We start from the raw sequence: 115,343 nt of genomic DNA on the forward strand, positions 1-115,343 counted from the left end.
CCCTATGAATGATTTGTTATTTGGCATAGAACGTTATCTCCTTTGGAATCTTCACCCACTTGTTGTTGACGACGATCTTCATCGTACTGCCGGAAAGGCGGGTGAGAGTATAAGTTCCATCAGAATTGTGTTTCAGTTCGGCAGTCAGGTCTTCACTGCCATAATCATTGATAATGGTCAGGAGTGCCTTCTTGCCTTTTATGGCAGCATCAGAAATAATCCACTTGCGGGTATCACGTACTGCTCCGAAGTAGCCCGGTACCTCACCGAATATCTCCTGTCGCGGCACAGTAATGTTGTTGTGATAGAAGTCGATGTCCATCCACACCTGGTATTCATCATTGACAAGATGCGCCTTGAAGATGGAGTCATTGCTTTGTACAGTCTTTCCGCTTTTTGAAGAAGATGTTTCCTTCTTCGTGTCCGGCAGGTTGTTTTGTGCGATTATGTTGGCAGAGAATGCCAGCATAGCCATTATTGTCAGTATAATCTTTTGTTTCATGTCTGTGAATGTTAGTTAATTGCAAAGTTAATGATTTTAATTAATAAATTATAAGTAGTATTCAAAAATGTGTGGATTAAAATTGTTGCTTTCCTTATTTTGTATTACCTTTGTAGACGGTATGTATCAATATTTTAAAGGAGAAGATGTTGTTTCCGGATTATATTTTTGAGACCAGCTGGGAAGTGTGTAATAAGGTCGGAGGAATTTATACGGTACTTTCCACTCGTGCAAAGACGTTACAGGACAAGATGAAGGATCATGTTATCTTCCTTGGTCCTGACTGCTGGCAAGACACACCGTCCCCTTACTTCAAGGAGGATAAGACGCTGTTTGCTGACTGGCAGCAGAAAGCTGCATCCGAGGGCCTGTCTGTAAAGGTAGGTCGTTGGGATATTCCTGGTGAACCGATAGCCATGCTTGTTGGTTTCCAGTCATTTTTTGAAAAGAAGAGTGAGTTGTTTGGTAAGCTCTGGGAGTATTATCGTGTTGACAGTCTTCATGCTTACGGCGATTATGACGAATCAGCAATGTTTGCTTATGCTACGGCACTTGTCGTAGAGAGTTTCTATAAATTCTATCTCAGTGAGAAAGATAAGGTCGTCTTCCATGCAAACGAATGGCAGACAGGCTTTGCTGCGCTCGTACTGCAGCACCGTCAGCCACAGATAGCTTCCATATTCACGACCCATGCAACCTGTATCGGTCGCAGTATAGCGGGTAATAACAAGCCGTTGTACGAATATCTCTGGGTATATAACGGTGACCAGATGGCTTCTGAACTGAATATGGAGAGCAAGCACTCTATCGAGAAACAGACAGCCCACCACGTTGACTGCTTCACGACAGTGAGCGATATTACGGCAACAGAGTGCAAGGAATTGCTTGACAAGCCGGTGGATGTAGTCCTTCCCAACGGTTTCGAGAATGACTTTGTACCAAAGGGTGCAACCTTCACAAAGAAGCGTAAGGCGGCCCGCAGGCGTCTGCTTGATGTTGCCAATGCGTTGACAGGCGACGATATACAGGAGGATGCTTTGATTGTCTCTACCAGCGGACGTTATGAGTTTCGCAACAAAGGTATTGATGTCTTCATCGAAGCTATGAACCGTCTGCGCTTTGACGAGAGCCTGCAAAAACAGGTAGTGTCATTCATTGAGGTGCCAGGCTGGACAGCTGGTCCCCGCCAAGAGCTTGCGGAACGTCTGGATAGCGGGAGACAGTTCGATACGCCGCTGGATATGCCTGTGCTCACCCACTGGCTGCACAACATGGATGATGACAACGTCTTGGACCGGCTCAGGACTCTTGGCATGAACAATGCCAAGGATGACAGGGTAAAGCTCGTCTTCGTCCCATGTTACCTGACAGGCGATGACGGCATACTGAATATGAGCTATTACGACCTCGTACTGGGAAATGACCTCTGCGTCTATCCGTCTTACTATGAGCCGTGGGGTTACACACCGTTGGAGGCCGTCGCCTTCAAGGTCCCCTGCATCACGACCGACCTTGCCGGTTTCGGCTTGTGGGCGAATACGGAGAAAGGGGCGTACAGCGAGATTGAAGACGGTGTGAAGGTACTGCACCGTACCGACTATAACTATTCGGAAGTGGCTGACGGCATCAGGAAAACTGTAGCCCGTTATTCCAGCCTTACGAAGACGGAAGTGAACAAATGCCGTTCTCATGCGGAGAAGCTCTCCCATAAGGCACTGTGGAGCAAGTTCATCAAGTACTACGAGCGGGCATACGACATTGCATTAGAGAAGGCAGCTGAAAGAAACAGCTGAAAAAATGCTTTAATAACGATATAAAGATAAAACAGTCAAACTAAGTTAAGTTATGAAGATTAAATCAGATTATTCCAATGAGCCTCAGTGGAAAGAGGTAACCGTTAAGTCGACCCTGCCGAAGGAACTGGCATGTCTCGACGAGATTGCTCACAATATGTGGTGGGCGTGGAATTACGAGGCACGCAACATGTTCAAGGCTCTTGACGAGGTGCTCTATGAAGAGGTTGGACATAATCCTGTCCAGCTCCTCGATCGGCTCAGCTATGACCGCAAGGAAGCGATTGTAAAGGACAAGAAGCTGATGAAACAGGTCGGCGACGTCTATAAGAAGTTCCGTTCTTACATGGATGTCAAGCCCGACAGCAAACGTGCTTCTGTCGCTTACTTCTGTATGGAGTTCGGACTGAACCAGACTTTGAAAATCTATTCCGGCGGTCTCGGTATGCTGGCCGGCGACTACCTCAAGGAGGCTTCCGACTCAAATGTCGACCTCTGCGCAGTAGGTTTCCTCTATCGTTTCGGCTATTTCACGCAGAGCCTTTCCATGGACGGACAGCAGATTGCCAAATACGACGCACAGAACTTCAACTCTCTGCCTATCGAGCGTGAGCTGGATGAGAACGGCAACCAGGTGGTCGTTGATGTGCCTTATCGCAACTATCAGGTACACGCACTTGTATGGCGTGTGAACGTCGGACGTATCAAGCTCTACCTGCTCGATACCGACAACGACATGAACTCGGAGTTCGACCGTCCCATTACCCACTCTCTCTACGGTGGCGACTGGGAGAACCGTCTGAAGCAGGAGATTCTCCTCGGTATCGGCGGTATGCTCACACTGAAGAAACTCGGCATCAAGAAAGATATTTACCACTGCAACGAGGGACACGCAGCACTCTGCAACCTCCAGCGTCTCTGCGACTACATCGATGGCGGGCTGACATTCAATCAGGCCATGGAGCTGGTACGTGTTTCCTCACTCTATACCGTCCACACTCCGGTCCCTGCCGGTCACGACTACTTCGACGAGGCACTCTTCGGAAAGTACATGGGCGATTATCCTGCAAAGCTGGGTATCTCATGGGACGAGTTCATCGGTATGGGCCGTACCAATCCCGACGACCACAGCGAACGTTTCTGCATGAGTACTTTCGCCTGCAACACCTGTCAGGAAATCAACGGTGTGTCAAAGCTCCACGGCTGGGTAAGCCAGAAGATGTTCGCACCGCTGTGGAAAGGCTATTTCCCGGAGGAGAACGCCGTAGGTTATGTTACCAACGGTGTACACCTCCCTACCTGGACCGCAACAGAGTGGCGCAAGGTCTACGACAAGTATTTTGACAAGAGCTTCATGGGCGACCAGAGCAACGAGCAGATCTGGCATGCCATCTACAACGTACCCGATGCAGAAATCTGGGAGACCCGCATGGCGCTGAAACAGAAGCTCATCAAGTATATCCGTGACAAGTTCACCAGACAGTGGCTCCGCAACCAGGGCGATCCTGCCAAGGTAGTATCTATTCTTGAGAAAATCAATCCTAATGCCTTGATGATCGGTTTCTGCCGTCGCTTCGCTACATACAAGCGTGCGCATCTGCTCTTCACCGACCTTGAACGTCTGGAGAAAATCGTCAACAACCCGGAGCGTCCGGTCCTGTTCTTCTTCTCAGGAAAGGCTCATCCGGCTGATGGTGCCGGTCAGGGTCTCATCAAGCGTATCTTCGAGATTTCCCGTATGCCACAGTTCCTCGGCAAGATCATCTTCCTTGAGGATTACGATATGCAGCTGGCACGCCGACTTGTGTCCGGCGTGGACATTTGGATGAATACCCCGACCCGCCCGCTCGAGGCAAGTGGTACATCCGGCGAGAAGGCAGAGATGAACGGTGTCGTGAATCTCTCCGTACTCGACGGCTGGTGGGTTGAAGGCTATCGTGAGGGTGCCGGATGGGCACTGCCGGAGAAACGTACCTACCAGAATCAGGGCTATCAGGACCAGCTTGATGCTGCGACCATCTACAGTCTGCTCGAGAACGAAATCGTCCCGCTCTATTTCAACAAGGACAAGAAGAAAGGCTATTCTGAAGGCTGGGTAAAGGTTGTGAAGAATTCCATTGCGACGATTGCTCCTCACTATACGATGAAACGCCAGCTGGACGACTATTACGACAAGTTCTACGAGAGTCAGGCAAAGCGTGCGCACAAGCTCGAAGCCCACGACAACAAACTCGCCAAGGAGATTGCACTCTGGAAGGAGTCTGTTGCCGAGCGTTGGGACAGCATCTATGTTGTATCCAAGAACGAGGAAGAGCTGCAGGACATCGCTACAGGGCATAAGGTGAAAGTCACCTACACGATCGACGAGCAGGGACTGAACGATGCCATCGGCCTTGAACTCGTCTTCCTGAAGAATGCACCGGTCGACGATGTGAACATCCACAAGGTCATTCCGTTCAAACTCGTCAAGACAGAGGGCAACCACTACATCTTCGAGGCTTCCTTCGAGGCCAGTGAGGCCGGTGCCTACAAGTGCGATGTGCGTATGTTCCCGAAGAACAGCCTGCTGCCGCACCGTCAGGACTTCGCTTACGTGAAGTGGATTGGATAAGAACAGTCTGAGGACTAATCAATAATAAAGAGCCATTCCTAAACTCTGTAAAAGGGTTGGGAATGGCTCTTTTGTGTTTAGGGCATCAGTTTTTATGTTTCTGCAAGAAATCTCTTTTTCTTCTGGCCCCCCCTCTGAAAACAAAGTGTTGGGAAGATGTTTTCTATATTGTGTAGCTCTCAGGCTACCTTTTGCCTGTCACGATGAATGCCGTCCGTCTGCAGCTTTCGTCCTATGCCTTTCTGTAGATCTTGCGGTAACGTGAACCGATGTTGATGATTTTCTTTTCACGTTCTAACTGTGCTGCAAGCCGGTAGGCATAGGCAGTAGAAAGGTTCAGCCGGTGGCGCAGGTCGCTGACGGTCATGATCGGACTCTCATCAAATAACTCTTCAAGTGCAGCGTTGACGGCTGGTCTCATGGGAAGTGATGGCGTACCGTCTTTATAGGTCTTGTTTTCAAACTCCATCTCTCCTAATGCTTCATGAAAATCCTTGTCGGGGCGGAACCTGATTTTGCGCACAGCAACATTACGGAGATGATGACGATGTGCCTTAGGGTCTTCGTACATGTCGCCTTTAAGGGCAAGTGAGAAGAAGCCAATGCCCGGTAGATGAACTGTATTCCCACTTTTTAGCTCCTCTGCTAATTCTGTTTTTAATGCAGCGATTGTCCCGAGAATGTCGGCTGTTGTGAGTGTTGTCGTTTGTTGGATACGCTGACAGATTCTCTCTATTCCCGTGACATCTTTCTTGATAGGTACGATTCTTAGTGCTTTACGTTGTGCGAGTTTACCGCTTGTTCTTAATAGTTTGTAATTTACAGTCATAGCTTTACGTTTGTAATAAGGGTTAATAATCATCTTTTTCGTGAGCCGTTAGTGTGTGAAACGAATCTCTATAATCACATACTTTGGGCTTAGGCAGAATTCTTTTCACGAAAAAAAGAAATTATTTACGTGAAAATAAATATTTCTTTTCATGAAGAAAAATATTTTTTTTCATGAAAATAATTCGTGATTCATGCTGCAAAGATACTGTTTCAATGGTCGCTTGGCAAGTATAAGCTATGTAGTAATGTCTGTATTTGTGCTTTTTTGCGTGGGTGTAGATTTGAGATGGGTAGGTAAAAGGGTAAAAGAAAAGCTCTCAGACCAGTGTGGTGTGTGGTTTGAGAGCTGTATTTTGAAAATAAAAACCGACTGATTTCCTTTTCGAGTGTAATTTATAGAAGGATGATAATAATTATATGATAGAAACTCAGTAAAGATGTTTTGAAACAAAACTCCTTTTTTTACCACCCGAACTTGTATTGATGGCTACCGCTTGTCATTGCTGTTGGGAAACCATTACTATTGAAAGTCCATGTAAAGTTGGTTTTGTTGCCGCTCTTATCAATAAGCTGTACAGGCAAGTTCTTAGTTGCTTTTCCAAGCAATCCTGCATAGTAGGCGTATTTCATTGCGCCAATGTCAATACCAAACGTTGTATTGAAGAGCATAATGTTACCCTTGTTCACTATAGGGGCTGGGGTTGTATCTGAGGTATAAGCAACTTTATAAGTATCTTTTTTTCTTGTTGTTGTTTGTGAGACGATAGTTTTTGTCTCTATTTCAGAGATGTTGCTATCTTTATAAGTCAAAGTAAGTTCTTTGTAGTTATCTGCTGAATGGATTATATTAATTAGTTGCTCATTATCGTTATAAGTGAACCTCCATGTATCTTCCTTTGTATTTTCCTTTTGCTCTATCATGCATCTTCTAACAAAACCGTTGTTGTTCAGATACATTATATAGACTGTTGCTTTCCCATTACGTTCTACTTTCATGAAGACATTTGGGATTACACTAGCACGTGTTTTTGTATTAATGTATTTGAAAGATACCATTTCATCCTTAGTCTTAATACTTGTAACTAATCCTCTTTCATCTGTTTGGATAGTCATACTGTCCACCTCTTTAGGCGTTCCATTAGTGAATACCTTTGAAAGGTCAATTGTTACAGGATCTGGCCGGCGATCAATAATCCAGTCACTGTCATCATCGTTTTTGATACTGCATGATGAAAAAAAAGATGTTGCAGCTATTACTGCTGCAGTAAGAAGTGCGATTGTAATAGTCTTTTTCATTGTTCCGTTTTTATGTTATAATTTTGTAATTGGCACGTTCTTGTCAACTCATTGGCTTGTGCTTTTAATCTCTGTTGCAAATATATAAATTTATTTTTTCAGTGATATGTTTCTATACTATAATTTTATTAGTTTAGGGTGAAAAAGTCAGCAATTAGCTTTATATCATTGCTTCGCTTTGTTCTGTGTTTCTTTTAGAACATTTCCCTTCGATAGTCACCCGTCAATAATTCCTGTTGTAGAAAAGCGTATGAATAGCCAGGACTTTGATAATATAATCCTGTAGACTGGTCTTGAATACGGCTGTAAGTGTCAGAGTTATAAAGCATATCAATTGCTTCGGACATAGTACATTGTCTGTCTTTCATCAATAAGGCTATAAGTTCTGCACATACATCCTCTTTCATCATATCAATCTGTTCGTCAGTTAGTTTCATAATTTCCTTAGTTTAGATATTGCTAATTCAGTTCCGAAGTAATATTGAAATGTTATACCTTTTGAATATTTCAGTTCGTTGACGAGTTGTTCTAAGTTTATCATCCCTGTTTTATATCGTCGGAGTTGAAAGGTTACACCATCATCAGCGATAGGTCCATAAACAATATCAAAATTATGGCAAGGTTGCTCTGTATTGGTATCTCTGTTCTTTAGTACAAACTCTGCCCATTCCTTACTGTACTCTTCAAAACGTAAGATCCTCAAACTATCGCAATCGAGTGTTGTCTCATCAAATTGATATTTATTGAGTGTAGGTTTTCCTTCAAGTAAGATTGATGTCCTTTGTTCTGCCATACGCTGTGCTTGCTGCTTGTCAGCAGACAGATAGAAGCCTTTACCAAAGTCCTTGTATGGTTTGGACTTTGTAAGATCAATCTTGTCAATATCAATATTAGAACCGTGATAGAGAATCATAGGTTTTATTATTTTAGCGCACCGCCATTCCTCTGACAGATGATAGAAATGTCATGAATAGCATCCTCAAAGGACTGTGTGTGCAGAACATCATAAAAGGACATCAAGTAGTCTATTCCCTTAAAACGTTTAAGGTAATTATACGCCTGTCGCTGACCAAGATTAAACTTTTTGGCAAACTCTGCTATTAAAGCGACGATGTAGCGTATTTGATTTGTTTCCTCTCTTGACATACTTTGTTCATTATATTCACGACAAATATATGAATTATTTTCCGAAATACTACTATCTGTCTACGAAAAGTTTATAGCAATGCGGATTAATTGGCTTGGTTGATAAGGTTCACCACCACCTTTACCATAACATCTTTTTCCTCAGTTTTGCTCTCGGCAATCATCAGGGTGAGGGCAACGAGGGTGTTGTCAGCAATTCGTTTGGTACCATCGGGACGATAGAGGATAGCGTTGTTGTTCATAAACCATAGGAACAGCGTGGCTGCAATGCGTTTATTGCCATCGCTGAACGAGTGGTTCTTGGTAACAAGATAGAGGAGCATAGCCGCTTTCTCCTCCACACTCGGATAGAGTTCTGTACCATCGAAGGTCTGATAGATCTGTCCGATAGAACTTTTGAAGGAGTCGTCTTTCTCGTTACCGAAGAGAACAGAGCCACCAAACTTCTGTCGGAGCATATCTATCTCGTGCATGGCATTCTCGTAAGTCGCGTGGAAGGGCTCTTCTTTGGTGGTCTTGGCGATGTGAAGTCGCTGGTAGTCATAGTTGTCGAGCGTGTCGAGTGCGTATGTATAGTCCACTACGACATCAAAGAGAGCATTGCTTTCATCTGTCGTCTTTGCGGGCTGTTGCTGGATGGCTCTGCCTAAGACTTGTATCAGTTGGCGTAGCTCTGCAATCTGATGTTTGCGTATGTTCTCGTTGATGGCATAGCCTTTGACAAGATACTGCTTGAGGACAGAGTTCGCCCATTGGCGGAAACGGGTAGCATTCTTGCTGTTCACGCGATAACCTACAGAAAGGATAGCATCTAAGTTATAATATTTCGTATTGTAACTTTGTCTACCATCGTTACCCATGTGTTCCAAAATGGAACATGTGCTTTCTTCGGTTAATTCCTCTGAAGCATAAATATTCTTTAAGTGCTTTGTTATGGCTGGTCTCTTTGTACCAAATAGTTCAGCTATTTGTTTCTGTGTTAGCCATACTGTTTCCTGTTCCAACTTTACATCAAGCTGGGTTTTACCATCTTCACTTTGATAGATGATAATTTTGTCGTTTAAGGTTTCAGTCATGTTGTTTAGGTTTTTAGTTGTTAGTCAGTGGGCGAGGGATGCTTATTCCTTCGTCAGTTTACGGCTCATATAGCGCACAGGATACCACACGGAAAGCCAGCCGACAAGGATAACGGTGAGGAAGATGGCGATGATGTCTTCGGGGTGAACGCTGATAGGGTAGGCGTTGATAACGAAGTTTCCAGCCTGGTCGCCAAGCTGTACAAGTCCGTAAGTTTGCTGCAACCAGCAGAGTAATAAGCCGAGTGCAATGCCGATGACAGCGCCCGCAGCGGAAATCAAACGACCTTCAAAGAGGAAGATGCGGCGTATCTGTCCGTCTGTAGCACCGAGGTTTCGCAGGGTGATGACATCCTCCTTCTTGTCGATGATAAGCATGGAGAGCGAACCGATGATGTTGAAACATGCCACCATGAGGATGAACGTGAGGAAGATGTAGGCAAAGAGCTTCTCAATGCGCATGATATTGAACGTATCGGCTTGCTGCTCATAGCGGTCCAATACCTTGTATTTATCGCCGAGGAGGGTTTGTATATCGTTCTTCGCCTTATCAATATCGACGTCTGGTTTCATGCGTAACTCAAGTGAGGTAATCTCACCCTGTCGGTTGAAGATATGGCGTGCGAAGTCGAGGGAAGTGATGATATACCCCTTATCATACTTCATCTGCTTCACTTGGAAGAGTGCTCCCGGTGATACCAACGAATCCTTTACGAAGGCATCAGTAGGATTAGAGGCATCGTACTGTCCTTCACGCTGTGGTGCATAAATCTGCAGATAGTCCTGCCATACCACCCCTGTACCGAGGTCTTGAGCCAGTCGGATGCCGAGAACGCCGTACTGCAGGTTGGCAGCATGGAGCGTAAAGTCGCCGTCACCATAGAGAATGTTGCTGATATGTGTCAGCGAGTCGAAGTTATCTTCCACACCTTTCACGTTCACCATAGCCTGTTTGTCATGATAGACAGCCAATGCCTGATCCTCCACACACTCTGTCGCAACTTCCACTATTGGCAGGCGTTTCACCTTCAGAAGCGACGGGTCCTTGGCAGACATAGCCTTTCCTTTTGCTGCTTCAATCTTCAGTTGTGGGTCGAAGTTAGTGAAGAAGGATGCTACAAGGTCGGAGAAGCCGTTGAAACCACTCAACACAACGACCAGTGCCATTGTAGCCACAGACACACCGAGTACGGAGATGAGGCTGATGACGTTGATGGCATGAGTGCTCTTCTTTGAGAAGAGGTAACGGCGGGCAATGTAAAAGGGGAAGTTCATGTTGGGTGTTGGGTGTTTAATGTTGGGTGTCGGGTGTTTAATATTGGGTGTTGATGATGTGTGAGTGTCTGGTGTTTAATGTTGGGTGTTGATGGTGTGTGAGTGATGGGTGTTTAATGTTGGGTGTTGATGATGTGTGAGTGTCTGGTGTTTAATGTTGGGTGTTGATGATGTGTGGGTGTCAGGTTGAATGATGTATATTGAGACTTTCTACTAACCATCAACACCCAACACCCATCACCCATCAATTACTTCTTCAGCAACTCGTCAATGCGCTCTATGTAGTCAAGGGAATCATCAATGAAGAAGCGGAGGTCGGGGATGATGCGCAGTTGGTTGTGCACACGCTGTCCCAAGTCATAGCGGATAGTCTTCTCGTTGGCATTGATGTTCTTCAACAGTTCGTCGCCCTTCTCTGACGGAAAGATGCTGAGGTAAGCCGTACAGATACTGAGGTCGGGGCTCACCTTGACGCGTGTCACGCTGACCAGCACACCATGCATCATGCGTGTCTGTGTCTGGAAAATACTTGCCAGCTCCTTCTGAAGGAGGCGTGATATGCGGTTTTGTCTTGTCTCTTGCATAGTTTTGTCTGTTATTATATTTAATCCTGCAAAGGTACTGAAAGTTTGAGGAACCCGCAAACTTTTGTATTGAAGATGGTGCTGTCGGTATTAGGTGTGGGAGTATAGATGTTGTACATGATTAACTCCAATCGGGCATAAGGAAATAAAATGCAGTTTATAATTACAATAGTCCGTTAAATTTTTGCAGTTTATTAAGTTTTCACCCAAAAGCCAACAGAAATTGTGGCAGAAAACAAATATGATAAGTATCTGAAAAAGAGTAGATTAAATAACAATATATAACATAATGAAATCGGCTGTCTGATTGATTTTCAGTAACTTTGTGGGTTGAAAAAGAAACATAAAGTTTATGCTGATAACCAACTTGATTAGCCGATATATGAAGCTCTGCAAAGCAGCATTTAGTGCTGAAGATGGAGCAAAGTTAAACAAAAGTATCCAGACAAACGTCATGGAAATGCTTTTTCTTTTGATGGTCATCCCAAGGAGATGCAATTTCACGCAGATGGGACGCTATGGCAATCGTGGCGAGCAGTGCTGCCGGCAGACGGCAGAGCGCAGCGTGAACTGGCTTGAGATGAACATGTGGCTGAGTGCTTTCGCCTTCAAAAGGTAAGGGTCGCAATGCCATCGTCATAGCCCCGAGCTTCATCAAAAAGGCTGGGAAACATACCCCATACGTGGGTACGTTCTGGTCGGGCTGTGCAGGTGCGGTAAAGCACGGTCTTGAGATCCTCGGCATCGGTGTGATAGACGTGGACCTGCATGAGTGTATGATGCTCAAGGCTGTGCAGACCACATTGGAAAAAGGCGAGGAGAAAAAAGAGATGAGCCTGTACGACTGGTATGCCAAGGTATTGGAGGACGACAAGGTAACCTTACAGCGTATCTGCAAGGTTCTTGTCGCCGACTCAGCCTTCTCCAAGAGACCCTTCATCGACAAGGTAATGAAGATGGGATTCCATGTTGTGAGCCGCTTGCGTCACGACGCAGCCTTGTTCTACACATGGGACGGGGAACCCACGGGAAAGCCCGGCCGTCCCCGCGTCAAAGGTGACAAGATTGACGTGAGGAACATCGATATGTCTAAAGTCGAAATGCTTGAGCTGGAGGAGACCTCCGGCAAGGCTTATGCGCTCAAGGCATGGTGCAAGTCCTTGCACAGGGTCGTTTCGCTTGTCATCCACGAGTTGCCCAACGGTGTCCGCCGTCTGTACTTCGCTACGGATGAGAACATGAGCGGACGCGACGTGGTGGAATGTTACACCACACGGTTCCAAGAGGAGTTCTGCTTTCGCGACGCAAGGCTGTTCCTCGGCCTTACAGATTGTCAGGCACGCGACAGGAGAAAACTTGACTTTGCCCTCAACTCTTCATTCACGGCACTCAATGTGGCCAAGATCATGTGCAAGGAACTTGGCACGTCCATCGGTCGACTTAAAGCGCAGATGGTCAATGCCTATTACGCACAACGAATTATTGACGTGTTCGAGAAAACCCCGAACACGACATTAAATAAAGAAAGTATTAATGAGATATTTAGTTTCGATGCTGACGCAGCATAAAAATTAACGGAGTATTGATGTTTATATTGTGTCATAAATGTGTATAGAGATAGCAAAGTTAGAAAGAATTACGCATACCTACAATACCTACAAATGGCGATTTCTCGTCATGACTACCACCGCACACTCAAAAGGAGACAAGTCTGTGTGGGGAATAGAAAAATTCTCTTTTGTGGAATTTCTCTGTAAAATATTTGCATCTTCAATAGATTTTGTCTAACTTTGCCCCGGAATCGGTAGTCTCTTGTCAGGAGACTGCAGTTGACTGTGTGAATATGACGGCAAAGGAAAATATCAACGGCGGCAGTAAGGGCCTGCGGGGAAACAGAGGTTTCCTTGCAACTTTTAACGCTTTATATTTGGCAGTCCCGGATATTTTGCTAACACACACACACACACACACAGGCGCACCGTCGCTGACCTCCCTCTAAAAAACGTTCGCATACGCACGCGCAGAGCGTGCCGCAATCCCGGCAGACAAAGGGCTTCGCATGAGTTCCCTTTGTCCGCTTTTCCGTGTCCTTTTGCCAGCCTGGCTAACGGAAAAGACATGGGTGGAACAATGAAATTTTTAATTCACTAATCATAAAAACTATATATGGAAGAAACGACAAAGAACAGACGGGTTTACGTGAATCCCCAATGCGCGATAATCACCGTTCAGGAGAACGACAGTCTGATGGATATCTTCTCCGGTCAGCAGCACAACCCCGCACATCCTGCCCCAGGTCCTACACCTTTGAATTCCAAACAAGGATTGTTTTTTGAGGAGGAGGAAGACGCCCCAGAGAGCGGTCATAAATCACTTTGGGACGACTGACGAAAGACAATGAGGCAAAAGCTGCAACTGCGATGAAGCACAAAGCTGCAACAGCACAGAATCATAAAAACATGTAAAACAAAAAAAGAAAATTACAATGAAAATACGATCAACATTCAAGGCACGCATGCTCTGCATGGTCGCCCTGCTGGGTACGATCATGGCGCTGACCTCCTGTTCAAGTGAGGAGATCGCTCAGGATGACAGCGGCAAAACGCCCAAGACCGACAAGAACTTCGCCACCTTCTCATCCGTAGCTCCGAACACCCGCGCCACCATGAGCCCCACTGGTGTGTTCAAGTGGGAGCCAGGCGACAAGATTTATGTGAAGGACGACAAAGGCGAATGGCGGGAAAGTGAAAACACTCCCACGAGCGAAACTGCCACGTTCGATTTCATAGTGCCCGGCTGGTTCTCCGCCAGCAAAAATTACACCGTTTATTATACTGGCCAAAATTCCGGTCGAGATAAGGCAAACATCTGGAGCGGCCAGCGCCAGCACATACCCAACAACGCCAACCACGTCAGTCAAGATGGCGATTGTGGCTGGGGCATCGCTACTGCTACCACTGGCACAGTAGATTTCATCTTTAAGATCGACCACAAGGCCGCATTCCTCAAGTTCACGCCTTATTGCGGCAATAATAAATTGCTCAACGGCGACAAAGTCAAGCTGACCAATATAACGATTTTCTCTAACAACGACATTGCGGGTACCTACACCCTCAACCCGGCTAAAGACCAGCTCACCGATGGTATCCGCACAGATACAATAATAAACCTCTCCACCACTGGGGGGGAAGGAGAATACGATGATGGCTTCCCCATCCCTGCCGTTGCCACCTCTGAAGCCAACGCTTGCTACGTAGTCATCCTGCCTGGCACACACACCTTGAGAGTTCGCTTTGGGATAAAGGATTTAGAAACCCTCACAACGGGCTACGTCACTAAGGAATACCCAGCTTTCAATTACGCTGCCAACACTATCTACGATATGCCTTCGGAGTTGAAAGTCAAGGACTACTCCCCTATTTACTACATGTGGGATGCTAAGCGCCCTTACTGGTTCCGTCATGAGTGGAACAAAGAAGGCTACGTTGATGGTATTGACCAGCCAACCAACCCAGGATATGGCAAAGAGTATCCCAAACCGGGTAGCGGTGATAACCGTTATTATAACTACGAAATTGGCTTCGTAGGTGAAGGAACTCACGGAACTTTCAATCCTGCTTCTCCCCAGCACGTTCCCAACGCCAACGAAATGTCTTGGTATGTTATGTATGGTGATCCTCATTGGGACGAAGAGCTTTGGACTGCTATGGGTCATATACACAGTGGCGGTATGTGGATTAAGAAGAAGGCCAACATTAGCGGTTTCAGAAGCGACTTGGCAGCTGACAACGAGACCGACATGCGCACCACTAACAAATCCTTCAGTAACCACAAAGTTTATAATGACTACTATAAACACCTCTTCCTCAGCGAAAAACCCAACTATTTCTACTTGCCTGCTTTTGGTCAGTACCAAGAAGAATGGTTCCATTACATTAGCGAAAGCGGTTTCTACTGGACGTCAAGTGCCTGCCCATTTGGCGGTGAAACTGCGTATTCCATGCAATTCGGCAGTGGTGGTATAGTAGTGGAAGGCAGACTCCGTGCACACGGGAATCTGGCAATTCCATTCGAGTAACTGCACATCACGTTCGGCGCTTGCTCCCTGCACTTCTTTCGGGAGTAGTGCGGAACCGCAGCTTTAAGCTAATCTGCCATGGGGGGCTTTGTCCGCCCTGTGGCAGATAATTAAGAGAAATGATTGTCGGGCGGAGTCATCTCCGCCCGACAATTTTTTGTTATTTGATATCTTGATATAACACGAGAGGGAGGGACAAGATTGACGTGAGGAACATCGATATGTCTAAAGTCGAAATGCTTGCGCTGGAGGAGACCTCCGGCAAGGCTTATGCGCTCAAGGCATGGTGCAAGTCCTTGCACAGGGTCGTTTCGCTTGTCATCCACGAGTTGCCCAACGGTGTCCGCCGTCTGTACTTCGCTACGGATGAGAACATGAGCGGACGCGATGTGGTGGAATATTATACCACACGTTTCCAAGAGGAGTTCTGCTTTCGCGACGCAAAGCAGTTCCTCGGTCTTACAGATTGTCAGGCACGCGACAAGAGAAAACTTGACTTTGCCTTCAACTCTTCATTCACGGCACTCAATGTGGCCAAAATCATGTGCAAGGAACTTGGCACGTCCATCGGTCGACTTAAAGCGCAGATGGTCAATGCCTACTATGTGCAACGAATTATTGACGTGTTCGAGAAAAACCCGAACACGCCTTTAAATAAAGAAAGTATTAATGAGATATTTAGTTTCGATGCTGACGCAGCATAATATTTAACGGACTATTGATGAAAATAATTCGTTGTTGCTGATGTAAAGATACGGTTTTGCCTGTCGCTGACCAAGATCAAACTTCTTGGCAAACCCTGCTGTCAAGGCAGCGATACAGCGTATCTGATTCATCTCTTTTCTTGACATGGCCTATTCGTTATGTTTGCTACAAATGTAAGCATTATTTTCCGATTGAGCAGTCTTGGAGGGTGTATGAATTCGTTGGCAGGACATTTTACCTCTCGGCCCAGTCGCTTCTGTCCAGGTTCCTGTAACCGATGGCTTCTGCGATATGCTGTACCTGTACCGTCTCTGATGCTTCCAGGTCGGCGATGGAGCGGGCGACCTTCAGAATTCTGTTGTAGGCACGGGCAGAGAGCTTCAGCCGTTCCATGGCGTTGCGGAGCAGCGTGACGGAGGCTTCGTCAGGTTCTGCAAACTCGTGGATCATCCGTTCGGACATCTGTGCGTTGCAGTGGATGTTGCGATAGTCACGGAACCGCTCGGTCTGGACGGTACGTGCCCGGATGACTCTTTCCCGGATGGCGGCACTCGGTTCGCCCGGTGTCGATTGTGATATGTCCTTGAAAGGCAGCGGAGCAATCTCGCACTGGATGTCGATACGGTCCATGAGTGGTCCGGAGATCTTGGCAAGATACTTCTGGATCTGTCCCGGTGTGCAGACACAATGGTGCGTTGGGTCGGCGAAATAGCCGCACGGACAGGGATTCATGCTTGCCACGAACATGAAGCTGCATGGGTAGGTGACGGTGTATTTGGCGCGCGAAATCGTTATCTGTCGGTCTTCCAGCGGCTGGCGGAGCACCTCCAGGGTGTGCTTGTTGAACTCAGGCAGTTCGTCGCAGAAGAGGACTCCGTTGTGTGCAAGGGTTATCTCTCCCGGCATCGGGTTCATGCCGCCGCCTACGAGTGCCACCTCGGAGATGGTGTGGTGCGGACTGCGGAAGGGACGTTGCGTGATCAGTCCCGTATCACGGTGCAGCTTGCCGGCGATGGAATGAATCTGTGTCGTCTCCAGACTTTCCGAGAGCGACAAAGGAGGGAGAATGGAGGGAAGTCGCTTTGCCATCATGCTCTTTCCGCTTCCGGGCGGTCCTACCATGATGAGGTTGTGTCCGCCGGCAGCTGCCACCTCTAATGCCCGCTTCACATTCTCCTGTCCGCGGACATCTGCAAAGTCGAGGTCGAAGGCATACTGGTGCTCATAAAATTCCTTCCGGGTATCGACAAAGCAAGGCTCTGGGGCCGTTGTCCCATTGAAGAAGTCAATGACCTGCAGGATGTTCTCCATGCCGTAGACTTCCAGTGTGTCTACCACGGCCGCCTCGTGTTCGTTGGCTTTCGGCACGATGATGCCCTTGAATTTCTCTGCACGTGCCTTGATGGCGATGGGCAGTATCCCTTTGACGGGCTGCAGGGTACCGTCGAGACTGAGCTCTCCTACGAGCATGAAGTCGCCCAGACGGTCATGACTCATCTTCTCGTTGGCAGCCAGAATGGCTATTGCCAGCGGGAGATCGAAACTGGAACCTTCCTTCTTGAGGTCGGCGGGAGCAAGATTGGCGGTGATGTCGGCTACGGGAAATTTGTAACCGTTATTGAGAAGTGCGGCGGCGATACGGTCATGGCTCTCCTTTACCGCCCCGTCGGCAAGGCCGGTAAGATGGAACAGTACACCCCGTGTGATACTTACTTCGACGGTCACGGTGGTGACTTCCATTCCGTTGACAGCTGCACAGAATGTTTTTACAAGCACGATTCTGGTTTTTAGTCGGCACCATAACGCTGTCGGATGGTATTGGCGGTGATGTTCCGCTCGGTTACTTTTCCGTTGCGAATGACGATATTGCCGGGTATGGTGGTGAGTCCGAAGGTTTTGAGCAGGGGGGTGTGGAGCATCTTTCCGTCACAGACATTGGGAAAGACAATCCCGTCGCGTTCCAGTGTCCGTCGCGTCTCTTTGGTACTGGCATCCACACAGATACCCAGTGCTGCAATCTTCCCGGCCTTTACGGCATCGTTCAGTGCGCGCTGCAGGTCGAGACTTTCATAGCTCCACGCAGCCCAGGTGTTGATGATGACGGTGACTTTTCCCTGTAAAGAGGTGTTGTTGACGGTCTTTCCGTTGACATCCCTGGCAGCGAACTTAGGCAGTCTGCTGCCTACTGCCAGTGTGCCGAGGTCATTCAACTGACGGTGAAGCCGTCCTAAGGTGATGTTTTCGGGCTGCTCTTTCATCAGGAGCGGCAAGAGTCTTGCGGCCTCTTTGTAGTCCGGCGATTCCGTCTGGACGAGGTAGCGGTTGAGCAGATAGGCACTCACGGCAGACTCCGGATGGTCTTTTATGAACTGAACGGCATATTTCACTTCCTGTGGAGGAGATGCATTGGCGATCTGTTTGCGGAACTTCGTCATCAGTTCGTTCTCCTCCGTACCTTCTACTTCCATCTCCTTCAGGTGAGAGGCGTCAGCTTTCACCTCAACTGCTTCGCCTGACTCGGCAAAGATGGGCTGCGTAGAATAATTGGGGAAAATGACAATCAGGGTAGATGGCTTACTGCAAGGCTTTTCGTAAGCAAAGCGTCCTGCTTCGATCTTGATGGTATCCAATCCATCAACACCACCGTCGGGACTGTAGACATAAAGTTCGCCTTGATTCATGTGCAGGAAGCGTCCCTCCATCTTGAAGTAACCGCTGCGGATACCACAAGAAACCAACAGCAGAGAGAACACAAGTATGTATGCTATTCGCTTCATGCGCATAAAGATTTAAGAAAGAAGTGCCGCGAGCGGGACTCGAACCCGCACAGCCATTACTGGCCAAGGGATTTTAAGTCCCTCGTGTCTACCAATTCCACCATTGCGGCAAACCGTCTGCAAAGATAAGGCTAAATCTCCGAACTGGCAAAGGATTTGGATGTTTTTTTGAGTAAGGATAGATCTGATATTTGTATGTAAAAGGGTAAAAGAAAAGCTCTCAAACCTATGTGGTGTGAGAGCTGTATATGCTTATTCGCTTATCTTAGATGTGTTCTATGATAGTTATAAGTCTTCCCCATGGGAAGCATTTCTGTCGTTTTCGTAGTATATAGCTATATAATATTCGCCATAATCTTTGGTTATTGTAAACCATACTATTCTATTCTGTGCTTCTTCGTATGGCAGCTGATAAAAAACAGCAGCATATTGTTTATTATTCACAGAGATCTCATATGATATGTTTTCGCTGTCAGATAACTTGTGGGATGTTTTAGAGATTGTGTATTTTGAATTGTCTTTGAATTGTTGAAAGAGCTCATTATACCTTATTTTAATTTGTCCTTCATCTCGCCTTGTTTTATCGTATACAATAATTCTCCATACTTTGTTTTTGTTAGTTTGTATAAGAATATACACTTTCTCACCATTAAATTCACCTTCAAGACGATCAGTTATTGTATTATATGTGAACCCTTTTGCCTTGAGCTTTTGAATCATGGCAGCTTTGGAGCCATCAACAGGAATACCTAAGAACTTAGTAACATTTTGTTGTGCATATATTGATATAGACAACAAGAGTAACATCAGCACTGATAAAATCTTTTTCATACGTCATTATGTTTTGGTTTGTAATTATACTTTTGGGGTAAATAGATATACTTTTTACTGTTATCTTTGCTTCTTATATTTACGACAAATATAAGAATTATTTTCCGAAATACTACTATCTGTCTACTAAAAGTTTATAGCAATGCGGATTAATTGGCTTGGTTGATAAGGTTTACCACCACCTTTACCATTATATCCTTTTCCTCAGTCTTGCTCTCGGCAATCATCAGGGTGAGGGCAACGAGTGTGTTGTCCGCAATTCGTTTAGTGCCATCGGGACGATAGAGGATAGCGTTGTTGTTCATAAACCATAGGAAGAGGGTGGCTGCAATGCGTTTGTTGCCATCGCTGAACGAGTGGTTCTTGGTAACAAGATAGAGAAGCATAGCCGCTTTCTCCTCTACACTCGGATAGAGTTCCGTACCATCGAAGGTCTGATAGATCTGTCCGATAGAACTTTTGAAGGAGTCATCCTTCTCATTACCAAAGAGAACAGAGCCGCCAAACTTCTGTCGGAGCATATCTATCTCGTGCATGGCATTCTCGTAAGTCGCATGGAAGGGCTCTTCATTGGTGGTCTTTGCGATGTGAAGTCGCTGGTAGTCATAGTTGTCGAGCGTATCGAGTGCGTATGTATAGTCTACTACAACATCAAAGAGAGCATTGCTTTCATCTGTCGTCTTTGCGGGCTGTTGCTGGATGGCTCTGCCTAAGACTTGTATCAGTTGGCGTAGCTCTGCAATCTGCTGTTTGCGTATGTTCTCGTTGATGGCATAGCCTTTGACAAGATACTGCTTGAGGACAGAGTTCGCCCATTGGCGGAAACGGGTAGCATTCTTGCTGTTCACACGATAACCTACAGAAAGGATAGCATCTAAGTTATAATATTTCGTATTGTAACTTTGTCTACCATCGTTACCCATGTGTTCCAAAATGGAACATGTGCTTTCTTCGGTTAATTCCTCTGAAGCATAAATATTCTTTAAGTGCTTTGTTATGGCTGGTCTCTTTGTACCAAATAGTTCAGCTATTTGTTTCTGTGTTAGCCATACTGTTTCCTGTTCCAACTTTACGTCAAGCTGGGTTTTACCATCTTCACTTTGATAGATGATAATTTTGTCGTTTAAGGTTTCAGTCATGTTGTTTAGGTTTTTAGTTGTTAGTCAGTGGGCGAGGGATGCTTATTCCTTCGTCAGTTTACGGCTCATATAGCGCACAGGATACCACACGGAAAGCCAGCCGACGAGGATGACGGTGAAGAAGATGACGATGATGTCCTCCGGGTGGACGCTGATAGGATAGGCGTTGACGACGAAATTGCCGGCCTGGTCACCGAGCTGGACAAGTCCGTAGGTCTGTTGAAGCCAGCAGAGCAGCAGCCCGAGTGCAATGCCGATGAGTGCTCCTGCGGCGGAGATCATACGTCCTTCGAAGAGGAAGATACGGCGTATCTGACCGTCTGTCGCACCGAGGTTGCGCAGCGTGATGACATCATTTTTCTTGTCGATGATGAGCATGGAGAGCGAACCGATGATGTTGAAGCACGCCACCATGAGTATGAATGTAAGGAACAGGTAGGCAAAGAGTTTCTCTATGCGCATGATGTTGAAGGTGTCGGCCTGCTGCTCGTAGCGGTCCAGAACCCTGTATTTCCTGCCGAGAATATCCTGTATTTCCTGTTTCTCCCTGTCGATGTCAACACCCGGTCTCATGCGCAGTTCCAGTGAGGTAACCTCCCCCTGGCGGTTGAAGATACGGCGCGCAAAGTCGATAGAGGTAATGATGTAGCCCTTGTCGTATTTCGTCTGTTTCACCTGGAAGAGCACACCCGGTGACACCAGTGAGTCTTTCACGAAGGCATTTGTCGGGTCGGAGGCATCGTATTGTCCCTCCCGCTGCGGAGCGTATATCTGCAGGTAGTCCTGCCATGCCACGCCCGTACCGAGGTCCTGTGCCAACCGGATGCCCAGAACGCCGTATTGCAGGTTGGCCGCATGGAGCGTGAAGTCGCCGTCGCCATAAAGGATGTTGCTGATATGCGTCAGTGAATCGAAGTTGTCCTCCACTCCTTTCACGGTCACCATGGCCTGTTTGTCGTGATAGACGGCCAGCGCCTGGTCTTCCACACACTCTGTTGCAACCTCCACCGTGGGCAGGCGCTTTACTTTCTGGAGCAGCGCATCATCGGCCGGCATGGCTTTACCTTTAGCGGCCTCAATCTTCAATTGCGGATCGAAATTGGTGAAGAAAGAGGCGACAAGGTCGGAGAATCCGTTGAATCCGCTCAATACAACGACCAGTGCCATTGTCGCCACAGACACGCCGAGTACGGAGATCAGGCTGATGACGTTGATGGCATGCGTGCTCTTTTTCGAGAAGAGGTAACGGCGGGCGATGTAAAAGGGGAAGTTCATGCTGGGGGATAGGTGGGGATAAGCGGTAATAAGCGGTAATAAGCGGTGATAAGCGGTGATAAGCGGTGATAAGCGATGATAGGCGATAATAAGCGGTGATGGATGAGGATATTACTTCTTCAGGAGCTCGTCAATGCGGTCCAGATAGTCGAGGGAGTCGTCGATGAAGAAGCGAAGTTCGGGGATGATGCGCAGCTGGTTGTGTACACGCTGTCCCAGTTCGTAACGGATGGTCTTCTCGTTGGCATTGATGTTCTTCAGCAGCTCTTCCCCCTTTTCAGATGGGAATATGCTGAGATAAGCTGTGCAGACGCTGAGGTCAGGGCTTATCTTCACACGTGTGACACTGACCAGTACGCCGTGCATCATGCGTGTCTGCGTCTGGAAGATGCTTGCCAGCTCCTTCTGGAGGAGGCGTGCTATGCGGTTCTGTCTTGTTTCCTGCATAATTCTTTATTTTATGGTTTTTGTCGTGCAAAGGTACTGAATGTTTGAGGAAATCACAAACATTTGGTGGTGATAAGCGGTGATAAGCGGTGATAAGCAGTGATAGGTAGTGATAGGTAGTGATAAGCGGTGATAGGCGGTAATGGGCGGTAATGGGCGGTAATGGATAGTAGCTAATCTTAATCTTTATCGGTAATTACTCCCCTCTCCATTCGGAGAGGGGTCGGGGGTGAGGCTTTAGAGGGGGGCAGGGGGTGAGGCTTTAGAGAGGTCGTGGGAGGTCTTTCTTCCTTATCAGTGTCAGCCCGTCACGCAAGGGCAGGATGACTTTCTCCACACGATTGTCATTGGCTATGAAATCGTTGAAGCGTCGGATGCCGATGGTCTGGGCATCGTGGTCGTAGGCCGGGTCGATGACGTGCCAGTCCCACAGGGTATTGTCGGCAATGATGTATCCGCCGGGCCGAATGATGGGCAGAATCTTTTCATAGACTTCTGTGTAGGTACGCTTGTCGCCGTCGACGAAAGCCATATCGAACACAATCCCGAGTTTTGGGGCTTCTTCGGCGGCATCACCGATGCGGAAGTCGATCCTGCCGGCCACCGGCGACCCCTCAATCCACGGTCTTGTGAAGTCCTCCATCTCATCGTTGATTTCATAGGTATAGAGTTTCCCGTCCTCTTCCAATCCTTCGGCCATGCAGATGGCAGAATAGCCGCTGAATGTCCCCACCTCGAGGATGTTCTTGGGGCGTATCATGTGGACGAGCATCTTCAGAAGCCGTCCCTGAAGATGTCCGCTTGCCATTCGTCCGTGAATGGTATGGATGTTTGTTGCACGATAGAGGCGATAGAGGTAATCGCTTTCGGGGTCGATGTGGGAGGTGAGGTAGGAGTCGCGGTCGGTTGTTGTCATCTTTAGGGTGATGGTAGGTGATGGTAGGCGGTGATGGGCGATGATGGGCGATGATAGGCTGTGATGGGAAATTATAAGCGATGATGAGTGATGATGGGGGCTAAAGGGCAGACAATGCCTCTATGGCCAGCCGGTAGCTGTCGAGGCCGAAGCCCTGGATGGTGCCCTTGCAGGCAGGGGCGATCATCGAGTTCCGGCGGAACTCTTCCCGGTCGTTGACATTGCTGATGTGTACCTCTATCACAGGTGTGCGGAGGGAACGGATGCAGTCGAGAAGGGCGATGCTGGTATGCGTGTAGGCTCCGGCGTTGAGGATGATACCGTCATACGAGAATCCTGTCTCCTGCAGCTTGTCGATCAGTTCGCCCTCCACGTTGCTCTGATAATAGTCAATCTCCATGCCGGCATATCGTTTCCGCAGCCGTGGAAGGAATGTTTCCATTGATTCCTTGCCGTATATCCCCGGCTCGCGGATGCCCAGCAGGTTCAGGTTAGGACCGTTGATAATGATTACTTTCATGTTTCTTTCTTCTCGAATATCAGTTTTTGATGTATCTTTGCATACGGAATACAGTATGCAAAAATAAGAAAATAAATGGAAACAGACAAGAGTTCAAAGGATATTGTCGGCCGTTTCCGCCGTTATCTGAAACTGGAGAAAGGCTGTTCGCCCAATACCCTGGATGCCTATCTGCATGATGTGGACAAGCTCCTGCGCTATCTCGCCGGCGATCAGGTGCCCGTGACGGATGTGACGCTGGAGCAGCTGGAGCACTTCGCTGCATCGGTCTCCGACCTCGGCATCGGTGCCCGCTCCCTGGCCCGTATCCTCAGCGGTGTACGCCAGTTCTATCGTTTTCTTGTCCTTGACGGCTATATGGAAGCAGACCCGACAGAGCTGCTGGAGTCGCCCAAACAGCCGGACCACCTGCCGGAGGTCCTTTCCACGGCTGAAGTCGACCTCCTGGAACAGGCTGTCGACCTGACCAAATGGGAGGGACACCGCAACCGTGCCATCATCGAGGTGCTGTTCTCCTGCGGGCTGCGTGTCTCTGAACTCACGCATCTGAAGCTATCCGACCTTTACAGGGAAGAGCAGTTTGTCCGTGTGATGGGAAAAGGGTCGAAAGAGCGGCTGGTCCCCATCTCGCCCCGTGCCCTGGACGAACTGGACTGCTGGTTTGCCGACCGCAACGTGATGAAGATAAAACCCGGCGAGGAAGATTATGTCTTCCTCAACCGCCGCGGACACCACCTCACCCGCACGATGATTCTCATCATGATCAAGCGGTACGCCGTTGAGGCCGGCATCAGAAAGACCATTTCTCCCCACACCCTGCGCCACTCCTTTGCCACCTCCCTGCTCGAAGGCGGTGCCGACCTGCGTGCCATTCAGGCGATGCTGGGACACGAAAGCATCGGGACGACCGAGATATACACCCATATCGACACCTCCACGCTCCGGCAGGAGATCCTCGAGCATCATCCCCGTAACATCAGGTACGACAAGGAGCACCGCAAATCTCCCGGACAAGGAGGCTGACCTGCTACTCCAGGCGGTATCCGTCTCCCCTTTCCGCTACGATCTTCAAGCCGCAGCGTTCACTTACAATGGGTTTCATCCGGCGGACAAGTGTATAGAGCGTTTCGCTTGCATCAGGCTTCCCGGGCCATAGCTTCTCGCAAATCGTAGTCTTCGAGAGTTTGCTTCCAGCAGCATTGACAAACAGTTCCATCAGCTCCCGCTGCATCGGTGTGAAGGGAATCTTTTCTCCATGGCGGTCACGGAAGCTGTGGTCAGACGCAGCATAGACCATTCGCCCCAGCACCATCCGTCCTTCACGATGCCGGCGCAGGTACACTGAAGAAACCGCCATCCACAGCCCTGCCGACAGCAGAAAGGCAAGGGGCAGACGCTGGTCGGACAGTCCCCATACCGTGGCGAAGGAGCAGTCGGCATAGCCCTGGAAAGTCAGCAGATGTCTGCCGGATGCCCATTTCATCTGTCTGCTGCACAGTGAATGGCTGTCTTCCCCCAGCGCATAGGAGACGAACGAACGGCTTTTCAGGCCGGCAATCTGCAGATGCTGCCGATAGTACTGTATCGTGTCGGGCGTTATCCATGCCTCACGCTTCTGGGCGAGCGTTTTCGACAGAGCCTGATCCAAGTCCTGTACAATGGCGGTCTCTGCACGGTGATAGCTGTCGATGCTTGCCCATACGGCCGAGCTGACGAGCAGCAGGAACAGGATGACGGAAGAGATAGGTTTCATAGGCTTCTCATTATGTTTCTGCAAATATACACAAAAAAACTGAATGAGATGCCGGGGGGTAAGAAATATGGGTCTTCAGGAATTTGGAGTGATGAGGTTTGTCTCGTGAGTTGATGACTTTGATGAAATATCACACAGAGGCAGGGAGTGAACGGAGGTGGAAACCCTATAACGGAGGCGCCGTCGGTGCGTGGAGCAACGGAGGTTCTCTGAGAGTTTTACCAGAGCATTTGTTGGTGAGAATGATGAATGGCGTTTGTCCCAGAAATAAAAGAAGCCAGTACGTTACATCTCTGTCGCTCTTTTGTGCCATCGGTACCTCCGTGATAGTTTTTTCCCTCTGTTTTCTCCGTTTCTCTGTGTGCCCTATGTAGTAGGCCTGCTTTATCACTCCATATTTCGGAAGAACCAAGAATACTGCGTTTCTTTATCCGGGAAACGGTCGGTTTTTTTCTCTTTGACTACTGTCCTTGGAAAGGGAAAACGATGCCTGCGGGAGAACGTTGCCCGGCATTAATTCTTACCCATGCTTGCTTGATTTCCAAACGGGCGTTACTTGCACTGCAACTAACGCCTGTTCGGGCCTCAATCGGGCGTTACTTGGCGTGCAATCAGGCACCTTTTGGAAGCGTGCTCGTAACCGTCTGCCAATCAGTAAGTTCTGAATCCTGATTTTAGAGACAGAGGCGGTGCGGGAAGTCGGCCCGATAAGGCCGTCCGTTGGCAGAAGTCACACCGAAATGTTCTGTGCTGAAACACGATGCTGCGAGGGTGAACGGTACGGTGAGGACTGCCTCATAAAATTATACATCAAAATTTGGGCGTTAAACCAAAATGCACTACCTTTGCACCCACGATTGTCCTATGGTGTAATGGTAGCACTACAGTTTTTGGTTCTGTCAGTGGTGGTTCGAATCCGCCTGGGACAACAGCAGGAAATCCGCAGATCCAATAAGGGGCCGCGGATTTTCCGTTTAGAGCTTCATCCTGAAATACAACATTTATGACTTATCAACTATCTAAACTCAGAAAGGCAGTCCTGTTCTTTTCAGCCTTGCTGCTGGCTGCGCCGGCTGCCGCCGCTCTCGGCCGTGACTCTCTGGAACTTACACCTCCCATGGGCTTTATGACCTGGAACAAGTACAAGGATGACATCAGCGAGCAGCTTATCCGGCGGATTGCCGACAGAATGGTTTCTGCAGGTTATGCGGAAGCAGGCTATAAATACATCTTCATCGACGACGGATGGCAGGGAGGACGCGACAAGCGGAACAACATCATCCCCGATCCGGTCAAGTTCCCGAGCGGCATGAAGGCGCTGGCGGATTATGTTCATTCGAAGGGGCTGCTGCTCGGAATCTACTCCGACGCCGCCCGGCTCACCTGTGCCGGCTATACGGGCAGCTATGGGTTCGAGAAGCAGGATGCCAAGACCTTTGCCGAATGGGGCATCGACTACCTGAAATACGACTACTGCCACGCTCCTTCCGACAGTGCCGTTGCCCATCAACGCTACAGGAAGATGGGTGACGCACTGCAGGACTCCGGACGGAAGATTGCCCTGGGTGTCTGCGAGTGGGGACAGCTGAACCCCGAACGGTGGGCACGGCAGGCCGGCGGTTCGCTCTGGCGTGTGAGCTATGATGTGCGTGATATGTGGAAAGACATCGTCGGTCAAGGCGGCATGGGGATTCTGGATATCATCGATATCACAGAACCGCTCTATAAATACGCCGGACCGGGACACTGGCTCGACATGGATATGCTCATTGTCGGACTTGACGGGAAAGGCGGCCCTTCGAGCGATTTAGGTGGGGTGGGCTGCACCTATACCGAATATCAGACACAGATGTCCATGTGGTGTATGTTCGCTTCGCCTTTGGCAATGAGCCACGACCTCCTGGACGAGAACGAAGCCACACGCCGCATCCTCCTTAACAAAGAGATGATTGCCATCAATCAAGATGCGCTCGGAGAGGCTGCCCGCAGAGTCGACTTCCCCGGCGTGTGCCGTGTCTACCTCCGTCGGCTGAGCGGCAACCGGCTGGCACTTGCCGTCATGAATCCTTCCGACAAGCCCCAGAGTATCCAGCTGCCGCTGTCAGTTATAGGAAAGGCGCAGAAATACGCGTTCAGGGATGTATGGGAGCACAAGACTACACTTCGACAAAAGACCTGGCAGGGCGACCTGCAGCCTCACGAAACCAAGGTGTTTATGGTTACGGTACGGTAGTCTGATCAGCAAAAAACAATTACCTTGTCCCGGACATCTGCCGTTCTGCCGCAAAAAAGTAACGCCCGCTTGGAAACCAAGCGGGCGTTACTTTTTAATCTTCAGTGATTTCTTCCTTGCAGAGAAAGTGGCCTGTCCCGGGCTTATGGGAGTCCGGTCTGCGACTCCCGACCGTCAATGCGTCGCCTTGTAATAGGAATTCCCGCCCAGTGCATTTTTGACTTTTGGGTTGTTTGACGGGTCGGAGATGGTGATGCCGGAGAAGGTGCTGATAGGTATGATGTCGCCGTTCTCGGGATCTCTGACAGACGTAAAGAACGAGGGCGTGTTGCGCTTGTAGGGAACCAGGAGGGCGAGCTGGCGTGTGAATCGGGCCAGCAGCTCTGGCTCGTTCTGTGCTGTCTTGCTGACGTAATCGCCCATGTCGAAGAAGATGGAAGGCTGGTAACCGTCCATCACCTGAAGGTCATTCTCCGGGACCGTGACGAGATTGCCCGAACGGTTGATGTCTCTCATCACACCGATCATTCCCTCCACCTGCGAGCAGTCGATTACGCTGATGGTTCCATAGGGGCTGGTATAGCTGACATAGAAATTGTAGAACTCGTCACAGATACGTCCGTAGTCAGGCACACGTTTGGACAGCTCCGCCCAGAGACGGTCGTAGGGCATGCCATGTGCCATGATTTCCGTGGGACAGGCGATGATGTGGCGGGTACTGTTTCTGAGTTCATAGGCTACCTCCACAGTGGACATGTAGCAGTCGTCGAAGAGAATGTACTGCATCCTGCCGATGCCCGATTGTTCGATGCCTTTGTCAAGGGCAGAGATGTCCGTCTTGTATCTCTCACCGCCGAACCATCGTGTCAGCGGCAGCCGTTCTGTCTCATGTTTTCCCGAGACTGACCTCGCATGGCGGCTCTGCACACCGTAGTTCCCAGGAAGCCATCCCAGCCCATGGCAGCCCACGATCATCGAATAGCTGCGGGCCGGTGCGTATTCCTGTACACGTTTCAGCAGAGTGGTTATCCAGCTGGCAGAGTTCGGCTGCAGGCCGGGACGCGTATTGTCGAAGACGGCTACCGTGTCGTCCACGCATCGTCCCTGCCGGTATTCGATGTTGATCAGTGCGCCCTTGGAGGGTGTCTGGGAGATGAAGACGACAAGGTGTCTGCCGTCCAGTCCGCCCTGTGCCTGGACAGCCTGCCTGATGTCTGCAAGATTGTTCAGGAAGAAGGAGTACAGGTTTCCGCTGTCGCCCGACCACGGCATATAGACAAAGATGGTGTTTTCCGCCTCTGCGGGAGGTTGTGGTGTGGGGTCCGGCACAGGGTCATCACCATGGCACGAGGTGAAGACAAGAAGCACTGTCAATTGCAGGAAAAAGATAATCTTCTTCATAATGATAATGTTTTCGGCCCGTAAGTCAGCTGCGGGACATTCGTCCGGAAGTGATTAAAAAAGCCTTGCGGAATCCTTTCGGGATTCTGTAAGGCTTTTCACGGTTATGTAGGAATAAGTCCGGGACACTTATTTCACGATGATCAGGGAGTAGTTCTTCTTGCCTTTCTGTACGAGAAGATACTTGCCGTCGATGAGGTCGTCGGCAGTCACGGGCTGGTCGAAGGCTGCGAGTTTCTCCTTGTTCAGGGATACGCCGCCGCCTTTGACGAGCTTGCGCATCTCGCTTTTGCTCGGAAAGATCTGCATTCCTTCCTGGTTGAAGACCTCGACGGCTGGCTGACCGAGAATATCCTTTGATACCTCATAGTGCGGCACGTCCTTGAAGACATCGGCGAAGGTCTGCTCGTCCAGCTGTAACAAGTTCTCCTTCGTGCTCTTGCCGAAGAGGATGTTGGAGGCTGCAATGGCCATGTCAAGGTCGTCCTGGGAGTGGACCATGCGGGTGACTTCTTCTGCGAGACGTCGCTGAAGTGTGCGGCGGCCCGGGTCCTGGCGGTGCTCTTCGATGAGTGCGTCGATGACGTCTTTCTCCAATGGCGTGAAGATCTTGATGTACTTCTCGGCATCCTCGTCGCTGACATTGAGCCAGAACTGATAGAAAGCGTATGGAGTCGTGCGGTTGCGGTCGAGCCAGATGTTGCCGCTCTCGGTCTTGCCGAACTTCTTTCCGTCAGCCTTGGTAATCAACGGACAGGTGAGGCAGTAAGCCTCTGCCTCGCTGCCCAGGGTACGGCGGATCAGTTCCGTGCCGGTCGTCATGTTGCCCCACTGGTCGTTGCCGCCGAGCTGCAGCTTCACGCCGAATTTCTCATACTGGTAGAGGAAATCATAGCCTTGGAGCAGCTGGTAGGTGAACTCGGTGAAGCTGAGCCCGTCGCGCGCCTCGCCGTTGAGCCGCTTCTGTACGCTGTCCTTGGCCATCATGTAGTTGACGGTGATGTGCTTGCCGACGATACGGGCGAAGTCGAGGAAGGTAAAGTCCTTCATCCAGTCATAGTTGTTGACCATCTCGGCCTTGTTCGGCTCGCTGCCGTCGAAGTCAAGGAACTTGCTTACCTGCTTCTTGATTGCCTCCTGGTTATGGTAAAGGGTCTCCGCATCGAGGAGGTTGCGCTCCTGGCTTTTGCCTGAAGGGTCGCCGATCATACCCGTTGCGCCTCCTACGAGGAGGTAAGGCTTATGGCCGCAACGTTGCAGATGCCGCAGCATCATGATGCCGCAGAGATGTCCGATGTGGAGCGAGTCGGCTGTCGGGTCGGTTCCTAAGTAAGCTGAAACCATCTCCTTCTGGAGCAGTTCCTCGGTACCCGGCATTATCTGAGCCAGCATACCGCGCCAACGGAGTTCTTCTACAAAGTTCTTCATCTGTGTCTTTTATTTTGGGAGTTATATGGAGTTATGGGGAAGTTATATGGGTTGTATGGAATTATTGGGAGTTAAAGAGGCTATTGGGAGTCAAGGAAGACAAGCCGGCACCGATGTTTCCTTTCGTCCTTTGTCACGGTACGGGATCATATCCGCTGCCTCCCCACGGATTGCATCTCAATATGCGCCAGATGGCAAGGGCAAGTCCCTTGAACGGTCCGTGCTTCAGGATAGCCTGCCTGGCGTATTCCGAACAGGTAGGAGTGAAGCGGCAGGAAGGCGGTGTGAAAGGAGAGATGAACTGCCGGTAGAAGCGTATCGGAAGTATCAGCAGCCATGACAGACCTCGTGAGAAGATATTCGATAGATCAGGCCGTGACTTCTGTTTCTGTTCCTCATAGGACGAGCTGTTGTCCCTTCTCTTTCCTTCCATCAGATACGTTCTCCTATATGCAGGAGCAGGCTGCTCACGCGCTGCTCTACGGTCGCAGTGTCCGCCAGTTCGTCTGCAAGCCAGATGAAGGCGATCAGGAGCTGCTTGTCCGTCCGTCCGTCTATGCAACGGGTGATGAGGCTCTTGTGTTTCCGGTAGGCCTCACGCACCTGCCGTTTCACTCTGTTGCGCTTCACGGCACGCTTGAAATGCTTTTTCGGCACGCTGACCAGCACCTGTACCGTCGCCTCTGTGTCAGCTGATGGGGAGGAAGGGGCCGCCTCGCTGTCGACCAGTCTATAGACCGCTTTCAAAGGGAAGGCTGTCATGGCATGACTGCCCCCTGTTACGAAGAGTGCGTCTATGCGCTTCTTGCTGCACAGGCGTTCTCTCTTTCTCAGTCTTTCTTCCTGCTTTTCCATTCCCGTCCCAGCCTGTAATTCCTGTATGCTCGTTGCAGAAAGCGGCTTCTCCCCGGCCTTTCCTGCCGGAAGAGAAGCCGTCTTCTTTTGCTATTTCTTCTTCTGTTTTTCCAGATAGGCACGCAGTGCGCCTGTCATGGATGGATATTCCTTCGAGGGTGCCTGCAGGTCGAGCTTCAGTCCCTGCACTTCGACTTCCCTGGCGGTAGCCGGACCGAAAGCGGCGATCTTGATGTCGCCTTGTTCGAAGCCGGGGATGTTCTCCTTCAGTGCCTTTACACCTGTCGGGCTGAAGAACACGAGCATATCGTAGTCAAAGTTCTTCACCTCCTCCTCGGTCAGGCCGTTGCTTACCGTACGGTACATCACACACTCCTTGTGCTTGAGCTTGTTGGCATCCAGCAGCTTCGATAGTGCATCCGTATGCACGGAGCTTTGCGGAACGAGGTATTTTTCCACCTTGTGCTTCTGCATGGTCGGGATGAGGCTGTCGATTTTCCCCGTGTTGCCGAAGAACACCTTGCGTTTCCGGTACTGTACGTACTTCTGGATGTAAAGCGCAATCGTCTCAATCACGCAGAAATACTTCATGTCTTCCGGAATGGTGATGCGCATTTCCTTGGCAAGGCTAAAGTAATTGTCTACGGCATGACGGGAGGTGAATACCACTGCTGTATAGTCCAGCGGGTTGACCTTCTGCTGACGGAACTCTTTCGCCGAGAGCCCTTCCACCTTGAAGAAAGGTCTGAAAACCAGTTCCACTCCTAAGTCCGTTGCGATGTCATAGTAGGGCGACTTGTCGCTTGACGGCTTGGGCTGTGAAACCAAGATCTTTTTTATCATCGTGTCCTAAAAGTTTATTACCAAATAGTTATCTGTAATCAGCAAAATGCCCCACAATATCATCAGCGGCATCAGTTCGAGCGCACAAAAGTACAAAATTATTTGCAGACTGGCACTATTTCTTTTGAAAAAGATGGCATAACCCTTATAGAAAGCAAGCATTTTGATGAATAATATGACAATCAGCGTATAGACCAATGCGGCATTGACCGACAGAGCGAAATACACCTGCAGCAGGACTATCGGGAACAGCAGAACCCCTTCGAGGGAGGAAAGGAAGAGCCATGTGTGGTTCCATTGTCCGTTTTTTTTCTTGTCGAAGAACACCCAGTTGACGAATCCATAGGTTAAGTGCTTAAGCAGGAAATAACCCATGAAGATAGCGCAGAAACATCCTATCGTTCCGAGCTGGGACGCTCCTTCCAGCCTTCCGCTTCCGCCGTGCGTGAAGAAATAACAAAGGATGCTTGACAGCAAGGCGGTCTGTGCTATCAGAAACAGTTGGAACCGTACCTCATAGTCGGTCTCGCTGACCAGCTCCTTGCGCCGGCTTATTCGGAAGAAGCCCCAGATCTGCTTCTCGATGAAATTGCGTGATACGGAGAATGCCACCATCGCCATCACAAAGCAGCCTAAGAGCAGGGCCGTTACCGTGTTGTCGTTGCTGATGGCATAGGGTGCGGGAATGCCAGGCACCCCGCCGGCGTGTATGTTTCCGCGTCCCAGCTTGAAGTACTTGTTCCCTTTGAAGTAGCCTTCTTCCGCAAAATGGAAATCAGTCAGCTGAAACGTCTTCTGTTTTCGGGGGCGCAGCAGGACAGACGGAGCAGATGCCTGATCCGTCTGTACCGCAGAACCGGTGCTTGTTTTCTTCCCGGCCGCCGGCGTTGATTTCAGCAGCAGGGAAAGTCGGACAATGGAATCGTTTGTCGGCATGGTCTATCTGAGTCCGAATGCCTTTCTGATTTCATCCACGCGGTCGAGCTTCTCCCACGTGAAAAGTTCAACGTCAAGGGTCTTGGTGTCGTGATAACGACTTGAAAAGGTTTTCTTTACAACTTCGTTCCTGCGGCCCATGTGTCCGTAGGCAGCTGTCTCCAGGTACATGGGCTGGCGGAGCTTCAAGGTCTTCTCGATAGCCTTCGGACGGAGGTCGAACAGCTTCTTTATCTGTTCTGCAATCTCGCTGTCGGTAGCCTTTACGTGCGAGCGGCCGTAAGTGTTCACATAGACGCTGACCGGCTCGGCGACACCGATGGCGTATGCCAGCTGCACGAGCATCTCGTCGCTGACACCGGCAGCCACCATGTTCTTGGCAATGTAACGTGTCGCATAGGCTGCCGAACGGTCTACCTTGCTGGAGTCCTTGCCGGAGAAGGCGCCGCCTCCATGTCCGCCCTTGCCGCCGTAGGTGTCGACGATGATCTTGCGGCCTGTCAGGCCGGTATCGCCGTGCGGCCCGCCGATGACGAATTTTCCTGTCGGGTTGACGAGATATTTGATGCCCTCCTTGAACAGAGCCAGTACTTTCTCTGATTTTATCTGCGCTTTCACGCGCGGCATCAGAATCTCGACGACATCCTCGTGGATTTTCTCGACCATAGCCTTATCGGCTTCCAGCTGTGCCTTGTACGACCTGTCGGCTGGCTTGATGAAGTCGTCATGCTGTGTGGACACGACAATCGTGTCAATGCGCTGCGGCAGGTTGTCGTCGCTGTATTCCACCGTGACCTGGCTCTTGGCGTCAGGACGGAGGTAAGTCATCACTTTGCCTTCCTTTCGGATGTCGGCCAGCGTGCGCATGATGAGATGGGCCAGGTCGAGCGTGACGGGCATGTAATTGTCGGTTTCGTCGCAGGCGTAGCCGAACATCATCCCCTGGTCTCCGGCTCCCTGGTTTTCGGCATCGCCGTTGTCGACGCCCCGGTTGATGTCGTCGCTCTGTTCATGGATGGCAGAGAGAATGCCGCAGCTGTTGCCGTCGAACTGATATTCGGCTTTTGTGTAGCCGATGTTGTTGATGGTCTTCCGGGCTATTGTCTGGAGGTCGACGTATTCTTTAGACCTCACTTCGCCCATGATCACCACCTGTCCCGTAGTGTTGAATGTTTCTATTGCACACCGTGCGTCTTCGTCGTAGGCCAGAAACTGGTCGAGCAGTGCGTCACTGATCTGGTCGGCAACCTTATCCGGGTGTCCTTCAGATACAGATTCCGATGAAAATAAATATGCCATGTCCTTATCTTATGTTTTATAGTTGATTTTATTGTCCAATCCCGTTTAAGGATGCAAAGTTACTGCAACTTAGCGGGATGACAAAATAAAAGCATAAGATTTATATATTATTAGGCGGGTGATGGGCGATGATAAGTGGTGATGGGTGACGATAAGTGGTGATAGGCGTTGATAAAGTGGTGATGGACGATGATAAATAGTGATAGCCGTGATCAGAACTCTCACCTTTCAGACGAATTATTTTCATGAAGAGAAATGTTTCTCTGCATGGAGATAAATATTTCTTTACATGAAAGAAAATATTTCTTTACACGGAGAAAATTTGGAACTGATGCCCGGAAAGCGTGCCGGGAACAGGTTCCCACGACCGTATCCGGCTATGTGAAAGCCGATGGACAAGCCACTGGAAAAACGGCAGGCAAAGGCCGGCAAGGCGGGGATGTCATGCGATTTATCGGTTTTTATTTTGCCGTTCATACGCTTTGCACTACCTTTGCAGTTCAAAGAAACATATAATGAGTAAGAAACAGATTCTTCTTATCAACGATATGGCAGGATACGGCAAGGTGGCGACGGCAGCCATGCTCCCCATTCTGTCTTATCTGGGACATCCCGTCTACAACCTCCCTACGGCATTGGTGTCGAACACGCTTGACTATGGCAAGTTCAACATTCTTGAGACTACCGATTACATCAGGGGCGTGTTCCCTGTCTGGAAGGAGCTGGGCTTCAGTTTCGATGCCATTGCGACAGGTTTCATTGCGTCAGAGCGGCAGGCGAGGCTGGTGTCAGGCTACTGCCGGGAACAGGCTGCACGGGGTACGCAGATCTTTGTCGATCCGATTATGGGCGACGAGGGGAAACTCTATAACGGCGTAACTCCTGCAACCATCAGTTCCATGCGCGAGATGATCGGCGTTGCCGACCTGACTTTCCCCAACTATACCGAGGCCTGTTATCTTACGGACAGTACTTTCAAAGCGGCTGGCGTAAGCATTGACGAAGCGGAGGAACTGCTCAACGGACTGCGGAAAATCGGTACGAAGTCGGCACTGATCACTTCCATTCTCGTCGACGGTACGCCTTCCGTAGCGGGTTACAACCACAAGACGGACAAGTTCTTTTCGCTGCCCTATACCGAGATTCCTGTCCATTTCCCGGGTACTGGCGACATCTTCTCTGCCATCCTCATCGGTCATCTTCTCGATGATGAACTGCTGATACCGAGTACGCAGAAGGCCATGGACGGCGTCTACAAGCTGATAGACCTCAACAGGGACAACAAGGACAAAAACAGGGGAATCCCTTTGGAGAAATATCTCGGGATATTGTAATACAAAGGGGTGGGTAAAGGGTTGAAGACGTTGACACTTTATCCGCTCCTCCACTCCAAAATCAAATCAATATGAACTGGATCAACGGACTCTTTTCAATTCCTTCGGCGTTGCAGGCGGTGGTAGTCCTCTCGCTCATCTGTGCAGCGGGACTGGGCTTAGGCAAAATCAGGGTAGCAGGCATATCGCTGGGCATAGCCTTTGTCTTCTTCTTCGGTATTGCCGTGGGCAGCTTCGGTCTGACGGTAGACGGCCGGATGCTGGACTACTGTGAGACGTTCGGTCTGGTCATCTTTGTCTATACGCTTGGGCTGAGCGTGGGCCCAACTTTCTTCGGTTCTTTCCGGCACGAAGGAACGTCTTTCAATCTTTGGTCATTGGGCGTTATCCTTCTGGGTACGGTGATGTCTGTGGCACTTTCCTACGCCATGAAGGTCCCGATGTCCGATATGGTGGGTATTCTCTGCGGAGCCACCACCAATACGCCGGCACTCGGTGCGGGACAGCAGGCCCTTCAGCATGCAGGAGTCAGCGGTGCCCGCGCGGCACTGGCAACGGCGGTCACCTATCCGTTGGGTGTGGTAGGCGTCATCTTCGCCATGATCTTCATCCGTAAGTTCTTCGTCAGGCCGGACGATCTTGTCGTCTACTCCGCTTCGGATGATGACCATACTTACATCGGTCAGTTTGTCGTCCTTAACCCGGCTGTCGACGGCAAGACGATTGCCACGGTAGCGCAAGGGACACATCTGAAGTTCATCATCTCGCGCATCTGGCGTGGAGAGGAGGTGATTGTCCCCAAGGGAACGACCGTGCTGCATACGAACGACAACCTGCTTGTCGCAACCAAGCGCGAAGAGGTATCTGCCATTGAAATCCTTTTCGGGCAGAAGGTGAAACGCGACCTGAACAAGGAACAGGTGGACTGGAACCACCTTGACTCGAAAGTGGAAAGCCGTGTCATCGTGTTGTCGAAGGGTGTCCTGAACGGCAAACGGCTCGGACAGCTTCACCTGCGCGACGCATACAACGTCAATGTGAGCCGTATCCTGCGCAGCGACATCAAACTGCTTGCCACCGAGGACCTTGTCCTGCGCTATGGCGACCGCCTCACACTGGTGGGACAGCCGGAGGCTATCGACCATGCCGAGAAGTTCCTGGGCAACTCTGTAAAGACGCTCAACGAGCCGAATCTGGCTGTTATCTTCCTCGGGATGCTCCTTGGTCTGGCCCTGGGAACCATTCCGGTTTCGATTCCGGGAATGGAGTCGCCGATACGGCTGGGCATTGCCGGTGGCCCTATCATCATGGGTATCCTTGCCGGTGCGTTCGGTCCCCGTCTGCACCTCATCGCCTATACGACGCGCAGTGCGTCGCTCATGCTGCGCAAACTGGGGCTTTCGCTTTATCTGGCCTGCCTCGGACTGGATGCCGGCAAGGACTTCCTTGCTACGGTTGTCCGTCCTGACGGACTGCTGTGGATCGGTCTGGGGTTTGTCCTTACGGTTGTCCCGGTCGTCATCGTGGGAGTCATTGCACTGCGGTTAAAGAAGTTCGACTTCGGTACGGTCTGTGGTATTCTCTGCGGATCGATGGCAAACCCGATGGCCCTGGGCTATGCCAACGATACTGTGAAAGGCGAGACCAGCAACATCAGTTATGCCACGGTTTATCCGCTGGGTATGTTCGTCCGGGTCATCATCGCCCAGGTGCTGGTGATGTTCTTCGTCTGACGGCTTATACTTTACGGCCATGGTCATCCGCCTGTCTCATCTCTCTGTAGGCTATTCGCCTTCCCTGCCGGTCGTCTCTGATATCAGCGTTGAGCTGATGAGCGGACAGCTGACGTGCCTGACAGGGGAAAACGGCATCGGGAAGTCAACCTTTCTGAAGACGCTCACGGGATTCCTTCCGAAGCTGGACGGCAGCCTGCTGCTGGACGGCAGGGATGTCGGAACATTCTCTCGGCGGGAGCTAGCACGCCAGGTGAGCATCGTCCTGACGCAGAAGCCCGATGTACAGAATCTGACAGTTGAAGAGGTGATTGGTCTTGGGCGTTCGCCTTATACCGGTTTCTTCGGCCGGTTGCGGGCCGGTGACCGCCGGGTCGTCAGCGATGCCATTGATGCCGTGGGGGTAGAAACGCTGCGGCACAGGATGATCCAGACGCTCTCTGACGGCGAACGGCAGAAAGTGATGATAGCCAAGGCACTTGCCCAGCAGACACCGGTCATTCTTCTTGATGAGCCTACGGCGTTCCTGGATTTCCCCTCCAAGGTCGAGACCTTCCGGCTCTTGCAGCGGATGGCGCATGACCGTGACAAGCTCATCCTGCTCTCTACCCACGATCTGGAGCTTGCCGTTCGCTTTGCCGACTGCCTGCTGGAAATGAAAGACCACGCACTGCACTGTGTCTCTGCAGCTGAGGTGAAGGCCTCCATGCAAGCTGTCCTTGGCGGCTGAAAGTCTGCACGGGCTATCCGGAACTTCTGTCTGTTATATCCGTCGTGGCTTTTCCTGCGGTCCTGATTCTGCTGTCCCAGATGGTTCAGCATATCTCCTGTCCAACCAGCCGGTCCTGCCGCTCTTTATTTCTCATAGTCATTCATCTTCAAAAACAACAATATGAAAAAGAACGTATCAATCGTATTCTCCGCCCTTGTGGCAGCCATGACCTTCTTCAGCTGCGGTACGCAGCAGACTGCAACGAAACCTGCTGCAGCCCCTGTACACAGAGACAGCATTGTAGCTGTCGAGCCGCTGAAGGAGGTGATTACGATTGCCGAAGCACTGGATATGTACCAGAACCCTGACAAGGCAGCAGCGATAACGAAAAAGTATGGCTATAAGCTGAAGCCCAACTATGAGGTTTACCGTCTGGACAAGTTCTCTAAGATGTATTACAAGAACTGTGCTCTGGCCAAGCTCCTCACTGCCGACAAGTATGCTGATTATCCGAAGCCGATGCGCAAGGGAGTGTCCAGTTACATTGCCTTCAAGGACGGGGCGATCATCATCGCCGTGTTCAATCAGGCGGCATACGACAATCTTGTGGGGCAGGTGAAGGCTGCCGGCTTCACGCTGGATATGCCGGGGAGTGAGGATATCTACACCGATGGTGTCCGTACCATTGCCTGTTACAAAGACGGAAAGAGCGTGCGGATACAGTAAGAAGGTTCTCTTCCGGTTTCTCAGAGGTGTGTCAGACAGGGCGATGAACGTATGTCTGACACGCCTCTCTATAGGCTGAAGACGGTGCCGGGACTGCTCCGTCCGATATTTTTTCATGGCAGACAATCTTTTTCAACAGGGCTTGTGCCGTTTCTAAATATCTGATACCCATTATATTGTTCCTGTCTGATAGATATTCTCTATTGTGTGATAGTTTTTATCTTTTGGCGATGCTGATTACTGGACGTATCTTTGCACCACAAAACAAAAGAATTTATCACATAAACAGTTTTAGTTAGATATGGAACCAATTATCAATGCACACGCACCCGAGTTTACCGTCCAGGCTTTTCAGGACGGACAGTTCAAGACCGTTTCCAACAAAGACATTGAAGGAAAGTGGGCGCTTTTCTTCTTCTATCCTGCCGACTTTACATTCGTATGTCCTACAGAGCTGGAAGACCTGGCCGACAAGTACGAGCTGTTGAAAGGGATGGGAGTAGAGGTGTTCTCGGTAAGTACCGATACACATTTTGTACACAAGGCATGGCACGATGCGTCTGAGAGAATCAAGAAAATCAAGTATACCATGCTCGCCGACCCTACAGGCGTACTGAGCCGTGGCTTCGGTGTCTACAAGGAGGATGAGGGCGTTGCTTACCGTGGTACGTTCCTTGTGAACCCGGAAGGGCTCATCAAGATTGCTGAAATCCAGGACAACAGTATCGGCCGGAATGCAGATGAGCTGGTACGCAAGGTCGAGGCAGCCCAGTTTGTTGCTACGCACGAGGGCGAGGTCTGCCCGGCCAAGTGGAAGCAGGGCGGTGAGACCTTGAAGCCAAGCATCGACCTTGTCGGCAAGCTCTAAGACTTTAACGGACATCGAATCGTCATAGAAGTCCCGGTGGAGGGAGGAGCCTGCGGGCTTTTTCTCTCCACTTTTTGTAGAATAAGCAGAGAATTCAACAAGTCCCATGTTAGATCCAGATATACTTAAACAGGTGAGAAGCGTCTTCAGTTCGCTCTCATCAGACATTACGCTCAGTGTCGTACGTAACAGCGAAGAAGCACAGTCGGCAGAGTTTTCGGCTTTTGTAGAGGACATCGCTTCTGTCTCTGACAGAATCAGCACCGTCTGTCAGGAGGGTGAACGGTTCTCGTTCAGCATCCTCCGAAATGGAGAAGCAACCGGAATCAGTTTCCGCGGTATCCCCAACGGCCATGAGTTCACCTCGCTCCTCCTTGCCATCCTCAATGCTGACGGACAGGGAAAGAATCTTCCCGATGAGGCTGTTGCGGCACGCATCAAGGCACTGAAAGGTGAGATACGGCTTCAGACTTACGTCTCCCTTACCTGTACGAACTGTCCCGACGTGGTGCAGGCCCTGAACGTGATGGCGCTCATCAACCCGCGTATCAGCCATGAGATGGTGGACGGAGGATTGTACCAGGACGAAATAGAACGTCTGGGTATACAGGGTGTTCCTGCCGTCTATGTCAATGGCGAACCGCTCCACGTGGGACGCGGCGACCTCGTCGTGCTGTTGCAGGAACTGGAAGACAAGGTCGGGACAGACCATGACGGGGAGGCCGTGCTGCCTGTCCGTACGTATGATGTCCTGGTTCTCGGCGGCGGACCTGCCGGTGTGTCGGCCGCCATCTATTCCGCCCGGAAGGGGCTGAAGGTGGCCGTTGTGGCAGAACGTATCGGCGGACAGGTGAATGACACGACCGGCATCGAGAACCTTGTCTCGGTCGCCAGGACAACCGGCACGCAGCTCGCAGCCGATTTCCGCACGCATCTTTCAGACTATCCGATTGATATATTCGACAACCGGCAGGTAGTTGCCGCAAACCTGAAAGACAGGCAGAAGACGGTCTCTGTACGTGGTGGAGAGACTTTCGCCGCACCCGCAGTGGTGATTGCCACAGGTGCCGGCTGGCGTCGTCTCGGCCTGGCTGGTGAGGAAAGGTACATCGGCTATGGCGAGCACTTCTGTCCGCATTGTGACGGCCCTTTCTACAAAGGAAAGGATGTCGCGGTCATCGGTGGCGGTAATTCCGGCATCGAGGCTGCCATTGACCTGGCCGGCATCTGCCGTCATGTGACCGTCCTTGAATTTGCCGAAGCACTGCGTGCCGATGAGGTGTTGCAGCGGAAAGTTGCCGGTCTGCCCAATGTGGAAGTGTTCCTGTCTGCCCAGACAACGGCGCTTCTGGGTGACGGACAGAAGCTGTCGGGCATTACAGTGAAAGACCGTATCAGCGGTGAGGAAAGCAATATTCCTCTGGACGGCGTTTTCGTACAGATAGGTCTGTCGCCGAACAGCGATGTTTTCAGGAACGAAGTAGAGCTGACTTCGCGCAAGGAGATTGTCATTGACGTGGCCAACCGTACCAGTCTGCCTGGTGTATACGCTGCCGGCGACGTGACGACGGTTCCTTACAAACAGATTGCGATTGCCCTGGGTGAGGGGGCCAAGGCTGCCCTGTCTGCCTTTGAAGACCGCATCCGTGGAGTGATTATAGGATAACCTTGTAAACCATACTACCTGAGTGTATATCTGTCCGATGCGGCAAGTGTGAGCTGACTTCACCTGCCCGTCGGACTTTTTCGTGTTTTGTTACCAGTGCTGTCCGGTAAACTTTCCCCTGTAAGTCAGCCGGCAGTGTCTTGCTATATAATGGTAGTGACAGGCATGAACAGGCCTTTCCTGCTGATGTGTTGATGCCCGCCACCCATGGAGTTGTTTGTAAACACCAGTCGTGCTGATGCCCCGCTCCATGCAGTCTGTTGCCGGGATGGGAGCAAAACGCAGCCGGCGAAGAGCTGTGCCGGCAGGACTTATCTGCCCAGAGGGACTTGTTTTTCCGGAAACAATGTGGACTTGTCCGTTTAAAAGAGATTACGCATGGAAAATGATGTCGCTTATGTCTTATCGGCCGGCATTGGCTTTTTATGTGGGGAAGTCCGTGTAATCATCCTTGTCTATTCAGGAATGCAGACAGAAAAGGTGCATCAGAATGCCTGCTGGCAGCTATTCTGATACACCTGGTAAAGGTCTTGGAAATGGAAGTCTTATTCAATGATCTTGAATACAGCGGCTGATATGGCTTTCAGGTTGATGACATCACCTTTGCCGCCTGTCTTGTAAGTTGCTTCTCCCGTCATGGACAGCGGCCTGGCTTTTCCAAGGTGAGGTATCCTTGCTGAAACCTTTCTGGCACTCGGATTGATGGCAACGACTACGGTTTCTCCGCCGGCCGTACGTTTGTAGACCATGGGGTAGGGCTGGCTTTCCTTGCTGACAAGTTCCCATTCTCCGTTTCCATGCAATGCCGAGTGGGCATGGCGCAGGCGGACCAGTTCACGGGTGAAGTTCAGCAGGGAATTGGGGTCTTTCTCCTGTGCCTCCACCGTCAGCTTTCCGTCTTCCGTATCCACAGGGAAATAGAGCTGGGCAGGCTCGCAGGTGGAGAATCCGGCGGTAGGACCGGCAGCCCACTGCATAGGAGTACGTGTCCCGGCACGTTCGTTGCTACCCTCTTTGGTAGGAAGATTCATCTGGTATTTCATGCCGATTTCGTCACCGTAATAGATAAACGGTACACCCGGCATGGTCAGGAAGAAGGTCATGGCCACCTTCAGCTGGTTCATCGTGTTACGCGTGCCGATGTTCGGACGCTGGAAATCGTGGTTGGCCGTCGGGATGGCGATGTAGCCGAGTTGCTTTGTGCGGTTGAAGGCTGCCGTGAAGTTGTCGACAAACTCCTTCACTTCTCCTTTCCCTGCCTTGTCGAAGTAGCAGAACTTGTACTCCTTGGAGATGTCCTGTCCCTCCCACGGCCGGCCGTTCGGTGTGTTGCGGTCGAAGAAGAGAGAGGGATAACCCTTGATGCCGAAGTGGATCATGAAGTCGATGTTGAAGCCGGCAGGGATGGCGACGGCCGGGTCGCTCCACTCGGATATCAGTACGCATTGGGGATAATGCCTGTCTTTCCATGCCCTCATCTCGTTCCACAGCTTTGACACCTCTTTCTTCCCCGGGTCGTTCTTGACGAGCGAAGAGGCCATATCCACACGGAAGCCGTCGATACCCTTGTCAAACCAAAAGGCCATGATGTTCTTCATCTCCCGGCGTACGGCCTGCGGTCCGGGTGCCGTCACAGGCTGCTCCCAGGGATGAGAGGGGTCGGGATGGGCAAAGCCGTAATTCAGGGCAGGCTGGCATTCAAAGAAGTTCTTCTCATAGTATTTGCCGCGTTTCGCATCCATTTCCACATAACGCCCGCGTGTGCTTCCCTCCGGATTGGCATCCCTGTGGCGTGCTTCAATCTCTTCCTTGTCTTTCTGTGAGATGGTGTCAGTCCATATATAATAGTCGGAATAACGCCCGTTGCGGTCGCCGTTCGCACATTCCTGGAACCACGGCGACTTCACGCTCGTGTGTCCTGCCACCAGGTCCAGGCAGACTTTTATGCCTCTTTTGTGGGCTTCGTTGACCAGCGTCACCATATCGGTATTCGTACCGAAGCGCGGGTCAATCTTGTAGAAGTCGATGACATCGTAGCCACCGTCAAACCATCCCGACTCGAATACGGGATTCAGCCACAAGGCATCCACGCCCAGCGACTTGATGTAATCCAGCCTGCTGGTGATGCCGGGCAGGTCTCCGATACCGTTCCCGTCCGTATCCATGTAGGAGGAAGGATAGATCTGATAGAAAACGGCATTGTCAAGCCATTGTGGGTTCGTGCCGATCTGGGCCGTCATGGGGACTGCCATGGCCAGTGCCGCTGCTGCTGTGATGATTTTTTTCTTCATTGTTTAAGTTTTTAGTTGTCAGGATGCCCGTCGGACTTCCTGTTGTGTTGTCTGATGCAAAAGTACGGATATCCTTTTGAAAAACAAAGGAAGAATAGGATAGAGGAGTCTGCATTCCCTGAAAGTTGACAGCCGGAATATCCTTGGACATCCCGGCTGTGATAAGGAATCAGAACCGGCTTTATTTCTTATAGCCTGGATTCTGATGGAGATTCTTGTTCAGATTCAGCACCTCATAAGGAATCGGATAGACGCAGGTGTATCCCTGGGTGTCATCGAGATAATCGCCGGCAGAAGCATTGTGGCTGACACCGGGATAACGGTCTGCCGTCGGCTGGGTGAAGGTGCAGAAGCGTATCTGGTCCTGACGCCGTACGCCTTCCCAGGCCAGTTCAATCATGCGTTCGTCAAGAATATCATTCAGGTTGAGCGAGGTGCGCGGGGTGGCGTGTGCCCGGTCCCTGACCTGGTTGACGAGTGTCAGTGCCGCCGCATGGTTGCCCAGCCGGTATTCTGCTTCCGCCTTCATCAGCAGTGCGTCGCCATAACGCCAGATGACAAGGTCGTTGTTGTACTGCCCCTGTGCGGCTGCCGTCGGGTCGTACTCATACTTCTTGAAACGGGCGCCGGCGCATTTCACGTCATGTTTGTCGGCATTGGCATCGAAGTCTACCACGACTGCCAGCGGACGGTAAGAGAGCGTCCCGCCGACACCGTCGTCCACGGTCTTGCCGCCGGTCTGCTGGGTGTACTCCTGCTCTACCCAGTAGTTCTGGCGCAGGCGTGGGTCTTCGTTGCTTTCCTTGTATCCCATCACTTTCATCGCACGTACCGTGGCGCAGGCACCGTTCCATCCGTTGAAGCCGGCGGCACTCGCATGGTTGTAGTGTACGGAGCGGATCAGGTTGTAATCGGTAATCTTGTACGTTTTGTCGTCGTTCGGACGTACAAAGATGTTCTCGTTAGAGTTCTGGTTCTGTGTGACGAAGTTGTCGGCATAGTTCGGCGAGAGGGTGTAGCCGAAGCCTGCGAGCTTGTCCACGCAGTACTTCACGGTCTCCCAGCAGTTCCGTTCCGTTCCGTCTACAGTCATCTTGATGTCCATTCCCTTTGCCGATATGTTTGCACCGAGGGTCTCGCTGGCCTTGCATTCCTTCGATTTGTCGTCGCCGACAAACGCCTTGTAGCTGTCCGGAGCTACGTCATCCGTGTTGTAGACAGGTGCATTGAGGGCGCACTTTGCCAGACACATATAGGCAACAGGCTTGGTGATACGTCCGAAATACTTGCCGGTCTTCTGGCTCTGGTCATCTGCGAGGTCAGGCATGGCCTCTGTCAGTTCCTTGACGACGAATTTGAACACATCCGATCGGTTGCTTTGGTTGACATCGCTGGTTCCCTGCTTGGAAGACGTCACTACCGGCACCTGTCCGAAGAGATCCATCGCATAATAGTAATAGATGGCGCGCAGGGCACGCAGCTCGGACACATACGGCTTGTAGTCGGGATGTTCGCCGAGCATCGGCGTGAGCTGGTCGATGGAGCCGTTGCACTGCCCGATGATCTTGTAGATATGCTTCCAGTTGTTGTTGTAGGTGTCCACAGACGATGCGAAGTTGTGGAGGAAGAAGTTCTGCCACTTGCCGCCGTCTACCCAGTCGCCCTGCCGTCCCGGGAGGATAGCCTCGTCAGAAGTGAATTCCTGCAGACAGTGGATGGCATCCGTACCGCCATAGATACCGTCTCCGATCTCTGAATAGACCTTTGCCACAGAGTTGACATAGGTCAGTGTGGCATTTGCGAAAGCGTCAGTCTCTTTGAACTTGCTTTGAGGTGTCTCGTCCAGCGAGCAGGCTGCAAGCAGTGCCGTGGAGAGCAGTGCCATTCCGAAAATATATTTCTTCATAATAGTATTCCTTTTTTGTTTATCAAGACCTTAGAAATTAACAGACACATTGAACGAGAAGGTGCGTGTCAACGGGAAGAGACGCTTGTCGTCTACACCCAGTGTCCCGTAGGTTGTACGGCCTTCGTCGACACGGACGAGCGATGCGGAGTTGATCATCGGGGTCAGGCCGCTGTACCCGGTGAGGGTGCAGACGTTGTTGACGGCCAGTCCGAGATGGATGCTCTGAATCCAGTCGGCCTTGAGCTGCTTCTTGTTGAAGGTGTAGCCCAGCGTGATGTACTCGAAGTTCACGTAGTCGCCTTTCTCCAGCCAGTAATCGGAAATCTGTATGTCTTTGATTCCTTTCTCCGGAGCATCAGAAAGCACGTTGTAGGTCGGGAAGTTGCTGAGGTTGCTGTAGGTCATGCCCGTACCATTGTAGATCTTATGGCCGAAGGCACCGTTGAACTGCATGGTGAGATCCCAGTTCTTGTACTTGAAGGTGAAATCCCAGCCAAGGTAAGCCTTTGGTATCGCCTGTCCGCACACCTTGCGGTCGCCGGAGTCGCCGGTGTCGATGGTTCCGTTCTTGTCGAGGTCTTCGATGATGTACTGTCCCTTGTCATCGATGCCTTTGCAGTGGGGCAGGTAGAATACACCGATCGGCTGTCCCTCCATGAGATAAGTCACACCGGTGTTCTGCGTCAGGCCGGCCGCATTGATGTTGGCAACCGGGATGTGCTCACTGGTCGTCAGTCTCTGTCCTTTATAGGTGCCGCTCAGCGAGTTCAGCTTGTTCTTCTGGAAGCTGAGGTTCATGCCGGAATTGAAGGTAAAGTCCTTTGTGCGGATGATGTCGCCGCGCACGCCGATTTCGAAGCCCGAATTGGTCATCTCACCCATGTTCGCCAGCAAGGTGTTGTAGGTGAATGGCGGAACAGGTACGGTATAGGTATAGAGCAGGTCCTTCGTCTTGGAAGTATACCAGTCCAAAGTAACGTTCAGACGGTTCTGGAAAGCGGCGAAGTCGATACCGATGTCGAAGGTATGCTTTACCTCCCACTTCAGGTCAGGGTTGTCGTTGCTCTGGATGGCATAGGTCGTCGTGTTGACACCGTTCACCGAGGTCACGCCGTTCGGTGCATAGAGGGCCAGTGAGTTGTAAGGAGCGATGACATCCTGGTTGCCCGTCACACCATATCCGAGACGGACTTTCAGGTTGTCCACCCAGCGCACCTCTTTCATGAACGGTTCCTGTGATACGACCCATGCGACAGATGCTGACGGGAACCAGCCCCACTTGTGGCCTTCACCCAGCTTTGACGAGCCGTCAGTACGGAGGTTGACGGTTGCAATGTAGCGGTTGCCGTACATGTAATTCAGACGTGCCATGTAAGAGCAGAGGGTATATTCCGTAGACTCAGAGTCCACATCGCCCCAGGAGACGTTGGCACCGGCCTTCATGTTGTTGAAGCCGAAGTAATTGGTATCGAACTTGAACGACTGCTCTGAATTCCAGAAGGTCTTGTATTGCTGGCCCTCCATCAGGGCGAGTGCGTCGATATGGTGCTCGCCGAAGTCCTTGGTATAAGTCAGCTGCAGGTTGCCCATGATGTCCGTGCGTTTCATGTTGCGGATGTATGCCCAGCCGTTGCCGTTGATGCGTCCCTGCTGAATGTCGTTCGGCACGTAACGCTTGTGGTCGAGGTTCATGCGGGTATAGCTGCCGAAGGCACTGAGGAAGAGTCCGTCAGCCAGCGTGACGGTCGCCTTTCCATGGGCGTTGAGCGAACCTACGTCGAAGCGGTCCTGTACCTCCAGCTGTCCCAGCGGGTTGTATATCTCGTTGGCAAGGCGGTCTTCGTCCCACTCGCCTGTCTGCGGGTTCTTGTAGGTCGGGTAGGTCGGGTTGTAGGCGGCGGCAGAATAGAACATCTTCTGCGGGTCGTACTGCATCTTTCCGTCGCGTTCACTGCCCAGGACACCCAGCTCCAGCTTGAGCTTCTTGTTGAAGGCGTACTGCGTGGCATCCAGCTTCATGGTATAGTTGCGCATATCCGAGTTCTTCAATGCGCCCTGACGCTGTACGAAGCCGACGCTGGCTCGGTAGTTGCCGGAGTCGTTGCCGGACGAGTAGGCGATGTTGTGGGTCTGTGTCAGCCCGGCCGAACGCTCTATTTCGTCGAACCAGTTGGTATTGCCGCCGTTCTGGCTGATGACGACACCGCTGACCTTTCCCTTCAGGGCATCGGCTGCCGTGGTTACGACACCCTTGTTCATGTCGCCCTTGCCTACACGCTCAATGGCTCCCGACACCGTACGCTTCGTGCCTACGGCATAACCGACGACGACGACCTCGTCGAGCTGCTTGTTGTCTTCGGAGAGAGAAACATTGATATTGGACTGGTTGCCTACAGCCACTTCCTTGTTGCTGTAGCCTACATAAGAGAAGACGAGCGTCGCACCGGGCTTCACATTGGGGAGCTTGAAGTTACCGTCAATATCGGTTACGGTACCGCCTTGTTCTCCTTTCACTTGGATGGTCGCACCAATCAATGGCTCACCCGACGCATCCTTCACACTTCCCTGTACCACTGACTGGGCATAGGAACTCATTGCACACGTCAGACCGACAGCTATCACTGCGGTCCGCTTCATAAACGATTTGCTCATGAGGGATTAGAACTTTTTGAAATTAGTTATACTTTTAAGTTATGGTCCTAACGGATCTGATTGTTAGTCGTCTGAATATCTGCTGGAGCGGCAGGTTGCCCGGGACGATACGGCCTCTGTTGCCTGGGCGTCATTTGTCGTTTCGGGGCAGAATAGTCGTAGGTCTTTATCTTCTTTTCCGCTGTCAAAGGTATCTTAAAATCTTCAAATAGACAAATAAAAGAGTCATATTTTTAAAGCGTAGAATCTACAACTAATCGTTAAAAATCAATATAAAAGCATCTTACAATCGTGAAGTTTTTTTCTTTTCGGGATGCTTTTGTTTCTTTTTCCTGGGGGAGACAGGCAGGAAAGAGGCCGGCTCCATCCGTGGCCGGCCCCATTCTGTAAGTGTTCTTCTGAACATACTTCTCTCGTTTTCGATGGAAAACAACCGTGTCAGACCATCCCCCGACAGACCTTCCGTCTGCCGGATAGCCGGCACAGGAACGGAGCCGTCGGACACAGGGCTTTGCTCCTTGCAGTCGCCGGCAGCCGGCTACTTGTCCTGTTGTCTGCTGTTCTTCTTCTGGATGGAGTCGGCCTTCAATTCCATCTGTGTCTGCCGGTAAGCCTTCAGAATGGGGTCTTCCTTGTCGTCAAGTCCATCCATTTTCTTGAATATCTCACGCAGTTGAGCAACGTGCCTGCGGTCGCGGCGATACCGTTTGTCCAGCATGATTCCCAGGTCGAACCCTCCCAGACTGCTGGGGGGACGTTTCTCAAGGATATCCCGCTTCGGCATTTTCTTCAGCAGTCCGCGTCCGTCGACCGTCTGTTTTCCTACAACCACGACTTCGTCAAGATAGTGGGCGGCAGGGAAGAGGAAGACCGTATCGCGCCGTACCTCTTCCTTTAGGAGAGTCTCCGGGACATATCCCTTTTTCCTGAAACTGGCCGTCAGGAAAGAGTCGGGCAGACTGATGCGTCCTTGCCATGTCGTCTGTCCGACGGATTTCCCGTCAACGCTGACCAGCACGTCACGTATCGGGAAACGCGTAGCACCATCGCACACCAGCACCTGCTGTGCATGGAGCACGGCCGGCGGCAGCAGCCACAGGAGGAAGGCGATGACACGAATACGCATTGCAGTCAGTTCTTTGCTGCAAAGAAACACAAAAGTTCTCACATACGACCTTTTCCATAGTATTTTTTAGATGGAACAAACCGGATATTAATATTGTTTAAGGCTTCGAGTGCAGGTGTTCCCCCGATTCGGACTGTACCTGCCGGCTTCCCGGATTCCTGCTTCTAAGCCGAAAAATGACAATGTCAGTTCGAGAGCGGCTTTTCAGTCCACTACCGGGGGCTGACGTGGGGAAAACAAGCCTGTCCAGTCTGCTATTCCCAAGGTCGGGGACTTCCATTCTCAAGGCCTGGTTCTCCTGTTCCCAAAGTCTGGTTCTCCTGTTCCCAAGGCCTGGTTCTCCTGTCCCCAAAGCCTGGGACCGCTGTTCCCGTCCCTCTGGTTGAGGACGGATAATACGCCCTTCTCGTGTCTGGGAGACCATCATGGATGTGCAGAATGTTTACATACGGCCGGCGACGGCACCACTTCCCGGAACTGTGGAATGTAGCCGGGCAATGAAAGACAAAAGCCTTGGGTAGCCGTCGGGAGTGTGTTTCCGTAAATATAAAAAAAGAGGAAAAACAGAGAAGAGTAACAGATTTTTGTGTATCTTTGTGCCATAATCGCTAATATTCATTTACAAAACAACGTTTAAGATGAAAATCAAACATTTATTCTTGATTGTCTTGCTCTTTGTGACGGGAATGGTGTCTGCACAGCAGATGGGGCCGATTCCCGTGAACAAGAACGTGAGGCAGGGCAAGCTCAGCAACGGCTTGACTTACTACATCCTGCACAACGAGTGGCCGGAGCATGTAGCCAACTTCTACATTGCACAGCGGGTCGGCTCGATCCAGGAGAACGACAAGCAGCGAGGGCTGGCCCACTTTCTGGAGCACATGGCCTTCAACGGGTCGGAACACTTCCCCGACTCCACACTGCTGGAATTCACCCGTTCGCTCGGCGTTGAGTTCGGCAGTAATCTGAATGCCTATACCAGCATCGACCAGACCGTCTACCGTGTCTGCGACGTGCCGACGTCCCGCCAGAGCGCACTCGACTCCTGCCTGCTGATTCTCAAGGACTGGTCGAACGGCCTGACGCTTGCCGACAAGGAAATCGACAAGGAACGCGGGGTCATCCACCAGGAATGGCAGCTGCGCCGCAGCCCGATCATGCGGATTTATGACGACGTACTGCCGAAGTTCTATCCCAACTCCAAGTACGGACACCGTATGCCGATCGGCCTGATGAGCATTGTCGACAATTTCCCTTATCAGGACCTCCGCGACTACTATAAGAAGTGGTACCGTCCCGACAATCAGTGCATCATCGTCGTCGGCGATGTGGATGTAGACCATATCGAAAGCGAAATCAAGAAGCTCTGGGCGAAGTCTACTGTTCCGGCCGACGCGGCACAGGTCGTAGACGAGCAGGTGCCTGACACCAAGGAAGCCATCTACGTCTTCGGCAAAGACAAGGAGATGCCTTACAGCCAGGTAGGCTTCTGCATGAAGCACGATGCTTTCCCTGATGATCAGAAAGGTGATATGTACTATTACATCGACTCTTACGCCAAGGAAATCATCACCATGATGCTCGACCAGCGGCTGGAGGAACTCTCGCAGAAACCTGACTGTCCGTTCACAAGTGCCAGTGCTGACGATGGCGACTACTTCCTCTCGAAGACCAAGGATGCCTTTGAAATGTCGGCATCGGCCAAGGACGGCAAAGACCTTGAATCGCTGGCCGCCATCTACCGTGAGGCCCAGCGTGTGCGCCGGCACGGCTTCACTGCCGGCGAGTACGACCGCATGAAGGCTGAATACCTCTCCCGGATAGAGGCTGCCTACGTCAACCGCAACAAAATCAAGAATGCACAGTACGGCGACGAGCTGCGCGACCACTATCTCACCAACGAGCCTATCCCAGGCAAGGAGGACGAGTATCAGATCATGAAGCAACTGATAGATATGCCGGCACTGAATGTGGACGTCATCAACAAGTATGCCCAGGAGCTCATCTCCGACAAGGACAGCAACTTCGTGGCTTTCATCTTCGCACAGGAGAAAGCCGGCAAGACCTATCCGACAGAGGCGCAGATGGCACAGACCATCAAGGCCGTACGTGGCGAGAAGATCGAACCTTATGTTGACAACGTGAAGCAGGAACCGCTCCTCGACGAGACCCGACTGCCGAAGGCCGGCAAGATTACCGGCGAGAAAGAGAACAAGGTGCTCGGCTACAAGGAATTGACTTTGAGCAACGGCGCACGTGTCATTCTGAAGAAGACCGGCTTCAAGGACAATGAAATCCAGTTCCAGGCGGTGGCCAAGGGCGGCAAAGGGCTCTATGGCAAGGCCGACTTCGACAACCTGCAGCTCTTCGATGCCGTCATGGGCAACAGCGGACTGGGCAATTTCTCGCATCAGGAACTGCAGAAGGCTCTCTCGGGCAAGCAGGCTTCCATGTCATGCACGCTGTCAAACTACTACCAGATGCTCGGCGGTTCCTGTGTCCCGAAGGATGTGGAGACGATGATGCAGCTGCTCTATCTCAACTTCACGGATGTCACCAAGGACGAGGCTTCGTTCAAGTCGATGATGTCGCAGTTCGAGCTGGCGTTGAAGAACAAGGACCTCTCGCCGGAGAGTGTCTTCTCCGACTCGGTCACCTGCACGATCTACGGGCACGAGGCACGCTTCGCACCGGTGACGCTGAACACGCTGAAAGGCGTGAACTACGACCGCATTCTCCAGATATGGAAGGAGCGTTATGCCAATCCGGGACAGTTCGTCTACTACTTCGTCGGCAACTTCGATGAGGCTGCACTGCGTCCGCTGATCGAGAAGTACATCGCTTCCCTGCCCAAGGGAAAGGCCGAGAACTGGAAGGATGTTCCGGGTTTCGCTGCCGGAAAGATCGAAAACAGGTTCACCCGCAAGTCTGAGACACCCAAGGCCATCGCCTTTGAACTGTGGCATGCGCCGATGGCCTATACGGTTGAGAACTCCGTCCTGACGGATGCTGCCGCACAGGTGCTCTCAATGGTTTACCTGAAGAGTATCCGCGAGGATGCCAGTGCCGCTTACTCCGTGAGTGCCGGCGGTGGTCTGCAGCGTCGAGGCGACAAGGCGGTGGCGATCATACAGGGCTACTGTCCGATGGACCCGAACAAGTCCGATCTTGCCCTGAAGCTCCTTGCCGAGGGAATGAAGGACAACACGGTGAAGATGGATGCCGACAAGGTGCAGAAGGTAAAGGACTTCATGCTGAAGAATGCAGAGCTTTCCGCCAAGAACAACGGCCACTGGATGGACATCCTCGACGAGTACATCTGGACGGGTGTCGACCTCCAGACAGGCTACAAGGCAGCCGTAGAGGCACTCACTCCTGCCAGGCTTGCAGCTCACCTGAAGCAGCTGGTTGCTGCCGGCAATCATGCAGAGGTGGTAATGACTCCGGCGAAGTAGGATCCGCTTCCTGAAGAATAGGAACAGGCGATGACAGGCGTTTGCAGGCAATGACCGGAAGCTTGTCGTCGCCTGTTGTCTTGTCATCGCCTGTCATCGCTTATCATTTCCCCGCCATCTCCCCTCACACAACTCAAAAGGGGAAGAGGCCGTATGGCTTCTTCCCCTTTTTCGATTGTCGGGATGACCGGACTCGAACTGGCGACCCCTACGTCCCGAACGTAGTGCGCTACCAACTGCGCTACATCCCGATTGCTCTGTAAGCGGGTGCAAAGATAGTCATTTTTTCGGAACTAACGTAAGTTTTTCGTTCTTTTTTTCTAATTTGTCAGAGAAGGGCAGGCAGTTCGAAGAGTTTTATGCCGTTGCTGCCCTTTATCAGGATGTAATGGTTCTCCGGGCGGCAGCGTGCTATCTCGGCCTTCACCTCCTCTACATCATGGAACTTGCGGAAGCTGGTGCGGGTCTTGCCGAACTCCTCGCCGACGAGCCAGACATTGTCTATGCCAGTGTTTTTGAGCAGGTCGACGACCTTCTGGTGTTCCTCGCAGGAAGCCGCTCCCAGCTCGCGCATATCCCCGAGGATGGCCATTTTGTCCTTCACCTGCATGAGCCGGAAGTTCTCGATGGCAGCAGCCATGCTCGAGGGATTGGCATTGTAGGCATCCACGATGAGCCTGTTGTGTGCCGTCTCGGTCAGCTGCGAACGGTTGTTGTGGGGGATATAGTTCTCCAGGGCATGGCAGACCTGCTGCGGTGTTACGCCGAAATGCAGGCCGATGGCAATGGCCGCCAGCATATTGTCCAGATTGTAGGATCCGATGAGATGGGTCTGTACTTCGCAGGCGCCGGAGGAGGGCTGATGGCTGAGAGCTTGCCAGGTGAATTTCAGGAAAGGCGCACAGCTGACGACGTTTCCCTGCACATCTGCGGTCTCGTCCTGTCCGTACGTGATGATACGGCTGAATTCCCGCTGCGCTGCCATCTCCATGAGGTCGGCGTTGCTCTCGTTGAGGAAGAGCAGGCCGTCATGAGCCTTGAGGAAATCGTACAGTTCTCCTTTCGTGCGTTTCACGCCCTCGAAGCTGCCGAATCCCTGCAGGTGGGCACGGCCCACGTTGGTGATCAGTCCGCAGGTGGGCTCCACGTACTTGACGAGCTTCTCTATATCCCCGGGATGGGATGCTCCCATCTCGATGACGGCGATTTCGTGCTCGGGGCGGATGCCGAGCAGCGTACGCGGCACGCCGACATCGTTGTTGTAGTTCGCCTCGGTATGGTGTACGTTGAATTTCTCTGACAGAACGGCCGAGATGAGTTCCTTGCTCGTCGTCTTCCCATTCGTCCCCGTAATGCCGATTACCGGAATCGGGAACTGCCGTCGGTGTTCGCGTGCCAGTTCCTTGTAGGTGACGAGTGCGTCATCGACGAGAATGTAACGCCCGTCATCCGCCTTTGCGTATTCCTTTTCGTCAACGACGGCATAGCTGCAGCCTTTCTGCAGGGCTGCTTCTGCAAACCTGTTGCCGTCGAACGATGCCCCTTTCAGGGCGATGAAGATACTTCCCTGCGGGCAGTCGCGGCTGTCAGTCGTCACGACCGGGTGGCTTCTGTAAATTCTGTAAATCTCCTGTATGTCCATACTGTTTCCTTTATTGTCTGGTGCAAAGGTAACTTAAATGGAAGACAATGCAAAGCAATAACGTTCATTTTTATATGAATCCCAGCTGTTCCCGACCGCTTGGGAATATGGTTCCCGGGTGTTGGGAACATGATTCCCAGGCGTTGGGAACAGCATTCCCAAGCGGTCGGGAATGCCGGACGTGCAGGCTGTGGATGCAATGTCAGGCAATTGTCAGTGATTATTTTCGTTCCGACCGGGGCACAGTGTCTATCTTTGCGACAAAAAACACAGATGGGAATGGCAAAGAGGAAATTATTGTTTATGATGTTGTCTTCTTTTCTGCTGCTGCCTGTTTCGGCACAGGAAAAGGTGGAAAGCGGCAAGACGGCAAAGAGTGTGGAACTGAAGGAGGTTACCGTGAAGGCGGCAAGAGTAATCAACAAGATTGACGGACAGCTGATTGTCCCTTCCGAAGCACAGCGGAAGGCAGCTGCCGACGGATACAGTCTGTTAGGGAAAGTGGCCCTTCCGCACATCAGGGTAGACGAGGTCATGCACACGGTAACGTCCCTGATGAACAACGGTACGGTGCAGTTGCGGCTGAACGGAGTACTTGCCGGCAGAGAAGAACTGCTCTCATTGGACCCTAAACTTGTGAAAGGCATCGATTTCATCGACAATCCGGGCATACGCTATGGAGAAGGGATAGCCTACGTCATCGATATACGGACGCAGCGGGAAGCGGGCGGCTACACGGTGGGGGCAGACCTGACGCATACGCTCACGGCACGGAACAGCAACGATATGTTCTATGCGAAGTTCAACCATAAAAACTCGGAACTGTCCTTCTCTTACAATTTCTCCTGTCAGGATTTCCGGGGCGGGCGGACATCCGAGACGGCCGACTATCTGCTGAACGACGGCAGACATCACACCGTCTCACGTGAACAGACGGCAGACAGGAGCCAGGCCCTGGGCAATACGTTCCAGGTGAAGTACAGTCTTGCCGATTCTTCCACGTATGTTTTCCAGGCCACGCTGTCGGGTGACGGCAGCAACAGCCCTGGCAGTTTTTCCGACTTCCTGCTGCATGACGGAACTACCGTACAGTCTTTCCGGAAGGCGCAGGTGGAAAGCAGTTTCTCTCCGGCACTGGATCTTTACTTCTTCCGTCAGCTGGGGAAGCATCAGAGCGTCACGGCGAATGTCGTATGCTCCGGCATCTATACAGACAGACGAGTGCAGAATGGAGAAGGAGGCCATTATGAATACAGTGTTGACGGACGCACCTGGGAACTGCGGAGCGAGGCTGTCTACGAGAACCGGCTGAAACCTTTCACGCTCTCGGCTGGTCTGCAGCACATGGCGAAGTACACCCGGAACGATTACAGCGGAGATGTCCTGGCACGGAACAGAATCCACCTCGGGGAGCTGTATCTCTTTTCCGAACTGAAAGGGCGGTGGAAGCGGCTGAGCTGTTCGGCCGGTGCCGGTGTGGCGAACAAAACCTATTCGCAGGCAGCCTTCAGTTATGACTACTGGACCTTCCGTCCCAAGCTGACACTGGGGTACGAAATCGTGAAGGGACTGGGCATACATTATACGTTCCAGACCTATCGCCGGGTGTCCTCCTATGCCATGGTGAGCGATGCAAGAATCAGGAACAACAGCAGGGAATGGACGGTCGGCAATCCTGATCTGAAGCCGTCGCGTGTCGTCCAGAACCTGATGGAACTGAACTATCACGGTCCGCATCTGTCGAATGGCATCTATATGGAGTACCGGCACAACCTGAACTGTAACATGGGTGTATATGAGCGGACGGCGGCCGACCAGTTCCTATATTCGCAGCAGAACGCCGGAAGCATACGGATGTTCTACGTCCAGGACTACCTCAAGTATGACCTCATCCCCGAGCATCTGTCCCTGACCCTGGCCGGAGGAATCAACCGTTTCTTCAATGTCAGCAGTCTTTACCGTCATTACCTTACATCCTATACCTGTGGTGGCAACGTGCAGGTCTATCTCGGCCGCTGGACCCTGGCCGGCTTTGCGGACAACGGCTGGAAATTCGTAGAGGGGGAACAGCTGGGGCATAACAGTCCGGCCGTCTATTTCACTGCCGGTTATCACCTCGGGAACTGCGACCTGTCGCTTTACCTGCAGCACCCTTTCCAGCAGCATCCCAGGATGTACCGTTCGCAGGTTCTTAACGAAAATCTGTACAAGGACACTTTCCAGCGCAGCAGAGATCTGGGCAATATGGTAACCCTCAACTTCACCTGGCGGCTGTCAAGGGGCAAGACGTACAAGGAGATAAGAAAGAAAATACAGCAGAAGGGTGACAGGCAGACGGGAATCATGTAGCGGTCAGGCTTCACCGGATTCCCCCGGACTGTCATCCTTTCCTTTCTGTCACGGCATCCGGCCGCCCGGCCTGTCCGCCAGACGGTACAGTCCGTTACGGAAAGAGGCAGGCCCGTCGGGCCTGCCTCTTATCTGGTGCAGCTTGTTTGCAGATTCAAGCGTTTACCGCATCAGCCAGCTCTGCGCCAGCCTTGAACTTGGCAACCTTCTTGGCTGCAATCTGTATCTTCTGCTTTGTTGCGGGGTTGATGCCCTCATGAGCAGGACGCTCATTGACTGCGAATGTACCGAAGCCTACAAGCTGTACTTTGTCACCTGCTACGAGTGCGCCTTTGATGGCCTCTGTAGTTGCGTCTAATGCTTTTTTTGCGTCAGCCTTGCTCAAACCGGCACCTGCTGCAATCTTCTCGATTAACTCTGTCTTGTTCATAATTTTGATTTATTTGTTGATTATCTGTGAATAATATTCAGGATTATGCTGCAAATATAGTTGTTTACTTTTAGAAAACAAATAAAATCCAGGGAAAAGTGTAGAAAATCACAAAAAAAGTCCTTTATATCGCTTGTTTTCTGCTTGATGACAGGAGAATTTCGTAATTTTGCAGTGTTAAAACAATATGTTGTTATAGAATAAAGAATACGGCAAATGCGAAATATACCTGTAGTAACGAAGAATCTTCTTGTCATCAATGTGCTGGTGTTCATTGCCACGTATGCCTTGAGGGGGATGGACATCGACCTGGATGCTCTTTTCGGTCTGCATTTCTTTCTGGCTCCGGACTTTCGTGTCTGGCAGTTCATTACCTATATGTTCATGCACGGCAACTTCACGCATATCCTGATGAATATGTTCATGCTGTGGATGTTCGGTATGGTCGTGGAGAATGTGTGGGGACCAAAGAAGTTCCTTTTCTATTATCTCGTCTGCGGCATCGGAGCCGGTCTGTGCCAGGAGCTGGCACAATATGGCACTTATGTTGTGGAAGGACTGGCACAGTACGATTCCGTGAGGATGGGCGACAGCGTTGTCCCCATGGCTGTTTATCTGAACATGATGAACACTGTCGGGGCTTCCGGTGCCATCTATGCGGTGCTTCTGGCGTTCGGTATGCTCTTTCCGGAAGAGCGTATGTTCATTATCCCCATCCCCATTCCCATCAAGGCGAAGTGGATTGTCGTGGGTTCCGTGGCCGTGGAGCTGTTCTCGGCCGTGGGGACGAGCAACGACGGTGTGGCCCATCTGGCGCATCTGGGCGGTATGCTCTTCGGCTTCCTGCTTATCCGGTACTGGAGGAAACACCCGTATTCTGGCTATGGTGACTTCGGCATGAACAAGGGGCATCAGTTCTTCGACCGCATGAAGCATACGTGGGAACAGCGGTCGGGGCGCAGTGCCGGCAGTTATGACAGGCAGAGCCGCAGCGGCTGGGCAGGTACGTCTCAGGGCAATACGGCCGGCAGCGACAGCGACTGGGACTACAACGCACGCAAGAGACGGGAGCAGGAGGAGGTGGATCACATCCTTGACAAAATACGCAAGAGTGGCTATGACAGCCTTTCAAAAGAGGAAAAACAGAAACTGTTTGACAGTAGTAGGAAGTAGCAGACGGGGCTGCTTGCCGGACAGGACATACAGCTCCGACCAGCTTGGGCTGTCCTTGCCTGTCCGTCCGGTCCGGGAAGCGTCCCCGGTGCAGAGACTATGAGATAAAGACTAAATGTACAGGACGATCAAGAAATTTACGTTCAGGCTGCTTGTCGCCGGCAACGGCATTGTGATTCTGTTGATGCTGCTGGTCGGCAATGTCGACCGGCTCAATCCTGTCGACCACCCGCTGCTGGCCAATCTGGGGCTGGGCTTCCCGATACTCCTTGCGTTCAACCTCGGCTTTCTCGTGCTGTGGTGTTTCGTCAGGCTGCGTACGGTCTGGCTGCCGCTGCTGGGCTTTCTCCTCTGTTACGGTCCTGTCCGTACCTATTCGCCGTTCAACCTGCCTGAAGAAAAACCGCACGGCTCCATCAAGGTGCTGTCCTACAATGTCTTCATGTTCTCTATCTGGAGTGAGCCAGGCGGAGAGCAGAACCCGATTGTAGATTACATTCTGAAGAGCAAGGCCGATATCGTCTGTCTGCAGGAGGCGCAGGCAAGCATGGAAGGCACGGACCGGATCTATCCCGCACTGAAGAAGCATTATCCTTATTTCAGGCTGATGGTGAAGAAAAAGCCCGGTGCCGACCACATGGTACTGCTCAGCAGGTATCCTGTGCTCTGGCAGGACAGCATTCCTTACGGCTCGAACAGCAACCAGAGTGTGGCTTATATGGTGGACATCAAAGGGACGAAGACGCTCGTTGTCAACAATCATCTCGAGAGCAACGGACTGAGTACCGATGACAAGGAGGAGTTCAAGACGCTGGTGAAAGGCAACATGGGGACTGGGGAGGCAAAGGATGAATCGTTCCATCTTCTAAGGAAATTGGGCAGTGTGTCCGTAAGACGGGCACCGCAGGCAGAGGCTGTGGCACGTTATGTCAGGAAATATCTCGACCGGAAAGTGCCGGTCATCCTCTGCGGCGACTTCAACGACAGTCCGCTGAGCTACACCCACCGGACAATTGCCCGGGAACTGACCGACTGCTACGTAGCCAGCGGCAACGGACCGGGGATAAGCTATCACAAGAGCGGAATGTACTTCCGCATCGACCATATCTTCTGCTCTGACGACTTTGAACCCTATGGCGCAAAGGTAGACAACAGTGTGACTGCTTCCGACCATTATCCTATCTGTTGCTGGCTCAAATACCGTCCAAAACCTTAAAAAGCACACATTTATAAGGTATAAATTTCCCAAAGTGTGAAAAAATGCTTATCTTTGCACGTCTATCAAGTGTAGCGGAACAATAATTAAAAACAATCATAATAAAATGCAGAACAAAGGATTAGTAATTTGCGTAGCCGTCCTCCTGACGCTCGCAAGTATCTTCTACCTGTCTTTCTCTGTGGCGACAAGCTACTATGACAGTCAGGCAGCAAAGATCAAGGACCCTATTGCGCAGCAGGATTACAAGGATTCTGTCAAGTATTTGGGTATCTACTCTTACCAGAAGTGCCTTGAGACACAGATCGGGCTCGGTCTTGACCTGAAGGGCGGTATGAATGTCGTACTTGAAATTTCCGTGCCCGATGTTGTCGACGTGCTGGCCGACCACAAGCAGGATGCTGCTTACCAGAAGGCGATGGCGGAGGCCAAGCAGGAAGAGATGACCAGCCAGAAGGACTTCATTACGCTTTTCATCGATGCTTACCACAAGGTAGCGCCGGGCCATTCGCTCGCCGAGGTCTTTGCGACACAGCAGCTCAAGGGAAAGGTCAGCACGCAGAGTTCTGACAGCGAGGTGGAGAAGGCACTCCGCGAGGAGGTTGCTTCAGCTATCGACAACTCCTACAATGTCGTTACCAACCGTATCGACCAGTACGGTGTCGTCCAGCCGAATATCCAGAAGCTCGAAGGGCAGGAAGGCCGTCTGATGGTGGAAATGCCGGGTATCCGCGAGCCGGAACGTATGCGCAAGCTCCTGCAGGGTTCTGCTAATCTTGAGTTCTGGGAGACTTACAACAACCAGGAGGTTGCCCCTTATCTTGCACAGCTCGACCAGCGGCTTGCCAACGGCGATACCAAGGCCGATACCGTTGCCGCAGACTCAACCCGGAAAGCACAGGCTAAGCCGGCTGCAACGCCGAAGTTCGCTCTCAAGGCCGACAAGAGTGCTGCTGCCGGCGAAGATGCCCAGACGGCCGCACTGAAGAAGATGCACCCGCTGCTCTCCATGTTGCAGACCATTCCGGGCGATGCACTCAGCCTCGTCGGTTATGCCAGCGTACGTGACACGGCCGCCATCAACAAGCTGATTCACAGTCCGCTTGCCAAGCAGGTGCTGCCAAGCGACCTGAAACTTCTATGGGGAGCCAAGCCGGCAGACGGTCTGAACAAGAAGAACGTATATGAGCTTTATGCGCTGAAGATCACCACTGCCGACGGTCGTGCGCCGATGGAAGGTGATGTCGTGACAGATGCCAAAGACCAGTTCGACCAGTTCGGCCGTCCTGAGGTCAGCATGACAATGAATTCCGAGGGTGCCCGTGAGTGGGCTGCCCTGACAAAGGCAAACGTGGGTAAGGCGATAGCCATCGTGCTTGACGGTGTTGTCTACTCAGCTCCCCGTGTCGACGGTGAGATTGATGGCGGTCAGTCGTCTATCAGGGGCAACTTCACCATCGAGGATACCAAGGACCTGGCCAACACGCTGAAGTCGGGCCGTATGCCGGCTCCGGCAAAGATTGTCCAGGAGGAAGTCGTAGGTCCTACGCTCGGTGCCCAGTCTATCCAGCAGGGTCTCGTCTCGTTTGTCATTGCCTTTGTCCTGCTGATGCTCTACATGATCGTCATGTACAACGTCATCCCGGGCATGATGGCCAATCTGGCGCTGATTGCCAACCTCTTCTTCACGCTGGGCGTGCTTGCTTCTTTCCAGTCGGCATTGACCATGCCGGGTATCGCCGGTATCGTGCTGACACTGGGTACGGCTGTTGATGCCAACGTGCTTATCTACGAGCGAATCAAGGAGGAGCTGCGGCTTGGCAAGGGTATGAAGCAGGCACTGCATGAAGGCTACAGCAATGCTTTCTCGGCCATCTTCGACTCCAACCTCACCTCGCTCATCACGGGTGTCATCCTCCTCGTGACCGGTACAGGTCCTATCCGCGGTTTCGCAACGACATGGATCATCGGTATCATCATCTCGTTCTTCACGGCTGTCTTCCTGACACGTCTTGTCTTCGAGAACCGTGTCAGCAACGACAAGTGGCTGAACCTGACTTTCTCGACGGGCTTCTCAAAGAACTTCATGCAGGGAAAGAACTTCCACTTCCTCAGTATGTACAAGCGCAGCTTCACCGTATGGGGTGTTGCCGTCGTCATCTGTATCGTCAGCTTCGTTGTCCGCGGCCTGAGCCGCAGCATCGACTTCACGGGCGGCCGCAACTATGTTGTCACGCTGAACAAGCCTACACAGGTCGAGGATGTGCGCAAGGTGATGAACGGTGCATTCGTCAATACCGTCGGTGAGAAAGCCGGAAAGCCGGCGACGACCAATGTGATTGCGCTGGGTACGGACGGCAAGACGGTACGTATATCGACCAACTATAACATCGAGTCGAACGACCCGCTCGAGGACGACAAGGCTGAGACCATTCTCTACAAGGCCTTGAAGAGGGGCGGCTTCGTCAGCCAGACAAGCGTTGCCAACTTCAAGAATCCGGACATCCGTGAGGGCGGTTCCATCATACAGAGTGCGAAGGTAGGGCCTTCCATCGCCAAGAACATCACTTACAATGCGTTCCTGAGCGTCCTGCTGGCCATCTTCTTCATTTTCCTGTACATTCTGCTGCGCTTCCGTAACATCGGATTCTCCGTCGGTTCAATTGTCGGTCTTGTCCTCGACACGACCATCGTTATCGGATTCTTCTCATTGTGCTACGGCTGGATAGGTTTCTCGCTCGAGATCGACCAGACCTTCATCGGTGCAATCCTTACCGTTATCGGTTACGATATCAACGACACGGTGGTTGTCTACGACCGTATCCGTGAGAACCTCCGTAACCACAGGCACAATCTTGCCAAGGCAGACATCCAGGAGATTTTCAACTCTTCTATCAACCAGACCCTTTCACGTACCATCAATACATCGGTCTCTACGTTGATAGTACTTGTCTCCATCTTCATCCTCGGTGGCGACAGCATCCGCAGCTTCGCTTTTGCGATGATCATCGGTATCATCATCGGTACGTTGAGCTCCATCTTCATCGCTTCACCGGTTGCCTATCTCGTATTGGGCAAGAGGATAGAGAAGCGTTCGCATGAGCTTGCCGAAGCACCGGCCGAGGCTTAACCTGGCATTCATCTGAACAAAGGTCTTACACCTTATTATATAAGCAGCCCGCTACCTGTCGAGGTAGCGGGCTGCTTGCGTTCTCCAGCCAGCGTGTCCGCCGGCCTGTCATCCTTCGCTCTGTCCTTTCAAATTCCCCTCAGCCTTTCCCGGCAGTTCTCAAGAATGGTTATCAGTTCCTCCATTTTCGTGGCACGGAGCATGGAGATACGTGTCTGTCTGAAGTCGGGGATACCCTTGAAGATGGGCGAAGCTGCCAGGTGGCGGCGCGTATGGATGATACCTCGGTATTCGTCAATGCGTTCCACATTGATGCGCAGCATCTCCTCCAGGACATCTATCTTCTCGTCAAGGGGCAGCTCTCCTTCTCCCTGACGGAATATCCATGGGCAGCCGAAAGTGGCACGTCCGATCATGACGGCATCGATACCATAACGGTCGAACTTTTCTCCGGCCTCCCTGACGCTCGTAACATCGCCGTTTCCGATAATCGGAATATGAATGCGGGGATTCTTCTTCACTTCGCCGATCAGGGTCCAGTCTGCCTCGCCGGTGTACATCTGCGAACGGGTACGTCCGTGGATGGTCAGAGCCTGGATGCCGCAGTCCTGCAGCTGCTCCGCAAGGTCGGTGATGACAAGGTTGTCTTTGTCCCAGCCCAGCCGGGTCTTTACCGTGACCGGAATGCTGACGGCCTTCACGACCTCGCGTGTTATCTCCAGCAGCAGCGGGATGTTCTTCAGCATCCCCGATCCGGCACCTTTGCCGGCTACCTTCTTTACCGGACAGCCGAAGTTGATGTCGATTACATCTGGCTTTGCCTGTTCCACGATTCTGGCAGCCTCAACCATCGAAGCCACGTCCCTTCCGTATATCTGTATGCCCACGGGCCGCTCGCTGTCGTCGATGACCATCTTCGACAGGGTCGACCTGATGCTCCGGATAATGGCATCGGCCGATACAAATTCCGTATATACCATCGCTGCACCGAACCGCTTGCACATCTTTCGGAACCCGATGTCCGTCACATCTTCCATCGGAGCCAGGAACAGCGGTCGCTCTCCAAAATCTATTGTTCCTATTTTCATGGGTGCAAAGGTAAGAAAAGGCTTTGAAAAGTAAAAAGGTAAAAAGACTAAAAAGGTAAAAAGACTAAAAAGGTAAAAAGACTAAAAAGGGTAAAAAAGTAAAAAGGGTAAAAAGGAGCATTGAGCTATTGGAAGAACTTCGCCTGCCGAACCCGTCAAATAGAGCCTGCACGAGAAGAAAAAAACTGCCGTATTCCCGGCATCATGCCTGAAGCCGTACTTGGCTTTTAAATTTGCAACCCGGTTGCAGAACATAATCCTTACCTTTGCGGCAGAATAACAATGCAGTAACAGGTTTTGGATTATGAACAGGAAACTTATCAGAATCATTCTCACCGCTGTACTCCTGGCAGGAGCATGGCTGGTGGAGCGTTATGCGGCACTTCCTATGTGGCAGGTGCTGCTCGTTTATGCAGTACCCTACCTGCTCATCGGCTACGATGTATTGGGCGAGGCGGCAGAGGGCATCATGGAGGGTGACCCGTTCGACGAGGACTTTCTCATGAGCCTTGCCACCGTCGGCGCACTTCTTATCGGTTTCCTGCCCGGTGCGGAACCGCAGTTCATCGAGGGGGTGTTCGTCATGCTGTTCTTCCAGCTGGGTGAGCTTTTTGAAGACTATGCGGAAGACAAGGCGCGCGACTCTATCTCAGAATTGATGGACATCCGGCCTGACGTGGCCTTTGTCAGCCGGAACGGAAAGACAGAGGGCGTATCTCCGGAAGAAGTACATACCGGAGAGACGGTCATCGTGAAGCCCGGCGAGAAGATTCCTCTGGACGGGACCATCCTCGAAGGCAGCTCCAGTCTCAATACCGTAGCCCTGACAGGGGAGAGCCTGCCGCGTGACGTGGTTGCCGGGATGGAAGTCGTCTCCGGCTGTGTCAATCTTTCCGGAGTGCTGAAGGTGCGCGTTGACAAGCCTTTCAGCGAGTCGACAGCTGCGAAGATCATCCGGCTTGTCGAGAATGCCGGCGAGAACAAGTCGCACAGCGAGTCGTTCATCCGCCGCTTCGCACGTGTCTACACGCCTGTCGTGGTCATTGCCGCCATCGCATTGGCGTTCATCCCTCCGTTTTTCTATAACAGCTATGCTGCCGCTTTCGGTTCCTGGCTCTACCGGGCACTGACTTTCCTGGTCGTAAGCTGTCCCTGCGCACTGGTCATCTCCATTCCGCTCACATTCTTCGCCGGTATCGGCGGTGCATCCCACAAAGGAATCCTCATCAAGGGCGGGAATTATATGGATGCTCTGGCAAAGCTCTCCACGGTGGTTTTCGACAAAACCGGGACGTTGACACGCGGCACTTTCGAGGTTGAGGCTGTCCATCCGGAAACCCTCTCTGAACAGGAACTGCTCCATCTTGCCGCTCATGTCGAACGCTTCTCCACCCATCCCATCGCCGTTGCCCTGCGTACAGCCTATCCCGATGAGGCAGACAGCTGTACGGTAGAAAACATACGGGAGACTGCCGGGCAGGGCATTACGGCAAGCATCAACGGCAAGACCGTCAGCGTGGGAAATGAACGCATGATGGAGGCTCTCGGCATTACACTCCACCCTTGCAGACGCTGTGCGGACCATACGGGAACGACAGTCCATGTAGCCCTCAACGGTGAATATGCCGGTCATGTCATCATCTCCGACCAGCTGAAGGACGATGCCGCTGAAGCCATTACACTGTTGAAACAGCTTGGTGTCAGCAAGACCGTCATGCTGACAGGCGACAGAGAAGAGGCTGCCAGGCTGATTGCCGGGCAGACCGGCGTGACGGAATACCATGCGGGACTGCTCCCTGCCGACAAGGTCGGTCATGTGGAAAGGCTCATAGAGACGCAGAAAGGAAAGGGAACCGTGGCCTTTGTCGGCGACGGCATCAACGACGCTCCGGTGCTGGCACGTGCCGATGTGGGGATTGCCATGGGCGCACTGGGCAGCGATGCGGCCATCGAAGCTGCCGATGTCGTACTGATGGACGACAAGCCGTCCAAGATTGCGCTTGCTGTCCGACTGTCCCGGCGCACCATCCTCATCGCCCGGGAGAACGCCTGGTTCGCCATCGGCATCAAGCTCGCCGTACTCATCCTTGCTGCTTTCGGGATGGCAAGCATGGGGCTGGCCGTTTTTGCCGACGTCGGTGTGATGGTGCTTGCCGTACTCAATGCGATGCGTGCAAGATAGAGTCTGCACCGTTCCACGGACTGCACGGAACAGTCCCGACTGATTGGGAACAGAATTCCCGACCGGTCGGGAACAGGAGTACCAGGTGTCGGGAACAGGAGTACCGGGCGTTGGGAACAGGGATACCGGCGGCCGGTGAAACGACATCACAACTGTAGACTGGAAATTGCCTTTGTCTTTTTCCCTTTCAGGCGGGCAGGATATACCGCATAAAAGCGAAAAGAAACAAAGAGCCGACAATGTCCATGATAAACAGAAGTCCAACGTGGAATTTTCAGAATACTCCTTTAAAAAAAGAGGATGTATCATTGGCTGATACATCCTCTTTCTTATTGGTTGCCTTTAAGGAGGTTCTGAAAATGTCCTTTGCGGTGATTTGTCTTTTAAATGGGCAAGAGCTGTCTGTTTTCCTGAAGAAGCATTGCCGGGGTTGTGCGACTGAGGGAGAAGTATGCCGCATAAGAGCAAAAGATACAAAGAGCCGGCAGTGTCCATATGAAAAGTCCAACGTGGGATTTTAGGACAGACCTGCCTCTTCCCGTTTCCGCCAAAGGCTTCCTTATGCGTTCACGCGGCCCAGGTAGCTGCCGGTGCGGGTGTCGATCTGGATGACCTCACCCTCGTTGATGAAGAGCGGAACACGTACAACGGCACCCGTCTCAAGTGTTGCAGGCTTGGTAGCGTTGGTGGCGGTGTTGCCTTTGATGCCCGGCTCGCTGTGCGTGATGGTCAGTGTCGTCTTGACAGGCATTTCGGCAAGGAGAATCGTACCGTCGGAGGTGTCTGTGACAACTTCTACCACGTCACCCTCTTTCATATAATCAGAACCGGTAATCTGGTGCTTGGGGATTGGAATCTGCTCGAAAGTCTCCTGGTTCATGAAGATGTAGCCCGTGGCATCCTGATAAAGGTACTGGTAAGGACGACGCTCCACACGCACGTCCTCGAGCTTGAATCCCACCTGGAATGTACGCTCCAGCACACGGCCGTCGGACACATTCTTCAGCTTGGTAATCATAACGGTGTTTCCCTTGCCCGGCTTGCGGTGCTGGAAGTCGATGCAGGTCCAAATTTTGCCATCAAGACGGATACATGTTCCGATCTTGATTTCCTGTGAATTGATCATAATCTGTTAATATCTAATTTGTTACTTTTTACGCAATGAGGTCTCGCCAATGCGGTGCAAAGTTACGGAAAATATAGAAAAAAACATAAATAACAGGCGTAAAAAACACCGTTTCCTTGGTTAATTCAAAAAGATTAAGTAATTTTGCAACCCATAACGGCAGGTTTCGTCATATCGACTTGCAATCCCGCACTTCAACAATAAAAAAATAACAACAAAAATAGGACAAGAAAATGAAAAGAACATTTCAGCCGCACAACCGTCGTCGTGTAAACAAGCACGGTTTCCGCGAGAGAATGGCAACAAAGGACGGTCGTCGTGTACTGGCTGCTCGTCGTGCCAAGGGTCGTAAGAAGTTAACCGTTTCTGACGAGCACCACGGGAAGTAAGAAGAAACACGCATTTCCCCCTTGTGGGTTTTCATGCGAAAACGGAAAGAAGTAGAGACTAATCTTTGCTCCTTTCCGTTTTTTTATCTACCTTTGTCCCATTATTGCAAGACGGTTTGACGGGGTGGCAAGTGAACGGTTTGACAGGTTGACGGGCTGACAACGGACAGGCGCATCGGTAGACAAGTAAACGATTTGAATGACATCAAGAGAATTCTTCCATAAATTCAACAGTACGTATGTCTGGGGCAACATCCTTGCCATCGTCATCCTCGTGCTGATGCTGGCGATAGGAGTCAGGTTCGGACTTGACTTCTATACCCATCACGGCGAATCCATCGTGGTGCCGGATGTAATCCACAAACAGTATGACGAGGCGGTCGACATCATGGACAAGGTCGGTCTGACGATAGAAGTGACCGACACGGGATATGTGAAGAATCTTCCCCCCGACTGCATTCTCGAGCAGTCGCCGGCCGGCGGCAAGCGCATCAAGTCCACCCATGTGATCTACGTGACCATCAACGCTGCCAGTGCGCCGTCGCTCGTCATTCCCGACATCATCGACAACAATTCGCTCCGTGAGGCGCAGGCACAGCTGCTCTCGATGGGCTTCAAGGTAGGCGAGCCGGAATACATACCGGGAGAGAAAGACTGGATCTACGGGATTCTCGTCAACGGAAAGCACGTGCAGGCAGGCGACCGTGTACCTGCGGATGCTGTCATCGTCCTGCAGGTGGGCGACGGTACGCGCGAGATCAGCGATACGGCCGGACTGAACGAGCCGGAATATGAAGATGTCGAGGTGGAAGAGAAAATGCCGAAATACGACGAGGTGGAAGAGTATGTGGAAGTTCCCGTCGACGAGAACGGCAACGAGATAGAGGAAGGACACGGAAAGCCGGGGACAGGAAGTCCGGGAGCTTCGTCACAGTCGGGGCTTCCTGCTGACCCGTCCTCATCGAAACCAACAGAGTAAAGACGCATGACCGAAGAAGATGAAAGGCTGTTCGATGACGGCATGGCCGACGACTTCCTCCTGGCGGAGGGGGGCGGCGGGACGCTTTACGAGCACTTCCGTGTCAATGTAGACAAGGGCCAGGAGCCTGTCCGCATAGACAAGTTTCTCTACGAGCGGATGCAGCATTCCAGCCGCAACCGCATCCAGAAGGCGGCCGATGCCGGATTTATCCATGTAAACGGTACGGCGGTGAAGAGCAGCTACAAGGTGCGCCCGGAGGATGTCATCACGCTGATGCTCGACCGTCCGAAGCACGACAATACCATAGAAGCCGAGGACATACCGCTGGATATTGTCTACGAAGACGACGTGCTGATGGTCATCAACAAGCCGGCAGGGCTTGTCGTCCATCCCGGTGCAGGCAATTTCCACGGTACGCTGATCAATGCCGTAGCCTGGCATCTGAAGGATATGCCGGCTTTCGATCCGAACGATCCGGAAGTGGGGCTGGTACACAGAATTGACAAGGACACGAGCGGACTGCTTGTCGTTGCGAAGACGCCTGATGCGAAGACGGATCTGGGCAGACAGTTCTTCAACAAGACGACGCACCGCAGCTACAATGCCCTTGTTTGGGGTAACTTCACCGAAGAAGAGGGACGGATTGAAGGCAACATTGCCCGCGACCCGAGAGACCGGCTGCGTATGGCGGTCTTTCCGCCTGGATCGGAAACGGGCAAGCCTGCCGTGACACACTACCGTGTCATCGAACGGTTCGGCTACACGACGCTCATCGAGTGTGTTCTCGAGACAGGCCGGACGCATCAGATCCGTGCCCACATGAAGCATATCGGACATCCGCTGTTCGGCGACGAACGCTATGGAGGGACAGAAATCCTGCGGGGACAGCGGTCGAGCACTTACAAGGCATTCATCCGCAACTGTCTCGCCATCTGCAACCGGCAGGCACTGCATGCACGTACTCTGGGCTTCGTCCATCCTGTCACGGGCCGGCAGATGGACTTCACCAGCGGCCTGCCGGACGACCTTGCAGCACTGATTGAGAAGTGGAGAGGGTTTGTCGGTGGAAAGTGGAATGTTGATGATTGACAATAGTACGGGGGGAACAGGGCTGCCCCAGCCTTACCGGTAATACCGGCAAAGCCCGGAATATCGGCGGTCCAGGGACACTGGCATTGACAAAGCACCAGTATCGCAAGAACGAAGACACCTGTCTTCAGTCCCCCTTATCTTAAAAATAAAAAGAAACAATGAAAGATTCAAAGCGGACAATCGCCATCGTCTGCGGTGGCGATTCATCAGAACACGACGTTTCCATGCGTTCCGGACAGGGACTGTACTCCTTCTTCGACAAGGAGCGATATAATATATATATAGTAGACGTGAAGGGGATTGACTGGCACGTCGAACTGCCGGACGGCAGTCTGGCTCCTATCGACAAAAACGACTTTTCGTTCGTCATGGGCGGCAGACGGTGTGAGTTCGACTATGCCTACATCACCATCCATGGCCAGCCGGGTGAGAACGGTGTCATGCAGGGTTATTTCGACCTGCTCCACCTTCCTTATTCGACGAGCGGTGTACTGGTCGAGGCAATGACCTTCGACAAGTATGTACTCAACAACTACCTGCGCGGTTTCGGTGTGAAAGTCGCCGACAGCATCCTGCTCCGGCGTGGCGAACCCTATGATGAGGCGGAAATCGAACGGCGGCTCGGTATGCCCTGCTTCGTGAAGCCGGCTGCCGACGGCAGCAGCTTCGGCGTGTCAAAGGTGAAGAATGCCGACCAGCTCGCCCCGGCTCTCCGGGTAGCTTTCATGGAGAGCGATGAGGTGATGGTGGAGGGATTCATGGACGGAATGGAAATCTCGCAGGGCGTTTACAAGACAAAGGCGAAGGCTGTTGTCTTCCCTGCCACGGAAGTGGTCACCAGCAACGAGTTCTTCGACTATAACGCCAAGTACAACGGACAGGTGCAGGAAATCACCCCGGCGCGTATGTCGCCGGAAACCGCCCGGCGTGTTGCCGCTGAGACCAGCCGTATCTACGACATCCTGCATGCCAACGGCATCATCCGCATAGACTACATCATCTCGAAGGACAAGGACGGCAACGACGTGATCAATATGCTTGAGATCAATACCACCCCGGGCATGACCGCCACCAGCTTCATTCCCCAGCAGGTACGTGCGGCAGGGCTGGACATCAAGGAGGTGCTGAGCGAAATCGTGGAAAACCAGTTCAGGTAATCCTTCCGCTCTGTCGTAGGCAGGAAAGAAAAGAGAGAGGGCATCAGAAAGTCTGTCCGTCAATGGACTATGGACTTTTTGATGCCCTCTCTCTTTTCAATTTACAGGACGGACGACGGATGCCAGTTCCGGATGCGGATGCGCCTCCCATGCGGAAGAGGCATACGGCGGATGTCATCGGCGGATGTTCCACATCGGTGTCTCGCCGCCTCCGATGAGCACGTCGATGTTGGCGCCGTTCTTCTTCTCGATGACATCCCATGCCCGCAGCTGAATGAACTGTGCGGGGGAGAGGTTCAGCTCGGTCATGTAAGCCTTGTCGGCCACGGCTTTGTTGCGTTCGGCCTTGGCGCGTGCAAGCTCCATCTCCGCCCGTTTCTCTTGTGTCTGTTTGGCTTGGATGCTTGCAGCCGTCTTGTTCATTTCCTCCAGCTGCTCTTTGTTCGGCATGACGCGGTCGGTGATGACCTGCTGTATGTCGATAGGGAAGTTGGCCTTCCGCGACAGTGCGGCAACGTAGTTACGCATGGACTGCTTGATGCGGTCGTCGAATTTCGCCAGCACCTCACGGTTGCTCATCAAGTCGAACGGCGAACAGGAAGACACGTATTCACGTACTTTGTTGCGGAAATAAGGCTCGATGAAGTTCTCAAACCAGTTCTCGCCATAGTTACGCAGCAGGTCGGGTGTCTGTCCTTTCTTCACCTGGATGATCATGTACATGTTGACATCGAGCGGCGTGTTGTCGTTCGACAGCAGGTCGTCGAACTGGAACTGCATCTTCTGCGGAAGAATGTTGAAGTAGACGGCGGTAGTCGTCGGTGCGACCAGTGTGATGGAGTTCACCGGTTCGTCGTCGACACGTGTGTTGCCGAAGAAGATCGGCTTCATCTTCAAGGCTGCCTCTTCGTCGTATGAGGGGTTGACAAACGAGAAGAAGGCAAGGCTCGCTACAAGGACGGCTGTAATGATTCCAGCAGGAATCCATACCTTTCCTGAAACTTTCATGTTGGGTAGGTTTATTGGATTGATATTGGCATTCTTCGGATTGGAGGGTCTTGGGGGGCTATTCATAAACAGGTAAGTATAATTCGTAAATAAATAATGTGATGATTCTGCATGGATGGTGTCTCCATGTGCAAATTTACATAAAAACTGTGATTTATAAGCCGGTTGGATAAAGAAAGTTTTTTTCTTTAGAGGAAAGATAATGAAAAATTCTGGGATATAGTAGGTCCGGAAAATGACCTTTGATGGATTTTTGCTTTTTAGGCGGGTATGTGTTCGTTCTTGAATGGATGCCGTCCGGTAAACATTCGTCGTCTCAGCCAGTTATCGGCATCTTCTTGATATGCATTCTGTTGACAGGAATGCCCCTGTCTGTCCATTTCCTGCCTGCGTGTTGCTGCCTGTCACGTGTGGTGTTGTCGGCAGACACCAGTCGTGTGGGCCCTCAACACCCTGGCAATATGCCGCTGGGCCGGAAGCTGTTTGTAACTGATCAGCTGACAGGATTTATCTGGTCGGTGGGCTGTTTTCCTCAAACAATATGGGACTGTCTGTTTAAAGGGGATTCCGTATGGGAAATGATATGGTTTAAGTTTTACCGGACAGCAATAATACAGGAAAGGCACTCTGCCCTGGAGCATGATCAGGCACAAAACCATGAATACAACATGGAAGCCGGCCTCGGTTTCCTGTAAAACATCGGCAAGATTTTCTCTGCGATGTGCCTGAGTGCCCTGCCAAACGAAACTTATCTGTTTTCTAAACGAAATAAAAGGTATAAAAGATGTTAATTTATTTGGCGTTATTTATGTATTTTATGTATCTTTGCTCCGTAAAGAAACGTATATGTTTTGAATAACAGCTTCCGTGTCTGTTGTACATTTCGTTTCGAAACATTATGAAGATGACTTTTTGACTGTTTAGAACAACCTATACAATGAGCAGCGTATTAAACAAAGACTATGATGTGATTATTATCGGTGGGGGCATTACCGGTGCCGGCACTGCACGCGACTGCGCCTTGCGTGGACTGCGTGTGCTGCTTGTAGAGAAGTCCGATTTCACCAATGGAGCGACAGGACGCAATCACGGTCTGCTGCACAGCGGTGCGCGCTATGCTGTGACCGACCCGGAGTCGGCTTCCGAATGTATCAAGGAGAATATGATTCTCCGGCGTATAGCCCATCACTGTGTGGAAGAGTCGGACGGCTTGTTCATCACGTTGCCTGAAGACGACATCCATTATCAGGCGACATTCGTCGAAGCCTGCGGAAGGGCAGGAATAAAAGCCAGTGTCATTTCTCCGGAAGAGGCACGCCGCATAGAGCCGTCGGTCAATCCCGACCTCGTCGGGGCCGTGCGTGTGCCTGATGCTTCCATTGACCCTTTCCATCTCACAACGGCGAACATCCTGGATGCACGCCGTCATGGGGCCGATATTCTCACTTATCACGAGGTGACAGGCCTGATTGTCAGGAACGGACGCATTGAGGGAGTGCAGCTCCGCAACAACCATACGGGTGAGGACAGCGAGGCGCATTGCCGGCTGGTCATCAACGCCGCAGGTATCTGGGGACACGGCATTGCCGGTATGGCAGGCATAAAGTTGAATATGTTTCCAGCCAAAGGGACGCTCCTTGTGTTCGGTCATCGTGTCAACAACATGGTCATCAACCGCTGTCGCAAGCCTGCCGATGCGGATATTCTCGTACCGGATGATACGGTGTGCGTCGTCGGAACGACAAGCGACCGCATTCCATACGAAACGATTGATGACCTGAAGGTAACGCAGGAAGAAGTGGACCTGTTGATAAAGGAGGGCGAGAAACTCGCTCCAAGCCTTGCGACGACACGCATCCTGCGTGCCTATGCAGGTGTCCGTCCGCTTGTCGCTGCCGACAACGACCCTTCAGGACGAAGTATCAGCCGTGGCATCATCTGCCTGGATCATGAAAAACGCGACGGTCTGGCTGGTCTTATTACGATTACAGGCGGCAAGATGATGACCTACAGGCTCATGGCGGAGCAGGCCACAGACCTGGCCTGCAGGAAACTGGGTGTCGATGCGAAGTGTCGGACAGCCGTCCTCCCGCTTCCCGGAACAGAAGGAAAGTCGGGCGACAGGCCCCGTCACGTCTATTCTACAGCACATAATGCTGCCGAAGGAAGACAGGGAAACCGCGTGCAGGAAGTAAGCGAGACAAGTGAGGAAGACCGCTCGCTGGTCTGCGAATGTGAGGAAGTGAGCGTCGGTGAAGTGAAATATGCCATCGAGGAACTGCACGTCCACGACCTGCTCAACCTGCGCCGACGCACACGGGTGGGTATGGGCACCTGTCAGGGCGAGCTCTGTGCCTGTCGTGCGGCAGGCATCATGTGCCGGACGGGAATGGAGACGGACAAGGCACTGGCCGACCTCCGCAGTTTTATCAACGAGCGTTGGAAAGGGATGCGTCCTGTGGCTTGGGGCAGTACATTGGATGAAGCGCAGCTTACGGCGGTGATTTATCAGGGGCTGTTGGGACTGGCAGCAGGAAAAGGCTGATGGTGTCGGCAGGGCTGGCAGCCACAGTTTTCTTAGCAGCATTAGTGACAGTGGAAAATTTAGAAAAGCCAGAAAAGCCAGTGGTATTAGCAAAGCAATAACTACCGGCAGACCCTGAAAATTCTAACGAGGCAAGCAATCTACACAATCAAAACAATCGACGATGAAATACGACATTATAATAATAGGTGGCGGACTCAGCGGACTCACTGCTGGTATCACACTGGCACAGGCAGGCCGTCGCGTCTGCATTGTGTCGGCAGGACAAAGCAGCCTGCACTTCCATTCCGGCTCGTTCGACCTGCTGGGCTATGATGTGGAGGGAAAGCCGGTCACCCGTCCCTTGGAAGCAATCTGGCAGTTGGGAGCAGAGCATCCCTATGCAAAGATTGGCTTTGAAAGGATTGCCCGGCTGGCGGATGAGGCCGAGACGCTTTTGAATGAAGCGGGCGTGAAGGTGAAAGGTGACAGCAAAAAGAACCATTACCGTTTCTCTCCGCTTGGCAGACGGATTCCGGCATGGCTGACGACCGAGGGATATGCTGTGTGCGAAGAGGCGGATACCCTGCCTTGGAAACGTGTGGAAATCCTGAATGTACAAGGGTTCCTGGACTTCCCGACTGAATTCATCTCAGCCGGTCTCAAGAAACAAGGTGTGGTCTGTCAGGTGAAGTCTTTTACGACAGACGAGCTGCGCCATGCGAGGAAGAGTCCTACGGAAATGCGTGCGACAAACATAGCGAAGGTACTGGCAGACAGGGAAAACCTACGCAAGGTTGCCGACTGTATCAATGCCGTCAGCGGAGAGGCCGATGTGCTGTTGCTGCCGGCTGTACTGGGCTTCAGTGACGACAAGAGTCTCGACGAACTGAAGACAATGGTTGAAAAGCCCATAGCATACCTCCCGACACTCCCTCCGTCGGTATCGGGAGTCCGTACGGCTATCCTCCTGAAGCGGCTCTTCGCCCGTCTGGGCGGTACGCTGCTGGTCGGCGACAAGGCCAATGGCGGTGTGTTCAAGGACGGCCGTCTCGTCTCAGTCACTACAGATCATCTGCCGGACGAGACTCTCTATGCCGACCAGTTCATCCTTGCCTCAGGGTCTTTCATGAGCCATGGACTTGAAAGCAACTACCAGCGTGTGTTCGAACCGGTGTTCGGTCTTGATGTCGATGCTGCCGGGAAACGTGCTGAGTGGACGAAGGAAGATGCCTTTGACGCACAGCCTTACATGGAATACGGTGTGCGGACAGACCGGGATTTTCATGCCATAAAGGACGGGCAGACCGTCGGCAATCTCTTCGCCGTGGGTTCCGTACTGAGCGGACACAACCCTGTCAGGCTCCTCGATGGTACAGGTGTTTCACTCTTGACTGCCCTTCAGGTAGCCAGAACAATTACAGAAAGGAGATAAGGTCATGCCAGAAGGAATACAACTGAAGAATATCAGCGGCAATAACTTGGAACAGTGTCTGAAGTGTTCAATCTGTACTGCGTACTGCCCGGTGTCGGCAGTAGAGCCGGCATACCCCGGTCCGAAGCATTCCGGCCCCGACCTGGAGCGTTACAGACTGAAGGACAGCAGGTTCTTCGACGAGGCCTTGAAGATGTGTCTGAACTGCAAACGGTGTGAAGTGGCCTGTCCCTCCGGTGTCCGCATAGCCGATATCATTCAGGCTTCACGCATCAAATACAGCACACATGGTCCTATCTTGCGCGACAGGATGCTGGCGAACACTGACTTTGTCGGTACGATGGCGAACAGGGTGGCACCCATAGTGAATACTACCCTGGGCCTGAAACCTGTCAAGGCGGTGCTCCACGGCGTGATGGGGATTGACAAGCATCGCAGCTTCCCGGCCTACAGCAGCCGGAAGTTCGAGACCTGGTTCAAGCGCAATGCTGCCCCAAAGCAGGACGGATACAGGAAACATGTAAGCTATTTCCACGGCTGTTACGTCAATTATAACTTCCCGCAGCTGGGAAAGGACCTCGTGAAGATCATGAATGCAGCAGGCTATGGTGTCCATCTGCTGGAGAAGGAGAAGTGCTGTGGCGTGGCGCTGATCGCCAACGGACTCAGTAAGCAGGCTCGCCGGCAGGGAGAAGTGAACATCAACTCCATCCGGAAGTCGGCAGAGAAAGGCCGGGTGGTCCTCACGACCAGCTCCACCTGTACCTTTACCATGCGTGACGAATATGCGCATCTGCTGGGCATAAAGAGCGATGACATAAGAGAGAACCTCACACTGGCCACCCGCTTCCTTTACCGGCTCATAGAGCGGGGCGAGATAAAGCTGGCGTTCCGCAAGGACTTCAGGATGCGTGCAGCCTATCATTCAGCGTGCCACATGGAGAAGATGGGCTGGGTGGTCTACAGTACGGAACTGCTGAAGATGATTCCGGGACTGGAACTTGTGATGCTCGACTCCCAGTGCTGCGGCATTGCCGGTACGTATGGCTTCAAGAAAGAGAACTATGAACGGTCGCAGCAGATCGGCTCCGGTCTCTTCACACAGATAAAGGAAGTCAATCCCGACTGTGTGACGACCGACTGCGAAACCTGCAAGTGGCAGATAGAGATGTCTACGGGATATGAAGTGAAGAACCCCGTCTCGATACTTGCCGAAGCCCTGGATGTGGAAGAAACAATGAAGTTGAATGGTTTATAAACGCTTATAAACGCCCACCATCGTCTATCACAGCCTACCATTGCCTATCATCACCCCGCAAAATAACAACCTACAAATTATTACTGACATGGAGAAGAAGTTTATCCTGGCCCTCGATCAGGGCACAACAAGTTCAAGGGCTATTGTCTTTGACCACAACGGACAGATTAAGTCCGTTGCACAGAAAGAGTTCACACAGTATTTCCCACAGCCGGGATGGGTAGAACACAATCCCAACGAAATCTGGTCGTCACAGGCTTCTGTGATAGCGGAAGCCATCTCCGCCATCGACATCAACGGTCTTGACATTGCCGGCATCGGTATCACCAACCAGCGTGAGACGACCATCGTATGGGACATCGACACCGAAGAACCCATCTACAACGCCATTGTCTGGCAGGACCGCCGTACGGCCGAGTACTGCGACAAGCTGAAGGCACAGGGGCTGACGGACAAGATTCATGAGAAGACCGGGCTGATTGTCGACGCTTACTTCAGCGGGACAAAGATCAAGTGGATTCTCGACAACGTACCGGGAGCACGCAAACGCGCCGAGATGGGCAAGCTCCGTTTCGGCAATGTTGACGCATGGCTGGTATGGCGTCTGACACGCGGAGAGGTACACGTGACCGATGTCACGAATGCTTCCCGCACCATGCTCTTCAACATCCACGACCTGAAATGGGACGAGGACCTGCTGAAACTGCTCGACATCCCTCTGTCCATGATGCCCGAAGTGAAGTCGAGTTCGGAGATTTACGGACACACCAAGACCACCATCTTCGCCCACGAAGTGCCTATCTCGGGCATCGCCGGCGACCAGCAGGCGGCTCTCTTCGGCCAGATGTGCATCGAGCCGGGTGCCATCAAGAACACCTACGGGACAGGCTGCTTTGTGATGTTGAACACAGGTCGGAAGCCTGTCATGTCGAAGAACAACCTGCTGACGACCATTGCATGGAAAATCGGCGACCGTGTCGACTATGCTCTGGAGGGCTCTATCTATGTCGGAGGCTCTGTCGTGCAGTGGCTGCGCGACGGTCTGGGCTTCATCACCTCGTCGTCGGAGATAGAAGACCTGGCTTCCACCGTGCCCGACAGCGGCGGAGTCTACTTCGTACCTGCCCTCACCGGCCTCGCCGCCCCTTACTGGGACCAGTATGCCCGCGGTACGATCGTCGGCATCACGCGCGGTACGACCCGTGCGCATATCGCCCGTGCCGCCCTTGACGGCATCGCTTTCCAGACTTACGACATTGCCCAGGCCATGGCGAAGGACATGGAAGCACCGCTTACAGAACTGAAGGTTGACGGCGGAGCCTCCCGCAACAACCTCCTGATGCAGTACCAGTCCAACCTCCTCGGCATAAAAGTAGTCCGCCCGAAGATTACCGAGACCACCGCCCTCGGTGCCGCTTACCTTGCCGGTCTGGCGGTCGGCTTCTGGAAAGACATTGACGAAATCAAGAACCAGTGGCAGGTTGAGCGCAGCTTCGAGCCTCTTGCCGACAGCGAAGAGATAACTGCTGCCAAGGCCGGATGGGCAGATGCCATCGGCAGGACACTGACAAACAGGTAGACAGCCGGCCGGGGACAGGCGGTTGTCGGCAATAACCGGCGTACCATGCGATTATAAAATTCCATCATCGCCTATCATTGTCTATCATCGCTCATCCCCGCCTATCTCCCCCTCAACAATCCTAAACAACAATTACCTAAATTCAAACATTATGGAATATTCTATGACGACCCAGTTCCTGATGGAACTGATTGGAACACTTGTCCTGGTACTTTTCGGAGACGGTGTATGTGCGTGTGTAACGCTGAACAAGAGTAAGGGACAGAATGCCGGATGGGTGGTGATCACTCTGGCATGGGGTCTCGCAGTCTGCATGGGTGTGCTCGTTGCCGGACCCTATACTGGTGCCCACCTCAATCCTGCCGTATCACTCGGCCTGGCTGTAGCGGGTATGTTCCCCTGGAGTTCGGTCCCTGTCTACATCGCCGCACAGATGATCGGCGGCGTACTGGGCGGTATCCTCGTGTGGGTTTTCTACAAAGACCACTACGATGCCACCGACAACGACGCTGCGAAGCTCGGGACGTTCTGCACGGCTCCGGCCATCCGGAACTACGGGATGAACTTCCTCAGCGAGGTAATCGCCACGCTGGCACTGGTCTTCATCATCATCAGTTTCAGCACAAAGGGCAACTGCTGCGATCCGGAACACTTCAAGTTCGGACTGGCAGCCCTCGGTCCTGTTCCTGTGACGCTGCTGATCATCGCACTCGGTATGTCGCTCGGCGGTACGACCGGTTACGCCATGAACCCTGCCCGTGACCTCTCTCCGCGCATTGCACACGCCATCTGCATGAAGGGCGGCAACGACTGGGCTTACTCATGGGTGCCTGTTGTCGGTCCTATGGTCGGCGGTGCCATTGCCGGTCTGTGCGGTGTATGGCTGCTCTCATTGTAAAAATTGAACATGACTGCTTAGCTTGCATTACATAACCAGATGAGGACGGACCGGGAGGCCGGGATGTATGCCCTACGGAAACCTTGCATCCTGCACGCCCTCATCACAATACCGAAAACTATGACGAAAAATCTATTCAAAATGGCCTGTGCGGCTGCCTTGAGCCTTGTTTCTTTCACAGCCAACGCACAGAAGCTGCACTTTGTATCAGAACTGGAGACAGCCCATCTGTGGCGCGGACTAGAGGTCTCAAAGGGACTGACCTTCGACAATGACGTCTCCATCTCCGACAACAACGACCACTTCCGCTTCGGACTGTGGGGCGGAATGCAGACGGACGGTGACTACAAGGAGTTCGACTATTATGCTTCCTACACCCATGGCGGATTCAAACTCGCCGTCTGGGACATTTACAACTTCTCCGACGGTATCTATGCCAACGACAAGGCGTACCGTATCTTCAACTATAATGCCCGCACGACAGGACACTTCATCGATGCCGCCGTCAGCTACGACTTCGGCGAGAAGTTCCCCCTGAGCCTTTCCTGGTCGACCATTCTTGCCGGGCGCGACCGCGGTGCTCTGAACGACAAGAACCTTTATTCCACCTTCGTGCAGGCTTCTTACAAGGTTTATGAAGACGAGGATTTCGTCGTGACTCCCTCTGTCGGCGCAGCCTTCGCCTTGAGCCCGGAGGACGGCAGCCATGCTACGTTCTACGGCAAGTCGGCCGGTGTCAACGATGTGCGGGTCAACGTGACCTATAAGCTGAAAGTCGGCAAGCATCCTATGCCGGTGACGGCTACGGCCATGTGGAATCCGGAAGCGAACAAAGGTTACTTCCGCGCTTCCATCAAACTGCTTGACATCTGACCGTCTCCTGTGTCTGTCCGGAACAGGCTGCAAGGGCGGTTATACCGTTACAGGCCTTTAGTAATCTTGACCAGATAAAAGTACTTAGTATTCAAGAAAATCCCCGGTTGTCGTGATGACAGCCGGGGATTGTTTTTAGGATTGTCTACAAAGAACAGGTGTTCTTTTTGTCCTTATAATTTACTCTCCCGTATGTCTGGATTCTTTCTGAAGTCTATGTCTCTCTTTCTTTCGGGAGAGAGGGCGGTACACGGAATCTGAGGAAGATGGAAGCACTTGTAAATAGCTTACAGACAGCAATATGGAGTGCCGTTTCGAGACAGTGCTTACTTGCAGGCCAGACAGGCGTTAATTGACGTGCAAGTAAGCCTTGCTTGGAATGCTGGCAGGCGTTAACCGGAAAGCAGGTGAGGGCTGATTGGAATCGAGGTGACCGTTTTCATTTCCGAAAGCGTAGGTCAGGATGGAAGAGAACAAGGATTTTCTGCATTGATTGTAAAGTATTTTCTCGTCTTGTGCAAGGATAGTCCTTTCCCGTTTCCGCCGTCCGTTTTGGGTGGAGGATGCGCAGGTCCGTCGCCCGGATGCTACTTGCTGATTTCCTCCGGCAATGAATCCTTGATCCATTTGGCAAACATACCGAGCAGCGTACGGCGGATGAAACTGGGCGAGGTCATAAGGATGATTTCACGTGAAGGAATAGGGTGGGCAAACGGCCGGACAAGTCGTTTCTGCCCGTCGGTCAACTGGGACAGGGCAAGCTGCGGAATGAAGGTGACGCCCTTGCCGTTCTCCACGATCCGCATGAAGGTCTCTATGCTTCCCAGGTTATAGCTCTTCTTGCTCCGTGCCGCCGACTTCAGATGGCAGAACTTCACCAGCTGGTCGCGGAAACAGTGCCCTTCGTCCAGCAGCCAGAGGTATTCGCCCGACAGGTCGGACGGACGGATGAACTCCTTGCTGAAGAGGGGGTCGTTTTCAGCCACATAGGCGAGGAACTGTTCATGGTAGAGTGGCGTGCAGTCCATTCCCTCCAGACCGCCGACCCTTGCCAGAATGCCGGCGTCAATATCGCCCCTCCTGACAGCCCTGCACATATCTTCTGTCTTCATTTCCGTAATCCTGACGTCCATCTCCGGGTGTTCGTTCATCAGCTGGGGAAAGAAGCGCGGGATGAGATAGGGTGCGATGGTGGGCAGGACGCCCACTTCAAAGGTGCCGGTAAGCGTCTGTTTCTCCTCTTCGACGGTCTGCCGGAGCTTCTTTGCCCTTGAAAGCACCTTCCATGCTTCCTCTATCACCTTCATGCCTGCCTTTGTCGGCTGGATAGGCTGCCGCTTGCGGTCGAAGATTTTCACGCCGAGTTCGTCCTCCAGTTTCTGTATCATCGAACTGAGGGTGGGCTGTGTCACATCGCAGTAGTCGGCCGCCTTTGCGAAGTGTCTGAGCCGGTAGACTGCCATGATGTATTCAAGTTGTTGTAGCGTCATCGTCTTGTCAAGTTTGATATGTCCTGACAAAAGTAGGAAAAAAACGCCGGACAGTCGCATCCCCGACCTGTAATAATTCTAAAATGGCATAGAAAAAGGGGAACCGGCTGCATCATGCAGTCAGTTCCCCAGTGTAAGGAGAATCTATGAACAGGCTGCGGACCTACTCGCCGTAACCGGGATTCTGCTGTGCCTTGAGTGTCGGATTGGCATCCGTCTCATAACTTGGGATAGCCGGCAGCGACTTGTAGTAATCACGGTTGTAGCTCCGGGCCTCTTCTGTCAGGACATCATGCCATCCCCGGTGGCCGTCATCCGTGTAGCGGGTGATGGTCTCGTTGTTGCGGACGGCATCGAAGAAACGCTGTCCCTCGCCCACGAGTTCCTTGCGGCGTTCCAGTGAGATGCGCGCTGCCGTGATGTCGGCAGCCGTAACCAGGCGTGAGGTATCTGTCGTGCGGTTCTTGATGACATCGTTCAGATACTGTGCGGCCTTTGCCTTGTCGCCCGACTTGAAGGCGGCCTCGGCCGCCGTGAGGTAAACCTCTGAGAGACGGAGCATCGGGACATTGGCATAACGCGGGTCACCGCCTACACGCGGCATCTTGTTCAGATAGACCTTCGCTCCGCCGAACACCTTGTCGCCCTCATCCGTCGTTGCCTTCTGGAAGACATCGGCACGGATGTCGGCCGGATCCTGCGCCAGCAGGTCGACGAAGTTCTTCGTGGCGCATACATCGCTGTAGCCGACGCCGTTGTCGCCGCTCTCGGCGTAGAGGTAGGCGATGCCCTCACGGTCGTTCCAGTCCTTGGTGTTGGTGACGGACAGTTCGAAAAGCATCTCGTTGAAGTGAGCGCTGTTGTCCTTGCCCCATGCAGCGACATACTGGTCGCGGGTCCAGAGCTGCTTGCCGGAGTTGCTGATGACATCCTCCGCCGTCGAGAGAGCATCTGCCCAGTCGCCTTTCGTCAGATAGACACGGGCGAGCAGTGCCTTTGCAGCATTGAGGTTGATGTACCCGACATTCTCCTTGGAAGAGGTCGTCGTCAATGCACCGGAGCTGATGGCTTCCTTGAGGTCCTTGATGACCTGTGCATAACATTCGGCAACGGTGTTGCGGCCGGGCTTTTCATTGCTGTCAAGCACCTTGGTCACCAATGGCACGCCCAGCGATGCGCCGTTGTCCTCGGTATAGGTCTTGCCGTAGATGCGGGTGAGGTCGAAGGTGGCCATGGCACGCAGCACCAGAGCCTCGGCACGGTACTGTGCGATGGCTGCTGCCGCCTCTGTCTTGTCGGACAGCTTGCCGCCGTCGGCCGCCTCGATGATGCGGTTCGCACTGCCGATGACCTTGTAAGGCGACTGCCAGATGGCCGTTGACTGTCTGAAGCTGCTTGCCGAGGTGTACTCCATCTTGTAGTAGAACTCGGCACGGTTGCTGCCGAAGTTCTGGTTATACTGCAGATCCTCGCCGTGCATCTCGCCGTAAAGGAACATCTGCGCACCATAGTAGTCGGTGAAATTCGATGACCCCTTCAACGCCTGGTACATACCTGTCCGGGCGGTCTCGAGGTCTGAACTGTTCTTGAGTGCCTTGCCGGCATCTACTCCGTCGGAAGGCTGCTGGTCGAAGAAGTCGTCTCCGCAGGATGCAAGGCCGAAAGCTACTGTGGCAGCCAGCATCCATGTATATATGTTCTTATAAGTTCTTTTCATAAGTAATCATCATCTGTTAAACAATTAGAAACCCAGTTCCAGACCGAAGGTGAAGGTGCGGAGGGCAGGTGTCTGGAATGTGCATACGCCGTCGACACGCATCTCCGGATCGACCGTGAGGTCTTTCGACTTCCATGTAAGGAGGTTGCTTGCGGCGAAGTAGAAGCGGGCCTTGCTCAGACCGAAGCGTGATACCCAGTTGCCGGGAGCGGTGAGACCCAGCGTCAGGCTCTTCAGACGGAGATAGTCTGTCGGCATCAGCCAGCGCGAAGAGTTCTCGCTTGTGTTTCCGTATTGGAATACAGGCTGCGAGGCACTGGTATCGCCGGGACCCTTCCACGTCTTGTTGATGTCATAGTAGGCAGGGACGGCACCGCGGAAGAGGTAGGATCCGTTGTCGTGCTGCCATGTTGCACCGTCGTAGGCCTTGCCGCCGAGAGAGAAGGTGAAGTTCAGACCGAAGTCGACGAACTTCCAGGTAAGGTTGTTGCTCAGGCCTCCTTCGAGGGAGGTCTCGTGGTTGCCGATGATGACCTTGTGGGCCTTGCTGGGGTCGGTGGTCGTCTTGCGGGCATCGGCAGTTCCGTCATTGAGATAGAACGATTCCTTGCCTGTCGCCGGGTCGACACCTGCATACTCGTAGCCGTAGAAACTGTAGTAAGGCTCGCCGACCTTGTGGATGCGGACACCGCTGATGATCTGGTCTTGGTCGCCGTAGATCTTCGTCAGCTTGTTGTGGTTGTGTCCGAAGTTCAGAGAGGTTGTCCATGAGAAGTCCTTGGTCTGGATGTTGTTGCTCGTGATGGTCACCTCGTAACCGTTGTTGCGCAGCGAACCGACATTTTTCGGAGAAGTCGGCAGGTAAGGACTGTCACCGCTGAAGTAGCCCGGCACGGCTGAAACCGGCAGGTCATAGATCAGGTCGGAGGTGCTACGTACATAGTAATCGAACGTCACGGAGATGCGGTCGAGGAAGGTAAGGTCGAGACCGACATTGAATGCACGGTTCTTCTCCCACTTCAGGTCGGGGTTGCCGATGCCGACGATGGCCATGCCCGACTTCCCGTTGTAGTAGCGTCCGAACTTGTAGAGGTTCATGTAGTCGTAATAGTTGCTCGGCAGCGTACCGTTCACACCGTAGCTGACACGCAGCTTGCCGTCGCTGAGGACGTGCTTCACCGGTTCCATGAACTTCTCTGCACCGAAACGCCATGCGGCTGATACCGACCAGAAGTCGCCCCAGCGGTTCGCCTTTGCCAGACGGCTGCTGCCGTCACGGCGGTAGCTTACGCCGGCATAGTACCTGTTGTCGTAGTTGTAGTTGACACGGCCCAGCCAGCTGGCAAGCGTGTATCCGCTCTTGTTGCTCTCGGCACTGGTCGTACCGGCATTGCCGAACTCATAGAGGTCGCCGGGATAATCGGTACCGTTGATGTAGTTGTACCTGTAAGTGTATTTTTCCGTCTCATAACCCAGAAGCGCATCCACGTTGTGCAGACCGAAGCTCTTTACGTATGACAGCTGTGTCTGGCCGTTGAGCTGGCTGAGGTCGCTTACCACCCGCTGCATCACCGCACCCGGCGCACCGTCGTTGGAGTAACGGTCCCAGAGGATGTTCTCCGTGTTGGAGGTATAGTCGTAGGTGACCTTCTCGCTCAAGTGAAGCGCGTCCCAGATGTTCCAGTCGAGCCTGAGCGAATTGAGCGTACGCTTGATGTCGCTCTTGTCGCTCGAGTGTTCGTACTCGTAGAGCGGATTGATTTTGACGACGCTCTTCGTCTGTGCGCCTGATGCCAGGCTGCCGTCAGGAAGATAGGCAATGCTGGACGGTGACTGGAAGAAGGCATAGTTGGCGATTGAGCTTGTAAAGCTCGTGCCTTCATTGGCAAGCTGCTGGTTCATCTTCGTGAACAAGGCGGAGTAGTTCAAGGTGAAGTGTCCGAACCTGTGGGTCAGGTTGGCATTGCCCGTGAAACGCTCCAGTGCCTGGTTGGCGGTGATACCCGTCTGCTTCATGTAGGACAGAGAGGTGTAGAACTGCGTGTTCTCGCTGCCGCCGCTGAGGCTTACCTGATAGTTCTGATGATGTCCCGTTTTGAAAAGAAGGTCTTTCCAGTCGGTCCACTCCTGGATGGGATTGCCGCTTTCGTCATAGCCTACAGTAGGCTTGGCAGCATAGTTCTCGATGTTCTTCTTTGCAAAGGCTTCCGCATCGGCTTCACTCATGCCTTTCTTGTAGAGTGCGAAGTTCTTGAGCCCGAGGGACAACAGCGCACGACGGTCGTCACCGCCCAGCATGGGACGATAGTCGATGGCAAGGTTGGAGAACCCCCAGTCGCTGCGGAAGTCGACATGGGTCTTGCCCTTCTTGCCGCTCTTCGTCGTGATGACGATCACGCCGTTGGCGGCACGCGAACCGTACAGTGAAGCGGCAGCGGCATCCTTGATGACGGTAATCGACTCGATGTCATTGCTGTTCAGCGTTGCCAGCGCACTTGTTCCCGACTCGTTATAACTTGACTGTGCAGCACTGAGGTCGCCGGAAATCACCGGTGTACCATCGATGACATACAACGGATTGTTGCCCGCATTGATGGAACCCATACCGCGGACACGGATGCTGCCGACGGAACCTGGAGCACCGGACGAACTCGTCACCGTAACGCCAGGAATGGAACCGGCCAGCTTGTCCTGGACGGATGTTACCGGCACATCGGCCAGCTTGCCGGGGTCGATGCTGGCTGCCGCACCCGTAAAACTTGATTTTTTGAAGTTACCGTATCCTGTCACAATCACCTCGTCGAGTGAACCGGCATCTGCTTTCATCACGACACGCATGCCGTTCTTCACCGGAACAATCTGGGTCTTCAGACCTACATACTGGAAACGTAACTGACTTTTCCCTTCAGGTACAGACAGATGGAAATTACCATCAATGTCTGTAACAGTTCCCATCTGTGTCCCGACAACCAGGACGGATGCGCCTACCACAGGCTCACCGTCATCAGCCGAAACAACAGTTCCTGAAATCTCTGTCTGCGCCAATGCAACACCTATGCAAAGGAACAGACCTGCTAAAACCATTGACAACCTTTTCGCCATAAAAAAACAAAATTATTAATGTAAAATTCTCTATAAAAACCGGTGCAAAGGTATGAATATTTATTTAATGTGCCAAAGAATGTTTAAATAAATTGAAGATTTATCTATGTTAATGGTTACGGATTATAATTTTGCTTTTGCATAACATAACACTGTAAAAGCATAAAAATTGTATAAACACATTGTTTCTTCACACCTTGACAATGGGGTAGGGAAGTATAGTAGAGTGCGTTACAGCACATTGTCTGTCAACGGATAAGACAGCTGACCGGCAGTCAGTAATATTGGACGACAATGAATACCAATGCTGCGGATAGGACAGATGGAGCAAAGAAAGGTGTGCGGGAAATCCGTCCAGGCTGTTTCCCGAAGACATCATCGGCGTGTGTCGGGAATTCCCGGCGGTTGGTACCCCTGTTCTCGATGCCTGGGATGCGTGTTCCCGAAGGCTGGAACTCCTGTTCCCGGCCGGTAGGGACTCTCTTTCCTGTATGGCTTTTCCTTCATGACCAGATAAAAGAGACATCTGCAAAAATCAGTTTGCCCAAAACCGTGTATTTGATTATCAATAAGTTACAACTTCCGATAGTCTCATGTAATAGCGTTCTGCAGGGGCTTCTGAGGATAGATAGCGGAAGCAAGTGAGCAGTGCCATCCGCATTCCGTCAGACTTTCCCCCTTGGAGGAATCGGGAAGAGGGACTCATACAAAATTCTCCCCCCTCTTCATCTGTATCTCATTGACGTATTTCCTCACCAGTGCCGAGGAGTCTTCTTTCTTGCAGATAAACAGCACATTGTCTTTCTCGGCCACGATGTAGCCGTCCAGCCCGTTGATGACGGCCAGTCTGCCTTCGGGCATCTTCACGATGTTGTTGGTCGCATTTTCAAGGATGACGTCCGAGTTGATAATGACATTGTCGCCTTCACGTCTGCTCATGGCCTCGTAGAGACCGTGCCAGGTACCAAGGTCCGCCCATCCGAAATCACATTTCATCACATAGACGTTGTCCGACTTCTCCAGCACGGCATAGTCTAACGACATATTCGGATAGAGGGAGAAGTTCTCCTGCATGAAGGCGTCTTCCGCTTCTATGGTGGCCATTTCTTCTGTGCGTTCTTCCGTGTGCAGGAGGGAAGGGAGAATCCTGGAAAGGGATTGCTGTAGATGGCGGGCGTTGGAGAGGAACAGCCCCGTGTTCCAGTACCACTCCTTGCTCTCCATAAACATCCGGGCAAAATCCCTGTCGGGCTTCTCGGTAAACGCCTGTACCTTGTAAATATCGCCCGTACCCGTATATGCACCCTTCTGTATGTAGCCGTAGCCGGGTTCGGGACGGGTCGGACTGATGCCCATCGTGAGGAGTGCGTCATTGGTCTCGACGAATTGCAGTCCTTCTGCAATATTCCGCCGAAAGTTCTCCTCATTGACAATGTGCTGGTCGGAGGGTGAAATGATGAGGTTGGCCTTGGGATTGGACATCATGATACGGTGTGCAGCCCATGCCACGCTGGGGGCGGTGTTCCGGTGTATCGGTTCGGCCATGATATGGGCCATGGGAATCTCCGGCAGTTGCTTGCGGACGATGTCAAGGTATCTGCGGCTGGTATTGATGTAGATGTTCTCCCTGGGAAGAATGCGGACAAAGCGGTCGAAGGTCTGCTGGAGCTGCGTCCTGCCCGAACCGAAAAAGTCGATGAACTGCTTTGGAAACCTGTCCCTGCTGCACGGCCAGAGCCTTCTGCCCTTGCCGCCTGCAAGAATCACGCAATAGTTGTTCTGTTTCGTAGTCATTATTTTATCTAAGCTAACCAGTTTCTGTCCCCCAAAGATACCTTATATATGTTATACCTCCAAATCTTTTCTGTTTAAATACCAAAAATCATGACGAATCATTCCGTGCCTGATATTTTGTCTGATAAAAATTTGCCGCATTCAGATTTTCTCCCTAACTTTGCACCTGTTGCTCTGACGACAAAATCATGCCCAGATGGCGGAATAGGTAGACGCGCTGGTCTCAAACACCAGTGGAGCAATCCATCCCGGTTCGAGCCCGGGTCTGGGTACGAGGTAAAAAGCTAAGTAGTTTATTATTAAACACTTAGCTTTTTCTTGTTTTATAAATGTTCCCAAATTGTTCCCGTTAAGCTAGGAATTAGTTATTATATCTACTAACTATCCACGTCTGATTCCTAGGATCATATTTAACCATATCTCTATAGACTGGTAATAAATGAAGCGCAGAATCAATTTGTGGTGCTTCTATCATATAAATATTTCCTCTTTTTTGAAAAGTTATAGGGTAATTCCGTATAACGAGACCTAACTGTATTCTATAGTGCTCTTTTAGATTTTCAATGTTGATATTTTTTTTCTCTAAAGAGTCTTTTTCCATCTCTAATTGATGATATGTAACAGGTTTACCATTTACCGTCCTATATGTAATAAAAGAATTAGAATCGGGTTCTATAAATTGTTCAAAAAGAGAATCCCTATACTCTAGCAAGTTCAATTTGGACTCCAACGTATCATTTCTATCGAATAATAGCATATTAGCTATAAGTGAACTTGTAAAAACAACAATAAGAAACATCCAAAGATTTGCCAATCCTCGTTTCGACTTCTCGTGAATCTCGATTCTTTGATTCAACTTATCTATTGTTTCTGTTATATTTCTATCATCCATCAAGGACTTTGCTTCTAACTCCTCATAAAGTTCCGAAACTATTTCCTTAAGTGTTTGCTCTTGGATTTTCTTCATAATAGATTTTATTGTATCTTTTTAAGAAACTTCAGATTATTTATTTGGGCTTTGAGTTCAAGTCTCTCCTGTTTTAACCTGTCTATTTCAGACCTATAATTTGCCTCTTTATCAACCCATTTTTCCCATTGTTCTTTATCTATCTGTAGTTGGTTTCGAGTCATCTTAGTTTCCTGAAAATAACATCCTCCCTTAAAGCCAACACATAAAATAGCTACAATTATTACCAGTTTCCCCCACAGACTATCAAGGGCTACAAGCAACCTCTCAACCCGTGTCTCTTTGTCTTGGCTTTTTATTACTGGCATAAATAATACGTTTTTACTTTTTTGATGTGCCATATATACCATGTATTAATAGAATCCTATGTTATGTAATAGAACTCCATAAAATAATACATTTCGCATATTATAGACATAATAATGTTTAAACTATAACTCACATTTAAGCATTATAGCCCTCCTCAAAATCTTTTTTAAATTCATCTGGTATCGTTTCCAAGACATTTTCTTTATCCTGCTGTACCCCCATGACAAAACCATGATTTCTTACAATATCTTGTACAAACTCATTACAGTTTAGTCTATTTATAATATTACCAACGCCTGCTGATAAAGATAGCCTACCCATATTGTTTGGTAGAATTGCCCTATAAATTTGAATACGCCCTTCGCTCCCCCAAGCTCCTTGTTCCTCATTATGCTCCCATACTAATGATGTACTACCATCAGATTTAGCAAGAAACCCTATGAGTTTATAATATTCATGCTCATTGGCAAACTGTATTTGTCCATTTATTCCAAAAGATTTTTTATACATAGTTGTAAATTTTAATTAGTTCATTCTTTAATGCTGCAAATGATGTGCTAAGTGAAATATTCTGATCTAATCCTGTGTTTATAACGAAGATAAAGGACTCCTTGCGATAGTATTTATCTCCAACTGTTTTCAATGAAGTTTCAACAGTATCAGCCTTTGCTAAAAGGCAGGTTAGTTGATAATCTCGATTTATCTGCTGAGTCCTATTACTAGGATGTGCTAATGTATAATGCTGAGTAGCTGTCAGCTTAATCAAATTTTCTAAATAGTGAGCCAACTGCGGAAATTGTGATTTGGGGAAGATATGATGAACTTGTGTCGCTTCACCATTTCCATACTGATCATGTACTTCGCTATCTATCTGTATCTTGCGGAGTAGATTCATTGCTTTTTGAACATAATAAGCATTATATGCTTCTTGCTGTTCTATGTCTTGTTGTTGCTCTGCTTCTTGACGTGTAATAGACTTCTCTTTGTTTAAGTCTCGCCAATTCTTACGATTATACATTAAGTCAGAAAATGTAAAAGCATATTGGGACATACGCCCTTTCTCCGTACCATTGATTTGATTTTCTACAGCATAAACATTGAGAACTTTTGGGAAAATGCGATGGACTTCAACATTAGTGTTGATTGCAGTGCAACCAATGGTAAATTTATCATACCTATCCTTTAGTTCTTGAAAATCTGCTGCTGTAGCATTTCCTTGGAGGCACTTATTCTTATAAGTATCAAAATATTTCAAGAGTCCACTATCACTTAATACCTTGACAAGATAACAGTAAAGGAAATTAAAAGTATTACGCTCTCTTTGTGCAATGTAATCTAGAATATCCATATTAGCAACACTATAATAGTTCTTACCAGAGCGTTTTTCTATTTCCAAAACATGTGCATAAGCAAGCATTCTAAGAGGTTGTTGTATAAACTTATCATACTCGCTACGTGCTGTAGGGTTAGTTGGGAGAGGTTTATTAAAGATTGCTTTTGCATTCTTTATAAAATAACGTGCTTCCCAAATATCTAACACAGTAAACTCATGTGTAGTGTCCACAGCATTTATAATGCAATCTGCTATGAAACATACTACATCTGGAGTACACTTTTGATCCATGAAGCGAGCATCTCCAGACTTTCTAACATCTAAATCAAATTGATTCAGGTATGATGTTATTTGATCTCTCATAATATTTTATTTGAGTTTCCCGAAAAAGAAAACGGAATTATTATCAATGTTTAACGAACGAGTTCCTAAGTTCCTTGCTACAGCATAGAACTTTGTAAATTGCTCTGTAGAGTAAAACGAAAGGTCTTGTTTTGTAACCTTGTCATTCTTATCTATTAGCGTAAGTATAGCTACTGAGCCATCAGCGATACAGTCCTTTGGCAAAAAGCACGCACGAGGATTATAAGTTAAGTTTGGCAATAATACGCAATCGGTATGATTTAGGAATTTTCCAACGTCAAGACCGTCTATATCATCAATATAACTATCATAATCAGGAATGTTTACTATCTCATTATTTCCTATATTGCGTGATTTTAGCACTCTGATTTGTCCATGACTACTTGTAATCGCTTTTGTTATCACTCTATCCCTATATGCCTTAAAAACATCAAACTCTAATTTGTTGGCTACATTATCAAATTCTTGGTTTCTATAAATAATCCAACAAGGAAAATTATCGTCAGTAAGATAGGCTTGCTTTTGCACATCTATTCGCTCTGTAATATAAGATTCCACTATTGTATTTTCTGGTTTCTTAGCTGTTTCAAGTACAAACGCAATAGTTTCTATCTTAACATTTTTGAATCCCTTTTCTCCAAAATCTATGATGTGGGAAATCTTCTTTTTAGCCATCAATAAGCGCGTCTTATTAAATTCTGGAGCATTAATCAAACTTTTGGGAACAATAAGTGCAACGACACTACCTAATAACATCGCTTTCTCTATAAAGAAAGCAAAAATATTGTTTGTATCAGTATTGTAAATGTCTGATTTGTATGATGCAAGCAAGTTTTTCTCTTTAGTTAGCTTTTTGTAAGGAGGATTACCTACTACAACATCATATTTTTTGCTGAAAATGTGCAACAGAAAATCTGCACATATATAGTTGATATGTACATTCTCAGGAATAGTCACGTGGTTTAGTAAGTTTTGCAGGGTCTCAATGCTTCTATTATCTATATCGACAACGTCTATGTTTACAGATGGTAAATCTTCATACTTTTTTATCAACATAGGGATAAAGTTACCGACCCCTACGGATGGCTCCAAAATATTTAATTCGGCAGCTCCCTTAAAATCTGGCAAGTTTTTTACGACTGAAAAACATATATCCTGTCGAGTATAATAAGCTGCGTTGTCGTCTCTATTGGCATTGGCTAATTCTGCTATTTTTGACAGCTCAAAAAACTTCTTTCCTGTAGATTTCTTTATAAAATCTACAAGATTTTTTTGTTCAGCCAATTTACGTTGTTCAATAAGTTTCTTTATATCCTGTTCTGCAATAACTGGAGCACACAAAACTCTACGAATTTTATGTGCAATCTGCCTAAATATTACAGTAGGAACAGCTTCTCCCAAATTCTGGCGGATATTCATTTCCTCTTTCTTGAGAAAGGCTTCCTTTTCTTTTATAGATAGAGTGTTTAGAGTATCAAAGGGTATATCAGACCATTGGAAAGAATGAGGGACGGACATCATTAGCATGACTTCTCTAATACTGAACACACGATTGTCAACAGGGTGTACAGTATTCTGACTAGCCATTATATCGTTGCGTGTGTGAATACATGGCGCAACTTTATCCCAACATTGCCGAGTATATTTATCTCCGTTCTTACGTGCGTTATAAACTACTACGCCATTCTTTATAGTGTGAGGTATTCTATTTATATCTGTATTGTCAAATGCAGATTGTCCCTCTTTTATTTCTGAAATCCATGCCTCCATCTTAGGGGCATACTTTCTGAAATTATGATATATATCAGTGGGGGAGATTTCTCCCATTGTTTTTAGCGAAGGTAATTCACCTATAACGTCACGGAGTGTTTTCTCTGGTTGCTTATCTGGGAAAACATCATAAGGAGTAATTTCTCTAATGTCCTTTCTTACTCCTATGACGAGTGTTCTAGTCCTACTAGACGGATTACCATAATCCTTGAAATTAACAACCTTATACAATATATTATATGAACCTCCGAGATTAAGCTCTATGGCACTACGAATAGTCTTATCTTCCCCATCTATATCAGTACAAATTGAAGTTAAGAATGCTCTTACATTTTCAAAAATAAAAAACTTAGGCTGTATTTGCTTAGTCATTTTTATAGACTCCACAACAAGCGAATTACGTTTCAATTCATCTTTCTTCTTGTGGTTAGCTACAGACATTCCCTGACATGGAGGAGTCGCAACAAGCACATCCAAATCTTTTACATTGAAATTCTTTTGCCATAATCTTAATTCAGAGAACACTTTGTCTTGTGTTGCTTGCTCAGTCATATCACCGCAAATATAGCCACTATCATAAGCACATTTTTGATTGTACTTTTGAATCTTTAATCTTCGCTCTAACAATTCTACTGTTGCAAGACAGTAAAAATTTTCTTCTTTGAACCCGTAGCAACCTATACCAGCACTACTGAATAAGCTGATATATGTGTGTAGTCCATACGGAGAACGGCTTTCCTCAACAATAGATTGAGGCAATTCTATTTCTTTATAAGTCTTCTTTGGCATCACTTTGCATGCTTTAATTCATTCCTCACTAATGACAACACATCTGAAGCAACAGATTTATCAGTTGCTATCACATCTGAGACCTTGTCTGCTAGCCACAAAGTCAATAGGTCTTCATGAGCTACATGAAACAAATTTGATAATATCACAATTTGTTCTTTTTTGGCTTTCCTCTCTCCTCGTTCTATTTTACAATAGGTAGCCGTATCAATATCAAGTGCCGCAGCTAAACGACGTTGCGGCATTTGATTTATTGTACGTAATTCTTTTATTCGTTCGGAAAACAACATATTAACTATTTTTGTCTTGACATTATTTGGCAAAGTTACGAATTTTACACGAGAGTAACAATTTTACTTATATTTTTATTCCTCTCTTTCTTGCTTTTTCCTTATATACCAATTCCGCTTTCTCTCTCCATTGCTCATATTTCATTTTAAACCAATCTACTACTGGCAAATCATCAATGAACAACTGCCATTTGTTCTTTTGCTCTGGACGAACTACATTCTTGATGTACGCAACAGATTGCTCTGTGTCAAACTTGCGATTGTGTTGCTTAGAGTAAAGTGAACCACTAAAACTAACCTTTTTGAAGCAAGCGATTGCCTTTATTAAGTTAGGAACAAAGCCCATTTGCAAGCATTCACGCACGATAGCCTTAATATCAGCAAAATAAGGAATAAGTTCCTCCAACTTACTTTCTTTTTTCTGCTTGTTGATTACATAACGTGTATGCTCACTTTTCACCAGCTCCAACTGTTGCTTGTGCAGTATATCTGCAGTAGTGATTTGAGTACACAAAGCATTTATACTCTGTTGAAGCTCAAGTTTATCGACTTTAAGTTGCTTGTTCTCTTCCTCCAAACGTTTAACCTTATTGCTCCCGAAAAGAGAAGATATACTATCCGTAATCGCTGTTGTGGCAGTTACTGCAGAACTTTTCAGTTTCTCTACTTTTATTCCTTGTTTCACCTCTTTAAGTTCTGATTCTAGCTGTTCTTTGCTTGATTCAAGTGTATGTAGTTCACTTTGTAGGTTTTCGGTTGCACCAATGAGTGATTTGTAATATTCAGAAGTCGAGATATGTTTAGCTTCAGATCCATCAATACCACGATGTAACCCATACTTGTTCATGAGTTGTGCATAGCTATCTTGATAAGTTTTTAACTTGTTCCGTGCCATGACATCATCAGCACACAACCGAGTTGTACCAGCTTTCTTCTTTCGGTACTTACGTTTACCATTCTCTTCCTCTTTTTGGGCTTTCCTCCGTTCACAGGTAACAATAGGTACAATCGTAGCATGTATATGTGGTGTATGCTCGTCCATGTGCAGAACAGCCGACACAACGTTTTCTTTGCCGTAGGTTTCTTGTAACCATTGAATGTTATCTTGACACCAGTTACCAAGTTGTCCACTTTCTTCTACCTGCTTCATTTTCTCGTGCGTTCCTGTGAGCAATACCCGGATTGCTCGTACTTGATTCTTACCAATCTTGCGAGTGATACCAGCCGTATTGATGCGATGGCTTATTGCTTCACTTCGGGAGTGGATTCCATCGGGGAACTCAATGAGTTCTTTGTTTAAGTGAGTGCGACTTTCATCTGCATTCTTAGGATGAATGGTGCGTTCGATATGAGCAGACATACCCGTGTCGGCTCCTTTTGCTTTCTCTAAATGTAATACTGCGTATCCCATAGTCCTCTTACATTATTTGTTTTTACGTTTAGGTTGGTGATTCTCTTCGGGGTTTCAAAAGGGGATTCTCCTTTGCTCATTGGGCATTTTTAGCAGAGGAGTGTAACGGCTGCGTAAAGAAAATGCCCTAATGAGCTATGGTATTTCGCTTTGTGAAATATCCATAGGGGAGCAAGCGATGATTTATAGCCCCCTTCCTTTTCCCTTTTGTTGTTGAATGATGATAGGTTTATCACAAAGTAGGTCGTTAATATCCTTATATTTTGAGTAAGCTCGTGCGCCATTTTTTACCTTATTCCCTAACTCTTTTGAGAGTTCTGCATAAGCATCCCAGCCTGCTCTATCGTTGTCGAAAAGACAAACGAGGTTTTCATAGGACATTAAAAGGCTCTTTGCCTTTTGCAAGTTGGTGATGGAGTTAAGGATGATATAATCCGAAGCTCCCACTGACTTGTCATCACTAAGGGTTAAGATACCCTTGCTTTGCTTTTGCAAGGTCATATAAGATAGATAATCCATAAATCCCTCAAATATCAGACAGCTATTGGCTTGGTCTTTCAATTTGATAATCGTAAATGATTTAGGTGCTATGCAGCCTTTGAAGAATGAGTTGCGCAGTTCGTAGCCACCAATCTTGTTAGCAAAGCCTATAGCAAAGTAGGTTTTATCCTTATAGGTAAAATGTAGTTCTACACATTCCTTTTGAGCTATCGCAATATCCACTTTGCGCTCCGCGAGGTAATGAAGTAAGGCAGGGTGAGATAGTTCGCAGACTTCTATGTTCTTAAAAGCAGGTTCTTCTGGAGTAGTAATCCTTGTAGGTTGGTAGGAGTGATAGTTCATAGTGGATATGCCTGGAGCTGACTTTTCTATTTGTGCAAGCAGATAGGAAATATCTCTTGAATGATATAACTCTTCTGCAAGTGCGATGATACTACCACCTTTGCCAAGTCCGAAGTCATACCAAAGGTTGAGCTTTGTGTTAACCTTGAATGATGCCTGTGTTTCGTTTCTAAATGGCGATTTATAATATAACTTTTCGCCACTAATTTTGATAGGTGTATGCCCTATACTTTGCAGAAAGTCCTGCAATTTGATATGTTTTGCTGTTTCAATGTTCATAATTGTACGGCTTAGATGTTGTTAGAAAATTGATGATTTGATGAGTTTACTTGTAAGTGCTTGATAATGAATGTTTATATTATACATCAACTCTTCATCAAAAAAATAATCTAAAGGGGAAGTGATGCTTGTGCAACTATTTCCTTATATCTTTACTTCGTTATTTCACGGTTTCATCTTATCACTATTTACCAGATAAGATATTTTTTCTTGGGGAGCAAGTTGTACTTTTATGCGGACAAAAGTGCTGCCTACTTCACGAAGTAGGATTATCGCGACTTCACTTGTTCGGGATTTACTGCTGACCAAAAGAGAAACCATGTATATACATGATAATTTCTCTTTTGGATAGCAATAACCTCTTCATCAATGATTTATTTATGATGTCTTTTTGATGAGTATTTATTTCCCTTATGTTCAGTGAGTTATATTCTCTTTTCATCAATTCATCAAAATAATAAGGGTTATAACGCTAAAAGTTGTTCGAGGGTGACCGTATAGTACCTTCCCATGCGCCTGACATCAGAATAATAGTTGGGGCGGTTGTAATCTATCTGGTAAGTGGTATAGCAAAGCGTATTACTTGCTGGTTGTAGCTTCCAAATATCCTGTACTACTTTACGCACTTGCCCTTTTTCGGCTTTCACCTGTGTGAAGTTGAGTAGTGAAACAATATCATTCAGACAGAAGGAATATTCCTTGATATTCATCTGTTGCATAATATCAATGGCAAGTTCAGCCATCTCAATTTCCAACTTATTGCGATTGCTGCAGATGATACGTTTAAGAGCTGGCGTTTCTGTAAGTTTAGGATTAAACCACATACGGCTTTCCTCTTGGGTACTTAGTGTGCGATGCTGGAGAAAAAATAGAAAGGCAGGTATTTCATCTTTGAGCTTCTTGAGGAAATCTGTATCATCAGATTGCAGTTTTTCTATTTTTCTTACCCAATAGCGGGTTTCTCCCATATCTATGATAAGAGGGAGGTACTCGTTGTTGGAACAGAGCACAAACTTGGAAAAGAAGGCTATTTCAGAGCGGTCTTTTCCTTTGGCTTCCACCTTGTAGGTATGTGTGGTACTTAGATTCTTTAGTCGTTCACTGTCTTCCCTACGGTTAAGCAGTACTTCATCTACTACGATAATGAGCTTTCCTGTCCAGTCAGCATTGAACTGACTGCGAAAATCCTCATTCGTATTAAAGGTTACATTGTCCTTAAAGATGGCTTTAAGGAAGTTGAGGAAGGTACTTTTACCTGTGTTGCGCTCTTCTGATACCAACAGAAGGATAGGTAACTTCTGAATGGGCTTTAGATAGAGCAGCTGCATATAATCCATTCCTAACTCGTACTGTTCGCCAAATATATGCGACACAAGGGCTTCGATATGAGGGAATGTTCCTTCTTTTGGCTCATGGTCTATCGGCTCATAGAGATTGAGGAAGTTTGCAACAACAGGTTGATAGTTTACATGGTCTGGCAAGGTACAAAAACCATTGTACTTAGGCACACTTGCAATGAAGTCCTTACCGTGATCTTGGCGCAATGTTTCGTTGTTCCAAACGATACGCTTGCGCACAAAACCACCACCTAACTTGGGTTGGTCCACCAATTTATATAAGGTGGTACCAACTCGGATATATTCTTCCTTTTCCATAGTATTATATTTGTGAGGTTGCGTTACCTAAGATTTTCTGCACATCAGACATTCTGTATCTGACCTTGTTCCCTACCTTTATAGGCTTCAGATAGTTCTTCTTTCCCCAATGCCACAAAGTAGCATCACAAACTCCAAATAGCTGTTTTACCTTTTCCTTTGAAAGAAAGCGCTCCTTGCGTGATTCTTCAGCGATAGTTGTAAGTTCGTCTTTCGCGCGGTTAATAAGATCGTTGGAAAATGCCAACAAATCCTCACCTGACGCCTCTAATCGCACATGTGCGTTAGAGGCTTGAATGATAGATAAAATATCGGTCATATTTTTTAGACTCCACCAGCTTGTTTGACTTCCTGTTGTCGGTGGCTTGCAAACAAAAAGTCGCCACCTCGGTTGAGATGACGACTGCAAATTTATATCGAAAAATGATTGATTTTCAACGAATTGCAAAACGCTTAATTCGCTTAAATATTAAACGAATTAAACGAACTGTTATTAGGATAAAAAGGTCTTGAATTCATCTATTGAAGCACGGTCTTCTCCCTTATCCATCAACCTAATTCCTGTTTTCCCAATAGTCTCTGAAAGCTCTTTATAGGCATTTTGAACACCACGAAGTCCCACTAATTGAACGTTGTAATAGTCGGATAATACTCTATGAAATGGCGCAATATCACATTCGTTAAGTAAGCCCCGTTCTTCCAAAGCAATTTTGAGATAAACAATATCTTTCTCTTTTGGTTTGGTTAATATTCTATTCCTTATCTTAGAAAGTAGCTCTTCGTTTTCTTTTGGTTTCAGAAGTTCCTTCAGACTCCTTTCATCCTTTGGTCTGCCACGCTTCTTGTTGATAGCATTGTTACTGTTACCATCAGAAGTTTTCGCTTCCTCCAATGCAGATTCAACAACAGTATCTGTGGACAAGGAACGCTTATACAATCTAAATTCCTCCCAGTCCTCCTTAGTTCTTTCTCCAGAAGATATACTTTTATGAATAATGTATTTGACCAGCAACGACAAAATCCATCTATGAACTCTATTTGTTTTACTATTATGAATAAGGCTCTCCCCCTGCTCTACCATACACTCGTAGCTTCTGCCAAAATACAGCCACGCAAGCATTGCAGGAACGATAGATTGCCTATTAGTGTCATGAAATTCATGTACCAATCGTTCTGCAAGGGTTGAATTAGTAAGCATCTCTTCCAAGTCAGAAAAATCTTTCAGTGTATCATTGTACATTCTTTTCTTGACCTCATTCTTGTACTTCGGTACAATCTTTACAACTAACATAAAGACTTTCTGAAACCCAGCACTATCCTTACGGTTCATCTCTTCAACAAATGAACCATACTCTTTCGGATGTGTATCAAGCCACTCTTTTATAAGTTGTTTGAAATCTTCAAAACTTCCTTTCATAGCTCAATCAGTCTAAAAGTTTTACTAAATCTTTCTTCATTTCTTCGTCAATATCTCTATACCGTCTAAAGGCTTTACTTCCCTCTTTGTGTCCTGACAATGCGGAAACTAAATTCGGGTCTTTTACTTTCTTATAGATATTACCAATGAATGTGCGTCTTGCCAGATGGCTACTTGCCACCTCATACAATGGGCGTTTTACTTCGTCATGCGTCAAAGGGTCTAAGATTGTTACAATTCTATCTACACCAGCTTCCTGAAAAATACGCTTGATAGCCACATTATACTTTTGTTCTGATATATATGGGAATAATTTAGCACCTTTATAGTCCTTGTAGCGTGCCAATATTGTCTTGGCTTTGCTATTTAATGGCACTCTAACAGTAATAGGGTTACCTTCCCTTGTCTTTTTGGGAATATACTCAATAGCTTCATTCACGATGTTTCTTCTCGTCAACCTATATAAGTCACTCACCCTACAACCTATCAAGGTCTGAAAGATAAAGATGTCCCTCTGAATGGTAAGCTGTGGATGTGCGGATAGGTCTGCATCAAATATCTGATCACGCTCCTCTAATGTTATATAGTAGGGTGTACCATAAGTACATTCGTCCAATGGGAAATCATCGAAAGGACGATTTGTTGTTATCTTTCTATCATAACACCAAATAAAGAACGTTCTTATGCGAGAAAATCTATCTATCAAAGTGTTCTTACCTCTTGGTAATGGAACACGCTTCTCTGGAAACGCTTCATATAGCTTGGGATATTTCTCATAATAGATATGCTCATTTTCAAAGAAATCCCACATATCCCTTAAAGTGTTAGAGGTTACATCATCTACATCAAGAATAAAATCACGATGTCCACGCTTTACGGTCTTCACATACATTTCATACCGTGCCAGTGAACGCCTAATAACCTTAAAGTTCTTTACTCGTACTGCTGATAGTTTATGTTCTATCAGAAATTTATCAAAGAGTTCCAAGAGTTTTGGCTTATTTTCCTGCATCAACTCTTCTTCCGTTTTGTAACGATTAGGATGATGGTACTTGTTGATAATCATTGCCAGCCATTCACTATCTGCTTCTTCTGTATATTGCTCTGTAATTACTGACACAATATCTTGTATACTCTGCGCCAAATGTAATTTATTCTCTTCAGAAACCAGCGCAACACGGTCTTTGTACCCTTGCTTCTCACTACTCCAATGATTGGGATTAATTACAAGCTCACTTGCAGCCTTAATGTCTTTCTTTCCGTCACGCAAACGAAAATAGATAGTAGCCATACTATCCGTATCATTCTTTTTTGCGGTCTTTCGGATGAATGCAGTAACCTTCATAAATCAATGCTTTTAGTTCTGCTGCAAAGATACATAATTGTTCCCAAATTGTTCCCAATCATCCTAAATTTATTTTTATCACTTTCAACCAAACTAAATTCGTTATTACTTTATTGCATTGATTATTAGTTATTTATATTAAGTAATGAGATTTAATAGGATTAAATAAGATGTTCCCGTATTTAATATTTCAAATGCGGGTCTGGGTACCACAAATCCCTTGTAAATAGCTGATTTACAAGGGGTTTTTCTTTTTCAAGGCGTACTAAGAGTGTACTTTATGACAAAACAAAGAGAAAGGTGTACTTTTATGATTTTTCGTCTCTTAGTTTTATATTTAATTAACGACATAAAAACTTTAGGAAATAGTAAAGCCCTGGCTTGAGAAAGTCGGGGCTTTGTGCAGAAAAAGAGAATATGACCATTTGGACACACTCTCGTTCTTATTGAGTGATCCCATTTTATTCGGAAGTTTGCCATACATACTTGAATTTCTTTATTATTCATACTCTGCAAAGGATTCTGCTCTCATATCGACTGCCTTTGGTACACATACAAGAGAACTTCAATGAGTTTCTCGTACTGTCATTGCTATTTACTTATCAGATTCTTATACACAACAGACCGCAACAGCTCGTCTTTTCGCTGCTTTGAGACGGGAAGTTCTTTCCCGCCCATGAAAATCCGCCCTCCCGAAATGGTATCTATATGGGATATGTTGACAAGAAAGGAGCGGTGTGTTCTGAAAAAGGCTTCTCGGGGCAACATTTCTTCTAAAGACGTCATGGTTTGGTGAATGGTCAAAACCCTGTCCTCGAAATGCAGTCTTACGTAGTTCTGCATACCCTCCGCGTAAAGAATGTCTTCCCATGCAATCCGCTTGAAGGAATCTCCCTGCCTGATATACATGCCCGGAGCCGTTGTTTCTTCGCGTCCGCTTTGCAGGAGAAACATCTCCCGTGCTTTCGATACCGCCTGAAAGAAGCGCTGAAAGGCAATGGGTTTCATCAGATAATCTGTAACGTGCAATCGGAAACCATCGAGCGCATATTCCGAATATGCCGTGGTGATGATGGTCAATGGCGGTTTATCCAACGACTCCAAAAAGTCCAATCCGGAAAGACGGGGCATGTTAATATCCAGAAACATCAGATCAATCTCTTTGTTTCGGAGGATTTCGGCTGCCTCCGACGCCGACGAACAGGAAGCGGCAACTTCCAGAAAATCCAACTTTCCGATATAGTTCGCAATTCCTTTTACGGCAATCGACTCGTCGTCCACCACCAAACATTTCATCCTGTACGGGTTCGTTTTCAATATCATTTCCACCATCGGTTTAGAAATCAATTACAAGTTTTGTATGATAGCAGTTTTCCGTTTCATCGATTGTCAAGTCATATTTTCCGAAACAGAGTATATCCAACCGCTCTTTTATGTTTTTAAGTCCCCTCCCTCCCGTATCTGTTCTTCTTGCAGGCAATGCCGGTTTAGAGTTTTTTACTTCAAGAAAGATGGTACAGCCCGCCTGCCGCAGACAAATATCGATATATCCCTTTTCCATATCAGCACCGGCAACATGCTTGAACGCATTTTCCACAAACGCAATGAAGAGCAATGCCGGGATTTCCACCTGTGCGTTTTCAATCTCCCACGAACACGACACCGTGAGCCTGTCGTCCCGGCGCAACTGCTCCACGGCAATGAAATCTTTCAGGAATTGCACGTCCTCGCCGAGCGTTACGCTTTGCCTGTCCCCGCTATACAGCTGATAACGCAATATCTCGGAATACCTTATCAGCAGTTCCGACGCCAGTTCCACATCGGTCTGCATCAGCACGTGTATGTCGTTCAGCACGTTGAACATGAAGTGAGGCGTCATTTGATGCCTGAGCGTGCACAACCGATATTCGGCAAGCTGCTGCTGCGACCTGACATATTCCAAAAAGAAACGCAGTCCACAAATGGCGATATTGATGATAACACCCGCCGAAACAGGTACGAAAAAGGCGTAAGGTTGCGTTGCTGACAAGTTGAAACAGCCTGACACGAGAAACACTCCCGCCTTTTCCAAACCGGAAAACAGTTCGATGCAGCTCACGAAGACAAGTCCCACAACCAGCGATAACGCGACAAACTGCCCGGCAAACCGCCCTGCTTCTTTCTGTTTCATGGCTCGCAGCAGCAAAGGTCCGCTCAGGTAGTTGGCAACAGGGCATATCGTAATGATCAGAAGTGCAGCAAACAGCACCGATTCGAGTGCCGACGCCGTTTGCGGCATCACCTGAAGCCAGAAAATAAAAAACATCAATATCCAAAATGGGATAATAATGTATCGGTCTTTTTTTATCAAGTCGATATTCATACTGCAAAGTTAACGGATTAAATGAAAGATATATTATTATTCGTCAAAGGTAAAGCTGTGATTCGTCAAAGAGATTTTGGCAAATGGCGGTCGGACATATAACTTTGTGGCAGATTATTATTATTATTCATTCATAAATACCAAGATGAAAAAAATATTGCTTTTAGAATTAATGATGACTGCCTGCACGGGCTTAAATGCCCAAATCATGTTCAAAACCGAATATTTCGGAGAATCGGATTATCGAATGACAGAAGGCGATACGGACAGGAAAGTGGGAAACAGCAAAGGTTCGGCGGTTGTTTATCAGGGCGGTGTCAATATTCCGCTGTCGATGAAACTCGATGAAAACGAACGCCCTACCATGTGGGCACTCAGTGTGGGAGGAGCATATGTAAGGCTCGATAACAAAGGTTTCACGGAGCCTTTGGTCATCGACGAGATAATGAACCTCGGCCTGAGCCTGAATCATTTAAGGCCTTTGAATGACAGATGGTCGATGCTCACCACCGTCGGAGGCGGCATTTATATGCCGAGCACTAAGCTTTCCAAAATCAGGTTCAAGAACGTTTTAGGCAGTGTGGGAGTGGTTTTCATCTATCATCTGAAACCGAATCTTGAATTGGGCGGGGGGATTGTTTTGAATAACTCCTTCGGTTATCCGATGCTGTTCCCCGCCTTTTACCTGAACTGGGCGACGGCTGGAAAATATACCGTAAAAATCTCGATGATGGACGGTGTGGAAATGTCGGCGGGATATAATGCGAACAGGCATTTAAGTCTGAACATCGTGGCGGAAATGAAGGGACAAATGGCGCTGATGGTGCAGGACGGAAAAGACAAAATCTTCTCCCACCAATACATTATCGCCGGCTTCCGCCCCAAAATAAAACTCGGCAAACGCATCTCTATTCCCCTCACGGCCGGCATTCATGTCATACGCCCTGCGGAAATCACTGACAGGAGCTTAAAGAGTATGTTTCGGGACAGGTCATGCTATTTCCAAGTATCTCCTTATGCTTCTGCCGGTTTGAATATCGAATTTTAGCCGATGATAAGAAGTTGCCTTTCTATGCAATTATATCTGTGTGCTAGCGATTGAAGTGTGTCCCATCATCTTGGCGATACTCTCAATAGGAATTCCCGCACTCAAAGCAAGCGTACCGAATGTATGGCGTGCCATGTGCCAGCTGATGTGTTTATTGATTCCTGCACGCTTTACCCACCGTTTTACTGATTTGTAACAGCTCTCATAAGTGGGTAAGTTGAAAATGGATGAATCTAAGTTTTCTGGATCTTCTCCTATCAATGAAAGCAAACCATCGTTCAAAGGGATAACCACACCGCTATTGGCAGAATGTCCTTTGGTTTTATTCTGCTCAAACTTCAAAAGATGGTTGGTATAGTCGATATTCTTATAGGTTAAGTCTTTCACATCGCAGAAACGCAGACCATAATACAGGCGCAAAGGATAAATGCTCGTCACACATTTCAAACCGAGTAAAATCATTAACTCGTTTATTTTCAGGTGTTTTCTTATTTTGCAAAGATACTAAAAAGTCTTGAAAATCAAAGTGTACTATCTAACAAAAAACAGGCAAGAATAGGCTAATTTAGCAAAAATAAGAAAAACTCAAATTACTGATTATCAGTATTATATATTCTTTTCGTTTCTCTTGTTTTCACTATCTTGTACCGAGTCTGGTACCACAAGCCCCTTGTAAATCACTGATTTACAAGGGGCTTTTCTTTTTTAATATGTACTAAAAGTGTACTTTGTAACAAAACAAAGAAAAAGGTGTACTTTTATAGTTTTTCGCCACTTAGTTTTATGTTTAATTAACGACAACTCTTCCCTTTTATTCTGTTTTTTCCCCTTCCTTGGCTTTTTCTCCAACGAATGCCCTATCTTTGTAAACAATACCTATCTTAGAAAATTGCAAAAATGGAAAATGACAATCTAAAGATACAGCTTGACAGTATTCAACGAATATTAAACTACTGCATTACTCAGACCTACAATGTGCTCATTGGAAATATTCTGAGGAAAAAGAGCTGTGTAAGCAATATGCAGTTTAAAGAGATTTTGCAAAAAGAATATATCCGAATGACCGATGAACTATCTTCCATTTATCTGAATTATCCTGCCCTTGTATGTGTAGAGGAGTACTACAATGAAGGCGACTTTTTATGGGAAAGCTCCTTCTTTGAATCACTGACCAAAGAACAAAAACAGAAATATGCCTCATTCTCTGTATCTTCGTTTGAATATGCGAAATACATTGAGACACACACCTTATATAATGATGTCCTGCCGATGTTCTCGTATCTTGTTGATGCAATTCTATATGAACGATACGCAAAATATCTCATGGCAGAAATAGAACGAATTGAATTGACAGAGGTACAAACTGATCGGTCTCGCTCTTCTGTCTTGGTAAACGATGAACCATGTGAGCAGAAAAAGAAACCGGTCATCGTTGGTAAAGGAATAAATCCATTTCAATCCGAGTTTACAGAAGAGCAAATTGAGATTCTTACCGCTTGCATCAACGAAATCCAATTATTCACGACCCACATATCTGCCAAGATACTCAAAGACTTTTTTGCTTGTAAACTAAAAGGTGTTTTGAAATCAAACAACAATCGCCAGCTGGCATATCTCATGCAAAGTCTTAATCTTCGAGGGTTCATTACTGATGAATGGCAATCTGCGATTGCTCGTAATGAACTTGTCTTGGGGAAAACAAAAGATACGCCACTGACACGCACCGACCTTTCCACCGCAACAGACCAAATCAACATGAAGCAGCCGAAAGGATGGGAAATCATTGATAAATACATCAAACAACTGAAAAAAGGTTGAGCATAGGTTGATACCTCAAACATTGCTCAATGCCAATTACTTTTATCGTTTCTAATTTTGCCCTCGTTAACGAATAATTAGCGAAGGTGCACCTTCATATTGTTTAATTCAAAATGTTTGCAATATGGACAAAACATTAGAGACGCGAGTTGAAGAACTCGAACAACTGGTTTTCATGAACAAGAACGTGCTTAGCTTCGAGGAAGCAAGCAAGTTCTTAAATCTTTCCAAGAGTTATCTCTACAAACTTACTTCTGGAAACTTGATACCACATTACAAACCACAAGGAAAGATGCTTTACTTTGAGAAAGCTGAACTTGAAGCGTGGCTACGGCAGAACCCAATTAAAACTTCTGCACAGATAAATCAAGAAGCCCAAAGGTACATCATGGCCAGCAAACCTTTAATGCAGAAGTAACTTATGGCACACGAAGATTTTATCCGTGTTGGTACAACCTTATACAAGATTGTGAACCAACCACGCATCAATGGCGGTTTCGTCAAGAAGCGTATTGTGTGGAACAATGAGACATTACGGCAGGACTATGGCAAAGACTTCATCGCCACAGTCCCAAAGTATGACGGCTTTTGCACTGTTCCCAACCATGTGAACTATCAGCCTGTGGTCGATAAGTTTCTTAATATCTATGAACCGATAGGGCACCAGCCAAAAGAAGGAGAGTTTCCACACATCGAGTCCCTGATACATCACATCTTCGGGGAACAATATGAGTTGGGCATAGACTACTTGCAGTTACTCTATCTCCAACCCGTGCAGAAACTTCCCATCCTTTTGATGGTTTCAGAAGAAAGGAATACAGGCAAGAGTACATTCCTTAATTTCCTTAAAGCTGTCTTCCAGAACAATGTAACTTTCAACACGAATGAGGACTTCCGTAGCCAGTTCAATGCTGATTGGGCAGGAAAACTGCTTATCGTTGTGGACGAAGTTTTGCTCAACCGTAGGGAAGATAGCGAGCGGCTCAAAAACCTTAGTACGACACTTTCTTATAAGGTGGAAGCAAAAGGCAAAGACAGAGACGAAATTTCCTTCTTTGCCAAGTTCGTGCTCTGTTCCAATAACGAGTTACTCCCAGTTATCATTGACGTGGGAGAAAACCGATATTGGGTAAGAAAAATAAACAGGCTTGAGAATGACGATACCGACTTTCTGCAAAAGTTGAAAGCCGAGATTCCTGCCTTTCTTTATTTTCTGCAGCATCGCACGCTATCTACCCAAAAGGAAAGTCGTATGTGGTTTGCACCCAAGCTGACTTTTACACCCGCTCTACAGCGTATAATACGCAGCAATAGAAACAAGATAGAGTTAGAAATGTCCGAGCTCTGCTTAGAGGTAATGGAGCAGATGGTGGTTACCGAATATTCTTTCTGTATCAATGATATGGTGTGCCTACTAAACAACACAGGCTGCAAGGCTGATAAAAGCCAAGTCCGAAGGATTGTACAGGATATTTGGAAACTTTCGCCGGCTCCCAACAGCCTTACCTATCTCACCTATCAGATAGACTACAATAGCTTCAGGAACTATTCGCCCATCAAGCGGACAGGTAGATATTACACCGTGACCAAAGAACTACTCACAAACATTTAATCATTTATTTTGATGAAATGATGAAAGAAGCATATAAATTCCTGATTGGCAACATCTTGCTCATTCATCCTTTTGCTCATCAGTATAAAGGAATGATGAAAGAGGTATTCTGTACTATCCAAAAGAGAAATATATCAAGTTTCTCTTTTGGTTGGCTCCTTTACGTGAGTTGCGACCCCATTTCCCGATTTTGTTAAATCGGTAACACTTTTGTCCGCACAAAAGTACAACTTGCTAAACAAAGGCAGGTATGCAATAAAGGAGAAATCTCTGTATTTTGGGAAAAGGTTAAAAAGCGAGATAGGGAAATAACGAAGTAATGAAATCGAGATTTTGGCACTTCTAAGAAGCATAAAAGTATATTCTACTTTGGTAGGCATTGTGATGAAGCTACGATGAGTACATAAGTCGTTTATAACGAGTAGATTATGTTTCATTTCATCAAATCATCAATTTTTCAAACCATTCAACTTCACTGTAATATGAACATTCAAGAAATTAAAACAATAAAGCTGCAAGATTTTCTTGCGAGTCTGGGACATACACCTATCAAACAACAAGGTAACAAGTTGTGGTATCTCTCTCCCTTTCGTATTGAGCTCCAAGCTTCATTCAAGGTAAATACAGATCTCAACCAATGGTATGACTTCGGGATAGGAAAAGGTGGAAACATCATTGCTCTGGCAGAGGAACTGTATAAGTCTTCCGATGTGTCCTATCTTATTAGGCAGATAGAGCGCAATGCCCCAGCCTGTGTGCATCCCTTATCTTTTCCTCATTCAAAGAAGGAATCACCGCAACACACACAACCCTTTGAGAACTTAAAAGTTCTACCTTTAGCGCACCCTGCCCTTATCAGATATTTACATGAAAGATGCATTGATATGGAGGTAGCTACCACTGTGTGTAAAGAACTTCATTACGACTCTAATGGTAAGCATTATTTTGGGATAGGTTTTCCCAATAGCGCAGGTGGGTATGAAATACGCAACCCATTCTTCAAAGGCTGCATTGCTCCAAAGGATATTAGTGTTTTCTATGCCCATGAGTCGAAGAAGAATTGTTGCCTTTTCGAGGGCTTTATGGACTTTTTGTCTTTTATGACATTAAGGAAACTGAAGAATCCGCAGCGGACGGGGTTAAGCCAACAAGATTATGTGGTACTCAATTCTGTATCAAATATTCATAAGATTACAGAGAAATTGTCGCATTACGACAGCATCCAATGCTACTTGGATAATGATGATGCAGGCAGGAATGCTTATCAACAATTAGCCAAAGAATTAGGTGATTCTGTTTCTAATTGCTCCACGCTATACAATGGCTTTAAGGACTTCAACGAGTACCTATGTGCAGAAATTAAGCAACCAGAGAAAGCAGAAGTAAAAAGAAACAAGGGGTTTGGATTATAAATGTGGTAGATGCCTTACATCTTCTATTTTTCGGGGAGCAAGTTTATGTTTTGGGCATACCCAAACCACTTGCTCCACCTCCCAATATAGGTGTAGAGGATTATCCCGCTGGTCTCCATCAAATCAATTAAAGAAACAATTATGACTAAATCAGAATACAACAAAGGCGGTCGTCCAACCAAAGGCGCAGCCGAAAAAAAGAAATACCGCATCACGGTAAAACTTACCACTGAGGATTACTATACACTCAAAGGCAAAGCCATAAGCGCAGGAATATCCATGAGTGAATTTGTAAGAAAAGTTCTCGATAAAGGAAATGTGATTGAACGCTTGACCATTGAGCAGGCTGACTTCATCCGCAAGCTGTGTGGTATGGCAAACAATCTCAATCAGTTGGCACATCGTGCCAATGCGGACGGCTTCTATGCTATTGCGCCCTTCCATAAACTTATCCTTGCCAAGATTGATGAAATCCTAAATTTGATACGAAGATGATAGCTAAGCTTATGAAAGGTTCAGGCTTCAAGGGTGTTATTAACTACATCCTCGATCCGAAGAAGGGAACGGAACTTATAGATAGTTCGGGTGTAAGGACAGATGATATTAGCCACATCATTCAGAACTTCATCGACCAAACAAATCTAAACCCAAGAGTGAGTAAGGTCGTCGGACATATCTCCTTGAGTTTCTCCACACAGGATTCTCTCAAATTAAGCAACGAGTTCATGACACAAGTCGCTCGTGAGTATATGGAGAAAATGGGGATAAAAGATACGCAGTATATCATAGGTCGCCATTTTGACAAGGATCATCCGCATGTCCATATTGCTTTCAATAGGATAGACAATCACGGCAAGACCATCTCCGACAAAAACGACAGATTCAGAAGCGAGAAGATTTGTAAGGAACTGACCACTAAATATGATTTATACTTTGCCAGTGGCAAGGAAAAAATCAAGGAACACCGCTTGAAAGAACCAGACAAGACCAAGTATGAGATTTATCAGGCTTTAAGGGAAAAGATTCCTAAAAGCAGGAATTGGAAATCATTACTCGCTCACCTGAGAAATGAAGGGATTGATGTGCGCTTTAAGTATAAAGGCAATACACAGGAAGTGCAAGGCATTATCTTTGAGAAGAACGGCTACCACTTCAATGGCTCAAAGGTGGACAGGAGTTGCAGTTATTCCAAGATTGATTTTGCCTTGCAGCAGAATAACAAAGAAAACTGTCAACAGGCACAAGGAACCGTCAATCTTATATCAGATGTTGCAGATGCTACGAGCACACTTGTCAATGACTTCATCGAGGGAGGATTAGATCTATTTCAGTCTCACGGCACACTCCCAGCAGAAGTTTACAATACACTTGAGAAAAAGAAGAAAAAGAAAAAACGTAAAATACATTTATAACTATGGCAGATAATAATACATTTGTCCTCTTTGAGGAAATCAAGAATAAGTTGGAAATAATTTATAAGGAAGTAAGGGAACTTAAAGAAAAGGACATCAGTTCTGTTTCTCTTCCTACATCTACTGTTCCAGCGCAAAGTAATGAACTGCAGGATCAAGAATTGCTCAATCAGTACGAGCAGAGAACAAAGGAAATACTCAATAAGTATATCGCAATACAAATGCGCATCAAGGATGAGGAAGCCAAATCCATAGACAAGTTGATGGCAAGTGTCTTGACCATGCTACACGAGTGGCAGGAACAGAAAGAGCAGCCACAACCGCAGGAACATATCCATAAACACAGCTTTGACATCAAATCGTCTAAAGTCTTTACCTATGTGGTTATAACCGCAGTTGTGTGTCTTGTTTCTTTGGTCAGCAACTTTTGGTTGTGGCAAAGCAAACAGCAATATAAAGATGATGCCTTGAAGTTCCGAATTATCAGAGTGTGGCGAGGTTGCAGCCCCAAGGAAATCCTATGGCTCAACGATGTGTTTGATATTCATCGAAACGAAACTGCAATCAAAAATATCAAGAAGAAAGCTGATAGCTACGATTTGGAATTAAAGCAGAAAGCAGATAGTCTGATGCAAAGGAAACTGAAGTAGCCTCATATGGAACAAGCCCAACCAAACAGAATACTTGGTTGGGCTGGTTATATCACTTTTTCCATCGTCTTTGACACTGTGATCTTCATAACTACTTCTACTTGTCAAGAAATTAGGCATAAAAAGCTATTATGGTAGATATAGTAAAAGAAGACATCCGGAAAATCTATTCTTTAATATTCCATGACATACAATTAAAGGCTCCTCCATATTTACTAATTAGATAAGGAGCAGGTATTTGTATTATCTTTTGGCTATGAAATAAAGACTGTAAATACTCTAAGGCTATACTATCAGTTTTTAAATTGAGTCCAGGCACCAAAATTACCTTAGATGTTTGCAGAAAATTAATATAAGCCCACGAATCATTGATAGTATAAGGTAATGGAAGTTCATGCACAATATAGCCATTCTCCTCTAATATCTTTCTTATTCGCTTTCCATTTCTTGGAGCAAAATTGGTATAGTCTGCCATTAATAATTCTTTGTCTTTTACAAATCTTACCATACCATCTGTATGGCCACACTTATCTTGCGACCTGTTACACCAAGGAAGTATTATTATCTCTGTTTGGAAAGCTTTTTCTAAGCGATAGATTAATTTTAATTTATTTTGATAAGTAAGTGAACAAAATTAATTTACACAAAATAAATATATGTAATTTCCGTTCTACTTTTTTGAGTTATGGGAAAACCAAAAGTATTGGGGTTAGCCGAGACAGAGCGTCTGGCACTCGATAGAGGATTTCGCTTTGGCGAGAAACATTGTTTCCGTATGCGTTGTCGTGCAGTATTACTGAAGTCGGAAGGTCTGTCATCAGTAGCCATAGGTGTGCAAACGGAAATGAGCCATGTAAGCGTAAACGCTTGGGTAAAGCGTTTCAAGTCGGAAGGCATAGAGGGGTTGAAGACTTGTTCCGGACGGGGTCGGAAACCTATTATGGACAGTTCAGACGAAGAGTCGGTACGCCGTGCAATAGAGCAAGACAGGCAGAGTGTGAGCAAAGCCAGAGCAGCATGGGAGCAATCCTCAGGCAAAGAGGTAAGCGACGCAACGTTCAAACGTTTTTTATCAGCATTGGCGCAAGATATAAGCGAATAAGAAAACGCCCAAGGGGAGTCCCCTCGCCGCAACTCTATGAATACAAGGTCGAGAAGTTGCAAGAACTTGAGAGACAAGCGTATGAAGGACGCATCAGGCTCTATTATGCTGACGAAAGCCACACTTGCACAGAAGGATATGTCCCTTACGGCTGGCAACTGCGAGGGGAAGATGTTTACATCCCCTCCCAAAGAGTGGCACGTCTCAATATTTTTGGAATGATAGATAGAGACAACCGCTACAAGGGTTTCACAACATCCGAGAAAATGACAGCAGACAAAATTGTCAGTTTCCTTGATGAAATCTCGTTCAATCTGAGGATGGATACATTTGTCGTCCTCGACAATGCTTCTGTCCATCGAAACAAGAAAATCAGGGAACTTCGTCCTATATGGGAACAAAGGGGACTCTTCCTTTTCTATCTGCCACCATACTCGCCACAGTTAAACATTGCCGAGACACTGTGGCGCATACTCAAAGGCAAGTGGATGAGACCACAGGATTATATAACTTCTGACATGCTGTTCTATACAACCAATAGAGCTTTGGCGGATATAGGAAAAGGCTTGCGTATAAACTTCTCTAAACATGTCGCTTAATTTTGAACAGTTACTTATTGTGGGTTCTCTATAAATATCTTTTCTGTCATTAGAACATGATACGGAGTCTTAACGACATTACCACCATCAATAGTAATATCTGAGAGATTAATAAACTTGTTATCATTGAGATTGAGAAAAGATAAAGGTTCGTCTACATTCGTAATAAACTCACGTTTTCCCCTCTTATTCAAATAGTCTGGCTTGTACTTATACTTTACAAAAGTATTATCCGTAACCTGTATTGGCATATAGTCACGACACCAATAATCTGCAGTCTTACACAAAACATCTACATGTATCTGATAGTCTTGTAAGACAGACTTCACCGCTTCGTACAATTGCCTATAATCATTGGCCAAATGAACCGAGAAGTATACACTGTTGGTTTGACTTGATAATATCATACCCTTCTTGCTTTTAGTAAGTTTGTTAGCAGATGATAAGGTTCTTTTCGATAGTATCGCCATGGTCGGGTATCTTTCTCTGGTGACTTTATAGAGGTTTGATTTCCATTGTTATCAATGACGAATTTATTAATATTAATGCGTGGGACTGCTACAGAACAAACTGATGGCAGTATTTGTAATTCTGGTAACCATTCCATTTGGATAGCCGACTTTAATGTATCATTGTCTGGCTCCATAAACTGGAGATAGTCATAAATATACGAGCTTGCCATCCTCTTATCTCTATTTAAATTTGCTTTATTACTTCGCTCATTTCTATCAACGACATTAAAGGTTTTGATTAGAATGGATGCGCGATATTCGCCTTCTTTCTCAAAAGTAATATCCAGACCAAATTTATGCAAATAGAAACTTCCTATCTTCAAATATGGTGTATTCACAGTCCTATAATCTGCATCATCTAATTTATTTCGATGAAACATAACAGGATCATGAACAAACTCTTGATTAGCCGACTTCTCTACATGAAAATAAAATTCTATAGAATGGGCATAAATCTCAAATCTCCTGTTTATTAACAGAAATCCACCAAATAATAAGGTGTCTGCTACCATGGAAAATTGTTCTTCTAATAGTTTCTCTCCTATTAAATTTCTTAAACAATCGGGATTTACTTCAACATTATGCTGAAACTGTTTTAATGCAAGCAATAAATTCGTTTCCATATTTCTATTCTATAATTTCCCAGAAGCCGCTTTTATCCGAGCCGACTCTACGAAGATACTTGCCACGCATAAATTCAATATTACGCATGATTGTACTACCACTCAATCCTATAATAGAAGCCATTTCTTCCTTTGTAATATAAGGGTTTTCTACCATCAGTCGTAAAATAGAGATACGGTTCGCTGTAAGTTTATCCTTCTGTTTGGCTGCTTTTGCTATTAATCTATCTATAGTATCATTGGAATTTACAGTTGCATTTTCGGCATTTACAGTCGCGTTTTGAGCATTTACAGTATCTTTTGGACTATTTGTAGTTGCATTTACAGTTGCATTTTTGGTATTTACAGTCGCATTGCCATTGGTTATAGACCGATGTATAACTTTTGGAACTGTAATTTTAAGGATAAAATCATCCAAATGATATGTAGGGATTGGCGACCTATTAGCTTCCAACTCTCTACACACACGATCCACACCCTCACCAAATTCTTTCACAAAGTCGTACGCTTTGAGGAATTGGGCAATTTTTGGATTGCGAGAGAAGTGCGTATGACGTATGTTTGTAGGTTTGACCGTTCCAGGTAATCTGCCCGGAGACTCGAACACAAGCCGATCATCAAGCATTTTGATTTGAATTTCCGTACCCTTAATATTGTAGGCACGGTGGCAACAAGCATTGACAACCATTTCTTGAATTACAAACTTTGGGTAATCCCTATTGGTAACGAACTGTCCATGCTGTCCAAGGAAAGTATGCTCTTCCAC

General features: G+C 48.9%; 98 protein-coding genes, 4 tRNA genes and 1 pseudogene (1 of these 103 cut by a window edge). 44 read left to right on the top strand and 59 right to left on the bottom strand.

What is annotated here, in order from left to right; translation table 11 throughout:
* Positions 1-16: 16 nt before the first annotated feature.
* Positions 17-502 carry a hypothetical protein gene (locus DYH27_RS00280; RefSeq protein WP_025067896.1) on the bottom strand — a complete coding sequence of 162 codons (486 nt, stop codon included), beginning with the start codon at positions 500-502 and terminating at the stop codon, positions 17-19.
* Between the two features lie 146 nt (positions 503-648).
* Between DYH27_RS00280 and DYH27_RS00285 the strand changes: the two genes are divergently transcribed.
* The gene (locus DYH27_RS00285) at positions 649-2,295 is read left to right on the top strand and encodes a glycogen/starch synthase (RefSeq protein WP_025067895.1); all 1,647 of its coding nucleotides are present in this window, start codon (positions 649-651) and stop codon (positions 2,293-2,295) included.
* A 52-nt stretch (positions 2,296-2,347) separates the two neighbouring features.
* Positions 2,348-4,906, top strand: a complete 2,559-nt coding sequence (gene glgP / locus DYH27_RS00290; protein ID WP_029216672.1) for an alpha-glucan family phosphorylase — start codon at positions 2,348-2,350, stop codon at positions 4,904-4,906.
* Between the two features lie 232 nt (positions 4,907-5,138).
* Here the strand turns inward: glgP and DYH27_RS00295 are convergent, their stop codons facing one another.
* The 8 genes from DYH27_RS00295 to rbfA (DYH27_RS00330) all read right to left on the bottom strand — a co-directional run bounded on the left by DYH27_RS00295 (position 5,139) and on the right by rbfA (DYH27_RS00330) (position 11,114).
* A complete protein-coding gene (locus tag DYH27_RS00295) occupies positions 5,139-5,735 on the bottom strand; it encodes an HU family DNA-binding protein (protein WP_025067894.1) in 597 nt (198 codons plus the stop codon).
* 464 nt (positions 5,736-6,199) lie between these two features.
* Positions 6,200-7,033 (bottom strand): DUF4595 domain-containing protein, encoded by an 834-nt coding sequence (locus DYH27_RS00300; RefSeq protein ID WP_025067893.1) that lies wholly within the window; start codon positions 7,031-7,033, stop codon positions 6,200-6,202.
* 194 nt (positions 7,034-7,227) lie between these two features.
* On the bottom strand, positions 7,228-7,470 hold the full coding sequence (locus tag DYH27_RS00305) for a hypothetical protein (RefSeq protein ID WP_025067892.1): 243 nt from the start codon (positions 7,468-7,470) through the stop codon (positions 7,228-7,230).
* On the bottom strand, positions 7,467-7,946 hold the full coding sequence (locus tag DYH27_RS00310) for a DUF3990 domain-containing protein (RefSeq protein ID WP_013670680.1): 480 nt from the start codon (positions 7,944-7,946) through the stop codon (positions 7,467-7,469). Before DYH27_RS00310 ends, DYH27_RS00305 begins: the two co-directional genes overlap by 4 nt.
* An 8-nt stretch (positions 7,947-7,954) precedes the next feature.
* Positions 7,955-8,179: a DUF3791 domain-containing protein gene (locus DYH27_RS00315; protein WP_004361059.1), complete on the bottom strand. Its 225-nt coding sequence runs from the start codon at positions 8,177-8,179 to the stop codon at positions 7,955-7,957.
* Positions 8,180-8,265: 86 nt separating this feature from the next.
* Positions 8,266-9,255 (bottom strand): virulence protein RhuM/Fic/DOC family protein, encoded by a 990-nt coding sequence (gene rhuM / locus DYH27_RS00320; RefSeq protein ID WP_025067891.1) that lies wholly within the window; start codon positions 9,253-9,255, stop codon positions 8,266-8,268.
* 42 nt (positions 9,256-9,297) lie between these two features.
* A complete protein-coding gene (locus DYH27_RS00325; protein WP_025067890.1) occupies positions 9,298-10,530 on the bottom strand; it encodes an FtsX-like permease family protein in 1,233 nt (410 codons plus the stop codon).
* Positions 10,531-10,778: 248 nt separating this feature from the next.
* Positions 10,779-11,114, bottom strand: a complete 336-nt coding sequence (gene rbfA, locus DYH27_RS00330; RefSeq protein ID WP_025067889.1) for a 30S ribosome-binding factor RbfA — start codon at positions 11,112-11,114, stop codon at positions 10,779-10,781.
* A 454-nt stretch (positions 11,115-11,568) separates the two neighbouring features.
* Here rbfA (DYH27_RS00330) and DYH27_RS13500 point away from each other — a divergent pair, with 454 nt between their 5' ends.
* From DYH27_RS13500 to DYH27_RS00350, 5 genes are all read left to right on the top strand, one after another.
* Entirely contained in the window at positions 11,569-11,733 is a 165-nt protein-coding gene (locus DYH27_RS13500; RefSeq protein ID WP_244595129.1) for a hypothetical protein, read from the top strand.
* Positions 11,711-12,682 (top strand): transposase, encoded by a 972-nt coding sequence (locus DYH27_RS00335; protein WP_244595130.1) that lies wholly within the window; start codon positions 11,711-11,713, stop codon positions 12,680-12,682. The genes DYH27_RS13500 and DYH27_RS00335 overlap by 23 nt, the downstream gene beginning before the upstream one ends.
* A gap of 598 nt (positions 12,683-13,280) precedes the next feature.
* Positions 13,281-13,502 carry a hypothetical protein gene (locus DYH27_RS00340; protein ID WP_025067888.1) on the top strand — a complete coding sequence of 74 codons (222 nt, stop codon included), beginning with the start codon at positions 13,281-13,283 and terminating at the stop codon, positions 13,500-13,502.
* 97 nt (positions 13,503-13,599) lie between these two features.
* Positions 13,600-15,192 carry a hypothetical protein gene (locus DYH27_RS00345; RefSeq protein ID WP_025067887.1) on the top strand — a complete coding sequence of 531 codons (1,593 nt, stop codon included), beginning with the start codon at positions 13,600-13,602 and terminating at the stop codon, positions 15,190-15,192.
* Positions 15,193-15,413: 221 nt separating this feature from the next.
* Positions 15,414-15,896, top strand: coding sequence for a hypothetical protein (locus DYH27_RS00350; protein WP_244595131.1), 483 nt, complete (start codon positions 15,414-15,416; stop codon positions 15,894-15,896).
* 235 nt (positions 15,897-16,131) lie between these two features.
* Here DYH27_RS00350 and DYH27_RS00355 read toward each other — a convergent pair whose 3' ends face one another.
* The 9 genes from DYH27_RS00355 to aroQ all read right to left on the bottom strand — a co-directional run bounded on the left by DYH27_RS00355 (position 16,132) and on the right by aroQ (position 23,802).
* On the bottom strand, positions 16,132-17,673 hold the full coding sequence (locus tag DYH27_RS00355; protein ID WP_013670670.1) for a YifB family Mg chelatase-like AAA ATPase: 1,542 nt from the start codon (positions 17,671-17,673) through the stop codon (positions 16,132-16,134).
* 11 nt (positions 17,674-17,684) lie between these two features.
* Entirely contained in the window at positions 17,685-18,680 is a 996-nt protein-coding gene (locus DYH27_RS00360; protein ID WP_029755051.1) for a TlpA disulfide reductase family protein, read from the bottom strand.
* Between the two features lie 18 nt (positions 18,681-18,698).
* Positions 18,699-18,784, bottom strand: a tRNA-Leu gene (locus tag DYH27_RS00365).
* Between the two features lie 175 nt (positions 18,785-18,959).
* Positions 18,960-19,505, bottom strand: coding sequence for a hypothetical protein (locus DYH27_RS00370; protein ID WP_025067884.1), 546 nt, complete (start codon positions 19,503-19,505; stop codon positions 18,960-18,962).
* Positions 19,506-19,654: 149 nt separating this feature from the next.
* The gene (gene rhuM / locus DYH27_RS00375; protein WP_025067883.1) at positions 19,655-20,644 is read right to left on the bottom strand and encodes a virulence protein RhuM/Fic/DOC family protein; all 990 of its coding nucleotides are present in this window, start codon (positions 20,642-20,644) and stop codon (positions 19,655-19,657) included.
* A gap of 42 nt (positions 20,645-20,686) precedes the next feature.
* Entirely contained in the window at positions 20,687-21,919 is a 1,233-nt protein-coding gene (locus DYH27_RS00380) for an FtsX-like permease family protein (protein WP_025067882.1), read from the bottom strand.
* 111 nt (positions 21,920-22,030) lie between these two features.
* Complete coding sequence (gene rbfA, locus DYH27_RS00385; RefSeq protein WP_004354391.1) at positions 22,031-22,366, bottom strand: 30S ribosome-binding factor RbfA; 336 nt, start codon at positions 22,364-22,366, stop codon at positions 22,031-22,033.
* 262 nt (positions 22,367-22,628) lie between these two features.
* Positions 22,629-23,324, bottom strand: a complete 696-nt coding sequence (locus DYH27_RS00390; protein WP_262510588.1) for an O-methyltransferase — start codon at positions 23,322-23,324, stop codon at positions 22,629-22,631.
* A 58-nt stretch (positions 23,325-23,382) separates the two neighbouring features.
* A complete protein-coding gene (aroQ, locus tag DYH27_RS00395; protein WP_025067880.1) occupies positions 23,383-23,802 on the bottom strand; it encodes a type II 3-dehydroquinate dehydratase in 420 nt (139 codons plus the stop codon).
* A gap of 75 nt (positions 23,803-23,877) precedes the next feature.
* Here aroQ and xerA point away from each other — a divergent pair, with 75 nt between their 5' ends.
* On the top strand, positions 23,878-24,825 hold the full coding sequence (xerA, locus tag DYH27_RS00400) for a site-specific tyrosine recombinase/integron integrase (protein ID WP_025067879.1): 948 nt from the start codon (positions 23,878-23,880) through the stop codon (positions 24,823-24,825).
* A gap of 4 nt (positions 24,826-24,829) precedes the next feature.
* Here the strand turns inward: xerA and DYH27_RS00405 are convergent, their stop codons facing one another.
* Positions 24,830-25,555, bottom strand: a complete 726-nt coding sequence (locus DYH27_RS00405; RefSeq protein ID WP_025067878.1) for a winged helix-turn-helix domain-containing protein — start codon at positions 25,553-25,555, stop codon at positions 24,830-24,832.
* An 858-nt stretch (positions 25,556-26,413) separates the two neighbouring features.
* Here DYH27_RS00405 and DYH27_RS00410 point away from each other — a divergent pair.
* Together DYH27_RS00410 and DYH27_RS00415 are read left to right on the top strand one after the other, a co-directional pair.
* A tRNA-Gln gene (locus DYH27_RS00410) sits at positions 26,414-26,484 on the top strand.
* 74 nt (positions 26,485-26,558) lie between these two features.
* On the top strand, positions 26,559-27,788 hold the full coding sequence (locus tag DYH27_RS00415) for a glycoside hydrolase family 27 protein (protein WP_025067877.1): 1,230 nt from the start codon (positions 26,559-26,561) through the stop codon (positions 27,786-27,788).
* A gap of 174 nt (positions 27,789-27,962) precedes the next feature.
* Here the strand turns inward: DYH27_RS00415 and DYH27_RS00420 are convergent, their stop codons facing one another.
* From DYH27_RS00420 to DYH27_RS13340, 8 genes are all read right to left on the bottom strand, one after another.
* Entirely contained in the window at positions 27,963-29,189 is a 1,227-nt protein-coding gene (locus tag DYH27_RS00420) for a clostripain-related cysteine peptidase (RefSeq protein WP_025067876.1), read from the bottom strand.
* Positions 29,190-29,318: 129 nt separating this feature from the next.
* The gene (tyrS, locus tag DYH27_RS00425; RefSeq protein ID WP_025067875.1) at positions 29,319-30,617 is read right to left on the bottom strand and encodes a tyrosine--tRNA ligase; all 1,299 of its coding nucleotides are present in this window, start codon (positions 30,615-30,617) and stop codon (positions 29,319-29,321) included.
* 133 nt (positions 30,618-30,750) lie between these two features.
* The gene (gene yidD / locus DYH27_RS00430; protein ID WP_004354409.1) at positions 30,751-31,050 is read right to left on the bottom strand and encodes a membrane protein insertion efficiency factor YidD; all 300 of its coding nucleotides are present in this window, start codon (positions 31,048-31,050) and stop codon (positions 30,751-30,753) included.
* On the bottom strand, positions 31,050-31,472 hold the full coding sequence (gene rnpA / locus DYH27_RS00435) for a ribonuclease P protein component (protein ID WP_004354389.1): 423 nt from the start codon (positions 31,470-31,472) through the stop codon (positions 31,050-31,052). The genes yidD and rnpA overlap by 1 nt, the downstream gene beginning before the upstream one ends.
* 90 nt (positions 31,473-31,562) lie before the next feature.
* On the bottom strand, positions 31,563-32,315 hold the full coding sequence (locus DYH27_RS00440) for a uroporphyrinogen-III synthase (RefSeq protein ID WP_025067874.1): 753 nt from the start codon (positions 32,313-32,315) through the stop codon (positions 31,563-31,565).
* A gap of 6 nt (positions 32,316-32,321) precedes the next feature.
* Positions 32,322-33,251, bottom strand: a complete 930-nt coding sequence (locus DYH27_RS00445; protein ID WP_025067873.1) for a DUF4271 domain-containing protein — start codon at positions 33,249-33,251, stop codon at positions 32,322-32,324.
* 3 nt (positions 33,252-33,254) lie between these two features.
* Positions 33,255-34,550: a methionine adenosyltransferase gene (gene metK, locus DYH27_RS00450; RefSeq protein ID WP_029216547.1), complete on the bottom strand. Its 1,296-nt coding sequence runs from the start codon at positions 34,548-34,550 to the stop codon at positions 33,255-33,257.
* Between the two features lie 285 nt (positions 34,551-34,835).
* Positions 34,836-35,027, bottom strand: coding sequence for a hypothetical protein (locus DYH27_RS13340; RefSeq protein WP_172462785.1), 192 nt, complete (start codon positions 35,025-35,027; stop codon positions 34,836-34,838).
* Between the two features lie 38 nt (positions 35,028-35,065).
* Between DYH27_RS13340 and DYH27_RS00460 the strand changes: the two genes are divergently transcribed.
* The 6 genes from DYH27_RS00460 to ahpF all read left to right on the top strand — a co-directional run bounded on the left by DYH27_RS00460 (position 35,066) and on the right by ahpF (position 41,589).
* The gene (locus DYH27_RS00460; RefSeq protein WP_025067871.1) at positions 35,066-35,884 is read left to right on the top strand and encodes a bifunctional hydroxymethylpyrimidine kinase/phosphomethylpyrimidine kinase; all 819 of its coding nucleotides are present in this window, start codon (positions 35,066-35,068) and stop codon (positions 35,882-35,884) included.
* 71 nt (positions 35,885-35,955) lie between these two features.
* Complete coding sequence (locus DYH27_RS00465) at positions 35,956-37,617, top strand: putative transporter (protein ID WP_025067870.1); 1,662 nt, start codon at positions 35,956-35,958, stop codon at positions 37,615-37,617.
* Between the two features lie 19 nt (positions 37,618-37,636).
* On the top strand, positions 37,637-38,347 hold the full coding sequence (locus DYH27_RS00470) for an ABC transporter ATP-binding protein (protein ID WP_025067869.1): 711 nt from the start codon (positions 37,637-37,639) through the stop codon (positions 38,345-38,347).
* A 162-nt stretch (positions 38,348-38,509) separates the two neighbouring features.
* Positions 38,510-39,055, top strand: a complete 546-nt coding sequence (locus tag DYH27_RS00475; RefSeq protein ID WP_025067868.1) for a hypothetical protein — start codon at positions 38,510-38,512, stop codon at positions 39,053-39,055.
* Positions 39,056-39,356: 301 nt separating this feature from the next.
* Positions 39,357-39,923, top strand: coding sequence for an alkyl hydroperoxide reductase subunit C (gene ahpC, locus DYH27_RS00480; protein WP_004354458.1), 567 nt, complete (start codon positions 39,357-39,359; stop codon positions 39,921-39,923).
* 106 nt (positions 39,924-40,029) lie between these two features.
* Complete coding sequence (gene ahpF / locus DYH27_RS00485; RefSeq protein WP_025067867.1) at positions 40,030-41,589, top strand: alkyl hydroperoxide reductase subunit F; 1,560 nt, start codon at positions 40,030-40,032, stop codon at positions 41,587-41,589.
* Positions 41,590-42,134: 545 nt separating this feature from the next.
* Here the strand turns inward: ahpF and DYH27_RS00490 are convergent.
* The 4 genes from DYH27_RS00490 to DYH27_RS00505 all read right to left on the bottom strand — a co-directional run bounded on the left by DYH27_RS00490 (position 42,135) and on the right by DYH27_RS00505 (position 49,567).
* Complete coding sequence (locus DYH27_RS00490; RefSeq protein WP_025067866.1) at positions 42,135-43,880, bottom strand: alpha-amylase family glycosyl hydrolase; 1,746 nt, start codon at positions 43,878-43,880, stop codon at positions 42,135-42,137.
* 181 nt (positions 43,881-44,061) lie between these two features.
* On the bottom strand, positions 44,062-45,786 hold the full coding sequence (locus tag DYH27_RS00495; protein WP_025067865.1) for a RagB/SusD family nutrient uptake outer membrane protein: 1,725 nt from the start codon (positions 45,784-45,786) through the stop codon (positions 44,062-44,064).
* 30 nt (positions 45,787-45,816) lie between these two features.
* Positions 45,817-48,441: a SusC/RagA family TonB-linked outer membrane protein gene (locus tag DYH27_RS00500; RefSeq protein WP_029216546.1), complete on the bottom strand. Its 2,625-nt coding sequence runs from the start codon at positions 48,439-48,441 to the stop codon at positions 45,817-45,819.
* A 538-nt stretch (positions 48,442-48,979) separates the two neighbouring features.
* Positions 48,980-49,567 (bottom strand): hypothetical protein, encoded by a 588-nt coding sequence (locus DYH27_RS00505; RefSeq protein WP_025067864.1) that lies wholly within the window; start codon positions 49,565-49,567, stop codon positions 48,980-48,982.
* Positions 49,568-50,205: 638 nt separating this feature from the next.
* Between DYH27_RS00505 and DYH27_RS00515 the strand changes: the two genes are divergently transcribed.
* Positions 50,206-53,022 carry a M16 family metallopeptidase gene (locus DYH27_RS00515; protein ID WP_029216545.1) on the top strand — a complete coding sequence of 939 codons (2,817 nt, stop codon included), beginning with the start codon at positions 50,206-50,208 and terminating at the stop codon, positions 53,020-53,022.
* Positions 53,023-53,200: 178 nt separating this feature from the next.
* Here DYH27_RS00515 and DYH27_RS00520 read toward each other — a convergent pair.
* Together DYH27_RS00520 and DYH27_RS00525 are read right to left on the bottom strand one after the other, a co-directional pair.
* Positions 53,201-53,273: transfer RNA gene (locus DYH27_RS00520), tRNA-Pro, on the bottom strand.
* A 77-nt stretch (positions 53,274-53,350) separates the two neighbouring features.
* On the bottom strand, positions 53,351-54,664 hold the full coding sequence (locus tag DYH27_RS00525; protein ID WP_025067862.1) for a UDP-N-acetylmuramoyl-tripeptide--D-alanyl-D-alanine ligase: 1,314 nt from the start codon (positions 54,662-54,664) through the stop codon (positions 53,351-53,353).
* A gap of 273 nt (positions 54,665-54,937) precedes the next feature.
* Between DYH27_RS00525 and DYH27_RS00530 the strand changes: the two genes are divergently transcribed.
* Entirely contained in the window at positions 54,938-57,013 is a 2,076-nt protein-coding gene (locus DYH27_RS00530; RefSeq protein WP_025067861.1) for an outer membrane beta-barrel protein, read from the top strand.
* Positions 57,014-57,167: 154 nt separating this feature from the next.
* Here the strand turns inward: DYH27_RS00530 and DYH27_RS00535 are convergent, their stop codons facing one another.
* The gene (locus DYH27_RS00535) at positions 57,168-57,443 is read right to left on the bottom strand and encodes an HU family DNA-binding protein (protein WP_013670642.1); all 276 of its coding nucleotides are present in this window, start codon (positions 57,441-57,443) and stop codon (positions 57,168-57,170) included.
* 216 nt (positions 57,444-57,659) lie between these two features.
* On the opposite strand from DYH27_RS00535, the gene DYH27_RS00545 reads away from it, so the two are divergent.
* The 3 genes from DYH27_RS00545 to secDF all read left to right on the top strand — a co-directional run bounded on the left by DYH27_RS00545 (position 57,660) and on the right by secDF (position 62,962).
* A complete protein-coding gene (locus tag DYH27_RS00545; protein ID WP_004354472.1) occupies positions 57,660-58,616 on the top strand; it encodes a rhomboid family intramembrane serine protease in 957 nt (318 codons plus the stop codon).
* Between the two features lie 115 nt (positions 58,617-58,731).
* A complete protein-coding gene (locus DYH27_RS00550) occupies positions 58,732-59,832 on the top strand; it encodes an endonuclease/exonuclease/phosphatase family protein (RefSeq protein WP_025067860.1) in 1,101 nt (366 codons plus the stop codon).
* A gap of 106 nt (positions 59,833-59,938) precedes the next feature.
* Positions 59,939-62,962, top strand: a complete 3,024-nt coding sequence (gene secDF, locus DYH27_RS00555) for a protein translocase subunit SecDF (protein WP_004354426.1) — start codon at positions 59,939-59,941, stop codon at positions 62,960-62,962.
* A gap of 128 nt (positions 62,963-63,090) precedes the next feature.
* Here secDF and dusB read toward each other — a convergent pair whose 3' ends face one another.
* Positions 63,091-64,050 carry a tRNA dihydrouridine synthase DusB gene (gene dusB / locus DYH27_RS00560; protein WP_025067859.1) on the bottom strand — a complete coding sequence of 320 codons (960 nt, stop codon included), beginning with the start codon at positions 64,048-64,050 and terminating at the stop codon, positions 63,091-63,093.
* Between the two features lie 304 nt (positions 64,051-64,354).
* On the opposite strand from dusB, the gene DYH27_RS00565 reads away from it, so the two are divergent.
* Positions 64,355-66,232 (top strand): heavy metal translocating P-type ATPase, encoded by a 1,878-nt coding sequence (locus DYH27_RS00565; RefSeq protein WP_025067858.1) that lies wholly within the window; start codon positions 64,355-64,357, stop codon positions 66,230-66,232.
* A 559-nt stretch (positions 66,233-66,791) separates the two neighbouring features.
* On the opposite strand, the gene efp is transcribed toward DYH27_RS00565, so the two are convergent.
* Positions 66,792-67,358 (bottom strand): elongation factor P, encoded by a 567-nt coding sequence (gene efp, locus DYH27_RS00570; protein WP_004354453.1) that lies wholly within the window; start codon positions 67,356-67,358, stop codon positions 66,792-66,794.
* A 233-nt stretch (positions 67,359-67,591) separates the two neighbouring features.
* Here efp and rpmH point away from each other — a divergent pair, with 233 nt between their 5' ends.
* From rpmH to DYH27_RS00590, 4 genes are all read left to right on the top strand, one after another.
* On the top strand, positions 67,592-67,747 hold the full coding sequence (gene rpmH, locus DYH27_RS00575; RefSeq protein ID WP_004354441.1) for a 50S ribosomal protein L34: 156 nt from the start codon (positions 67,592-67,594) through the stop codon (positions 67,745-67,747).
* Positions 67,748-67,946: 199 nt separating this feature from the next.
* Positions 67,947-68,726: a PASTA domain-containing protein gene (locus DYH27_RS00580; protein WP_013670635.1), complete on the top strand. Its 780-nt coding sequence runs from the start codon at positions 67,947-67,949 to the stop codon at positions 68,724-68,726.
* A gap of 6 nt (positions 68,727-68,732) precedes the next feature.
* Positions 68,733-69,818 carry an RluA family pseudouridine synthase gene (locus DYH27_RS00585; protein WP_025067857.1) on the top strand — a complete coding sequence of 362 codons (1,086 nt, stop codon included), beginning with the start codon at positions 68,733-68,735 and terminating at the stop codon, positions 69,816-69,818.
* Between the two features lie 161 nt (positions 69,819-69,979).
* Complete coding sequence (locus tag DYH27_RS00590; protein ID WP_004354450.1) at positions 69,980-70,978, top strand: D-alanine--D-alanine ligase; 999 nt, start codon at positions 69,980-69,982, stop codon at positions 70,976-70,978.
* A gap of 174 nt (positions 70,979-71,152) precedes the next feature.
* On the opposite strand, the gene DYH27_RS00595 is transcribed toward DYH27_RS00590, so the two are convergent.
* Complete coding sequence (locus DYH27_RS00595; RefSeq protein ID WP_373274473.1) at positions 71,153-71,986, bottom strand: SPFH domain-containing protein; 834 nt, start codon at positions 71,984-71,986, stop codon at positions 71,153-71,155.
* 245 nt (positions 71,987-72,231) lie between these two features.
* Here DYH27_RS00595 and DYH27_RS13505 point away from each other — a divergent pair, with 245 nt between their 5' ends.
* From DYH27_RS13505 to DYH27_RS00630, 7 genes are all read left to right on the top strand, one after another.
* The gene (locus DYH27_RS13505) at positions 72,232-72,681 is read left to right on the top strand and encodes a hypothetical protein (protein ID WP_244595132.1); all 450 of its coding nucleotides are present in this window, start codon (positions 72,232-72,234) and stop codon (positions 72,679-72,681) included.
* Between the two features lie 242 nt (positions 72,682-72,923).
* Positions 72,924-74,531: an anaerobic glycerol-3-phosphate dehydrogenase subunit A gene (glpA, locus tag DYH27_RS00605; RefSeq protein WP_025067854.1), complete on the top strand. Its 1,608-nt coding sequence runs from the start codon at positions 72,924-72,926 to the stop codon at positions 74,529-74,531.
* Positions 74,532-74,694: 163 nt separating this feature from the next.
* Positions 74,695-75,945: a glycerol-3-phosphate dehydrogenase subunit GlpB gene (gene glpB, locus DYH27_RS00610; protein WP_025067853.1), complete on the top strand. Its 1,251-nt coding sequence runs from the start codon at positions 74,695-74,697 to the stop codon at positions 75,943-75,945.
* Positions 75,946-75,949: 4 nt separating this feature from the next.
* On the top strand, positions 75,950-77,203 hold the full coding sequence (gene glpC, locus DYH27_RS00615) for an anaerobic glycerol-3-phosphate dehydrogenase subunit GlpC (protein WP_029216543.1): 1,254 nt from the start codon (positions 75,950-75,952) through the stop codon (positions 77,201-77,203).
* An 88-nt stretch (positions 77,204-77,291) separates the two neighbouring features.
* On the top strand, positions 77,292-78,782 hold the full coding sequence (gene glpK / locus DYH27_RS00620; protein WP_029216542.1) for a glycerol kinase GlpK: 1,491 nt from the start codon (positions 77,292-77,294) through the stop codon (positions 78,780-78,782).
* A gap of 151 nt (positions 78,783-78,933) precedes the next feature.
* Complete coding sequence (locus tag DYH27_RS00625; protein WP_007367942.1) at positions 78,934-79,680, top strand: MIP/aquaporin family protein; 747 nt, start codon at positions 78,934-78,936, stop codon at positions 79,678-79,680.
* A gap of 120 nt (positions 79,681-79,800) precedes the next feature.
* Entirely contained in the window at positions 79,801-80,553 is a 753-nt protein-coding gene (locus DYH27_RS00630; RefSeq protein ID WP_029754994.1) for a hypothetical protein, read from the top strand.
* Between the two features lie 587 nt (positions 80,554-81,140).
* Here the strand turns inward: DYH27_RS00630 and DYH27_RS00635 are convergent.
* The 4 genes from DYH27_RS00635 to DYH27_RS00650 form a co-directional block, all read right to left on the bottom strand.
* Positions 81,141-82,043, bottom strand: coding sequence for a hydrogen peroxide-inducible genes activator (locus DYH27_RS00635; RefSeq protein ID WP_029216540.1), 903 nt, complete (start codon positions 82,041-82,043; stop codon positions 81,141-81,143).
* 163 nt (positions 82,044-82,206) lie between these two features.
* A complete protein-coding gene (locus DYH27_RS00640; RefSeq protein ID WP_029216539.1) occupies positions 82,207-83,760 on the bottom strand; it encodes a RagB/SusD family nutrient uptake outer membrane protein in 1,554 nt (517 codons plus the stop codon).
* Positions 83,761-83,784: 24 nt separating this feature from the next.
* Entirely contained in the window at positions 83,785-86,862 is a 3,078-nt protein-coding gene (locus DYH27_RS00645; RefSeq protein WP_029216538.1) for a SusC/RagA family TonB-linked outer membrane protein, read from the bottom strand.
* A 702-nt stretch (positions 86,863-87,564) separates the two neighbouring features.
* A complete protein-coding gene (locus DYH27_RS00650) occupies positions 87,565-88,656 on the bottom strand; it encodes a mannose-1-phosphate guanylyltransferase (RefSeq protein ID WP_025068109.1) in 1,092 nt (363 codons plus the stop codon).
* Between the two features lie 190 nt (positions 88,657-88,846).
* On the opposite strand from DYH27_RS00650, the gene DYH27_RS00655 reads away from it, so the two are divergent.
* A tRNA-Leu gene (locus DYH27_RS00655) sits at positions 88,847-88,928 on the top strand.
* 89 nt (positions 88,929-89,017) lie between these two features.
* Here the strand turns inward: DYH27_RS00655 and DYH27_RS00660 are convergent.
* The 14 genes from DYH27_RS00660 to DYH27_RS00730 all read right to left on the bottom strand — a co-directional run bounded on the left by DYH27_RS00660 (position 89,018) and on the right by DYH27_RS00730 (position 103,732).
* The gene (locus DYH27_RS00660) at positions 89,018-89,623 is read right to left on the bottom strand and encodes a hypothetical protein (protein WP_029216537.1); all 606 of its coding nucleotides are present in this window, start codon (positions 89,621-89,623) and stop codon (positions 89,018-89,020) included.
* A gap of 8 nt (positions 89,624-89,631) precedes the next feature.
* Entirely contained in the window at positions 89,632-89,964 is a 333-nt protein-coding gene (locus DYH27_RS00665; RefSeq protein WP_147287448.1) for a hypothetical protein, read from the bottom strand.
* Between the two features lie 103 nt (positions 89,965-90,067).
* Positions 90,068-90,442: a hypothetical protein gene (locus DYH27_RS00670; protein WP_025068112.1), complete on the bottom strand. Its 375-nt coding sequence runs from the start codon at positions 90,440-90,442 to the stop codon at positions 90,068-90,070.
* Positions 90,435-91,628 (bottom strand): hypothetical protein, encoded by a 1,194-nt coding sequence (locus DYH27_RS00675; RefSeq protein ID WP_025068113.1) that lies wholly within the window; start codon positions 91,626-91,628, stop codon positions 90,435-90,437. Before DYH27_RS00675 ends, DYH27_RS00670 begins: the two co-directional genes overlap by 8 nt.
* A gap of 6 nt (positions 91,629-91,634) precedes the next feature.
* Positions 91,635-94,187 (bottom strand): DNA cytosine methyltransferase, encoded by a 2,553-nt coding sequence (locus DYH27_RS00680; protein ID WP_029216535.1) that lies wholly within the window; start codon positions 94,185-94,187, stop codon positions 91,635-91,637.
* Entirely contained in the window at positions 94,187-94,477 is a 291-nt protein-coding gene (locus DYH27_RS00685) for a helix-turn-helix domain-containing protein (RefSeq protein ID WP_025068114.1), read from the bottom strand. The genes DYH27_RS00680 and DYH27_RS00685 overlap by 1 nt, the downstream gene beginning before the upstream one ends.
* A 67-nt stretch (positions 94,478-94,544) precedes the next feature.
* Positions 94,545-95,888 (bottom strand): MobV family relaxase, encoded by a 1,344-nt coding sequence (gene mobV / locus DYH27_RS00690; protein ID WP_025068115.1) that lies wholly within the window; start codon positions 95,886-95,888, stop codon positions 94,545-94,547.
* A 183-nt stretch (positions 95,889-96,071) separates the two neighbouring features.
* Positions 96,072-97,010 carry a toprim domain-containing protein gene (locus DYH27_RS00695; protein ID WP_025068116.1) on the bottom strand — a complete coding sequence of 313 codons (939 nt, stop codon included), beginning with the start codon at positions 97,008-97,010 and terminating at the stop codon, positions 96,072-96,074.
* Between the two features lie 464 nt (positions 97,011-97,474).
* Positions 97,475-98,665: a primase-helicase family protein gene (locus DYH27_RS00700; RefSeq protein ID WP_025068117.1), complete on the bottom strand. Its 1,191-nt coding sequence runs from the start codon at positions 98,663-98,665 to the stop codon at positions 97,475-97,477.
* A gap of 4 nt (positions 98,666-98,669) precedes the next feature.
* Entirely contained in the window at positions 98,670-98,984 is a 315-nt protein-coding gene (locus DYH27_RS00705) for a helix-turn-helix transcriptional regulator (protein ID WP_025068118.1), read from the bottom strand.
* 174 nt (positions 98,985-99,158) lie between these two features.
* Positions 99,159-100,082 carry a DUF6043 family protein gene (locus tag DYH27_RS00710; RefSeq protein ID WP_025068119.1) on the bottom strand — a complete coding sequence of 308 codons (924 nt, stop codon included), beginning with the start codon at positions 100,080-100,082 and terminating at the stop codon, positions 99,159-99,161.
* Between the two features lie 7 nt (positions 100,083-100,089).
* Positions 100,090-101,427, bottom strand: coding sequence for a site-specific integrase (locus DYH27_RS00715; protein WP_025068120.1), 1,338 nt, complete (start codon positions 101,425-101,427; stop codon positions 100,090-100,092).
* A 591-nt stretch (positions 101,428-102,018) separates the two neighbouring features.
* Positions 102,019-102,759, bottom strand: coding sequence for a LytR/AlgR family response regulator transcription factor (locus DYH27_RS00725; RefSeq protein WP_025068121.1), 741 nt, complete (start codon positions 102,757-102,759; stop codon positions 102,019-102,021).
* Positions 102,760-102,763: 4 nt separating this feature from the next.
* A complete protein-coding gene (locus DYH27_RS00730) occupies positions 102,764-103,732 on the bottom strand; it encodes a sensor histidine kinase (protein WP_244595161.1) in 969 nt (322 codons plus the stop codon).
* Between the two features lie 133 nt (positions 103,733-103,865).
* Between DYH27_RS00730 and DYH27_RS00735 the strand changes: the two genes are divergently transcribed.
* Entirely contained in the window at positions 103,866-104,837 is a 972-nt protein-coding gene (locus DYH27_RS00735) for a DUF6268 family outer membrane beta-barrel protein (protein ID WP_025068123.1), read from the top strand.
* A 30-nt stretch (positions 104,838-104,867) separates the two neighbouring features.
* Here the strand turns inward: DYH27_RS00735 and DYH27_RS00740 are convergent.
* Positions 104,868-105,271: pseudogene (locus tag DYH27_RS00740) on the bottom strand (site-specific integrase); the annotation flags it as partial.
* A gap of 463 nt (positions 105,272-105,734) precedes the next feature.
* Between DYH27_RS00740 and DYH27_RS00745 the strand changes: the two are divergent.
* The 7 genes from DYH27_RS00745 (at position 105,735) to DYH27_RS00780 (ending at position 111,741) form a co-directional block, all read left to right on the top strand.
* Entirely contained in the window at positions 105,735-106,655 is a 921-nt protein-coding gene (locus DYH27_RS00745) for a hypothetical protein (RefSeq protein ID WP_025068125.1), read from the top strand.
* A gap of 124 nt (positions 106,656-106,779) precedes the next feature.
* Positions 106,780-107,073, top strand: a complete 294-nt coding sequence (locus DYH27_RS00750) for a helix-turn-helix domain-containing protein (protein WP_025068126.1) — start codon at positions 106,780-106,782, stop codon at positions 107,071-107,073.
* A gap of 3 nt (positions 107,074-107,076) precedes the next feature.
* On the top strand, positions 107,077-108,267 hold the full coding sequence (locus DYH27_RS00755; protein WP_025068127.1) for a primase-helicase family protein: 1,191 nt from the start codon (positions 107,077-107,079) through the stop codon (positions 108,265-108,267).
* A gap of 482 nt (positions 108,268-108,749) precedes the next feature.
* On the top strand, positions 108,750-109,679 hold the full coding sequence (locus DYH27_RS00765) for a toprim domain-containing protein (RefSeq protein WP_025068129.1): 930 nt from the start codon (positions 108,750-108,752) through the stop codon (positions 109,677-109,679).
* Positions 109,680-109,820: 141 nt separating this feature from the next.
* The gene (locus DYH27_RS00770; protein WP_006949112.1) at positions 109,821-110,174 is read left to right on the top strand and encodes a MobC family plasmid mobilization relaxosome protein; all 354 of its coding nucleotides are present in this window, start codon (positions 109,821-109,823) and stop codon (positions 110,172-110,174) included.
* The gene (locus DYH27_RS00775) at positions 110,171-111,091 is read left to right on the top strand and encodes a relaxase/mobilization nuclease domain-containing protein (RefSeq protein WP_025068130.1); all 921 of its coding nucleotides are present in this window, start codon (positions 110,171-110,173) and stop codon (positions 111,089-111,091) included. Before DYH27_RS00770 ends, DYH27_RS00775 begins: the two co-directional genes overlap by 4 nt.
* A 2-nt stretch (positions 111,092-111,093) precedes the next feature.
* Positions 111,094-111,741 carry a hypothetical protein gene (locus DYH27_RS00780; RefSeq protein ID WP_025068131.1) on the top strand — a complete coding sequence of 216 codons (648 nt, stop codon included), beginning with the start codon at positions 111,094-111,096 and terminating at the stop codon, positions 111,739-111,741.
* A 166-nt stretch (positions 111,742-111,907) separates the two neighbouring features.
* Here DYH27_RS00780 and DYH27_RS00785 read toward each other — a convergent pair whose 3' ends face one another.
* A complete protein-coding gene (locus tag DYH27_RS00785; protein ID WP_262510589.1) occupies positions 111,908-112,339 on the bottom strand; it encodes an agmatine deiminase family protein in 432 nt (143 codons plus the stop codon).
* A 177-nt stretch (positions 112,340-112,516) separates the two neighbouring features.
* On the opposite strand from DYH27_RS00785, the gene DYH27_RS00790 reads away from it, so the two are divergent.
* Positions 112,517-112,843, top strand: coding sequence for a helix-turn-helix domain-containing protein (locus DYH27_RS00790; RefSeq protein ID WP_244595163.1), 327 nt, complete (start codon positions 112,517-112,519; stop codon positions 112,841-112,843).
* Positions 112,759-113,442 carry an IS630 family transposase gene (locus tag DYH27_RS00795; protein WP_115337988.1) on the top strand — a complete coding sequence of 228 codons (684 nt, stop codon included), beginning with the start codon at positions 112,759-112,761 and terminating at the stop codon, positions 113,440-113,442. Before DYH27_RS00790 ends, DYH27_RS00795 begins: the two co-directional genes overlap by 85 nt.
* Before the next feature lie 403 nt (positions 113,443-113,845).
* On the opposite strand, the gene DYH27_RS00805 is transcribed toward DYH27_RS00795, so the two are convergent.
* Together DYH27_RS00805 and DYH27_RS00810 are read right to left on the bottom strand one after the other, a co-directional pair.
* Positions 113,846-114,577, bottom strand: a complete 732-nt coding sequence (locus DYH27_RS00805) for a hypothetical protein (protein WP_025068136.1) — start codon at positions 114,575-114,577, stop codon at positions 113,846-113,848.
* Between the two features lie 4 nt (positions 114,578-114,581).
* On the bottom strand, positions 114,582-115,343 hold the 3' portion of the coding sequence (locus DYH27_RS00810) for an RNA-binding domain-containing protein (RefSeq protein WP_025068137.1). 777 nt of this gene lie beyond the right edge of the window; only the last 762 of its 1,539 coding nucleotides appear in the window; the start codon falls outside the window, past its right edge; its stop codon occupies positions 114,582-114,584.

Origin of the sequence: Prevotella denticola (genome assembly GCF_900454835.1) — a bacterium.
GTDB classification, from domain to species: domain Bacteria; phylum Bacteroidota; class Bacteroidia; order Bacteroidales; family Bacteroidaceae; genus Prevotella; species Prevotella denticola.

Excerpts from the sequence above, each read along its gene's own strand:
- DYH27_RS00280 (WP_025067896.1), bottom strand. The coding sequence starts at position 502 with ATGAAACAAAAGATTATACTGACAATAATGGCTATGCTGGCATTCTCT.
- DYH27_RS00285 (WP_025067895.1), top strand. The coding sequence starts at position 649 with ATGTTGTTTCCGGATTATATTTTTGAGACCAGCTGGGAAGTGTGTAAT.
- glgP (WP_029216672.1), top strand. The coding sequence starts at position 2,348 with ATGAAGATTAAATCAGATTATTCCAATGAGCCTCAGTGGAAAGAGGTA.
- DYH27_RS00295 (WP_025067894.1), bottom strand. The coding sequence starts at position 5,735 with ATGACTGTAAATTACAAACTATTAAGAACAAGCGGTAAACTCGCACAA.
- DYH27_RS00300 (WP_025067893.1), bottom strand. The coding sequence starts at position 7,033 with ATGAAAAAGACTATTACAATCGCACTTCTTACTGCAGCAGTAATAGCT.
- DYH27_RS00305 (WP_025067892.1), bottom strand. The coding sequence starts at position 7,470 with ATGAAACTAACTGACGAACAGATTGATATGATGAAAGAGGATGTATGT.
- DYH27_RS00310 (WP_013670680.1), bottom strand. The coding sequence starts at position 7,946 with ATGATTCTCTATCACGGTTCTAATATTGATATTGACAAGATTGATCTT.
- DYH27_RS00315 (WP_004361059.1), bottom strand. The coding sequence starts at position 8,179 with ATGTCAAGAGAGGAAACAAATCAAATACGCTACATCGTCGCTTTAATA.
- rhuM (WP_025067891.1), bottom strand. The coding sequence starts at position 9,255 with ATGACTGAAACCTTAAACGACAAAATTATCATCTATCAAAGTGAAGAT.
- DYH27_RS00325 (WP_025067890.1), bottom strand. The coding sequence starts at position 10,530 with ATGAACTTCCCCTTTTACATTGCCCGCCGTTACCTCTTCTCAAAGAAG.
- rbfA (WP_025067889.1), bottom strand. The coding sequence starts at position 11,114 with ATGCAAGAGACAAGACAAAACCGCATATCACGCCTCCTTCAGAAGGAG.
- DYH27_RS13500 (WP_244595129.1), top strand. The coding sequence starts at position 11,569 with ATGGAAATGCTTTTTCTTTTGATGGTCATCCCAAGGAGATGCAATTTC.
- DYH27_RS00340 (WP_025067888.1), top strand. The coding sequence starts at position 13,281 with ATGGAAGAAACGACAAAGAACAGACGGGTTTACGTGAATCCCCAATGC.
- DYH27_RS00345 (WP_025067887.1), top strand. The coding sequence starts at position 13,600 with ATGAAAATACGATCAACATTCAAGGCACGCATGCTCTGCATGGTCGCC.
- DYH27_RS00350 (WP_244595131.1), top strand. The coding sequence starts at position 15,414 with ATGTCTAAAGTCGAAATGCTTGCGCTGGAGGAGACCTCCGGCAAGGCT.
- DYH27_RS00360 (WP_029755051.1), bottom strand. The coding sequence starts at position 18,680 with ATGCGCATGAAGCGAATAGCATACATACTTGTGTTCTCTCTGCTGTTG.
- DYH27_RS00370 (WP_025067884.1), bottom strand. The coding sequence starts at position 19,505 with ATGAAAAAGATTTTATCAGTGCTGATGTTACTCTTGTTGTCTATATCA.
- rhuM (WP_025067883.1), bottom strand. The coding sequence starts at position 20,644 with ATGACTGAAACCTTAAACGACAAAATTATCATCTATCAAAGTGAAGAT.
- DYH27_RS00380 (WP_025067882.1), bottom strand. The coding sequence starts at position 21,919 with ATGAACTTCCCCTTTTACATCGCCCGCCGTTACCTCTTCTCGAAAAAG.
- rbfA (WP_004354391.1), bottom strand. The coding sequence starts at position 22,366 with ATGCAGGAAACAAGACAGAACCGCATAGCACGCCTCCTCCAGAAGGAG.
- aroQ (WP_025067880.1), bottom strand. The coding sequence starts at position 23,802 with ATGAAAGTAATCATTATCAACGGTCCTAACCTGAACCTGCTGGGCATC.
- xerA (WP_025067879.1), top strand. The coding sequence starts at position 23,878 with ATGGAAACAGACAAGAGTTCAAAGGATATTGTCGGCCGTTTCCGCCGT.
- DYH27_RS00405 (WP_025067878.1), bottom strand. The coding sequence starts at position 25,555 with ATGAAACCTATCTCTTCCGTCATCCTGTTCCTGCTGCTCGTCAGCTCG.
- DYH27_RS00415 (WP_025067877.1), top strand. The coding sequence starts at position 26,559 with ATGACTTATCAACTATCTAAACTCAGAAAGGCAGTCCTGTTCTTTTCA.
- DYH27_RS00420 (WP_025067876.1), bottom strand. The coding sequence starts at position 29,189 with ATGAAGAAGATTATCTTTTTCCTGCAATTGACAGTGCTTCTTGTCTTC.
- tyrS (WP_025067875.1), bottom strand. The coding sequence starts at position 30,617 with ATGAAGAACTTTGTAGAAGAACTCCGTTGGCGCGGTATGCTGGCTCAG.
- yidD (WP_004354409.1), bottom strand. The coding sequence starts at position 31,050 with ATGGAAGGAAAGAGAAGGGACAACAGCTCGTCCTATGAGGAACAGAAA.
- rnpA (WP_004354389.1), bottom strand. The coding sequence starts at position 31,472 with ATGGAAAAGCAGGAAGAAAGACTGAGAAAGAGAGAACGCCTGTGCAGC.
- DYH27_RS00440 (WP_025067874.1), bottom strand. The coding sequence starts at position 32,315 with ATGATAAAAAAGATCTTGGTTTCACAGCCCAAGCCGTCAAGCGACAAG.
- DYH27_RS00445 (WP_025067873.1), bottom strand. The coding sequence starts at position 33,251 with ATGCCGACAAACGATTCCATTGTCCGACTTTCCCTGCTGCTGAAATCA.
- metK (WP_029216547.1), bottom strand. The coding sequence starts at position 34,550 with ATGGCATATTTATTTTCATCGGAATCTGTATCTGAAGGACACCCGGAT.
- DYH27_RS13340 (WP_172462785.1), bottom strand. The coding sequence starts at position 35,027 with ATGAACGGCAAAATAAAAACCGATAAATCGCATGACATCCCCGCCTTG.
- DYH27_RS00460 (WP_025067871.1), top strand. The coding sequence starts at position 35,066 with ATGAGTAAGAAACAGATTCTTCTTATCAACGATATGGCAGGATACGGC.
- DYH27_RS00465 (WP_025067870.1), top strand. The coding sequence starts at position 35,956 with ATGAACTGGATCAACGGACTCTTTTCAATTCCTTCGGCGTTGCAGGCG.
- DYH27_RS00470 (WP_025067869.1), top strand. The coding sequence starts at position 37,637 with ATGGTCATCCGCCTGTCTCATCTCTCTGTAGGCTATTCGCCTTCCCTG.
- DYH27_RS00475 (WP_025067868.1), top strand. The coding sequence starts at position 38,510 with ATGAAAAAGAACGTATCAATCGTATTCTCCGCCCTTGTGGCAGCCATG.
- ahpC (WP_004354458.1), top strand. The coding sequence starts at position 39,357 with ATGGAACCAATTATCAATGCACACGCACCCGAGTTTACCGTCCAGGCT.
- ahpF (WP_025067867.1), top strand. The coding sequence starts at position 40,030 with ATGTTAGATCCAGATATACTTAAACAGGTGAGAAGCGTCTTCAGTTCG.
- DYH27_RS00490 (WP_025067866.1), bottom strand. The coding sequence starts at position 43,880 with ATGAAGAAAAAAATCATCACAGCAGCAGCGGCACTGGCCATGGCAGTC.
- DYH27_RS00495 (WP_025067865.1), bottom strand. The coding sequence starts at position 45,786 with ATGAAGAAATATATTTTCGGAATGGCACTGCTCTCCACGGCACTGCTT.
- DYH27_RS00500 (WP_029216546.1), bottom strand. The coding sequence starts at position 48,441 with ATGAGCAAATCGTTTATGAAGCGGACCGCAGTGATAGCTGTCGGTCTG.
- DYH27_RS00505 (WP_025067864.1), bottom strand. The coding sequence starts at position 49,567 with ATGCGTATTCGTGTCATCGCCTTCCTCCTGTGGCTGCTGCCGCCGGCC.
- DYH27_RS00515 (WP_029216545.1), top strand. The coding sequence starts at position 50,206 with ATGAAAATCAAACATTTATTCTTGATTGTCTTGCTCTTTGTGACGGGA.
- DYH27_RS00525 (WP_025067862.1), bottom strand. The coding sequence starts at position 54,664 with ATGGACATACAGGAGATTTACAGAATTTACAGAAGCCACCCGGTCGTG.
- DYH27_RS00530 (WP_025067861.1), top strand. The coding sequence starts at position 54,938 with ATGGGAATGGCAAAGAGGAAATTATTGTTTATGATGTTGTCTTCTTTT.
- DYH27_RS00535 (WP_013670642.1), bottom strand. The coding sequence starts at position 57,443 with ATGAACAAGACAGAGTTAATCGAGAAGATTGCAGCAGGTGCCGGTTTG.
- DYH27_RS00545 (WP_004354472.1), top strand. The coding sequence starts at position 57,660 with ATGCGAAATATACCTGTAGTAACGAAGAATCTTCTTGTCATCAATGTG.
- DYH27_RS00550 (WP_025067860.1), top strand. The coding sequence starts at position 58,732 with ATGTACAGGACGATCAAGAAATTTACGTTCAGGCTGCTTGTCGCCGGC.
- secDF (WP_004354426.1), top strand. The coding sequence starts at position 59,939 with ATGCAGAACAAAGGATTAGTAATTTGCGTAGCCGTCCTCCTGACGCTC.
- dusB (WP_025067859.1), bottom strand. The coding sequence starts at position 64,050 with ATGAAAATAGGAACAATAGATTTTGGAGAGCGACCGCTGTTCCTGGCT.
- DYH27_RS00565 (WP_025067858.1), top strand. The coding sequence starts at position 64,355 with ATGAACAGGAAACTTATCAGAATCATTCTCACCGCTGTACTCCTGGCA.
- efp (WP_004354453.1), bottom strand. The coding sequence starts at position 67,358 with ATGATCAATTCACAGGAAATCAAGATCGGAACATGTATCCGTCTTGAT.
- rpmH (WP_004354441.1), top strand. The coding sequence starts at position 67,592 with ATGAAAAGAACATTTCAGCCGCACAACCGTCGTCGTGTAAACAAGCAC.
- DYH27_RS00580 (WP_013670635.1), top strand. The coding sequence starts at position 67,947 with ATGACATCAAGAGAATTCTTCCATAAATTCAACAGTACGTATGTCTGG.
- DYH27_RS00585 (WP_025067857.1), top strand. The coding sequence starts at position 68,733 with ATGACCGAAGAAGATGAAAGGCTGTTCGATGACGGCATGGCCGACGAC.
- DYH27_RS00590 (WP_004354450.1), top strand. The coding sequence starts at position 69,980 with ATGAAAGATTCAAAGCGGACAATCGCCATCGTCTGCGGTGGCGATTCA.
- DYH27_RS00595 (WP_373274473.1), bottom strand. The coding sequence starts at position 71,986 with ATGAAAGTTTCAGGAAAGGTATGGATTCCTGCTGGAATCATTACAGCC.
- DYH27_RS13505 (WP_244595132.1), top strand. The coding sequence starts at position 72,232 with ATGGATTTTTGCTTTTTAGGCGGGTATGTGTTCGTTCTTGAATGGATG.
- glpA (WP_025067854.1), top strand. The coding sequence starts at position 72,924 with ATGAGCAGCGTATTAAACAAAGACTATGATGTGATTATTATCGGTGGG.
- glpB (WP_025067853.1), top strand. The coding sequence starts at position 74,695 with ATGAAATACGACATTATAATAATAGGTGGCGGACTCAGCGGACTCACT.
- glpC (WP_029216543.1), top strand. The coding sequence starts at position 75,950 with ATGCCAGAAGGAATACAACTGAAGAATATCAGCGGCAATAACTTGGAA.
- glpK (WP_029216542.1), top strand. The coding sequence starts at position 77,292 with ATGGAGAAGAAGTTTATCCTGGCCCTCGATCAGGGCACAACAAGTTCA.
- DYH27_RS00625 (WP_007367942.1), top strand. The coding sequence starts at position 78,934 with ATGGAATATTCTATGACGACCCAGTTCCTGATGGAACTGATTGGAACA.
- DYH27_RS00630 (WP_029754994.1), top strand. The coding sequence starts at position 79,801 with ATGACGAAAAATCTATTCAAAATGGCCTGTGCGGCTGCCTTGAGCCTT.
- DYH27_RS00635 (WP_029216540.1), bottom strand. The coding sequence starts at position 82,043 with ATGACGCTACAACAACTTGAATACATCATGGCAGTCTACCGGCTCAGA.
- DYH27_RS00640 (WP_029216539.1), bottom strand. The coding sequence starts at position 83,760 with ATGAAAAGAACTTATAAGAACATATATACATGGATGCTGGCTGCCACA.
- DYH27_RS00645 (WP_029216538.1), bottom strand. The coding sequence starts at position 86,862 with ATGGCGAAAAGGTTGTCAATGGTTTTAGCAGGTCTGTTCCTTTGCATA.
- DYH27_RS00650 (WP_025068109.1), bottom strand. The coding sequence starts at position 88,656 with ATGACTACGAAACAGAACAACTATTGCGTGATTCTTGCAGGCGGCAAG.
- DYH27_RS00660 (WP_029216537.1), bottom strand. The coding sequence starts at position 89,623 with ATGAAGAAAATCCAAGAGCAAACACTTAAGGAAATAGTTTCGGAACTT.
- DYH27_RS00665 (WP_147287448.1), bottom strand. The coding sequence starts at position 89,964 with ATGGCACATCAAAAAAGTAAAAACGTATTATTTATGCCAGTAATAAAA.
- DYH27_RS00670 (WP_025068112.1), bottom strand. The coding sequence starts at position 90,442 with ATGTATAAAAAATCTTTTGGAATAAATGGACAAATACAGTTTGCCAAT.
- DYH27_RS00675 (WP_025068113.1), bottom strand. The coding sequence starts at position 91,628 with ATGAGAGATCAAATAACATCATACCTGAATCAATTTGATTTAGATGTT.
- DYH27_RS00680 (WP_029216535.1), bottom strand. The coding sequence starts at position 94,187 with ATGCCAAAGAAGACTTATAAAGAAATAGAATTGCCTCAATCTATTGTT.
- DYH27_RS00685 (WP_025068114.1), bottom strand. The coding sequence starts at position 94,477 with ATGTTGTTTTCCGAACGAATAAAAGAATTACGTACAATAAATCAAATG.
- mobV (WP_025068115.1), bottom strand. The coding sequence starts at position 95,888 with ATGGGATACGCAGTATTACATTTAGAGAAAGCAAAAGGAGCCGACACG.
- DYH27_RS00695 (WP_025068116.1), bottom strand. The coding sequence starts at position 97,010 with ATGAACATTGAAACAGCAAAACATATCAAATTGCAGGACTTTCTGCAA.
- DYH27_RS00700 (WP_025068117.1), bottom strand. The coding sequence starts at position 98,665 with ATGGAAAAGGAAGAATATATCCGAGTTGGTACCACCTTATATAAATTG.
- DYH27_RS00705 (WP_025068118.1), bottom strand. The coding sequence starts at position 98,984 with ATGACCGATATTTTATCTATCATTCAAGCCTCTAACGCACATGTGCGA.
- DYH27_RS00710 (WP_025068119.1), bottom strand. The coding sequence starts at position 100,082 with ATGAAAGGAAGTTTTGAAGATTTCAAACAACTTATAAAAGAGTGGCTT.
- DYH27_RS00715 (WP_025068120.1), bottom strand. The coding sequence starts at position 101,427 with ATGAAGGTTACTGCATTCATCCGAAAGACCGCAAAAAAGAATGATACG.
- DYH27_RS00725 (WP_025068121.1), bottom strand. The coding sequence starts at position 102,759 with ATGGTGGAAATGATATTGAAAACGAACCCGTACAGGATGAAATGTTTG.
- DYH27_RS00730 (WP_244595161.1), bottom strand. The coding sequence starts at position 103,732 with ATGTTTTTTATTTTCTGGCTTCAGGTGATGCCGCAAACGGCGTCGGCA.
- DYH27_RS00745 (WP_025068125.1), top strand. The coding sequence starts at position 105,735 with ATGGAAAATGACAATCTAAAGATACAGCTTGACAGTATTCAACGAATA.
- DYH27_RS00750 (WP_025068126.1), top strand. The coding sequence starts at position 106,780 with ATGGACAAAACATTAGAGACGCGAGTTGAAGAACTCGAACAACTGGTT.
- DYH27_RS00755 (WP_025068127.1), top strand. The coding sequence starts at position 107,077 with ATGGCACACGAAGATTTTATCCGTGTTGGTACAACCTTATACAAGATT.
- DYH27_RS00765 (WP_025068129.1), top strand. The coding sequence starts at position 108,750 with ATGAACATTCAAGAAATTAAAACAATAAAGCTGCAAGATTTTCTTGCG.
- DYH27_RS00770 (WP_006949112.1), top strand. The coding sequence starts at position 109,821 with ATGACTAAATCAGAATACAACAAAGGCGGTCGTCCAACCAAAGGCGCA.
- DYH27_RS00775 (WP_025068130.1), top strand. The coding sequence starts at position 110,171 with ATGATAGCTAAGCTTATGAAAGGTTCAGGCTTCAAGGGTGTTATTAAC.
- DYH27_RS00780 (WP_025068131.1), top strand. The coding sequence starts at position 111,094 with ATGGCAGATAATAATACATTTGTCCTCTTTGAGGAAATCAAGAATAAG.
- DYH27_RS00790 (WP_244595163.1), top strand. The coding sequence starts at position 112,517 with ATGCGTTGTCGTGCAGTATTACTGAAGTCGGAAGGTCTGTCATCAGTA.
- DYH27_RS00795 (WP_115337988.1), top strand. The coding sequence starts at position 112,759 with ATGGGAGCAATCCTCAGGCAAAGAGGTAAGCGACGCAACGTTCAAACG.
- DYH27_RS00805 (WP_025068136.1), bottom strand. The coding sequence starts at position 114,577 with ATGGAAACGAATTTATTGCTTGCATTAAAACAGTTTCAGCATAATGTT.